At 72.9% G+C, this 113098-nt stretch carries 103 protein-coding genes and 1 pseudogene (2 of these 104 cut by a window edge); 65 read left to right on the forward strand and 39 right to left on the reverse strand.

Annotated features, from left to right (window positions below; translation table 11 throughout):
• The 3 genes from ABT296_RS00750 to ABT296_RS00760 form a co-directional block, all read left to right on the forward strand.
• Positions 1 to 522, forward strand: the 3' portion of a protein-coding gene (locus ABT296_RS00750; protein WP_351922178.1) for a threonine aldolase family protein. 549 nt of this gene lie to the left of the window's left edge; 522 of the gene's 1071 nt are visible here — the last part of the coding sequence; its start codon lies beyond the left edge, outside the window; it ends in the stop codon at positions 520 to 522.
• A gap of 75 nt (positions 523 to 597) precedes the next feature.
• Positions 598 to 1170: a transglutaminase-like domain-containing protein gene (locus ABT296_RS00755; RefSeq protein ID WP_351922179.1), complete on the forward strand. Its 573-nt coding sequence runs from the start codon at positions 598 to 600 to the stop codon at positions 1168 to 1170.
• A 13-nt stretch (positions 1171 to 1183) separates the two neighbouring features.
• A complete protein-coding gene (locus tag ABT296_RS00760; RefSeq protein ID WP_351922180.1) occupies positions 1184 to 1873 on the forward strand; it encodes a B3/B4 domain-containing protein in 690 nt (229 codons plus the stop codon).
• 38 nt (positions 1874 to 1911) lie between these two features.
• Here ABT296_RS00760 and ABT296_RS00765 read toward each other — a convergent pair whose 3' ends face one another.
• Together ABT296_RS00765 and ABT296_RS00770 are read right to left on the reverse strand one after the other, a co-directional pair.
• Positions 1912 to 2640, reverse strand: a complete 729-nt coding sequence (locus tag ABT296_RS00765; RefSeq protein WP_351922181.1) for a lysophospholipid acyltransferase family protein — start codon at positions 2638 to 2640, stop codon at positions 1912 to 1914.
• Positions 2641 to 2824: 184 nt separating this feature from the next.
• Positions 2825 to 3241: a DUF4395 domain-containing protein gene (locus ABT296_RS00770; RefSeq protein WP_351922182.1), complete on the reverse strand. Its 417-nt coding sequence runs from the start codon at positions 3239 to 3241 to the stop codon at positions 2825 to 2827.
• Positions 3242 to 3317: 76 nt separating this feature from the next.
• Between ABT296_RS00770 and ABT296_RS00775 the strand changes: the two genes are divergently transcribed.
• From ABT296_RS00775 to ABT296_RS00790, 4 genes are all read left to right on the forward strand, one after another.
• A complete protein-coding gene (locus tag ABT296_RS00775) occupies positions 3318 to 3731 on the forward strand; it encodes a TlpA family protein disulfide reductase (protein WP_351922405.1) in 414 nt (137 codons plus the stop codon).
• A 115-nt stretch (positions 3732 to 3846) separates the two neighbouring features.
• Positions 3847 to 4353 carry a flavin reductase family protein gene (locus tag ABT296_RS00780; protein ID WP_351922183.1) on the forward strand — a complete coding sequence of 169 codons (507 nt, stop codon included), beginning with the start codon at positions 3847 to 3849 and terminating at the stop codon, positions 4351 to 4353.
• 219 nt (positions 4354 to 4572) lie between these two features.
• Positions 4573 to 5361, forward strand: a complete 789-nt coding sequence (locus ABT296_RS00785) for an electron transfer flavoprotein subunit beta/FixA family protein (protein WP_351922184.1) — start codon at positions 4573 to 4575, stop codon at positions 5359 to 5361.
• Between the two features lie 54 nt (positions 5362 to 5415).
• A complete protein-coding gene (locus tag ABT296_RS00790) occupies positions 5416 to 6378 on the forward strand; it encodes an electron transfer flavoprotein subunit alpha/FixB family protein (protein WP_351922185.1) in 963 nt (320 codons plus the stop codon).
• Between the two features lie 59 nt (positions 6379 to 6437).
• Here the strand turns inward: ABT296_RS00790 and ABT296_RS00795 are convergent, their stop codons facing one another.
• Positions 6438 to 7346, reverse strand: coding sequence for an endonuclease/exonuclease/phosphatase family protein (locus ABT296_RS00795; RefSeq protein ID WP_351922186.1), 909 nt, complete (start codon positions 7344 to 7346; stop codon positions 6438 to 6440).
• 202 nt (positions 7347 to 7548) lie between these two features.
• On the opposite strand from ABT296_RS00795, the gene ABT296_RS00800 reads away from it, so the two are divergent.
• Positions 7549 to 8850: a DUF6986 family protein gene (locus ABT296_RS00800; RefSeq protein WP_351922187.1), complete on the forward strand. Its 1302-nt coding sequence runs from the start codon at positions 7549 to 7551 to the stop codon at positions 8848 to 8850.
• Positions 8851 to 8935: 85 nt separating this feature from the next.
• A complete protein-coding gene (locus ABT296_RS00805; protein ID WP_351922188.1) occupies positions 8936 to 10543 on the forward strand; it encodes a serine/threonine-protein kinase in 1608 nt (535 codons plus the stop codon).
• On the opposite strand, the gene ABT296_RS00810 is transcribed toward ABT296_RS00805, so the two are convergent.
• Positions 10489 to 11280 (reverse strand): hypothetical protein, encoded by a 792-nt coding sequence (locus tag ABT296_RS00810; RefSeq protein ID WP_351922189.1) that lies wholly within the window; start codon positions 11278 to 11280, stop codon positions 10489 to 10491. The two genes, ABT296_RS00805 and ABT296_RS00810, sit on opposite strands and share 55 nt — an antisense overlap.
• A 7-nt stretch (positions 11281 to 11287) precedes the next feature.
• Positions 11288 to 12337, reverse strand: coding sequence for a LacI family DNA-binding transcriptional regulator (locus ABT296_RS00815; protein WP_351922190.1), 1050 nt, complete (start codon positions 12335 to 12337; stop codon positions 11288 to 11290).
• Positions 12338 to 12528: 191 nt separating this feature from the next.
• Between ABT296_RS00815 and ABT296_RS00820 the strand changes: the two genes are divergently transcribed.
• From ABT296_RS00820 to ABT296_RS00830, 3 genes are all read left to right on the forward strand, one after another.
• Positions 12529 to 13476: an ROK family protein gene (locus ABT296_RS00820; RefSeq protein ID WP_351922191.1), complete on the forward strand. Its 948-nt coding sequence runs from the start codon at positions 12529 to 12531 to the stop codon at positions 13474 to 13476.
• A 318-nt stretch (positions 13477 to 13794) separates the two neighbouring features.
• Positions 13795 to 13986, forward strand: coding sequence for a hypothetical protein (locus ABT296_RS00825; RefSeq protein ID WP_351922192.1), 192 nt, complete (start codon positions 13795 to 13797; stop codon positions 13984 to 13986).
• Positions 13987 to 14129: 143 nt separating this feature from the next.
• Entirely contained in the window at positions 14130 to 15167 is a 1038-nt protein-coding gene (locus ABT296_RS00830; RefSeq protein ID WP_351922193.1) for an NUDIX hydrolase, read from the forward strand.
• 250 nt (positions 15168 to 15417) lie between these two features.
• Here the strand turns inward: ABT296_RS00830 and ABT296_RS00835 are convergent, their stop codons facing one another.
• Positions 15418 to 16773, reverse strand: coding sequence for a dipeptidase (locus tag ABT296_RS00835; protein WP_351922194.1), 1356 nt, complete (start codon positions 16771 to 16773; stop codon positions 15418 to 15420).
• A gap of 193 nt (positions 16774 to 16966) precedes the next feature.
• Here ABT296_RS00835 and ABT296_RS00840 point away from each other — a divergent pair, with 193 nt between their 5' ends.
• A complete protein-coding gene (locus tag ABT296_RS00840) occupies positions 16967 to 18280 on the forward strand; it encodes a geranylgeranyl reductase family protein (RefSeq protein ID WP_351922195.1) in 1314 nt (437 codons plus the stop codon).
• Positions 18281 to 18310: 30 nt separating this feature from the next.
• On the opposite strand, the gene ABT296_RS00845 is transcribed toward ABT296_RS00840, so the two are convergent.
• Positions 18311 to 18760 (reverse strand): nitroreductase family deazaflavin-dependent oxidoreductase, encoded by a 450-nt coding sequence (locus ABT296_RS00845; RefSeq protein WP_351922196.1) that lies wholly within the window; start codon positions 18758 to 18760, stop codon positions 18311 to 18313.
• A 372-nt stretch (positions 18761 to 19132) separates the two neighbouring features.
• Between ABT296_RS00845 and ABT296_RS00850 the strand changes: the two genes are divergently transcribed.
• The 3 genes from ABT296_RS00850 (at position 19133) to ABT296_RS00860 (ending at position 22044) form a co-directional block, all read left to right on the forward strand.
• Positions 19133 to 19867, forward strand: a complete 735-nt coding sequence (locus ABT296_RS00850) for a TetR/AcrR family transcriptional regulator (RefSeq protein ID WP_351922197.1) — start codon at positions 19133 to 19135, stop codon at positions 19865 to 19867.
• A gap of 297 nt (positions 19868 to 20164) precedes the next feature.
• A complete protein-coding gene (locus ABT296_RS00855) occupies positions 20165 to 21382 on the forward strand; it encodes a sensor histidine kinase (protein ID WP_351922198.1) in 1218 nt (405 codons plus the stop codon).
• Complete coding sequence (locus tag ABT296_RS00860) at positions 21379 to 22044, forward strand: response regulator transcription factor (RefSeq protein WP_351922199.1); 666 nt, start codon at positions 21379 to 21381, stop codon at positions 22042 to 22044. Before ABT296_RS00855 ends, ABT296_RS00860 begins: the two co-directional genes overlap by 4 nt.
• 124 nt (positions 22045 to 22168) lie before the next feature.
• On the opposite strand, the gene ABT296_RS00865 is transcribed toward ABT296_RS00860, so the two are convergent.
• Positions 22169 to 23653 carry an MFS transporter gene (locus tag ABT296_RS00865; protein ID WP_351922200.1) on the reverse strand — a complete coding sequence of 495 codons (1485 nt, stop codon included), beginning with the start codon at positions 23651 to 23653 and terminating at the stop codon, positions 22169 to 22171.
• 85 nt (positions 23654 to 23738) lie between these two features.
• Here ABT296_RS00865 and ABT296_RS00870 point away from each other — a divergent pair, with 85 nt between their 5' ends.
• Positions 23739 to 24116, forward strand: coding sequence for a MarR family winged helix-turn-helix transcriptional regulator (locus ABT296_RS00870; RefSeq protein ID WP_351922201.1), 378 nt, complete (start codon positions 23739 to 23741; stop codon positions 24114 to 24116).
• Between the two features lie 72 nt (positions 24117 to 24188).
• Here ABT296_RS00870 and ABT296_RS00875 read toward each other — a convergent pair whose 3' ends face one another.
• On the reverse strand, positions 24189 to 24923 hold the full coding sequence (locus tag ABT296_RS00875) for a maleylpyruvate isomerase family mycothiol-dependent enzyme (protein ID WP_351922202.1): 735 nt from the start codon (positions 24921 to 24923) through the stop codon (positions 24189 to 24191).
• Positions 24924 to 25047: 124 nt separating this feature from the next.
• On the opposite strand from ABT296_RS00875, the gene ABT296_RS00880 reads away from it, so the two are divergent.
• Entirely contained in the window at positions 25048 to 25602 is a 555-nt protein-coding gene (locus tag ABT296_RS00880; protein WP_351922203.1) for a DM13 domain-containing protein, read from the forward strand.
• Positions 25603 to 25767: 165 nt separating this feature from the next.
• Here the strand turns inward: ABT296_RS00880 and ABT296_RS00885 are convergent, their stop codons facing one another.
• The gene (locus tag ABT296_RS00885; RefSeq protein ID WP_351922406.1) at positions 25768 to 26937 is read right to left on the reverse strand and encodes an MFS transporter; all 1170 of its coding nucleotides are present in this window, start codon (positions 26935 to 26937) and stop codon (positions 25768 to 25770) included.
• A 328-nt stretch (positions 26938 to 27265) separates the two neighbouring features.
• Here ABT296_RS00885 and ABT296_RS00890 point away from each other — a divergent pair, with 328 nt between their 5' ends.
• A complete protein-coding gene (locus ABT296_RS00890; RefSeq protein WP_351922204.1) occupies positions 27266 to 28327 on the forward strand; it encodes a peptidoglycan recognition protein family protein in 1062 nt (353 codons plus the stop codon).
• A gap of 88 nt (positions 28328 to 28415) precedes the next feature.
• Here ABT296_RS00890 and ABT296_RS00895 read toward each other — a convergent pair whose 3' ends face one another.
• Entirely contained in the window at positions 28416 to 29255 is an 840-nt protein-coding gene (locus tag ABT296_RS00895; protein ID WP_351922205.1) for a class I SAM-dependent methyltransferase, read from the reverse strand.
• A gap of 80 nt (positions 29256 to 29335) precedes the next feature.
• On the opposite strand from ABT296_RS00895, the gene ABT296_RS00900 reads away from it, so the two are divergent.
• From ABT296_RS00900 to ABT296_RS00910, 3 genes are all read left to right on the forward strand, one after another.
• A complete protein-coding gene (locus ABT296_RS00900) occupies positions 29336 to 29869 on the forward strand; it encodes a helix-turn-helix domain-containing protein (protein ID WP_502977145.1) in 534 nt (177 codons plus the stop codon).
• Positions 29870 to 30019: 150 nt separating this feature from the next.
• Complete coding sequence (locus tag ABT296_RS00905) at positions 30020 to 32077, forward strand: galactose-binding domain-containing protein (protein ID WP_351922206.1); 2058 nt, start codon at positions 30020 to 30022, stop codon at positions 32075 to 32077.
• A 31-nt stretch (positions 32078 to 32108) separates the two neighbouring features.
• Positions 32109 to 32711: a TetR/AcrR family transcriptional regulator gene (locus tag ABT296_RS00910; protein ID WP_351922207.1), complete on the forward strand. Its 603-nt coding sequence runs from the start codon at positions 32109 to 32111 to the stop codon at positions 32709 to 32711.
• On the opposite strand, the gene ABT296_RS00915 is transcribed toward ABT296_RS00910, so the two are convergent.
• Together ABT296_RS00915 and ABT296_RS00920 are read right to left on the reverse strand one after the other, a co-directional pair.
• Positions 32706 to 33218, reverse strand: a complete 513-nt coding sequence (locus ABT296_RS00915) for a hypothetical protein (protein ID WP_351922208.1) — start codon at positions 33216 to 33218, stop codon at positions 32706 to 32708. The two genes, ABT296_RS00910 and ABT296_RS00915, sit on opposite strands and share 6 nt — an antisense overlap.
• A gap of 161 nt (positions 33219 to 33379) precedes the next feature.
• Positions 33380 to 34030 carry an FMN-dependent NADH-azoreductase gene (locus ABT296_RS00920; RefSeq protein WP_351922209.1) on the reverse strand — a complete coding sequence of 217 codons (651 nt, stop codon included), beginning with the start codon at positions 34028 to 34030 and terminating at the stop codon, positions 33380 to 33382.
• Positions 34031 to 34135: 105 nt separating this feature from the next.
• Here ABT296_RS00920 and ABT296_RS00925 point away from each other — a divergent pair, with 105 nt between their 5' ends.
• The 5 genes from ABT296_RS00925 (at position 34136) to ABT296_RS00945 (ending at position 39431) form a co-directional block, all read left to right on the forward strand.
• Positions 34136 to 34501, forward strand: coding sequence for a winged helix-turn-helix transcriptional regulator (locus ABT296_RS00925; RefSeq protein WP_351922210.1), 366 nt, complete (start codon positions 34136 to 34138; stop codon positions 34499 to 34501).
• A gap of 227 nt (positions 34502 to 34728) precedes the next feature.
• Positions 34729 to 35868: a GNAT family N-acetyltransferase gene (locus ABT296_RS00930; RefSeq protein WP_351922211.1), complete on the forward strand. Its 1140-nt coding sequence runs from the start codon at positions 34729 to 34731 to the stop codon at positions 35866 to 35868.
• A 106-nt stretch (positions 35869 to 35974) separates the two neighbouring features.
• On the forward strand, positions 35975 to 37204 hold the full coding sequence (locus ABT296_RS00935) for a DegT/DnrJ/EryC1/StrS family aminotransferase (RefSeq protein ID WP_351922212.1): 1230 nt from the start codon (positions 35975 to 35977) through the stop codon (positions 37202 to 37204).
• Positions 37205 to 37389: 185 nt separating this feature from the next.
• Positions 37390 to 38514 carry a Gfo/Idh/MocA family protein gene (locus ABT296_RS00940; RefSeq protein ID WP_351922213.1) on the forward strand — a complete coding sequence of 375 codons (1125 nt, stop codon included), beginning with the start codon at positions 37390 to 37392 and terminating at the stop codon, positions 38512 to 38514.
• On the forward strand, positions 38511 to 39431 hold the full coding sequence (locus ABT296_RS00945) for a DUF6807 domain-containing protein (protein WP_351922214.1): 921 nt from the start codon (positions 38511 to 38513) through the stop codon (positions 39429 to 39431). Before ABT296_RS00940 ends, ABT296_RS00945 begins: the two co-directional genes overlap by 4 nt.
• A gap of 89 nt (positions 39432 to 39520) precedes the next feature.
• Here ABT296_RS00945 and ABT296_RS00950 read toward each other — a convergent pair whose 3' ends face one another.
• From ABT296_RS00950 to ABT296_RS00960, 3 genes are all read right to left on the reverse strand, one after another.
• On the reverse strand, positions 39521 to 40570 hold the full coding sequence (locus ABT296_RS00950; RefSeq protein WP_351922215.1) for a glycerophosphodiester phosphodiesterase family protein: 1050 nt from the start codon (positions 40568 to 40570) through the stop codon (positions 39521 to 39523).
• A 197-nt stretch (positions 40571 to 40767) separates the two neighbouring features.
• Positions 40768 to 42996 carry a heavy metal translocating P-type ATPase gene (locus tag ABT296_RS00955; protein WP_351922216.1) on the reverse strand — a complete coding sequence of 743 codons (2229 nt, stop codon included), beginning with the start codon at positions 42994 to 42996 and terminating at the stop codon, positions 40768 to 40770.
• A gap of 72 nt (positions 42997 to 43068) precedes the next feature.
• Positions 43069 to 43290 carry a heavy-metal-associated domain-containing protein gene (locus ABT296_RS00960; protein ID WP_351922217.1) on the reverse strand — a complete coding sequence of 74 codons (222 nt, stop codon included), beginning with the start codon at positions 43288 to 43290 and terminating at the stop codon, positions 43069 to 43071.
• A gap of 166 nt (positions 43291 to 43456) precedes the next feature.
• Between ABT296_RS00960 and ABT296_RS00965 the strand changes: the two genes are divergently transcribed.
• Positions 43457 to 44401, forward strand: coding sequence for a DUF8832 domain-containing protein (locus ABT296_RS00965; protein ID WP_351922218.1), 945 nt, complete (start codon positions 43457 to 43459; stop codon positions 44399 to 44401).
• A gap of 2 nt (positions 44402 to 44403) precedes the next feature.
• Here ABT296_RS00965 and ABT296_RS00970 read toward each other — a convergent pair whose 3' ends face one another.
• Together ABT296_RS00970 and ABT296_RS00975 are read right to left on the reverse strand one after the other, a co-directional pair.
• Complete coding sequence (locus ABT296_RS00970; RefSeq protein ID WP_351922219.1) at positions 44404 to 46242, reverse strand: glycoside hydrolase family 15 protein; 1839 nt, start codon at positions 46240 to 46242, stop codon at positions 44404 to 44406.
• A 79-nt stretch (positions 46243 to 46321) separates the two neighbouring features.
• A complete protein-coding gene (locus ABT296_RS00975) occupies positions 46322 to 47101 on the reverse strand; it encodes a DeoR/GlpR family DNA-binding transcription regulator (protein ID WP_351922220.1) in 780 nt (259 codons plus the stop codon).
• Positions 47102 to 47223: 122 nt separating this feature from the next.
• Here ABT296_RS00975 and ABT296_RS00980 point away from each other — a divergent pair, with 122 nt between their 5' ends.
• Positions 47224 to 48105, forward strand: a complete 882-nt coding sequence (locus ABT296_RS00980) for an SIS domain-containing protein (protein WP_351922221.1) — start codon at positions 47224 to 47226, stop codon at positions 48103 to 48105.
• A 182-nt stretch (positions 48106 to 48287) separates the two neighbouring features.
• Positions 48288 to 49145, forward strand: coding sequence for a class II fructose-bisphosphate aldolase (locus ABT296_RS00985; protein WP_351922222.1), 858 nt, complete (start codon positions 48288 to 48290; stop codon positions 49143 to 49145).
• Here the strand turns inward: ABT296_RS00985 and ABT296_RS00990 are convergent.
• Complete coding sequence (locus ABT296_RS00990) at positions 49129 to 50283, reverse strand: methyltransferase (RefSeq protein ID WP_351922223.1); 1155 nt, start codon at positions 50281 to 50283, stop codon at positions 49129 to 49131. The genes ABT296_RS00985 and ABT296_RS00990 overlap by 17 nt on opposite strands.
• A gap of 73 nt (positions 50284 to 50356) precedes the next feature.
• Here ABT296_RS00990 and ABT296_RS00995 point away from each other — a divergent pair, with 73 nt between their 5' ends.
• Together ABT296_RS00995 and ABT296_RS01000 are read left to right on the forward strand one after the other, a co-directional pair.
• Positions 50357 to 50998: an alpha-ketoglutarate-dependent dioxygenase AlkB family protein gene (locus ABT296_RS00995; RefSeq protein ID WP_351922224.1), complete on the forward strand. Its 642-nt coding sequence runs from the start codon at positions 50357 to 50359 to the stop codon at positions 50996 to 50998.
• Positions 50999 to 51034: 36 nt separating this feature from the next.
• Positions 51035 to 52279: an ROK family protein gene (locus ABT296_RS01000; RefSeq protein ID WP_351922225.1), complete on the forward strand. Its 1245-nt coding sequence runs from the start codon at positions 51035 to 51037 to the stop codon at positions 52277 to 52279.
• Positions 52280 to 52290: 11 nt separating this feature from the next.
• Here ABT296_RS01000 and ABT296_RS01005 read toward each other — a convergent pair whose 3' ends face one another.
• Positions 52291 to 52941: a TetR/AcrR family transcriptional regulator gene (locus tag ABT296_RS01005; protein ID WP_351922226.1), complete on the reverse strand. Its 651-nt coding sequence runs from the start codon at positions 52939 to 52941 to the stop codon at positions 52291 to 52293.
• Between the two features lie 72 nt (positions 52942 to 53013).
• Between ABT296_RS01005 and ABT296_RS01010 the strand changes: the two genes are divergently transcribed.
• Both ABT296_RS01010 and ABT296_RS01015 read left to right on the forward strand, forming a co-directional pair.
• Positions 53014 to 53868 (forward strand): methyltransferase domain-containing protein, encoded by an 855-nt coding sequence (locus tag ABT296_RS01010; RefSeq protein WP_351922227.1) that lies wholly within the window; start codon positions 53014 to 53016, stop codon positions 53866 to 53868.
• A 209-nt stretch (positions 53869 to 54077) separates the two neighbouring features.
• Positions 54078 to 54360, forward strand: a pseudogene (locus tag ABT296_RS01015) (SHOCT domain-containing protein).
• Positions 54361 to 54459: 99 nt separating this feature from the next.
• On the opposite strand, the gene ABT296_RS01020 reads toward ABT296_RS01015, so the two are convergent.
• Together ABT296_RS01020 and ABT296_RS01025 are read right to left on the reverse strand one after the other, a co-directional pair.
• Positions 54460 to 54996, reverse strand: coding sequence for an ATP-binding protein (locus ABT296_RS01020; RefSeq protein WP_351922228.1), 537 nt, complete (start codon positions 54994 to 54996; stop codon positions 54460 to 54462).
• 187 nt (positions 54997 to 55183) lie between these two features.
• A complete protein-coding gene (locus tag ABT296_RS01025) occupies positions 55184 to 55507 on the reverse strand; it encodes a hypothetical protein (RefSeq protein WP_351922229.1) in 324 nt (107 codons plus the stop codon).
• 324 nt (positions 55508 to 55831) lie between these two features.
• Between ABT296_RS01025 and cds1 the strand changes: the two genes are divergently transcribed.
• Positions 55832 to 56956, forward strand: coding sequence for an L-cysteine desulfhydrase Cds1 (gene cds1, locus ABT296_RS01030; protein WP_351922230.1), 1125 nt, complete (start codon positions 55832 to 55834; stop codon positions 56954 to 56956).
• Between the two features lies 1 nt (position 56957).
• On the opposite strand, the gene ABT296_RS01035 is transcribed toward cds1, so the two are convergent.
• Both ABT296_RS01035 and ABT296_RS01040 read right to left on the reverse strand, forming a co-directional pair.
• Positions 56958 to 57425, reverse strand: a complete 468-nt coding sequence (locus ABT296_RS01035) for an SRPBCC family protein (RefSeq protein ID WP_351922231.1) — start codon at positions 57423 to 57425, stop codon at positions 56958 to 56960.
• A 51-nt stretch (positions 57426 to 57476) separates the two neighbouring features.
• Positions 57477 to 58307 (reverse strand): DeoR/GlpR family DNA-binding transcription regulator, encoded by an 831-nt coding sequence (locus ABT296_RS01040; protein ID WP_351922232.1) that lies wholly within the window; start codon positions 58305 to 58307, stop codon positions 57477 to 57479.
• Positions 58308 to 58597: 290 nt separating this feature from the next.
• Here ABT296_RS01040 and ABT296_RS01045 point away from each other — a divergent pair, with 290 nt between their 5' ends.
• Positions 58598 to 60922 carry a hypothetical protein gene (locus ABT296_RS01045; RefSeq protein ID WP_351922233.1) on the forward strand — a complete coding sequence of 775 codons (2325 nt, stop codon included), beginning with the start codon at positions 58598 to 58600 and terminating at the stop codon, positions 60920 to 60922.
• Here ABT296_RS01045 and ABT296_RS01050 read toward each other — a convergent pair.
• The 4 genes from ABT296_RS01050 to ABT296_RS01065 form a co-directional block, all read right to left on the reverse strand.
• Positions 60892 to 63333 (reverse strand): right-handed parallel beta-helix repeat-containing protein, encoded by a 2442-nt coding sequence (locus ABT296_RS01050; RefSeq protein WP_351922234.1) that lies wholly within the window; start codon positions 63331 to 63333, stop codon positions 60892 to 60894. The two genes, ABT296_RS01045 and ABT296_RS01050, sit on opposite strands and share 31 nt — an antisense overlap.
• Positions 63334 to 63493: 160 nt before the next feature.
• The gene (locus ABT296_RS01055; RefSeq protein WP_351922235.1) at positions 63494 to 64102 is read right to left on the reverse strand and encodes an Rv1733c family protein; all 609 of its coding nucleotides are present in this window, start codon (positions 64100 to 64102) and stop codon (positions 63494 to 63496) included.
• Positions 64103 to 64272: 170 nt separating this feature from the next.
• Positions 64273 to 65100, reverse strand: a complete 828-nt coding sequence (locus ABT296_RS01060; protein WP_351922236.1) for an MOSC domain-containing protein — start codon at positions 65098 to 65100, stop codon at positions 64273 to 64275.
• Between the two features lie 42 nt (positions 65101 to 65142).
• The gene (locus ABT296_RS01065; RefSeq protein WP_351922237.1) at positions 65143 to 65568 is read right to left on the reverse strand and encodes a DUF6643 family protein; all 426 of its coding nucleotides are present in this window, start codon (positions 65566 to 65568) and stop codon (positions 65143 to 65145) included.
• Positions 65569 to 65868: 300 nt separating this feature from the next.
• Between ABT296_RS01065 and ABT296_RS01070 the strand changes: the two genes are divergently transcribed.
• A complete protein-coding gene (locus ABT296_RS01070) occupies positions 65869 to 67140 on the forward strand; it encodes a TerD family protein (RefSeq protein WP_351922408.1) in 1272 nt (423 codons plus the stop codon).
• On the opposite strand, the gene ABT296_RS01075 is transcribed toward ABT296_RS01070, so the two are convergent.
• Positions 67141 to 68316 carry a glycosyltransferase gene (locus ABT296_RS01075; RefSeq protein ID WP_351922238.1) on the reverse strand — a complete coding sequence of 392 codons (1176 nt, stop codon included), beginning with the start codon at positions 68314 to 68316 and terminating at the stop codon, positions 67141 to 67143. It abuts the gene before it with no gap.
• Between the two features lie 57 nt (positions 68317 to 68373).
• Here ABT296_RS01075 and ABT296_RS01080 point away from each other — a divergent pair, with 57 nt between their 5' ends.
• A complete protein-coding gene (locus ABT296_RS01080) occupies positions 68374 to 69162 on the forward strand; it encodes a glutamate racemase (RefSeq protein ID WP_351922239.1) in 789 nt (262 codons plus the stop codon).
• A gap of 88 nt (positions 69163 to 69250) precedes the next feature.
• Positions 69251 to 69793, forward strand: coding sequence for a hypothetical protein (locus ABT296_RS01085; protein ID WP_351922240.1), 543 nt, complete (start codon positions 69251 to 69253; stop codon positions 69791 to 69793).
• A gap of 9 nt (positions 69794 to 69802) precedes the next feature.
• On the opposite strand, the gene ABT296_RS01090 is transcribed toward ABT296_RS01085, so the two are convergent.
• Entirely contained in the window at positions 69803 to 70858 is a 1056-nt protein-coding gene (locus ABT296_RS01090; RefSeq protein ID WP_502977146.1) for an O-antigen ligase family protein, read from the reverse strand.
• A gap of 228 nt (positions 70859 to 71086) precedes the next feature.
• Here ABT296_RS01090 and lnt point away from each other — a divergent pair, with 228 nt between their 5' ends.
• The 4 genes from lnt to ABT296_RS01110 all read left to right on the forward strand — a co-directional run bounded on the left by lnt (position 71087) and on the right by ABT296_RS01110 (position 76087).
• The gene (gene lnt / locus ABT296_RS01095) at positions 71087 to 72694 is read left to right on the forward strand and encodes an apolipoprotein N-acyltransferase (RefSeq protein ID WP_351922242.1); all 1608 of its coding nucleotides are present in this window, start codon (positions 71087 to 71089) and stop codon (positions 72692 to 72694) included.
• A 68-nt stretch (positions 72695 to 72762) separates the two neighbouring features.
• Positions 72763 to 73242, forward strand: a complete 480-nt coding sequence (locus tag ABT296_RS01100; RefSeq protein ID WP_351922243.1) for an NUDIX hydrolase — start codon at positions 72763 to 72765, stop codon at positions 73240 to 73242.
• A 54-nt stretch (positions 73243 to 73296) separates the two neighbouring features.
• Positions 73297 to 74097, forward strand: coding sequence for a 3-hydroxybutyrate dehydrogenase (locus ABT296_RS01105; RefSeq protein ID WP_351922244.1), 801 nt, complete (start codon positions 73297 to 73299; stop codon positions 74095 to 74097).
• 67 nt (positions 74098 to 74164) lie between these two features.
• The gene (locus ABT296_RS01110) at positions 74165 to 76087 is read left to right on the forward strand and encodes a helix-turn-helix domain-containing protein (RefSeq protein WP_351922245.1); all 1923 of its coding nucleotides are present in this window, start codon (positions 74165 to 74167) and stop codon (positions 76085 to 76087) included.
• 154 nt (positions 76088 to 76241) lie between these two features.
• On the opposite strand, the gene ABT296_RS01115 is transcribed toward ABT296_RS01110, so the two are convergent.
• Positions 76242 to 77612, reverse strand: a complete 1371-nt coding sequence (locus ABT296_RS01115) for an MFS transporter (RefSeq protein ID WP_351922246.1) — start codon at positions 77610 to 77612, stop codon at positions 76242 to 76244.
• Positions 77613 to 77820: 208 nt separating this feature from the next.
• Positions 77821 to 78642: a class I SAM-dependent methyltransferase gene (locus tag ABT296_RS01120; RefSeq protein WP_351922247.1), complete on the reverse strand. Its 822-nt coding sequence runs from the start codon at positions 78640 to 78642 to the stop codon at positions 77821 to 77823.
• 275 nt (positions 78643 to 78917) lie between these two features.
• Between ABT296_RS01120 and ABT296_RS01125 the strand changes: the two genes are divergently transcribed.
• From ABT296_RS01125 to ABT296_RS01215, 19 genes are all read left to right on the forward strand, one after another.
• Positions 78918 to 80144: a serine hydrolase domain-containing protein gene (locus ABT296_RS01125; RefSeq protein WP_351922248.1), complete on the forward strand. Its 1227-nt coding sequence runs from the start codon at positions 78918 to 78920 to the stop codon at positions 80142 to 80144.
• Positions 80145 to 80237: 93 nt separating this feature from the next.
• Positions 80238 to 81440 carry an alpha/beta hydrolase family protein gene (locus ABT296_RS01130; protein WP_351922249.1) on the forward strand — a complete coding sequence of 401 codons (1203 nt, stop codon included), beginning with the start codon at positions 80238 to 80240 and terminating at the stop codon, positions 81438 to 81440.
• Between the two features lie 166 nt (positions 81441 to 81606).
• Complete coding sequence (locus ABT296_RS01135) at positions 81607 to 82914, forward strand: serine hydrolase domain-containing protein (protein WP_351922250.1); 1308 nt, start codon at positions 81607 to 81609, stop codon at positions 82912 to 82914.
• A gap of 470 nt (positions 82915 to 83384) precedes the next feature.
• Positions 83385 to 84455 (forward strand): type III polyketide synthase, encoded by a 1071-nt coding sequence (locus tag ABT296_RS01140; RefSeq protein ID WP_351922251.1) that lies wholly within the window; start codon positions 83385 to 83387, stop codon positions 84453 to 84455.
• 30 nt (positions 84456 to 84485) lie between these two features.
• Complete coding sequence (locus ABT296_RS01145) at positions 84486 to 85037, forward strand: cupin domain-containing protein (protein WP_351922252.1); 552 nt, start codon at positions 84486 to 84488, stop codon at positions 85035 to 85037.
• Positions 85038 to 85042: 5 nt separating this feature from the next.
• On the forward strand, positions 85043 to 86200 hold the full coding sequence (locus tag ABT296_RS01150; protein ID WP_351922253.1) for a DegT/DnrJ/EryC1/StrS family aminotransferase: 1158 nt from the start codon (positions 85043 to 85045) through the stop codon (positions 86198 to 86200).
• Positions 86197 to 87192, forward strand: a complete 996-nt coding sequence (locus tag ABT296_RS01155) for a class I SAM-dependent methyltransferase (RefSeq protein WP_351922254.1) — start codon at positions 86197 to 86199, stop codon at positions 87190 to 87192. The genes ABT296_RS01150 and ABT296_RS01155 overlap by 4 nt, the downstream gene beginning before the upstream one ends.
• Positions 87193 to 87241: 49 nt before the next feature.
• Positions 87242 to 88819: a class I adenylate-forming enzyme family protein gene (locus ABT296_RS01160; protein WP_351922255.1), complete on the forward strand. Its 1578-nt coding sequence runs from the start codon at positions 87242 to 87244 to the stop codon at positions 88817 to 88819.
• A gap of 12 nt (positions 88820 to 88831) precedes the next feature.
• The gene (locus ABT296_RS01165; protein WP_351922256.1) at positions 88832 to 89752 is read left to right on the forward strand and encodes an aromatic prenyltransferase; all 921 of its coding nucleotides are present in this window, start codon (positions 88832 to 88834) and stop codon (positions 89750 to 89752) included.
• 146 nt (positions 89753 to 89898) lie between these two features.
• Positions 89899 to 91134 carry a cytochrome P450 gene (locus ABT296_RS01170; protein WP_351922257.1) on the forward strand — a complete coding sequence of 412 codons (1236 nt, stop codon included), beginning with the start codon at positions 89899 to 89901 and terminating at the stop codon, positions 91132 to 91134.
• 14 nt (positions 91135 to 91148) lie between these two features.
• Complete coding sequence (gene mvk, locus ABT296_RS01175; protein WP_351922258.1) at positions 91149 to 92150, forward strand: mevalonate kinase; 1002 nt, start codon at positions 91149 to 91151, stop codon at positions 92148 to 92150.
• The gene (gene mvaD, locus ABT296_RS01180; RefSeq protein WP_351922259.1) at positions 92140 to 93186 is read left to right on the forward strand and encodes a diphosphomevalonate decarboxylase; all 1047 of its coding nucleotides are present in this window, start codon (positions 92140 to 92142) and stop codon (positions 93184 to 93186) included. The genes mvk and mvaD overlap by 11 nt, the downstream gene beginning before the upstream one ends.
• Positions 93183 to 94304 (forward strand): phosphomevalonate kinase, encoded by a 1122-nt coding sequence (locus tag ABT296_RS01185; RefSeq protein ID WP_351922260.1) that lies wholly within the window; start codon positions 93183 to 93185, stop codon positions 94302 to 94304. The genes mvaD and ABT296_RS01185 overlap by 4 nt, the downstream gene beginning before the upstream one ends.
• Positions 94301 to 95392: a type 2 isopentenyl-diphosphate Delta-isomerase gene (gene fni, locus ABT296_RS01190; protein ID WP_351922261.1), complete on the forward strand. Its 1092-nt coding sequence runs from the start codon at positions 94301 to 94303 to the stop codon at positions 95390 to 95392. The genes ABT296_RS01185 and fni overlap by 4 nt, the downstream gene beginning before the upstream one ends.
• Positions 95389 to 96447 carry a hydroxymethylglutaryl-coenzyme A reductase family protein gene (locus tag ABT296_RS01195; RefSeq protein ID WP_351922262.1) on the forward strand — a complete coding sequence of 353 codons (1059 nt, stop codon included), beginning with the start codon at positions 95389 to 95391 and terminating at the stop codon, positions 96445 to 96447. The genes fni and ABT296_RS01195 overlap by 4 nt, the downstream gene beginning before the upstream one ends.
• A complete protein-coding gene (locus ABT296_RS01200) occupies positions 96440 to 97627 on the forward strand; it encodes a hydroxymethylglutaryl-CoA synthase (protein WP_351922263.1) in 1188 nt (395 codons plus the stop codon). The genes ABT296_RS01195 and ABT296_RS01200 overlap by 8 nt, the downstream gene beginning before the upstream one ends.
• A gap of 76 nt (positions 97628 to 97703) precedes the next feature.
• Positions 97704 to 98678 (forward strand): 3-oxoacyl-ACP synthase III family protein, encoded by a 975-nt coding sequence (locus ABT296_RS01205; protein WP_351922264.1) that lies wholly within the window; start codon positions 97704 to 97706, stop codon positions 98676 to 98678.
• A gap of 23 nt (positions 98679 to 98701) precedes the next feature.
• Positions 98702 to 100741 carry an FAD/NAD(P)-binding protein gene (locus tag ABT296_RS01210; RefSeq protein WP_351922265.1) on the forward strand — a complete coding sequence of 680 codons (2040 nt, stop codon included), beginning with the start codon at positions 98702 to 98704 and terminating at the stop codon, positions 100739 to 100741.
• On the forward strand, positions 100731 to 102185 hold the full coding sequence (locus ABT296_RS01215; protein WP_351922266.1) for a nitrosuccinate lyase: 1455 nt from the start codon (positions 100731 to 100733) through the stop codon (positions 102183 to 102185). Before ABT296_RS01210 ends, ABT296_RS01215 begins: the two co-directional genes overlap by 11 nt.
• Positions 102186 to 102611: 426 nt before the next feature.
• Here ABT296_RS01215 and ABT296_RS01220 read toward each other — a convergent pair whose 3' ends face one another.
• Entirely contained in the window at positions 102612 to 102794 is a 183-nt protein-coding gene (locus tag ABT296_RS01220) for a MerR family transcriptional regulator (protein ID WP_351922267.1), read from the reverse strand.
• Complete coding sequence (locus ABT296_RS01225) at positions 102791 to 103405, reverse strand: hypothetical protein (RefSeq protein ID WP_351922268.1); 615 nt, start codon at positions 103403 to 103405, stop codon at positions 102791 to 102793. The genes ABT296_RS01220 and ABT296_RS01225 overlap by 4 nt, the downstream gene beginning before the upstream one ends.
• A 275-nt stretch (positions 103406 to 103680) precedes the next feature.
• On the opposite strand from ABT296_RS01225, the gene ABT296_RS01230 reads away from it, so the two are divergent.
• From ABT296_RS01230 to ABT296_RS01240, 3 genes are all read left to right on the forward strand, one after another.
• Positions 103681 to 104748, forward strand: a complete 1068-nt coding sequence (locus ABT296_RS01230) for a polyprenyl synthetase family protein (RefSeq protein WP_351922269.1) — start codon at positions 103681 to 103683, stop codon at positions 104746 to 104748.
• 212 nt (positions 104749 to 104960) lie between these two features.
• On the forward strand, positions 104961 to 105731 hold the full coding sequence (locus tag ABT296_RS01235; RefSeq protein ID WP_351922409.1) for an isoprenyl transferase: 771 nt from the start codon (positions 104961 to 104963) through the stop codon (positions 105729 to 105731).
• 125 nt (positions 105732 to 105856) lie between these two features.
• Entirely contained in the window at positions 105857 to 106930 is a 1074-nt protein-coding gene (locus ABT296_RS01240; RefSeq protein WP_351922270.1) for a methyltransferase, read from the forward strand.
• A 73-nt stretch (positions 106931 to 107003) separates the two neighbouring features.
• Here ABT296_RS01240 and ABT296_RS01245 read toward each other — a convergent pair whose 3' ends face one another.
• The 5 genes from ABT296_RS01245 to ABT296_RS01265 form a co-directional block, all read right to left on the reverse strand.
• Positions 107004 to 107825, reverse strand: coding sequence for an AfsR/SARP family transcriptional regulator (locus ABT296_RS01245; protein WP_351922271.1), 822 nt, complete (start codon positions 107823 to 107825; stop codon positions 107004 to 107006).
• A gap of 651 nt (positions 107826 to 108476) precedes the next feature.
• Positions 108477 to 110435, reverse strand: a complete 1959-nt coding sequence (locus tag ABT296_RS01250) for an ATP-binding protein (RefSeq protein ID WP_351922272.1) — start codon at positions 110433 to 110435, stop codon at positions 108477 to 108479.
• A 234-nt stretch (positions 110436 to 110669) separates the two neighbouring features.
• Positions 110670 to 111509: a LuxR family transcriptional regulator gene (locus tag ABT296_RS01255; RefSeq protein WP_351922273.1), complete on the reverse strand. Its 840-nt coding sequence runs from the start codon at positions 111507 to 111509 to the stop codon at positions 110670 to 110672.
• A gap of 260 nt (positions 111510 to 111769) precedes the next feature.
• Entirely contained in the window at positions 111770 to 111994 is a 225-nt protein-coding gene (locus tag ABT296_RS01260; protein ID WP_351922274.1) for a tautomerase family protein, read from the reverse strand.
• On the reverse strand, positions 111994 to 113098 hold the 3' end of the coding sequence (locus tag ABT296_RS01265; protein ID WP_351922275.1) for a non-ribosomal peptide synthetase family protein. The gene runs 2873 nt beyond the window's last position; the window shows 1105 of its 3978 coding nt (coding positions 2874-3978); its start codon lies beyond the right edge, outside the window; the stop codon is at positions 111994 to 111996. Before ABT296_RS01265 ends, ABT296_RS01260 begins: the two co-directional genes overlap by 1 nt.

A 113098-nucleotide genomic window follows, 5' to 3' on the forward strand; every position in this document is an offset into this window, starting at 1 on the left:
GACGGCTCCCGGATAGCCAACGCGGCGGCCTCGCTGAACGTCCCCATGCGGACCTTCACCAACGCCGTCGGCGTCGACATCCTCTCCCTGGGCGGCACCAAGAACGGCGCCCTGTTCGGCGAGGCGGTCGTGGTGATCAACCCGGACGCGGTCAGCCACATGAAGCACCTGCGCAAGCTGTCCATGCAGCTCGCCTCCAAGATGCGCTTCGTGTCGGTGCAGTTGGAGGCGCTGCTCGCCAAGGACCTGTGGCTGCGCAACGCCCGGCACGCCAACGAGATGGCGCAGCGGCTCGCCGAAGGCGTCCGCGCGGTGCACGGCGTCGAGATCCTTCACCCGGTGCAGGCCAACGGTGTCTTCGCCAAGCTCCCCAACGAGGTGAGCGAGCGCCTGCAGAAGCGCTTCCGCTTCTACTTCTGGGACGAGAACGAGGGTGTCGTGCGCTGGATGTGCTCCTTCGACACCACCGAGGACGACGTGGACGCCTTCCTGGCGGCACTGAAGGAGGAGATGGCGCACTAGCCCTCTCTGCATAGGTATGCGGTCACCCGAAAAAGCATTGACTCTCGGGTGATCGCTTTCCTATGCTCGGCAGCCATGGAGCTCAAGCAGGAAACCCCCGACCTCTCCGCCTACTTGGCCGCTGACGAGGCTGTCGACCATGAACATCCGGTGGTCCGGCGGACCGCCGCCCGGCTCGCCGAACAGGCCGAGGACTCGTATGCCTATGCGCGGCTGGCCTTCGAGTACGTGCGCGACGAGATCCCGCACTCCCACGACTCGGGGGATCCGCGGGTGACCTGGCGCGCCTCCGACGTACTGGAGCAGCGCACCGGCATCTGCTACGCCAAGTCCCACGCGCTGGCGGCCCTGTTGCGGGCCGAGGACATCCCCACGGCGCTGTGCTACCAGAAGTTCGACGTGGTGCACGGCCTGGTCGCCGTCCGGTTCCGGGGGGCGTGGCACCGGCAGGACCCCCGGGGCAACAAGCCCGGAGTGGATGCCCAGTTCTCCCTGGACGGCGAGCGGCTGGCCTTCCCCGTCGACCCGCGGTCCAATGAGCTGGACTACCCGGTCCTGTACGCTAAACCGCACCCGGCAGCCCTCGGCGCCCTCCGGAGCGCGACCGACCTGCCGCACCTGTGGCAGATCCTTCCGACCGCACTCTGAGGCAAGGCGCACCATGACCCTCACGCCGACCGTGTCCGACGAGGTGCGGGCCCTGGCCCCCGGCTTCGCCCACATCGCCGTCGAAGCCCACGGACTCGTCAACGGGCCCAGCACCGAGGGCAGTTCCGCGCTCCTCGACGACGCGGCCCGCCGCCTCGCCGAGCGCCTGGAAGGGCGGGCCCCGCACGAGGATCCGCACATGGCCGCCTGGCGGGAGGTGTACACGGCGTTCGGGTCCAAGCCCTCGCGTACCCGCAACTCCGCGGAGGCGCTGGCCAAGCGGGCCCTGTCGGGCGCCGGTCTGCCCCGGATCAACCTGCTCGTCGACCTCTACAACGCCGTCAGCGTGGCCCACTTGATCCCGGTCGGCGGTGAGGACCTCGACCGGATCGAGGGCGGCATGCGGCTGATCAGGGCCACCGGCGAGGAGCCCTTCGTGACCGTCGCCGACGGCGCCGAGGTGGTCGAACACCCCGACGCCGGCGAGGTGGTGTGGTGCGACGGGGCGGGCGTGACCTGCCGCCGCTGGAACTGGCGCCAGGGCCCCCGCACCCGCCTCACCGAGGAGACGGTCTCGGCGATCTTCCTGCTGGAGAGCCTGGCGCCGATGCCGCTCGCCGAGGTGGAGCGAGCGGCGGACGAACTCGTCGCCCTGCTGGAGAAGTTCAGCCCCGGGGCGCGGGTCGGGGTGCGCCCGTCGTAGCCGCTCGGCCCGGCGTCGCCCTCAGCCCGTGGTGGCCCTCAGCGGGCCTCGGCCTCGCGGACCTGCTCCGGCGTGGGCGCCGTACCCCCGAGGTGCGCGGGCATCCACCAGGTGTCGTTCGCGTCCTTAGGGCGTACCGGGTAGGCGCGCTGGGCGGCCTCCAGCAGCTCCTGGACGCGCCCGCGCAGCTGGCGGGTGATGGCGCCCGCGTACTTGTCCTTGGACGCCTCGACGGCCTCGCCGACCCGGATGGTCACCGGGATGTGGCTGCGCTTGAAGTTGCGCGGATGCCCCTTGGTCCACAGGCGCTGGGTACCCCAGACCGCCATCGGGATCAGCGGGACGCCGGCCTCCTGGGCGAGCCGGGCGGCACCCGACTTGAAGCTCTTCAGGGTGAACGACTGCGAGATCGTGGCCTCCGGGAAGACGCCCACGATCTCGCCGGACCGCAGCGACTCCAGCGCGTGCTGGTAGGCCGCCTCACCCTGCTTGCGGTCGACCGGGATGTGCTTCATCCCGCGCATCAGCGGACCGGAGATCCGGTGCCGGAAAACGGACTCCTTCGCCATGAAGCGCACCAGGCGCTTCTGCGGGAGCGCGGCCAGGCCGTTGAAGACGAAGTCCAGGTAGCTGATGTGATTGCTCACCAGCACGGCACCGCCCGAGCGCGGGATGTTCTCCGACCCCTTGCAGTCGATCTTGAGGTCCCATGCCTTGAACAGGGTGACGGCGAGACCGACGACGGGACGGTAGACAAGCTCTGCCATGGACGGGGTGGACCCTTCCTTCTCTGCCTGGGAAGGTTTCCCGGCGGGAAAGCTACGCAGCCGTAGGTTTACGGCATCTCGCAGATCGTGCCCCAAGAACGAGCGGGGAGCCAGCCCTGGTGCCGGTGCGGGGCGAGATCCTCGTCACGTCATCCCGTGATCCACCTCGGGTTTTATCGTCCTCTTACTCCGCGCGAACCGTAACGCGCCGTATCAGGAGGTACATCTCGCACCCCAGGCAGTAGCCGAACACGGCGTTGAGGAAGGCGGCCGCGAGCGCCGCCCCGGTGGCGCCGAGTCCGAGCCACTCGGGCCCGACGGTGTAACCCACCAGTCCCAGGCCCGCGAAGAGCAGACCCACGGCCTGCGCGAACCTCGGCGGTTCCGGCGACTCGAAGGCGACGGGCGGCCCCAGCCGCGGCCGAACCAGTGTGCGGAACAGCCATCCGTACGGGCTTCTGCCCACCCCGCCGGCCGTGCCCAGCGCGAACGCCAGCGTCTGCCAGGCCAGCAGCCAGGCGTTCCCGGTGACCAGAACGGCCGCCAGCACCGCGCTCGTCACGGCGGCCCCGAAACGGGGGCCTCTCACGTCGATGTCCATGAATCAAGCATTCCGCAGGCCCGGGAGATCCCGGAAGGCGGGAATCTTTGCGGTCTGATGAATGCTTGTGCAGGTGATGAGCGGACTGGTGGTGTGCGTGGCGGTGCTCGCGGCGGCGAGCCTGTACGGCGTGCTGCAACGGCGGCGGAACGGGAGGGTGCGGGTGCGCGGGCGGGACGAGGGGAAGCGGCTGGGGCCGGACGAACTGGGCGGACCGCTCGGTGAGCGGGCCACCCTCGTGCAGTTCTCCAGCGCCTTCTGCGCACCCTGCCGGGCGACCCGGCGGGTCCTGGGTGAGGTGGCCGCGATGGTGCCCGGTGTGGCACACGTCGAGATCGACGCCGAGGACCGGCTGGAACTGGTGCGGGAGTTGGAGATCCTCAAGACGCCCACGGTCCTGGTGCTCGATGCCGAGGGGCGCGTGGTGCGGCGGGCCACCGGACAGCCCCGCAGGGCGGACGTGATCGCGGCCCTCGGCGAGGCCGTGTGAGAGGCGCCGACCCGACAGTGAGTCATCTCCCACATCGCCGCACGTACTTGACTGTACGGACCACCTATCGTCAGTCTGACGGGATGTCCCCCGCGCGATCCCTCCCCAGGTGACCATGACCGCCACACCCGACGTCGACGCCCGGCTCGCCTCCCCCGAACTGCTGCGCTCCGTCTTCCGGCGGCACGCCGCCGGTGTGGCGGTGATCACCGCCCACGGGGACGACGGCCCCGTCGGCTTCACCGCGACCTCCCTCGCCTCGGTCTCCGCGGAACCCCCGATGGTCTCCTTCGGCATCGGCACCGGTTCCTCCTGTTGGCCCACCGTGTCGCGGGCCGCCCACGTCGGCGTCCACCTGCTCGGCGAGCACCAGCGAGGGCTCGCGGCCACCTTCGCCCGCAGCGGCGCCGACCGCTTCGGACCGCCCACCGCCTGGCGCGAGGGCCCCGAGCGCGTTCCGCTCCTCGACGAGGTCCCGGCCTGGCTGGTCTGCCGGGTCGCGGCCCGGGTGCCGGCCGGTGACCATCGGATCGTGCTGGCGGAGGTCCTGCTCGGCCGCTCCGCCGGTCCCGGGCGCCCGTTGGTCTACCACGAGGGCGGGTTCACCGGCCTGCGCGACTGACCGGGTATCGGACGGTTCTGCGAAATGGTCCAGTTCCGATTACGCTGCGTTGCGAAGGTCACAGTTCAAAGCGCTTGCTTAGCGGGAACGAACTGGGTGTACTGACGAGTAATATTTCGGTCGGAGCGCAGGTCGCCCCGATCGGGAACGGCCGCTTCAGGCGCCTATGCTGCCTGCAAGTAGGCAGCAGAGAAATGTCGACGCAGTAGGAGAGCCGGCGTGAGCTTGAGGATCGTTGTCACTGTGAAGTACGTGCCCGACGCCACTGGCGACCGGCACTTCGCCGATGACCTGACCGTCGACCGGGACGACGTGGACGGTCTGCTCTCCGAGCTCGACGAGTACGCGGTCGAGCAGGCGCTGCAGATCTCCGAGAACTCGGACGACGACGTCGAGGTCACCGTGCTGACCGTGGGCCCGGAGGACGCCAAGGACGCGCTCCGCAAGGCCCTGTCCATGGGCGCCGACAAGGCGATCCACGTCGAGGACGACGACCTGCACGGCACCGACGCCATCGGCACCTCGCTGGTGCTGGCCAAGGCGATCGAGAAGGCCGGCTACGACCTGGTCATCTCCGGCATGGCCTCCACCGACGGCACCATGGGCGTTGTCCCCGCGCTGCTCGCGGAGCGCCTGGGCGTCCCGCAGGTCACGCTGCTCTCCGAGGTCTCCGTCGAGGACGGCACGGTCAAGGGCCGCCGGGACGGCGACGCCGCCTCCGAGCAGCTGGAGGCCTCCCTGCCGGCCGTCGTGTCGGTCACCGACCAGTCGGGCGAGGCGCGTTACCCGTCCTTCAAGGGCATCATGGCGGCCAAGAAGAAGCCGGTTCAGGCCTGGGACCTGGAGGAGCTGGAGATCGAGGCCGACGAGATCGGCCTGGCGGGCTCCTGGACCGCGGTCGACTCCGCGGCCGAGCGTCCGGCCCGTACCGCCGGCACGATCGTCAAGGACGAGGGCGAGGGCGGCAAGCAGCTCGCTGAGTTCCTCGCGGGCCAGAAGTTCATCTAAGGCCCAACCCCCTTACCGCCCCTCAGACTTCGCATTCCGCAGGAGAGCAATCCCATGGCTGAAGTTCTCGTCTACGTCGACCACGTGGACGGCGCCGTCCGCAAGCCCACCCTGGAGCTGCTGACGCTGGCCCGCCGCATCGGCGAGCCCGTCGCCGTGGCGCTGGGTGCCGGCGCCGCCGACACCGCCGCCGCCCTCGCCGAGCACGGCGCGGTGAAGGTCCTCACCCACGACGCCTCCGAGTACGCCGACTACCTCGTCGTACCGAAGGTCGACGCCCTCCAGGCCGCCTACGAGGCCGTCTCCCCGGCCGCCGTGCTGGTGCCGTCCTCCGCCGAGGGCAAGGAGATCGCCGCCCGTCTGGCGCTGCGCATCGGCTCCGGCATCATCACCGACGCCATCGACCTGGAGGCCGGCGACGAGGGTCCGGTCGCCACCCAGTCGGTGTTCGCCGCCGCCTTCACCACCAAGTCCCGTGTCTCCAAGGGCACCCCGGTCATCACGGTCAAGCCGAACTCGGCCGCCGTGGAGGCCGCCCCGGCCGCCGGTGCGGTCGAGGCCCTCGCGGTCACCTTCTCCGCACAGGCCACCGGCACCAAGGTCACCGCGCGCACGCCGCGTGAGTCGACCGGCCGACCCGAGCTGACCGAGGCCGCGATCGTGGTCTCCGGCGGCCGCGGTGTGAACGGCTCGGAGAACTTCGGACTCATCGAGGCGCTCGCCGACTCCCTCGGCGCGGCCGTCGGTGCCTCGCGTGCCGCCGTCGACGCCGGCTGGTACCCGCACACCAACCAGGTCGGCCAGACCGGCAAGTCGGTCTCGCCGCAGCTCTACATCGCCAACGGCATCTCGGGCGCGATCCAGCACCGCGCCGGTATGCAGACCTCGAAGACGATCGTGGCCGTCAACAAGGACGCCGAGGCCCCGATCTTCGACCTGGTCGACTACGGCGTGGTCGGCGACCTGTTCGACGTCGTCCCGCAGCTCACCGAGGAGATCAAGACCCGCAAGGGCTGATCACCGGCCGACCGAGGCCCCCGGCAACCGCACTGGCGGTGCCGGGGGCCTCGGCGTGTTCAGCCCAGGCTCAGGGACGCCTGCACGGGCAGGTGGTCGCTCGGGAACTGGCCGTCCACGGCGAAGGTGTTGACGGCCGCCCGGTGCGCCGTCACACCCCGCGTGGCCATGATCCAGTCGATGCGGTCGCCGTCCGGCTCCAGCGGACGGTAGCCGTGGAAGGTGCCGTACGAGGGTCCGTGCTCCTTCGCGGTGTCCCAGGTGTCGAGCAGGCCGGCGCCGAGCAGCAGGTCGTGGACGGCGTTGCCGTGGGCGGGGACGTTGAAGTCGCCGGTCACCACGACCGGCAGGCCCGGGGCGAAGCCGCCGATCCGCTCGGCGATCAGTGCGGCGCCGCGCTCGCGCGCGTACTGGCTGCGGTGGTCGAAGTGGGTGTTGAGGACGTAGAACTCCCGGCCGCCGGTGAGCCGGTCGCGGAAACGGACCCAGGTCGCCATCCGGGGGTATTCGGCGCCCCAGGTGTTCGAGCCGATCACATCGGGGGTGCCGGAGAGCCAGAAGTGGTCGTACTCGAGCGGAGTGAGACGGCGGGTGTCGTAGAAGACCGCCATCGACTCGTCCCCGCTGCCGCGCAGCCGGCCGGTGCCGATCCAGTCGTAGTGCCGCCCGAGGTCGGCGTCGATGTCCAGCAGCTGCGGGAAGAGGCCCTCCTGGGTGCCGATGACGTGCGGGGCCTCCTGGCGCAGCAGCGCGCGGGTCACCGGTCTGCGCACGGCCCAGCTGTGGGGCTCCACGGTGCTCGCGTAGCGCAGGTTGAACGACATGACCTCCAGGGCGGTGCGGGGGCGTCGTCCCACCGCGGTGGACTGCGAGGTCAGTGCTGTACTGGAGAGGGGCACGGTCACCGCGGCGGCCACCAGCGCGGTCTTCAGGCCCAGGCGGCGCGTGACGCGGCTGTGGATCGGCACTCGGGCTCCTTCGCTGGAAACTGCCGGACGAGTCCTGCGGACGTGCCCCACGAGTGTCCCAGCGTGCCATGAGGTCGGCGTGAACACGGCGGGATGGGGCGGTGGCTCCGCGTGGACATGGTGTTGACCATCGGGAACCTCCCCGGATAACTTCATTCAACGGATTGTTGATTCCGTACAGCGGAAAACTGGAGGGTGTGGGATGGGTCAGGGCCAGCAGCAGGTGCCGACGAGCCTCGCGGGCGCCGTCAGCGAGGAGATCAGCGCCTCCCTCGCCCCGGTCGACGCCGAACTGGAGCGCCGCTACCCCGGTGACCCCGGCACCCGCCAGCCCGTCCACACCGTCTACGTCCCCGGCGACGTGTTCGACGCCTCCACCCTCCGCTCCTGGGGCGACCGCGCCCTCGCCGCCCTCGACGAGCACGCCCCCGACGCCGCCTCCTTCGCCGCCGTCCTCGGCCTCGGCGACGAACTCGCCGAGCCCGTGTACGGCCGCGTGCGGGCCAAGCTGGAGCGCGAACCGGTGGAGGACCTGCGGGTCGACTTCGAGGACGGCTACGGCCCCCGCCCCGACGCCGAGGAGGACGAGGCCGCCGCCCGCGCGGCCCGGGTGATCGCCGAGGCGTACCGCGACGGCACCGCGGCGCCGTACATGGGCATCCGGATGAAGTGCATGGAGGCCGCCGTCCGGGACCGCGGCATCCGCACCCTGGACGTCTTCCTCACCGGCCTGCTGGAGGCCGGCCCGCTGCCCGACGGTCTGGTGCTCACCCTGCCCAAGGTGACCTACCCCGAGCAGGTGTCCGCCATGGTCCGACTCCTGGAGGCCTTCGAGAAGGCCCGCGGTCTGGAGCCCGGCCGGCTCGGCTTCGAGATCCAGATCGAGACCAGCCAGTCCATCCTCGCCACCGACGGCACCGCCACCGTCGCCCGGCTGATCCAGGCCGCCGAGGGCCGCGCCACCGGCCTGCACTACGGCACCTTCGACTACAGCGCCTGCCTCGGCGTCTCCGCCGCCCACCAGGCCAGCGACCACCCCGCCGCCGACCACGCCAAGGCGATCATGCAGGTCGCCGCCGCCGGCACCGGCGTACGCGTGTCCGACGGTTCCACCAACGTCCTCCCGGTCGGCACGACCGAGAAGGTGCACGACGCCTGGCGGCTGCACTACGGCCTGACCCGCCGCGCCCTCGCCCGCGCCTACTACCAGGGCTGGGACATGCACCCCGGCCACATCCCGACCCGCTACGCGGCCGTGTTCGCCTTCTACCGCGAGGGGTTCGAACAGGCGGCCGCCCGCCTCGCCCGCTACGCCAACCACGCCGGCGGCGACGTCATGGACGAACCCGCCACCGCCAAGGCCCTCAGCGGCTACCTGCTGCGCGGCCTGGACTGCGGTGCCCTGGACACCGCCGAGGTCGCCCGCCGCACCGGACTGACGAGGGCCGACCTGGAGGGCTTCGCCTCCCCGCGCCGCGGCGACCTGACGGTCTCCGGCAGCTAGCCGTACTGGACCCCGCGAAACGCTGTCACCGCTGCCTCTAGGCTGTACGCCACGCAGGGCGGGACCACACAGGATCGGGGCAGCGGTGTCTTCGGGGGAGTACGGACAGACGGACGGCAACGGGCGCCTGCTGGCCGGGCGTTACCGGGTCCTGGCCCAGCTCGGCCGAGGCGGCATGGGCGTGGTCTGGCGGGCCCGCGACGAGGTGCTCGGCCGCGAGGTCGCGGTCAAGGAACTGCGCACCTACATCGACGCCGACGGCCCCGAACTCGACGCCCTGCGGCTGCGGATGCAGCGCGAGGCCCGCGCGGCGGCCCGGGTGCGCCACCCCGCGGTGGTCGCCGTGCACGACGTCACCGAGGTCGACGGACGTCCGCTGATCGTCATGGAGCTGGTCGACGGGCCCTCCCTGGACGACGTGGTCCGTGAACGGGGCACCGTCGACCCGTACGAGGCGGCGGCGATCGGCGCCGAGGTGATGGACGCGCTGGCCGCCGCCCACCGCGCCGGAGTCCTGCACCGCGACGTCAAGCCCGGCAACATCCTCCTCGACCGGTCCGGCCGGGTGGTGCTCACCGACTTCGGCATAGCCACCATGGAGGACCCGGGCGACGGCTCGGCCACCCACCTCACCCGCAGTGGCGAACTCGTCGGCTCCCTGGACTACTTGGCGCCCGAGCGGGCCCGCGGCGCCGACCCCGGACCGGCGTCCGACGTGTGGGCGCTCGGCGCCACGCTGTACGCCGCCGTCGAGGGCGGCGCGCCCTTCCGCCGGACCTCCGCCTTCGCCACGCTCACCGCGATCGTCTCCGACCCGCTGCCCGACCAGCAGCGCACCGGACCCCTCGGCCCCGTCCTCGGGCGGCTGATGGAGAAGAGTCCCGAGGCCCGCCCCGGCGCCGAGGAGGCACGCGAACTCCTGCGCACGGTCGCCGAGTCGGGCGGCGGGGACAGACGTACGACGACCCTGCGCCGCGCCGCTGCCACGGTGCCGCCGGACCACGCGCCGACCGAGCGCGGCGTCGTCGCCCCGGCTCCGGAGTCCGGGACACCGGCCCCCCGTCCGCCGCTGCACACCCCCGGCTCCCAGGACACCCCGCAGGCACCCGCCACCGCCGTCGGCCCCCCGGACGGTCCGCGCCGCCGGGGCCGCGTCCTGCTGGCCGCCGCCGCCCTGGCCGCCCTCCTGACCTCGGCCGGCGTCACCGCCGCCCTGCTGGCCGACGCCGACGGGACGGGGACGTCCGCGGGACCGCCCGCCTCCTCCGCGCCGAGCACCACGAAGAACTCGGACGCCGCCGACGACGAGCCCACCCGCAAGGACGACGACAAGAGCCCGACGCCCTCACCGAGCCCCACCCCGACGCCCACACCCACCCCCACACCGAGTTCGACACCCGATACGGACGTGTCCGCCTGCCACCCCATCGGCGGCGGCAAGTACAGCTGCCGGCTCTCGCGCACCGCGAAGTCCTACACGGCCGACGGCACCGAGGTCGGCGTCCTGCGGGCCGGCACCAACTACTTCTACTGCCAGGCGAACCTCGGCCGCCGCGAGACCTACCGCGAGTGGACGAACGTCTGGTGGGCCAGGACCGACGACGACAGCGGCAACTCCGACGTCTACGTCAGCGACGTCTACATCCCCGGCGGCGACAACGACGAGCCGGTCCCCGGACTCCCGATCTGCTGAGGGACGTACCGCTCCAGGCCGTGCGAGGTCACCAGGCCCGCCCGCGCGAACAGCCGGGTGCCCCGCTCGCACAGCAGCCGGTCGGCGCGCGCCCGCGCGCAGAACTCCTCCGGGCTCGCCCCGAACAGCTCCCTCAACCGGGGCATCCCCGCGAGGAGTTCGGTCAGCAGCTCCCGCTGGCCCGGATGGCTGCGCGGTACTCCCGCACCGTCGTGCAGCACGCCCCGGCGGTTGACGTAGGAGTGCACGCCCGGCAGCGTCGTGCCGTCCGCCAGGTCGATCCGCGCCGCCCCGGACGGCAGCCAGGCGCGCCGGAAGTTGCCGTGGGGGAGCGGCACTCCCTCGCTGGCGTCGACGACCGCGAGCTGCTCGGCGTTCAGCCACAGCACGAACAACTCCCGTTCCCTGCCCGGCGCGTGGACGGGCGACGCCGAAACATAGCCCAGCCGGCTGACATGGGCGGAGACCCCGATCTCCACGCCCGTGACCCGGGCTCTGACCATCGGCACCGGCGAGTCGATGCCGAACTCGTCGAACTTGTGGCGCAGTTGGCCCGGGCAGGCGTTGGAGCCGATGGCGAGCACGGGCGTGCGGTCCGGGTGGACCAGCCGGTCCAGGGGGAGCAGGCGGTCGCCGTCCAGCAGGGCGGAGTCCGAGGGCCAGTGGCCGGGATAGAGCAGCGGATGGTCCCGGGGCGCCTCGTGGAGCCCCAGTGCCGTGAGGGTGCGCTCCTCCATCGAACGCTCAGTCCGCCGGGGGCAGTTCGCCGGAGCCGCGGGTGATCAGGCGGGTGGGCAGCTCGATCCGCTCGGGGCCGGTGAGGGTGCCGTCGAGCTGGCGGAAGAGACGCTCGGCGGCCGTGCGGCCGAGGGCCGCCGCGTCCTGTGCGATGACGGTGACGCCGGGCTGGAGCAGGTCGGCGAGTTCCAGATCGTCGAAACCGATCAGCGCCACCTGGCGGGCCTGCTCGGCCAGGACCCGGATCACGGTGACCGTCACGCGGTTGTTGCCCGTGAAGATCGCGGTGACCGGCCGCTGCGCGGAGAGCATCTCCTCGGCCGCCCTGCGCACCCGCTCGGGGCCGGTGACGCCCAGGGACATCCAGGAGTCCTCCACCCGTATCCCCGCGTCCTCCATCGCCGCCCGGTAGCCGCGCAGGCGCTCGGCCGCGGTGTGGATGCGGGGCATGTCGCCGATGAAGCCGATCCTGCGGTGGCCGTGGGCGATCAGATGCGCCACCCCGTCGCGGGCGCCGCCGTAGTTGTCCGACAGGACGACGTCGGCGTCGATCTGCCCGGCCGGACGGTCCACGAACACCGTGGCCACGCCCGCCCGGATCTCGGGCTCCAGATACCGGTGGTCGTCCCCGGCGGGGATCACCACCAGGCCGTCCACCCGCCGTGCGCACAGCGCCAGGGCCAGTTCCTGCTCGCGCTCGGGGTCCTCGGCGCTGGAACCGTTGATCAGCAGGGCGCCGTGCGCCCGCGCGACCTCCTCGACCGCGCGGCTGAGCGGGCCGTAGAACGGGTCGGCGAGATCCTCCAGGACCAGCCCGATGCTGGCCGTACGGCCCTTGCGCAGCACCCGGGCGCTGTCGTTGCGGCGGAAACCGAGCGCCTCGATGGCCTCCTGCACCCGGCGCTCCGTCTCGGGCGTCACCCCCGGCTCGCCGTTGACGACCCGCGAGACCGTCTTCAGGCCGACCCCCGCACGAGCGGCCACGTCCTTCATCGTCGGACGATTGCCGTAACGGTTTCCGGGCGTGCGGTCGGCACGGCGGATGGTCTCGGGCACGATGCGGATCCTGTCCTGTCGTCCACGGGGATGCGGGGACCCGTGGTTTGTATGAGGATGTGGCGTCGAGCATAGAGCCTGGACAACGTTGTCAGAGTCGGGAGACACTGACCACCGCACGCACCGGCCTGCGTCCCCACCTCAGACCGGCCTGACCCCTTCGCCATGGTTGACCGGGAGAACTGACTCTGATGCACCCCGACCTCGTCGCCGCGCTCGACATCGGTGGAACCAAGATCGCCGGAGCTCTCGTGGACGGCCGCGGCATGATCCTGGCGCGCGCCCAGCGGCCCACCCCGGCCCGGGAGAGCGGCGACACGGTGATGGGTGCCGTCGAGGCGGTGCTCGGCGAGCTGACCGCGTCCCCGCTGTGGGCGGGGGTGAGCGCCCTCGGCATCGGCAGCGCGGGTCCGGTGGACGCCTCCGCGGGCACCGTGAGCCCGGTCAACGTGCCGGGCTGGCGAGGCTTCCCGCTGGTCCGCCGGGTCCGGGAAGCGGTGGGCGGCCTGCCCGTCGAGCTGATCGGCGACGGCGTGGCCATCACGGCCGCCGAGCACTGGCAGGGTGCCGCCCGGGGACACGACAACGCACTGTGCATGGTGGTCTCCACCGGCGTCGGCGGCGGACTGGTCCTCAACGGACGCCTGCACTCCGGTCCCACCGGCAACGCCGGCCACATCGGCCACATCAGCGTCGACCTCGACGGCGACCTGTGCCCGTGCGGCGCGCGGGGCTGTGTGGAGCGCATCGCGAGCGGGCCCAACATCGCCCGGCGCGCCCTGGACAACGGCTGGCTGCCCGGCCCCGACGGCGACACCTCCGCCGCCGCGGTGGCCGAGGCCGCCCGCGCCGGGGACCCGGTCGCCGTCGCCTCCTTCGAGCGGGCCGCGCGGGCCCTGGCCGCCGGGATCGCGGCCACCGCGACGCTGGTCGAGATCGACATCGCCGTCATCGGCGGCGGCGTCGGCAAGGCGGGCGACATCCTCCTCGCGCCGCTGCGCCAGGCGCTCGGCGACTACGCCACCCTCTCCTTCGTCCAGCGCCTGACGGTGACTCCGGCGCAGATGGGCACGGACGCGGGCCTGGTCGGCGCGGCGGCCGCGGCCCTGACGCGGAGCGCGGAGGCCGCACGGGTGTGACCCGGGCCGGCGGACCGGCAGGAACGTTCATGCTTGGGGTGTCGGCGGGTTGGGGGCTGGGGGTGCCGTCGGGGCGTTCGGGTGCGGGCGGCCTGGTGGGTCGGGTGGGGTGTGCGGTGCCTCGGCTGTGGGACGGCCTCGTGGGTTGACCGGGGTTCGCGGTGCCGTGGTCGTGGGTCGGGCGGGGCCGGCGGCGGCGTAGGCGCGTGTGACCCGCCGGGCACCGGAACGGGCCCCGGGGGCGCCGTACGAGCCCCCGGTGCCCCCTGGCTCCTACCTCTCGCGTGACCTTCGTCCGGCTGCGCAGTTGAGACGGTCATGAAGAAGCGCAGCATGCTCGCCATCGCCTCCCTGGCCACCGGTTTCGTCGTCGCGGCCATCACGCCCTCCCACTCCCTGGGCAGCGACCTCACCGACATCGACGTGGACAAGACCCTCAGCACCCTCGACACCACGATCGCCAGCGACAGCCTGGCCGTCGACGAGAACGCCCTCGGGCAGGGCGACTGAGCCCCGCCCCCACCGGGCCCGGCGCCGGCGTCCCCGCACCAGGGGGCACCGGCGCCCCCTTGTGTGCGCCCTCAACTGGAACTGGTTTCCGTGGCAGGGTGGAGCGGGCAAGCCACAGGGGGCCAACAGAAGAGGGGGAGTCTGTGATCGTCTGGATCAACGGGCCTTTCGGTGCGGGGAAGACCACCACCGCGCGGGAACTGATCGAACTGATCCCGAACAGCACGCTCTTCGACCCCGAGGTCATCGGCGGAGCCCTCCCGTACCTGCTCCCGCCCAAACACCTCGCCGAGGTCGGCGACTTCCAGGACCTGCCGATCTGGCGGCGCCTCGTGATCGACACGGCGGCCGCGATGCTCGCCGAACTCGGCGGCACCCTGGTGGTCCCGATGACCCTGCTCCGCCAGGAGTACCGCGACGAGATCTTCGGCGGCCTCGCAGCCCGCCGCATCGCGGTGCGGCACATTCTCCTGGCCCCGGCGGAAACGATCCTGCGCGACCGTATAGCCCACCGGGAGGTCCCCGACGTCCCGGACGGCGAACTCCGCACCCGGACATGGGCGTACGACCACATCGAGACCTACCGCTCCGCGCTCGCCGGCTGGCTCACCGCCGACGCCCACCCCGTCGACAACGGCCGGCTCACCCCGCGGCAGACGGCCGCCCGGATCGCCGAGACCCTCGCCTCCGGCGCCCTGCCGGTCTGCGACATCGTGCAGACGCCCGAGCCGACGGCCGAGACGCTGGCCGCCGGTGTCCTCCTCTTCGACGAGCAGGACCGCGTCCTGCTCGTCGACCCCACGTACAAGCCCGGCTGGGAGTTCCCCGGCGGGGTCGTGGAACCCGGCGAGGCGCCCGCGCGCGCGGGCATCCGCGAGGTCGCCGAGGAGACCGGGATCCACCTCACCGAGGTGCCCCGGCTCCTCGTCGTCGACTGGGAACCGCCCGCACCGCCCGGCTACGGCGGTCTGCGCCTGCTCTTCGACGGCGGCCGACTCGACGCCGCGCGGGCCGGGCAGCTGCTGCTGCCCGGCCCCGAACTGCGTGCCTGGCGCTTCGTCACCGAACAGGAGGCCGCCGACCTCCTGCCGCCGGTCCGCTACGAACGCCTGCGCTGGGCCCTGCGTGCCCGCGAGCGCGGGGCCGCGCTCTACCTGGAGGCCGGGGTTCCGGTGCCGTGACGGGCCTGGATCCAGGCGGGGCCGGAAGCTGGGCAGGGCTTCCGGCACCGTGAGGGGCCAGGATCCCCGAGGCCGGAGGTCGGGCGCCGTGGGCGGCGGGCGCTCAGGCGCCCGCGTGGTTCCGCGGGTGCGGCGCTTCCGGTGGCCGGTGCTCAGGCGCTTGCGTGGTTCTGCGGGACCTGCGCTTCCGGTGGCGGGCGCTCGGTCTCCCGCGTGGTTTTGCGGGACCTGCGCTCCCGGTGGCCGGTGCTCAGCCGCCCGCGTAGTTGCGCAGGAACAGCGCCTCCGCCACCGACAGCCGCTCCAGTTCCTCGGGCGACACGCTCTCGTTCACGGCGTGGATCTGGGCCTCCGGCTCGCTGAGGCCGATCAGCAGGATCTCGGCCTGCGGATAGAGGGCCGCGAGAGTGTTGCACAGCGGGATCGAGCCGCCCTGCCCCGCGTACTGCATCTCCTGGCCCGGGTAGGCCTCGGCCATCGCCCGGGCCATCGCCCCGTACGCCGGGCTCGTCGTGTCGGCGCTGAACGCCTGCCCCTGGCCCACCTGCTCGCTGCGCACCCGCGCGCCCCACGGCGTGTGCGCCTCGACATGGGCCTGGAGCAGCTTCGTCGCCTCGGCCGCGTCCACGCCCGGCGGCACCCGCAGGCTGATCAGCGCGCGGGCGCTGGACTGCACGGACGGGGTCGCGCCGACCACCGGCGGGCAGTCGATACCGAGCACCGTCACCGCCGGGCGTGCCCAGATCCGGTCCGCGACCGAGCCCGAACCGATCAGCTCCACCCCGTCCAACACCTTGGCGTCCGCACGGAACTGCTGCTCCTCGTAGGGAAGTCCGTCCCAGGCGGAATCCGGCGTCAGCCCGTCCACCGTCGTCGAGCCGTCCTCGGCGCGCAGCGAGTCCAGTACGCGGACCAGGGCGCCCAGCGCGTCCGGGGCGGCGCCGCCGAACTGACCGGAGTGCAGATTGCCCTCCAGCGTGTCGACCTGCACCCGGAGCATGGTCATCCCGCGCAGCGTCGTGGTGACCGTCGGCAGCCCGACCCGGAAGTTGCCCGCGTCGCCGATGACGATCGTGTCGGCCTCCAGCAGCTCCGGGTGCGCCTCGGCGTACCGCTCCAGGCCGCCGGTGCCCATCTCCTCGGAACCCTCGGCGATCACCTTCACCCGCACCGGCACACCGCCGGTCGCCTTCAGCGCGCGCAGCGCCAGCAGGTGCATGATCAGGCCGCCCTTGCAGTCGGCGGCACCGCGGCCGTACCAGCGGCCGTCCCGCTCGGTCAGCTCGAACGGAGGGGTCAGCCAGCCGGATTCGTCGAGCGGCGGCTGCACGTCGTAGTGGGCGTACAGCAGCACCGTCTTCGCGCCCTCGGGACCCGGCAGGCAGCCGTACACCGACTGGGTGCCGTCCGGCGTGTCCAGCAGGGCCACGTCCTCGAACCCCTCGGCGCGCAGCGCGTCCGCGACCCAGCGCGCGGCGCCCTCGCTCTCGCTCCTGGGGAACTGGTCGAAGTCCGCCACCGATTTGAACGCCACCAGCTCGGTGAGTTCCTCCTTCGCCCTCGGCATCAGTGAGGCGACGGTTTCGGCGACCGAATTCGACGACATGGGCACGCTCCTTGTAGGTGCGACGTTGTACGTGTGCGTACTTCTGTGTACGGCTGATCGTGTGAGCGTAGGCCCCGCCGGGTGCGGTGGGCGCCTACGCGGCCGATCCTCCCACAACGACCTGCGGTGACCGCCGCCGTAGGATGCGGGAGACAGCAGCGGCAGGCGGCTTGATCAGGAGCAGTAGACCATCGTGAGCAGCGAGAACTCTTCGGCGGACGACGTGCAGCGGGTGTGGGACGTCGTCGTGGTCGGTGCGGGACCGGCGGGAGCCTCGGCCGCGTACGCGGCGGCGGTCGCGGGACGGCGTGTGCTGTTGCTGGAGAAAGCCGAACTGCCCCGCTACAAGACGTGCGGCGGCGGCATCATCGGCCCCTCGCGCGACTGTCTTCCGCCCGGCTTCGAACTGCCGCTGCGGGACCGCGTGCAGGCGGTGACGTTCTCCCACAACGGCCGCTTCGCCCGCACCCGCCGCTCCAGGCAGATGCTGTTCGGCCTGATCAACCGGCCCGAGTTCGACCAGCAGCTCGTCGAGCACGCGGAGAAGGCCGGCGCCGAACTGCGCACCGGCGTCACCGTCCAGCGCGTCGAACAGCACGGCTCGGCGGTGCCCGACCGGCGCACGGTCGCCGTGGTCCTCCAGGGCGGCGAGACCGTGCTCGCGCGGGCGGTCGTCGGCGCGGACGGCAGCGCCAGCCGGATAGGAGCCCATGTCGGGGTCAAGCTCGACCAGGTCGACCTGGGGCTGGAGGCGGAGATCCCGGTGCCGGACACCGTCGCCGAGGACTGGCAGGGGCGGGTGCTCATCGACTGGGGCCCCATGCCCGGCAGTTACGGCTGGGTCTTCCCCAAGGGCGACACCCTCACGGTCGGTGTGATCTCGGCCCGCGGCGAGGGCGCCGCCACCAAGCGGTACCTGGAGGACTTCATCGGGCGGCTCGGGCTCGCCGGCTTCGAACCGAGCATCTCCTCCGGTCATCTGACGCGCTGCCGTGCCGACGACTCGCCGCTGTCCCGCGGCCGGGTCCTGGTGTGCGGGGACGCGGCGGGCCTGCTGGAGCCCTGGACCCGCGAGGGCATCTCGTTCGCCCTGCGGTCGGGGCGGCTCGCGGGGGAGTGGGCGGTCCGGATCGCCGAGGCGCACGACGCGGTGGACGCCCGGCGCCAGGCCCTGAACTACGCCTTCGCCGTGAAGGCCGGGCTCGGTGTGGAGATGAGCGTCGGCAAGCGGCTGCTGAGCGCCTTCGAGCGCCGCCCCGGGCTGTTCCACGCCGCGCTCACCGGATTCCGGCCCGCCTGGCGGGCGTTCATGGACATCACCCGCGGCGCCACGACGCTGGGGGAGCTGATGCGCAGCCATCCGGTGGCCCAGCGCGCCCTGTTCTCCCTGGACCGGCGGCAGGGGGGCGCGGGAGCGGGAGCGGGTGCCGAGGACGCGGCGGGGGCTGCTGGTTCGGGCGACCGCGACGGGGACGAAGCCGGTGCCGGAACCGTTTCCGGCATCTGAGGCCTCGGGGCTTTCCGGGGCGGCCGGGGTCTAGTTCCCGAAGGTGACCTCGAAGACCGGGTGGTCCGGAGCGATGCGGCGCAGGTCGGCCTCGGGGGAGTCGGGGCCGACGCCGTTGAAGAAGACGCCGACCTCGGCCTTCCAGCGCTTGAGGTAGGCGCGCAGCAGGGGGGCCTTGTCGTCGTCGGCGATCTCCGTGGCGGTGAAGGCGTCCACCTTCTTGCCCAGGTGCAGCTCGCCGCCGCCGGCGGCGCGCATGTTGTGGGTCCACTGGACGTGTCCGCGTGGCGCGACGAGGTAGTGCCGGCCGTCGATCGTCAGCAGGTTCACTGGGGTGGTCCGCCACTGGCCGCTCTTGCGGCCGCGGACGGCGAGGACGCGGGAGCCCCACACGCTGAAGCCGCGGCGGGTCAGCCAGGCGACGGTGCGGTTGAGGACGTTGACCGTGAACCAGCCGGGCTTCTTGACGTGTGCGGACATCGGGTACCCCCTGAGTTGGTGGAGCGCTGCTCTCTTTGGTGAGCGGCGCTCTTTTGTGTGAGCGGTGCTCGTGCTGCGTGCTGGGCGGCAAGCGATGGGCGTTCTGCGTGAGCGGTGCTCTCTTTCGTGAGCGCTGCTCTCGCTTGCTGTGCCTACAGTGTGGCCGACATTGGCATGCGAAAGCAAGAGCACTGCTCTCTTTTTAGATAAGTGCTCTCGTTTCGGGGCGGCGATCCCGTTTCGATCGCCGATCTCGTGTGAGTGCACCGATCTTGTTTGCGTGAACCGCTCTTGCTCGTGTGCACTGCTCTCTTCTGTGCGCACTGCTCTCGCTTGTGTGCACTGCTCTCGCATTCGTGGGACACTCCGCGCATGACGACCGCACACGGCAGCGCCCCGCAGGGCGCCAGGGCCAGAGCCAGGATCGAGGTCACCGCGGCGATCAAGGACGAGGCGCGCAGACAGCTCGCGGCCGACGGTGCCGCCAAGCTGTCGCTGCGCGCAGTGGCCCGTGAGCTCGGCATGGTGTCCTCCGCGCTCTACCGCTACTTCCCCAGCCGCGACGACCTGCTGACCGCGTTGATCATCGACGCCTACAACTCCGTCGGTGAGAGCGCCGAGGCCGCCTGCGAGGACTTCGCGGACGTCGGCCCCGCGCAGCGCTGGATCGCCGTGTGCGAGAGCGTGCGGCGTTGGGCGCTCGCGCATCCGCACGAGTACGCGCTGATCTACGGGTCCCCGGTCCCCGGGTACAGCGCCCCGGAGACCACGGTCCCGGCCGCCGCGCGGGTGGGCGAGGTTCTCATCGGCATCCTGCGCGACGCCCATCAGGGCCTCGGCCTGGCCAAGCCGCCCCTGCCCGCCGACCTGCGCCCCGAGGCCGAGCGCATGGCGGCCGACTTCGCCCCCGACCTCCCCCCGGGGACGGCGGTGGCCCTCGTCGCGGCCTGGGCCCAGTTGTTCGGGCTGGTGGGGTTCGAGGTGTTCGGCCAGTTCCACCGGGTGGTCGAGGAGCGGGAGCGGTTCTTCCGGCACGCGGCGTCGCAGCTCGCGCTGGGTGTGGGCCTGGTGTACCCGCAGACGGGACCGGCCGGCGCGGGGCGCTGACCGCTGCTCGGCGCGGGGGGTTCCCGCGGGTGCGGGCTCTGGGGGTACCGGCACCTGCGGGTGCCGGATTCGCCCACCGGTTCGCCGTTCGGCGTGTGCGGCGACCCTCCGGTCGGCCCCGGCCGCTCGCAGGGTTGCCCGGTCCCGCCCCCGGCCTCGACGTCGGCCCCGGCTGCCCGGGTCATCCCGGCCGCCCGGGTCACCCCGCCCCCGCCCCGCCGTACTTCCCCGGGAGTACACGTGATCACCACGCGTGGGTGACGCGGCCGGGCCGGGAGCGCGTCTAGCGTGGCGGGCATGGAGGAGCAGCGCGTGCCCGAGGCCGGTCCCCCGTACTGGTGGCGGAGTGGGCCCCCGTGGTGGCGGCAGGAGAACGCGGGGCGGTGGCCCTGGCGCTCGACCCTGCTGGTCACGGTCCTCGTCTTCGCCGGTTCGCACTTCGCCGCCGAGGAGCAGGCGGGTGAGCGGGCAGGTCTGGACGTCCTCGCGCGTGTGCTGCTGCTGGTGGCGGGGCTGCTGCTCCTGTGGCGGCGGCGGTACCCGGTCGCCGTGGCCTTCGGTACGGCGGTCGCGGCGCTGCTGTACCTCGGCGCCGGATATCCGTACGGTCCGGTCTTCCTCACGGTCGCGATCGCCTGCTTCGCCGCGATCGTCGCGGGGCACCGCCGGGCCGCCTGGGCGGCCATGGGCGCCTTGTGGGCGGGGCATGTGCTGGTCGCGCACTGGCTGTACCAGTGGCTGCCGCCGGACGGGGACTCGGCCGCGCCCTGGGGGCAGGAGGGCGTGATCGCGGCGTGGGTGGTCGCCGTCGGGGCGCTGTCTGAACTCGCGCGCGCCCGGCGGGAGCAGTGGCGGCGGGAGCGGGCCGAGCGGGCGCAGGCCGCCCGGCGGCGGGCCGACGAGGAACGGCTGCGGATCGCCCGGGAACTCCATGACGTGCTGGCGCACAGCATCTCCGTCATCAACGTCCAGGCGGGCGTCGGGCTCGCGCTCCTCGACTCCGATCCCGAGCAGGCGCGCACGGCGCTGACCACCATCAAGGCCCAGAGCAAGGAGGCCCTCGGCGAGGTGCGGCAGGTGCTCGGCACGCTCCGGGCGCCGGGTGACGCGCCGCGCGCGCCCGCGCCCGGACTGGACCGGCTGTCCGAGCTGGTGGACCAGGCGGCCCGCGCCGGACTGACGGTCGAGGTGCGGGGCGCCCCGCCCGCGCTGCCGCCCGGCACCGACCTCGCCGCGTTCCGGATCGTCCAGGAGGCGCTCACCAACGTCGTACGGCACTCGGGATCACGGCACGCGCGCGTGCGCCTCGACAAGGGTGACGGGAACCTCCGTATCGGGGTCGACGACGACGGCCCCGCCACCGGCGCCGACGCGGGCGGCAGCGGCAACGGGCTGGCCGGGATGCGCGAGCGGGCCGCCGCCCTGGGTGGCACGATCGAGGCGGGCCCACGGGCCGACGGCGGGTTCCGGGTGCTCGCCGTGCTGCCGCTCACCGCGAAGGAGGACGACCGGTGATCCGCGTACTGCTCGCCGACGACCAGTCACTGGTGCGGGCCGGGTTCCGGGCACTGCTCGACGCGCAGCCCGACATCGAGGTGGTCGGCGAGGCGGCCGACGGGGCGGAGGCGCTCGGCGCGGCGCGTGAACTCGCCCCCGACGTCGTCCTGATGGACATCCGGATGCCCGTGCTGGACGGTCTCGCCGCGGCCCGGCGGATCGCCGAGGACGAACGGCTGGCGCGCGTCCGGGTGGTGATGCTCACGACCTTCGAACTGGACGAGTACGTCTTCGAGGCCATTCGCTCCGGGGCCTCCGGGTTCCTGGTCAAGGACACCGAGCCGGACGAACTCCTGCGCGCCGTGCGGGCCGTGGTCGACGGGGACGCTCTGCTCTCCCCCGGGGTCACCCGCCGCCTGATCGCCGAGTTCGCCGCCCGTTCCAAGGAACCCGCGGCGGCCGACGCGCTCGTCGAACTCACCGAGCGGGAGCGGGAGGTGATGGCCCTGGTGGGCATGGGGCTGTCGAACGACGAGATCGCCCGGCGGCTCGTGGTCAGTCCGCTCACCGCCAAGACCCACGTCAGCCGGACGATGGTGAAGCTGGGCGCCCGTGACCGGGCCCAACTCGTGGTGCTCGCCTACGAGTCGGGGTTGGTGCGGCCGGGCTGGCTGGGCTGAACCCGCCCACGAACGCGCCCTGTTGCGCCTTGCCGCGCCGTCCCCCGTCCTCCGGCAGGTGAAACAGCCGGGTGCCCGGCCGGGTGAGCGACCCCGGCCGGGCACCCTGTCGGAGGCGGCCCCGTCAGTCGCGGACCGGAACCCGGTCCGACTCCGCCTCCCTCACGGTGGACTTGGCGACCACGACGGACCGGTGTTCGGTGCGCTTGCGGCGCAGGCCGGTCAGTGTGATCAGCAGGCCCGCGACGGCGACGCCCGCCACCACCACGAAGCCGGGGCGGTAGCTGTCCAGGACCGCCTGCGGGGTGGGGTCGTCCGGCGCGCCCGCGGTCACCACCGCGGTCACCACGGCGAGGAAGATCGCGCCGCCGACCTGCACCGAGGTGTTGAGCAGACCCGAGACCATGCCCTGCTCGTGGTCGTCCACACCGTTGGTGGCCTGGATGTTGAGCGAGGGGAAGACCAGGGCGCAGGCCGCGCCGATCAGCAGCATGGACGGCAGGACGGTGGCCGCGTACACCGGGTCGAGGTCGATGCGCAGGAAGAGCGCGTAGCCGACGACCATGAGCGCGAAGCCCACCGCGATCAGGCGCTGGGTGCCGAAGCGGTCGACGATCGAGCCGACCTTCGTCGAGGAGAGCGCCACCAGCGCGCCCGCCGGCAGGAAGGCGAGTGCCGTGTGCAGGGCGGACCAGCCGAGCAGGGACTGCATGTAGAGGGTGGTCAGGAACTGGAATCCGACGTACGACCCGAAGAAGGCGAGGGCGCCGAGCTGGGCGCGGATCTGGTTGCCGGAGCGGAGCACGCCGAGCCGGACCAGGGGGCCGGGGGAGCGCCGTTCGACCAGGACGAAGGCGGTCAGCAGGACGGCGACGGCGAGGAAGGACAGCAGGGTGCGGGCGGAGGCCCAGCCGGCCTCGGGGGCCTGGACGACGGTGAACACCAGCAGGAGCATCGAGGCGGTGCCGAGGACGGCGCCGGGGATGTCGTACCCCTTGTGGTCCTTCTCGCGGGCGCTGCGCGGCAGCAGCTTCAGGCCCGCCACCAGTGCGATCAGGGCGATCGGCGCGGGCAGCAGCATGGTCAGCCGCCAACTGGCCTCGGTGAGCAGTCCGGAGAGGACCAGGCCCATGGAGAAGCCGGTGGCCGCGCAGGTGGTGTAGATGGCCAGGGCCCGGTTGCGCAGCGGGCCCTCGGCGAAGGTCGTGGTGATGATGGACAGGCCCGCGGGGGCGGTGAAGGCGGCGCTCAGGCCCTTGATGAAGCGGCTCGCGATGAGCAGCGGTCCGGAGTCCACCAGCCCGCCGAGCAGGGAGGCGAGCGCGAAGACACCGAGGGCCACGAGGAAGACCTGGCGTCGGCCCAGGAGGTCGGCGGCGCGTCCGCCGAGGAGCAGCAGTCCGCCGTAGCCGAGGATGTAGCCGCTGACGATCCATTGCAGCGTCGAGGTGGACAGGCCCAGGTCCTCGCCGATGGACGGCAGGGCGACGCCGACCATCGAGACGTCCAGGGCGTCGAGGAACATCGCGGCGCAGAGCACCAGGAGGGTGCCCCACAGTCGGGGCGTCCAACGTCCTTCTGACGTCGGAGCGGTGAGCGGAGAGGTCATGGCGCAGACACTACATGCGCATGCATGGAATGCAAATGCATTTAATTCCGATGCAACAAACTCGGTTCTCTGCTACGGTGCGGCCATGGCGGCGAAGAAGGCCGAGCAGGCGCTCGTGGACCAGTGGCGGGACATCCTCACCCTGCATGCGCGCACCCAGTGCGAACTGGATCGAGCCCTCGGCCAACACGGCTTGTGCGGAAGCGACTTCGAGGTCCTCGACGTGCTCGCGGGCGGCACCTGCGCGCAGCGTGTGCAGGAGATCGCCGAGCATGTCCATCTGAGTCAGAGCGCGCTCTCGCGGCTGATCGCCCGGCTGGAGAAGGACGGTCTCGTCGACCGTCACATGTGCCCCGAGGACCGGCGCGGAGTGAAGGTCGCGCTCACGGCGAAGGGGCGTGAACTGCACGGGGCGGCGCTGCCGGTGCAGCGGGCGGTGCTGACGAGGATGCTGACGGGCTGAGCCCCAACACCTCCGTCGCGCGGGTGGCCGTTCCCGTTCGACGTCGACGGCCACTCGTGCGCTCGCGCGGCCTCAGATGATGCCGGAGTTCTCCCGCCACAGCTCCGCCACCGCGGCATCGCCGGTCACCTCCGGGAGCGCCAGCCGGTTCCACAGCGCCGGGTACAGCAGCGCGAGCGGCCCGGACACCTCGCAGTCCGCCCTGCCGGCCTCCCCGCGCACCGCGGCCGGCGGTTCCTCCGACAGCCGTACCGTCCACACCGAGTCGTCCGAGTCGGTCGCCCGCACCCGCAGGATCCTGGGTTCGGCCGTGCGGACGCGGCTCTTGGCGCGGGCGTGGAAGGAGAGGAGCAGTTCGTCGATGCCGTCGGCGGCGAAGGCGGGGTCGATCGCGGCGGGCGCGCCGCCCCGCGCGGACTCCGCGTCGAGGCGGTGGACCGTCGTCTCGTGTGCCTGGCGGCGGGCCCAGAAGGCGAGCGGCGACGGCGCGGGCAGGAAGTGCCAGCACTCCACGTCGGGCCGGGCACCGGTGAGGGTGTCCACCAGATCGCGGTGCCCCGCGCGGAACCAGTCGATCAACTCTGCGCCGTCCAGGGCGGGGTGATCCCCGAGGGGCCGCGCAGTGGTGTGCGGTGTGGCGACGAACGCCGTCGCCCAGCGGTGCACCACCCCGGTGTGCCCCAGCAGGTCGCGCACCTGCCAGCCCGGGCAGGTCGGCACCTCGGCGTCGGTGCCGGCCCGTTCGGCGGCCGTGGCCAGCAACTCGCCCTCCCGGCCCAGGATGTTGATGAAATCGGCAGTCTTCATGCTGGCGAGTCTGCCTCAGGAGGCGCCGACGTAAGGGTTTCGTCATCGGATCCGGGATGCCCCGCGGGTGCGTGATCCGTTGGAATGGGTGGGGGAACGGAACTCTTGGAGATGGGGATCGATCATGGGGCGCGTGCGGAAGTCTTGGATCGCCGGGGTGCTGGTGGTGGCCGTCGCCGGTGTCGGGTTCGGGCTCTACTGGTTCCAGCCGTGGAAGCTGTGGCAGGACGAGACGGTGGACGAGACCCTGCCCGTCGCGGTCGGCAGCGCGGCCCCCGCGACCGGCACGCCCGAGGCCGGTGCGCCCACGACCGCCACGCCGGGGCCGCGGACCCTCGCGCGGGGCGAGCTGATCAGCCACGAACACGACACCACGGGCAGCGTGCGGCTGGTCCGGCTGGCGGACGGCTCCCACGTCGTCCGGTTGGAGGACCTCGACACCAGCAACGGCCCCGACCTGCGGGTCCTGCTGACCGACGCTCCCGTCAAGGAGGGCACGGCCGGCTGGCGGGTGTTCGACGACGGGCGCCACGTCAGCCTCGGCAAGCTCAAGGGCAACAAGGGCAGCCAGAACTACACGGTCCCGGCCGACCTCGATCTGACGAGGTACAGCAGCGTCAGCATCTGGTGCGACCGGTTCGACGTGTCCTTCGGGGCGGCGGAGCTGGCGCGGGCCTGAGAGCGCGCGGGAGGCCGTGCGCGCCGGCCCCGGAAGGCGCGGGGCGGGCCTTCGGTCGGGCGGCCTCCGGTCGGGTGGGTACTGGTCCGGCGGCATTCCGTCGGGTCTGAGGCTCGGCCTCCGGTCGGGTGGTACTGGTTCAGCGGCCTCCGGCCTGGCGTCCGCTCAGGCCGTCGGTACCCGCCGCGTCGCCACGCCGATGACCGCGGCGACGCCGGCGAGCACCGCGACGCTGGTCAGCGCCGTGGGCAGGGAGAACCACTCGGCCATGAAGCCGATCGCGGGCGGGCCGAGGAGCATGCCGCCGTAGCCCAGCGTGGAGGCGGTCGCGACCCCGCTCGGACCGGCGAGCGCACCGGCGCGCTCGATGGCGACCGGGAAGAGGTTGGCGAGGCCGAGCCCCGTGACGGCGAACCCGACCAGGGTGGTCCACACGTACGGCGTGAGCGCCCCGAGCAGCATGCCGAACGCCGCGGTGCCGCCCCCGAGGACGACGGTACGGGTCCGGCCGAGCCGTTGCAGCAGGACCGACCCCGTCAGCCGCCCGAGCGTCATGGCGAGCGCGAAACAGGCGTAGCCCACCGCCGCCGTCCCCGGTGAGGCGTGCAGGTCCTGTTCGAGATGGAGCGCGCCCCAGTCGGCCATGGCGCCCTCGCCGTACGCCGTGCACAGGGCGATCAGGCCGAAGACGATCACCAGACCCCGGGTGCGCCGGTCCGGGCGCCCGGAGCCCTTGCCGGTACGGCTCCGCGGCACGGCGGGCCGCGCCGGCTCGGTGCGCAGCAGGACGCGCCCGGCGAAGAGGGTCACCAGCAGGCCGATCACCGCGAGCCCGAGCAGATGCCGGGCGGGGGAGAGGCTGCCCGCGACCAGCCCGCCCAGCCCCGCGCCCACCATGCCGCCCAGGCTGAACGCGGCGTGGAAGCTGGGCATGATCGGCCGCCCGAGGGCGCTGACGAGGTCGACGGCGGCGCTGTTGAAGGCGACGTTGATCCCGCCGTACGCGGCGCCGAAGAGGAGCAGCACCGCGGTGAGGGCGGGCACGGAGTGGGTGAGCGGGGGCAGCGCGACGCTCAGGGAGAGCAGGACCGCACAGACCACGGTGACCGGGTGGGTGCCGTAGCGGCGGCACAGGCGTCCGGTGAGCGTCATGGTCACGACCGCGCCTGCGGAAACGCCGAGCAGGGCGAGCCCGAGGGAGCCGGCGGAGGCGCCCACCTGTTCCTTGATGGCGGGGATGCGCACGACCCAGCCGGCGAAGACGAAGCCGTCGAGCGCGAAGAAGACGGTGAGAGCGATCCGGAGGCGGCGGAGGTCGGTGGCGGTGCCCGGCACAGCGCTGTGCGAGCGGGGTTTGTTTATTTGCGGCACAAAGTCAGGGTAAGGAGGGGCCGAGGAGAGGGCAAGGGTGGTCCGGGGAGGTGGGGCTCACGGTCGACATGGCGCTCTCGGCCGAGGTGGGGCTCACGGTCGGCAGGGCACTCGTGGCCGTGAGCCCCACGGCCGACGAGGGGCCGACGGTCGATGGGGGGTGCGCGGTCGAGGTGGGGCGGGAGTCACGAAATGGGGAGCGCTCGTACGTGAGTGTCATTGCGTACCCCTGCGTACCTCCGGGCATGAACACCGCGGTGCTCAGGCACCGAGCAGGGAAAGGGGGCCGAACATGGCCACGCCACTCAAAGCCGGCCCGCTGGTCGCCGCACTGCGCGCGGAGGGCTGCACCGTCCGCGAGATCAGCGGTTGGCGCACCAACAACCGCAACCACGTCGGCCCTTGGGGGCCCGTGCACGGTGTGATGGTCCACCACACCGTCACCGGCCCCGGGGCCGACGTCGTCAGCCTCATCTACCACGGGCACAGTGCCCTACCCGGCCCGCTGGCCACCGGCTGCATCACCAAGGACGGCACCGTCCACCTCACCGGCAACGGCCGAGCCAACCACGCCGGGGGCGGTGACCCCGATGTGCTCGCCGCCGTGATCAACGAGTCCTACGGCGCCCACCCGCCGGCCACGAACGAGCACGAGGGCAGCGCGGGCGCCGTCGACGGCAACTCCCGGTTCTACGGCTGGGAGTGCGAGAACGAGGGCGACGGCCGTGACCCGTGGCCTCGCGTGCAGTACGTCGCCATGGTCAAGGGGACCGCGGCGATCTGCCGGGCGCACGGCTGGAGCGCGAAGAGCGCCATCGGCCACCTGGAGTGGTCGGACCAGAAGCCGGACCCCCGGGGCTTCGACATGAAGGACTTCCGCAGCGACCTCGCCGCATGCCTGCGCCTCCCGGCCGGGGTGTGGGAAGGAGACGACCCCATGCCCGAGTACGTGAACCTCGGAATCTCGGACCCCTACGAACTGGCGCCCGGCGTCTGGGACTCGATCGAGCTCACCGCCGAGTGGACCGACGAGACCGGCGACCACGCCGCGGACGGCAGCGTCTTCGCCCGCGGACCGGCCCGTTTCACCGGCTCGCTCAGCCTGCGCATCGACGGGCTGCCTGCGGACGGCGTGGTCCAGGCCCGCATGTCCGAGTTCGAGGGCTCCGAGCACCGCGCGGACCACCCGATCCACGAGATCTCCGCGACGAACGGCGGCGCCTTCGCCGTAGTCCCCCTCACCAAGCGGCTCCTCTCGGGCCGCAGTATGCGCGTACGACTGCTGAACCAGTCGCCCGAGCCGGTCACGGTGACGAGCGTGGTGCTCACCGTGCTGGTGTGGAAGGACAGTTGACCGGACCCGAATCGGCGGTTCGTCCCCACTCGGGTCCGGTGTGGGTGAGTCGGCGTCCGCGACCTCGGCGAGGGCGCGGACGCGCCGACTACCGGGCCCGCGCGTCGATCGTCCAACCGGCCGCCGTGAAGCGGACCTCGGGGCCGTGCACGTACGGCTCGAAGGCGGCCCGGACCGTCTCGACGAGCCGCGGCCGGATCTCCTCGGGCACCTCGGGCATGAACTGGCCGAGCGGACCGAGCCGGGTGAAGTAGCGGACGAGATCCGCCGTGGGCAGGGCGCAGGGTGCGTCGAAGGGCGTGATGCCGACGTCCGCCCACCCGCCGCGCGCGAGCACATCCCGGACCCTGTCCGGGTCCGCGAAGGCGAACTGGCCCGGTCCGTCGGGGTCGCGGGCGGGCAGGCCGGGGAGGAACGGCGCCGCGGCGCGCTCGGCGGTCGTCATGAAGGGGTTCTCCTCCGCGCCCCGCCACACCACGCACCGCAGCCGGGCGCCGTCCTCGGCCGCGCGCCGCAGATTGGCGAAGGCGCCGACGGGGTCGTTGAAGAACATCACCCCGAACCGCGAGACGACCGTGTCGAAGACTGCGGGCTCGAAGGCGTACTCCGCGGCGTCGGCCCGTACGAACGAGGCCGGCGCGCCCTCCCGCTCGGCCCGCGCCCGCGCCGCGTCGACCATCGGTTGCGAGACGTCCACGCCGACACAGCGGCCCTCCGCGCCGAGGCGCCGGGCCACCGCCACCGTGGTGCCCCCGGTACCGCAGCCGACATCGAGGACCCGGCCCCGATGACCGGCGGGCACCGCCTCCACGACCAGCTCCTCCATGGGTGCGAGCAGCCCGTCCAGCAGGGCCTGCTCCTCGACCCAGACGTTCCCGGCCCGACCGTTCCAGCGGGCCGCCTGCTCGTCCTCGGTTCCGTACGTCATGCTCACCATCGTCTCCCGTGCTTGCCGTTGTCGTGCGGGGATGACAGCGTGCTACTTCAAGCCGACTTGAGGTCAACACCATGACGGACGAGCAACACGCGGACCCGCGCCACACGGACCGGCAGCACGCCGACCCGCGCGAGGCGGCCCCGGGCCAGACAGCCCCGCGCGACGCCGGCCCCCACCACGCAGCCCCGCACCCCACCGCCCTGGACATCGCCGAGGTGGCCCGCCGGGCCGGGCTGCCCGCCTCCACGCTGCGGTACTACGAGGAGCGGGGCCTGATCGCCCCGACCGGCAGGCGTGGCCTGCGGCGGCAGTACGACCCCGCAGTCCTGGAGCGGCTGGCGCTGATCGCGCTGGGGCGCACCGCCGGGTTCTCCCTGGACGAGGTCGCCCGCATGTTCGCCCCCGACGGGCGGCCGGACCTCGACCGGGGCATGCTCACCGCCAAGGCGGACGAACTGGAGGCGAAGATCCGGGAGTTGGGCGTCCTGCACGACTCCCTGCGGCACGCCGCGGCCTGCCCGGCGCCCAGCCACATGGAGTGCCCCACCTTCCGCCGTATCCTCCGAGCGGCCGGAACCGGTCAACCCCGCACGCAGAAGGGCTAGTTCCGCGAATGGAGTGGCGCCCGGCGCCTTCGTTCCTCCATCAGGTCACTTGTCCCGGACCCTTGACTCGGAATCGGCCAGTCGTCATCCTCGACCCACAGATTGGGCTGGTCATGACAATTTCGTCATGCCGTTCCAGGAGGGTGCCCCATGGCTCGACTCCCGTACCGCAGGCGCAAGGACGTCACCGTCGCGTCGCTGCTCCTCCTGGTGCTGGCCCTGCTGCTCGGCCCCGCGCCGAGCTCCGCGGCCGGGACCGACTGGTGGCTGCCGACCGCGCGCCCCGCGCCCGACTCGCAGATCGGCGTCACCGGCGAGCCGTTCACCGGCACCAACGCCCAGGGCGAGGTCCGCGGCTTCGCCGACCTGCACAACCACCTCTTCTCCAACGAGGCGTTCGGCGGCCGGCTCATCTGCGGCAAGACCTTCTCCGAGGCCGGCGTCGCCGACGCCCTGAAGGACTGCCCCGAGCACTACCCCGACGGTTCCCTCGCGGTCTTCGACTTCATCACCAACGGCGGTGACGGCAAGCACGATCCGGCCGGCTGGCCCACCTTCAAGGACTGGCCCGCCCACGACTCGCTGACCCACCAGCAGAACTACTACGCCTGGGTGGAGCGCGCCTGGCGCGGCGGTCAGCGCGTCATGGTCAACGACCTCGTCACCAACGGCGTGATCTGCTCGGTCTACTTCTTCAAGGACCGCTCCTGCGACGAGATGACCTCCATCCGCCTCCAGGCGAAGCTGAGTTACGACCTCCAGGCGTACATCGACAAGATGTACGGCGGCACCGGAAAGGGCTGGTTCCGCATCGTCACCGACAGCGCGCAGGCCCGCCAGGTGATCGAGCAGGGCAAACTGGCGGTCATCCTCGGCGTGGAGACCTCCGAACCCTTCGGCTGCAAGCAGGTCCTCGACATCGCGCAGTGCGACAAGGAGGACATCGACAAGGGTCTGGACGAACTCCACGCGCTGGGCGTGCGCAGCATGTTCCTGTGCCACAAGTTCGACAACGCGCTCTGCGGGGTCCGTTTCGACTCCGGTGGCCTCGGCACCGCCATCAACGTCGGCCAGTTCCTGTCCACCGGCACCTTCTGGAAGACCGAGCAGTGCGCCGGGCCGCAGGCCGACAACCCGATCGGCAACGCCACGGCCGCCGAGGCCGAGTCGGAACTCCCGGCGGGCGTCGAGGTGCCCACGTACAGCGGTGGCGCGCAGTGCAACGTGCGCGGCCTGACCGAACTCGGTGAGTACGCGGTGCGCGGCATGATGCAGCGCAAGATGATGCTGGAGATCGACCACATGAGCGTCAAGGCCACCGGCCGGGTGCTCGACATCTTCGAGGCCGAGTCCTACCCCGGCGTGCTCTCCTCGCACAGCTGGATGGACATGGACTGGACCGAGCGGGTCTACGGTCTCGGCGGCTTCATCGCCCAGTACATGCACGGCTCCGAGGGCTTCGTCGCCGAGGCCGGCCGCACCGAGGCGCTGCGTGACAAGTACGGCCGGGGTTACGCCTACGGCACCGACATGAACGGCGTCGGCGGCTGGCCGGGCCCGCGCGGAGCGGACGCGCCGAACAAGGTGACGTACCCCTTCACCAGCGTCGACGGCGGTTCCGTCATCGACCGGCAGACCACCGGACAGCGCACCTGGGACCTCAACACCGACGGCGCCGCGCACTACGGTCTGGTGCCGGACTGGATCGAGGACATCCGCAGGGTCGGCGGCCGGGCCGTGGTGGACGACCTCTTCCGCGGCGCCGAGTCCTACCTCGACACCTGGGGCGCCTCCGAGCGCCACCGGTCGACGGTGAACCTCGCCAGGAACACCCCGGCGACGGCGAGTTCGGCGGAGTGGTCCCTGTTCACCAGCTACGCGCCCGGCCGGGCCGTGGACGGCGACCGGGGCACCCGGTGGGCCAGCGACTGGAGCGACGACCAGTGGCTGCGCATCGACCTCGGTGCCACCCACCGCGTCGGCCGGGTCACCCTCGACTGGGAGCGCGCCTACGCCAGGTCGTACCGGATCGAACTCTCCACCGACGGGGTGAGCTGGCGCACCGCCTGGTCCACCGTCTCCGGCGACGGCGGTCTCGACACGGCCCGGTTCACCGGCACGCCCGCACGGTATGTTCGCGTCCTCGGGCTGGAACGCGGTACCGAGTGGGGGTACTCACTGCACGAGGTGGGCGTCCACAGCGACTGAGGCCCGGGACACGAGCACGAGGGACACGCACATGGCACGCAGGCCGTCGGCGGAACGGCGTCAGCAGCTGACGGAAGCGGCGATCAGGGCGATGGCCCGGGACGGCGTCGCCAGGACGACGACCCGGTCCATCGCCGCCGAGGCCGGCGTGTCCCTCAGCGTCTTCCACTACTGCTTCGACTCCAAGCAGGCGCTGGTCGAGTCGGTCATCACCACCATCACCGACCACTACGTCACCCTGGTGCGGGACGCCCTGCGCCCCCGGGACACGCTCCAGGAGACCGTACGGGCCGGACTCCAGGCGTACTGGGACCATGTGCGCGCCCACCCGGACGAGCACATGCTCACCTACGAACTCACCCAGTACGCCCTGCGCCAGCCCGGGTTCGAGCATCTGGCCCGGCGCCAGCACGAGCTGTACCGCGACACCTACGCCGAGCTCATCGAGGAGCTGCGCCCCACCATGGACCTCCGACTCCGGGTGCCGGTACCGGTGTTGGCGCGCTATCTGGCCGCGATGACGGACGGGCTGACCCTCAACTACCTGGTGCTGGGCGACGAGGACGCCTGGGAGGGCGTCCTGGACACGGTCACCGCGCACATGGCGAGCCTGGTCGCCCCGCAGGAGTCATGACGGACCGGGGTCCGCGCTCCACCCGAGCATCAGCGCCTCGCGCTCCTCACGCCCCGGGTTCGCGTCACCGTCCCGGTCGCGACGCCACAGGAGCAGCTCGTCGAGGTCGGCGCGGCCGTCGACGAGCCGGTTCAGCAGGGTGCGGGACAGCTCGTACTCCACCGGACCGTAGATCCCTCCGGCGACGGCGGTGTGCGCGGTCACCTCGACCGTGGCGGACGCGGTGGAGATCCGTACCGTGAAGGCGGGCGGCTGGTCGCCCATGCCGGTCAGCGCGGTGGCCACCGCGTCGAAGGTCTGCGAGGCCCAGCGACGGGCCGGGGGCCGTACGGCGACGTCGGCGACCTCGATCCGCCGCACCTCCTCCCAGCCCCAGCGGGTCCCGTGCTCGATCCCCAGGGCCTCGACCCCGTCCTTGGACAGTCGTACCCCGGACGCCGTCCCCGCCGGCTCGGCACCCACGTACACCGAGTCCTCGGTGATCCAGAACAGGCCGACCATGGCCATGCGTTCCTCCTCGCGTTCGTCTCACTCACCGAGACGGCGATCGGGGGCCGCCGGTTGCCCGGCCGGGTCCGCAGGTCCGGACGGCCGCGGTCGGTCCGAGGCCGTTCCGCGCACCCGGGCGGATCCGAAGGCCCGGGGTGCGCCGCGACGCACGCCCCCCGCTACGCCGCGAGGCGCGCGGCCAGGCTCTGCCCCTTGGTGCCGGCCGCTCGCAGGGCCCGCTCCCGCGAGGACTCGAAGAGCGGGACCAGGGAGGCCATGGCCGGGTTGTGCGGCGCCATCGTCAGCTCCGGGACGATGAAGTCGAGGTCGAGCGCCAGCATGTCGGCCAGGGTCGCCCTCAGATACGTCTGCACGTACTCGTATTCCTCCTTCGGCGTGCCCGGCGCGTAGGAGCCGCCGCGGCTGGCCACGACGGTGACCGGGGTGCCCTTGGCGGACGGGGTCTCGCCGGCGGTCCGCCCGAAGAGGATCACGTTGTCCAGCCACGCCTTGAGGGTGGACGGGATCGTCAGGTTGTACATCGGCGCGCCGATCAGGACGGCGTCGGCGTTCTCCAGCTCCTCGATCAGCCGGAGCCGCTCGGCGAAGGCGGCCGCCTGGCCGGCGGTGTGCCCGTCCGGATCGGCGAACCCGGCGGTGTGGGCGTCCGCGGTGAGGTGCGGCACGGGCGCGGCGGACAGATCGCGGTAGATCACCGTGCCCTGCGGGTGCCGCTCCTGCCAGGCGGCCCGGAACGCCTCGGTCACGGCCCGCGAGGAGGAGGCGGCGTCCGGGAAGAGCGAGGAGTCGATGTGCAGAAGGGTGGCCATGACGGATCTCCAAAGAGTGAGCTGCTTGAACTTCGTACTCGACTATAGATAACACATGGACTTACTTTTTTTCATCCCCTGGGGGTGGCGCAGTACTCTTGGGGCATGGCGGTCGAGGAGATGCACGAAGCGTCGGCATGCAAGCAGGTGGACGCCGGGATCACCCGCGTCTTCCAGCTGCTCGGAAAGCGGTGGACCGGTCAGATCGTGGCCGTGCTGGTGGGGCACCCCGCCCACTTCACCGAGCTGCGCCGGGCGATCCCGGGCATCAGCGAGCGCATGCTCTCCGACCGGCTGACCGAGCTCGGGGCCGCCGGACTCGTGGTGCGCGAGGTCGACGAGGGGCCGCCGCTGAGGGTCTCGTACCGCCTCACCGAGGCCGGCGCCGCCCTGGAACCCGCGCTGGACGCGCTCGCCGCCTGGGCCAAGCAGCACCTCCCGGAACCCTGCGCGGAGCGGTTCCCGGGCTGACGCGTCACACTGGAGAACCGAAGGTCCTCGATCCGGACCCCCGGTCCGCGCGGACCGGTCGCCCCGAACATGCCGTTCCTTTACGACCGCCGGTCTTGACAGTCTGCGTGCGGTTTCGCCACGTTTGATCCTTGTCGGACTGCTCCGATCTCGGTCGTGCAGCACGGCGCAACAGGTGGCTGACGCGGACCGCGCGTCGCCGGGGGAACTGGGGGGAGCGGTCACTCATGCGATCCACGGCCGGCACCGACACGGGCATCACCGTCCACAGACCCGGCGAGCTGAGCGCATCGCTGCGCGCGGCCTGGCACCGGGCCATGGACGAGTCGCCCGAGTACGCCAACCCGTTCCTCGCGCCGGAGTTCGCCGTCGGCGTCGGACACCACCGCGGCGGGGTGGAGATCGGCGTCCTGCACGAGCGCGGCGAACCCGTCGGCTTCCTGCCCTACGAACGCAACCTGCTCGGCGTCGGCCGGGCCATCGGCCTCGGCCTCTCCGACCGCCAGGCCCTGGTCCACCGGCCCGGCGTCCTGTGGGACACCGAGGAACTCCTGCGCGGCTGCCGGCTGGCCAGCTTCGAGTTCGACCACCTCGTGGAGGAACAGAAGCCCTTCGGCCGCTACGTCACCGGTATGTTCGCCTCGCCGGTCATCGACCTGCGACCGGGCGACGGCGACTACCCGGCCTGGCTGCGCGCCACCTACCCGGGCCAGGCCAAGACCACGCTGAAGAAGGAACGCCGGCTGGCGCGCGACCTCGGCGAGGTGCGGTTCGTCTTCGACGAGCGGGACCCCCGGCTGCTGCACCGGCTGATGCGCTGGAAGTCCGCCCAGTACCGCAGGACCGGGCGCATGGACCGGTTCGCCCGCCCCTGGATCGTCGCCCTGGTGGACCATCTCTTCCAACTGCGCGAGGAGCACTTCACCGGAGTGCTCTCCGTCCTCTACGCCGGTGACCGTCCCGTGGCCGCCCACTTCGGGCCCCGTTCGAGCACTGTCCTCGCGGCCTGGTTCACCGCCTACGACCCCGAACTCCACTACTACTCGCCCGGCCTGATGATGCATCTGCGCACCGCGGAGGCGGCCGCCCGGCACGGGGTGCGGCTGATCGACCTCGGGCGCGGCGACAAGGAGTACAAGGACTGGCTCAAGACCCGCGAACTGCGGGTGGGGGAGGGGTTCGCGACCCGGCCGCACCCGGTGGCGGCCGCGCACCGCATGTGGCGCCGGCCCGTGCGGGGCCTGCGCAACACCGTCCTCGCCCACCCCGGTCTGCGGGAACCGGCCGACCGGCTGCTGCGCACCGTCGGATCACTGCGCTCCGGGCACCGGACGGCACCCGGTTCCACCACACCGCGCGCACACTGACCCACCCCCGCGCGCTCCGGGCACCAAACCGCGCACGCACTGACCCACCCCCGCGCGTCCGTCCCACCCTGCGACCCCTTCGGCCCTCTCGACGGAAGAAGTGACGATGGCGTACGGATCGCGGCTCGCCGCGACGATGACGCGGCGACTGGGACGCGAATGCGTCTACACGCCCTCGGCGCGGCTGGCCCTCTACCTCGCCCTGCGCCGCTGGTGCCGCCCCGGCGCCCGGGTGCTGATGTCGCCGGTCAACGACGACGTCATCCTCTTCGTGGTGCTCGCGGCCGGCTGCCGCCCCGTCCAGGCCCCCGTCTCCGTGTGGGACGGCAACATCGACCCCGCCGCCGTACCCGAGTCGACCTGGCGCGACGTCGACGCCGTGCTGACCACCAACCTCTACGGGGTGCCCGACCGGGTGCTCGAACTGCGCCGCCGCTGCGAGCAGTTGGGCATCCCGCTGATCGAGGACGCGGCCCACGCGATCGGCACCCATGTGGACGGGCGGCCGATCGGCACCTTCGGCACCGCCGCCGCGTTCAGCCTCTCCAAGCACGTGGCCGGCATGGCCGGCGGCTTCCTCGCCGTCGAGGACGCCCGCACCCGGCGCGAGCTGGAACTGCTCCGCGACGACCTGCTCACCCCGCGCAGCCTGCGCGACGACCTGAACGTGACCCTGCGCCCGCTGGCCCGCTCCGGCGTCCGCACCCTCCACCTGGTCCGCCCGGTGTGGCGCACGATGGAACGCCTCGGCCTGCTCGAACGCGACGCCTTCCGGATGGACCTGCACGCCCGGCGGCTGACCGCGTCCGCCCGCTCGGCCCCCAGCCTGAGCGCCTACGAACCATGGGTCCGCGTCGACCTGCACGGCTTCCGGGTCCGCCACGGCGCCCTGGTCCGCGGGCAGTTGACCGCGCGCATGGCCGGCCTGGACGGCGACCTGACCCGGCGCCGGGCCGGAGTCACCCTGCTCTCCGGCACCGCATGGGCCTCGGACGCCCTGCGCGACCGCGTCGCCCACGACGGGCCGCTCCCGCTCTTCCGCGTCCCGCTCCTGGTGAACGGCCGCGACGCCCTGCTGGAACGCATGGTCGACCACGGCATGGTGTGCGGATACGTCTACGATCCGCCCCTCGACGACTACGCGGGCGCCGAGTTCGTGGAACCGTCCCCCGACCCCTGGGCGGCCCGCTGGTTCGCCTCCCACGTCCTGCCCGCCGACCCGCTGTCCGCCCGCAGGGCGATCGGCGCGCTGACCCGGGAGCGGGCCGGTGCGGCCCGCCCGGTGCGCCCCGCCCCCGTCAAGGACGCCAGCCCGCCGGCCCCTCTGGGGCAGTAGCAGGGGTGCACGACACGCGGGGCGCCCTCCTTCCCGAACCCTCGCACCGGGCTTGACCAGAGGAAAGACCCGACGATGTGCAGGCGGGGGCTTGTTCGGGCAAGGCCTCGGCGCCTAGGGTCTCGGGTGGGGAGCAAGCGCTTTCTTTCTCCCCTGTGTGTCCACCGGTCGTTCGAGGAGCCCGCATGACCCTGTCCCCAGCGACCCCCGTCCGGCGCCGCGTCGCCGTCGTAGGCACCGGAGCCATCGTCAGCGGCAGTCACCTCGACGCCCTCGCCGCGCACGCCGACCGGACCGAACTGGTCGCCGCCGTCGACGTGGACCCCGACCGGCTGCGGGCCTTCCGGGAACTCGCCGGCGGCAAGGTCAACGGCTACCCGTCGGTGGAGGACATGCTCGACGCCGAGCGCCCCGACCTGGTGCTGATCGGCACCCCGCCCGCCCTGCACCGCGAGCAGACGATCGCCGCGCTTCGGGCGGGCGCCTGGGTCCTGTGCGAGAAGCCGCTCACCCTCTCCCTCGCCGAGTACGACGACATCGCCGCCGCCGAGGAGGAGTCCGGCCGCTACGCCTCCGTGATCTTCCAGCATCGCTACGGCTCCGGCGCCCAACACGCCCGCCGGCTGATCGGCAGCGGTGAGCTGGGCGCCCCGCGCGTCGCCCACTGCCAGACCACCTGGTACCGGGACGCCGCCTACTACGCGGTGCCCTGGCGCGGCCGCTGGGCCAGCGAGGGCGGCGGCCCCACCATGGGCCACGGCATCCACCAGTACGACCTGCTGCTGCATCTGCTCGGCGAGTGGGAGGAGATCCGGGCCATGACGGCGCGGCTCGTCCACGACACCGAGAGCGAGGACGTCTCCACCGCCCTGGTCAGGTTCACCGGCGGCGCCCTGGCCACCGTCGTCAACAGTGTGCTCTCCCCGCAGGAAACGAGCCGTATCCGCATCGACTGCGCGGACGCCACGGTCGAACTGACCCACCTGTACGGTCACCGCAACGAGGACTGGGTCTACACCCCGGCACCCCACGTCGCCGCCGACCGCGCCGACGCCTGGCGCACACCCGCCGCCGACGTCCCCAGCTCCCACACCGCCCAGCTCGGCGGCCTCCTCGACGCCTACGACGCGGGCGTACGGCCCCCCGGCAGCGGACCCGAGGCCCGGGCCACGCTGGAGTTCGCCGCGGCCCTGTACAAGTCGGCCTTCACCGGCCTGCCGGTCCGCTCCGGCGAGATCACCCCGGGGGACCCGTTCTACGCGGCCATGCACGGCGGCCACCCCGACTGGGCCCCCAAGGAGCAGGCATGAGCATCCGCGTCAGCCATGTGCACGGCGAGCACATCGCCGTGACCGCGGCGAACGGCACCGAGATCCTGCGCTACGTCTACCGCCCCGACCCCGACGCCTTCGAGTCCCGCAAGCCGTACGCGCATCCGCTGCGCACGCTCGCCGGGCACACCGTGACCGGCTACCGGCCCAACGACCACCGCTGGCACAAGGGTCTGCAGATGACCGCCAGCCATCTGTCCGGGCAGAACTTCTGGGGCGGCAACTCCTATGTCCACGGCGAGGGTTATCTGCCGCTGCCGCAGCGGGTCGGTTCGATGCGGCACGACGGCTTCACCGGGTTCACCGTCACCGAGGACCGGCTCGCCGTCACCGAGGACCTGACCTGGGTGGAGCACGGCGGCACCGCATGGGCCCGCGAATCACGCGGACTGACCGTCCACTCCGTCGACGAGGCGGCCGGCACCTGGGCCCTGGACTGGTCGATCCGGCTCACCAACCTCCGCGCCGAACCCCTCGCCTTCGGCTCCCCGACGACCGCCGGGCGGGAGATGGCGGGCTACACCGGACTCCAGTGGCGCGGGCCGCGCGACTTCACCGGCGGCACGGTCCTCGTTCCCGGCACGGACGCGGAGAAGGCCATGGGCAGTCAGGGCCCGTGGCTCGCGTTCACCACCGAGCACGACGACGTCGACGCCCACTCCACCGTCGTCTTCGCGCACGCGCCGGAGAACCTCGACGCGGACACGGCCGTCCACGAGTCCCACTGGTTCGTACGCTCCGAGCCCTTCCCCACGGTGGCGTTCTCCTGGGCGTTCTTCGAGGAGTTCGAGCTGGCGCCGGGGGACTCCTTCGGCTACCGCTACCGGGTGGTGATCGCCGACGGCGCCTGGGACGGCGACCGCGTGGCCGCCCACCTGGACGCCCTGCCGTGGTGAACCCGGATCCGCCGGTGCCGCTGCCCGGCTGACCGCCCACGACCGGCGGCCCGCGTCCGCATGCGGTGCGGTGGTGGGCGGCCGTTGGGTCAGCGCGGCTCGTACGGCCTCGGCAGGCGCATGCCTCGGTCGGCCATGAGCCGGCGTACGCGGTCCGGGTAGTCGGTGATGACGCCGTCCACCCCGGCGTCCATCAGCGCCTCCACCGTGGCCGGGTCGTCGCAGGTCCACGGGACGACCTTCAGCCCGCGTGCGTGCGCCGCCCCGACCATCGCCGCGTCGGCGTAGAACCGGAAGCCGGGGTCGCCGACCTTGCCGTTCTGCGGGAAGCCGTAGTTGGGGGAGAGGGTGGTGACTCCGGGCAGGGAGTCGGCGGCCCTCACGAAGTCGCCGTCGTAGTCGTCGGCGTCGATGCCGCCCAGCCACGGTGAGGCACCGGGCTTCCCGACCTGGAGGAAGTCGTAGTTGGTGAGGGCCACCAGGGGCCACTTGGGGGCGAGCCGGTGCATGACCTTCAGCGCGCCCCAGTCGAAGGACTGGACGGTGACCTGCCGTTCGATGCCGGAGCGGCGGATCTCCTCGTACACCCGGCGCACGAACAGCTCACGGGGTGCGGTCTGTTCGGGGGCGCCCGCCTCCACCTTGGTCTCCACGTTGAGGGTGACCCGGCGGGCCTTGTACCGCTTGACCAGGTCGAGGACGTCCTTCAGCTCGATCATCCGCAGGCCGTCGATCCGCTCCTGCTCCGGATGGCCGGGCAACTGCTGATACCCGCAGTTCATGGTCCTCAGCTGGGCCAGCGTCAGGTCCTTGACGTACTTCCCGACGTACGGATACATCGGGTCGCCCGGCACCAGGGGCCCGGTGTCCCGGCACTTGACGGCGCTGACCTGCCGGTCGTGGGTGACGACGACCTTCTCGTCCTTGGTGATCTGGGTGTCCAGTTCCAGGGTGGACACGCCCAGCCGCAGCGCCTTGGCGAAGCCCTCCAGGGAGGACTCGGTGGTCATGCCCAGGCCGCCGCGATGCGCCTGGAGGTCGAAGGACGGCCGGTGCCGCGGGCCGGGCTCGTGCGCCGCCGCCGGGACGGTGAACACCGGCACCAGGGCCAGGCCGGCGAGGACATGTCGTACGGACATAGCAACCTCGATCGTGTGGGTTCGAGCGACCAGGCGACGCTAGTGGGGAGCGGGACGCGGTCGACCTCTCGTGCATGAGTGCGCCGTGAACGCTCGGCGAACGCCTCCCCGCGCGCGGGACCCGGACAGCCCTCCGCCCGGCCGCGGGGAGCGCGGCCGGGCGGAGAGCCCGGTGGGCCGTGGACGGCGGCGCCGGTTCAGCGCGCGGGGCGGAACGAGCGCAGCCGCAGCGAGTTGCCGACGACGAAGACCGAGGAGAAGGCCATGGCCGCCCCGGCGAGCATCGGGTTGAGCAGCCCGGCCGCGGCGAGCGGCAGTGCGGCCACGTTGTAGGCGAAGGCCCAGAACAGGTTGGAGCGGATGGTGCCGAAAGTGCGGCGGGCCAGCCGGATCGCGTCGGCGGCGGACCGCAGGTCACCGCGGACCAGCGTCAGGTCGCCAGCCTCGATCGCCGCGTCCGTGCCGGTCCCCATCGCCAGCCCCAGGTCGGCCCGGGCCAGGGCGGCCGCGTCGTTGACGCCGTCGCCGACCATCGCCACCGAACGCCCCTCGCCCTGAAGCCGCTCGACGACGTCCACCTTGTCCTGCGGCAGCACCTCGGCGATGACGTGCTCGGGCGCGATCCCGACCTGGCGGGCGACGGACTCGGCCACCGCCCGGTTGTCGCCGGTGAGCAGGATCGGCGTCAGACCGAGCGCCCGCAGCCGGGCGATCGCCTCCGGGCTGCTCTCCTTCACGGCGTCCGCGACCTCCAGCACCGCTCGCGCCTCGCCGTCCCAGGCGACCACGACGGCGGTACGGCCCTGTGCCTCCGCCTCGGCCCTGGCGCGGGCCAGCGGCGCCGGCAGTTCCATCGCCCACTCCTTGAGCAGCCGCTCCCGGCCGACCAGTACCGCGTGGCCTTCGACGACACCCTGCACCCCGAGCCCCGGCACGTTCGCGAAGTCCTCCGGCGCGGGCAGCGCGCCCAGCTTCTCCCGGGCGCCGTCGGCGACGGCCCGGGCGACCGGGTGCTCGGAGGAGTGCTCCAACGCGCCTGCCAGTCGCAGGACTTCGGCCTCGTCGGAGTTGTCGGCGGTGTGCACCGCCAGCAGCGTCATCCGGCCGGTGGTCACGGTGCCCGTCTTGTCGAGGACGACGGTGTCGACCCTGCGGGTGGACTCCAGCACCTCCGGGCCCTTGATCAGGATGCCGAGCTGGGCGCCGCGTCCGGTGCCGACCATCAGCGCGGTGGGAGTGGCGAGGCCGAGGGCGCAGGGGCAGGCGATGATCAGGACGGCGACGGCGGCGGTGAAGGCGGCGGCCGGACCCGCGCCGCTGCCGAGCCAGAAGCCGAGGGTGCCGAGCGCCAGCGCGATCACGATCGGCACGAAGACCGCGGAGATCCGGTCGGCGAGCCGCTGGGCCGCCGCCTTCCCGTTCTGCGCGTCCTCCACGAGCCGTGCCATGCGGGCCAGTCGGGTGTCGGCGCCGACCCGGCCGGCCTCCACGACGAGCCGTCCGCCCGCGTTGACGGTGGCACCGGTGACGGGGTCGCCCACACCGACCTCGGTCGGCACGGACTCGCCGGTGAGCATCGAGGCGTCCACCGCGGAGGAGCCCTCGACCACGGTTCCGTCGGTGGCGATCTTCTCGCCGGGACGGACCAGGAACCGGTCGCCGACCTTCAACTCGGCCACCGGCACCGTGCGTTCGGTGCCGTCGGCGCGGATCAGGGTGACGTCCTTCGCCCCCAGCTCCAGCAGCGCCTTGAGGGCGGCGCCCGCCTTGCGCTTGGAGCGGGCCTCGAAGTACCGCCCGGCCAGGACGAAGGCGGTGACCCCGGCGGCCGCCTCCAGATAGATGTTGGCCGAGCCGTCCCCGCGGGAGATGGTCAGCTCGAACGGGTGGGTCATGCCGGGCTCCCCGGCGGTGCCGAGGAACAGCGCCCACACCGACCACAGGAACGCGGCCGAGGTGCCCACCGAGATCAGCGTGTCCATGGTGGCCGCGCCGTGCCGGGCGTTGGTGAACGCGGCCCGGTGGAAGGGCCAGGCGGCATAGGTGACGACCGGCGCCGCCAGGGTCAGGGAGAGCCACTGCCAGTACTCGAACTGGAGCGCGGGGACCATCGCCATCGCGATGACGGGCACGGCCAGGACGGCCGCGGTGACCAGTCGCTCCCGCAGCGGCCGCAGTTCGTCGTGGTCGGGGGCGCTCTCCGGCTCAGGCGTCGGCCGGTGGGCGGTGTAGCCGGTCGCCTCGACGGTCGCGATGAGATCGTCGACGGAGACGCCGGCGCCGTAACTGACCTTCGCCTTCTCGGTGGCGTAGTTGACGGTGGCGGTCACCCCCTCCATGCGGTTGAGCTTCTTCTCGATGCGCGCCGCGCACGAGGCGCAGGTCATGCCGCCGATGGCTAGTTCCGTGTCGGTCAGGGTGGTCATCGCTGCTCCTTGGGCGTGCGGGCGTGCGGGCGTGCGGGCAGGCGTGCGCCGGGGCGGGCCTGGCGCGAGGGGTCAGGCCCGGCCGGTCAGCTCGTAGCCGGCCTCGTCGACGGCCTCGGCGACCAGGGCGTCGTCCGGTTCGGCGCTGCTGCTGACGGTGACCTGTCCCGACGCGAGGTCGACCGCGACGCCGGTCACGCCGTCCAGCTCGCCGATGACCTTGGTGAGCGTGGCCTTGCAGTGGCCGCAGGTCATACCGGAGACGGCGTAGGTGGTGAGGGTCGTGGTGGACATGGGTGCCTCCCGATAGTGTTCTCGTATACCCGGTGGGGGTATGCCCCGCCGTTGACTCCATGTATACCCATGGGGGGTATTCAAAGCAAGGGGGGATCCGAGTTGACTTCATACCCCCCAGGGGTATGGTTGGCGGTATAGAGGACGTGAGACGGAGGAGATCGACATGCATGCCGGACTGAAGATCACCGCGTTCGCCACCGGCCTGGCCGCCACCTTCGGCACCGCCTACGGCGTGGGCAAGGGCGTGGGCCCGCTCGGGGACGACCCCGCGCCCGTACGGCACGAGAGCCACGGCGAGGCGTCACCGCAACCGGAGAGCGGCGGCGGAGGAGGGCCGGTGGCGGGGGGACTGCAGATCGCCGAGGGCGGCTACACCCTCGACCTGCGCACCCCCACCGTCACCGCCCGCGACCGCGCCGACCTGCGCTTCGTCATCCGGGACAGCGGCGGACGGGCCGTGACCGCCTTCCAGCGCGAGCACGACAAGGAACTCCATCTGATCGTCGCCTCACGCGACCTGGGCACCTACCGCCATCTGCACCCCACCCGCGCCGCCGACGGTACCTGGAGCACCCCCGTCGACCTGCCGCGCGCGGGCGGATACCGGGTCTTCGCCGACTTCACCCCGGCGAAGAAGGGCGCCGAGAACCTGACCCTCGGCGCCGACCTCGCCGCGGCCGGCCCCTACGAGCCCCGCGCCCTCCCGGCCCCGAGCGCCACCGCCGAGGTCGACGGCTACGAGGTCCGCCTCGACGGCGCACTGCGCCCCGGCGCCTCGAACGAGCTGAAGCTGAGCGTCTCGCGCGACGGCAAGCCCGTCACCGACCTCCAGCCCTACCTCGGCGCCTACGGCCACCTGGTCGCCCTGCGCTCCGGCGACCTCGCCTACCTGCACGTCCACCCCAACGGCGAACCCGGCGACGGCAGCACCGAGCCCGGCCCCGACGTCTCCTTCACCGCGAGCGTGCCCAGCGGCGGCACCTACCGGCTCTTCCTCGACTTCAAGCACGACGGCGAGGTCCGCACGGCCGCGTTCACCGTCCGCGCCGGCCAGGCGGCGCCCGCACCCGAGACCCCGCACGAGGAGGAGCCGGCCCACGGCCACTGAGGTCAGCCGAGCGCCAGGTCGAGGTTGAAGGCCGCGCTGATCAGGGCGAGGTGGGTGAACGCCTGCGGGAAGTTGCCCTGTTGCTCACCGGTGTGGCTGATCTCCTCGGCGTACAGGCCCAGATGGTTGGCGTAGGTGAGCATCTTCTCGAAGGCCAGCCGGGCCTCGTCGACCCGGCCGGCGTGCACCAGGGCCTCGACGTACCAGAAGGAGCAGATCGAGAAGGTGCCCTCGTCACCGCGGAGGCCGTCGGGGCTCGCCACCGGGTCGTAGCGGTAGACCAGGGAGTCGGAGACCAGGTCCTGGGCGAGGGCGTCCAGCGTGGACAGCCACTTCGGGTCGGTCGGGGCGATGAACTTGGTGAGCGGCATCATCAGTACGGCCGCGTCCAGCACGTCGTCGTCCTCGTGCTGCACGAACGCCTGACGGGACTCCGACCAGCCGTGCGTCATGATCCGGCGGTAGATGGTGTCCCGGCAGGTGCGCCAGCGGACGATGTCGGCGGGCAGGCCCCGCCGGTTGGCCATCCGGATCGCCCGCTCGATCGCCACCCAGCACATCAGCCGCGAGTACAGGAACTTCTTCCGCCCGCCCCGGGTCTCCCAGATCCCCTCGTCCGGCTGGTCCCAGTGCTCGCACACCCAGTCCACCAGCGCGCACACGTCGTCCCACTGATCGCTGGAGATCGGCTTGGCCCATTTGTCGTAGAGGTAGATCGAGTCGATCAGGGCGCCGTAGATGTCGAGTTGGAGCTGTTCGGCGGCCGCGTTTCCGATCCGCACCGGCGCGGAGCCGCGGTGGCCCTCCAGATGGTCGAGTTCACGCTCGGTGAGGTCCGTGCGGCCGTCGATGCCGTACATGATCTGCAACGGTCCCGAGGGCTTGCCGTCGCCCGGACTGATGTGCCGGGTAACGAAGTTCATGAACGCCTCGGCCTCGCCGGTGAAGCCCAGCCGCAGCAGCGCGTACACGCAGAAGGCCGCGTCGCGCACCCACACGTAGCGGTAGTCCCAGTTGCGCTCGCCGCCCAGCTGCTCGGGCAGGCTCGTGGTCGGCGCGGCGACGATCGCGCCGGTGGGCGCGTAGGTGAGGAGCTTCAGGGTGAGCGCCGAGCGGTGCACCATCTCCCGCCAGCGGCCGCGGTACTTGGACGCGGACAGCCAGTGCCGCCAGTAGGCGACCGTGGTGGCGAACTGCTCCTGAGCCTCCGTCATCGCGCACCGCCGGGGCGAGACCTCGCCGCCGACCTGGTCGAGGGCGAACACCGCCGTCTCGCCCTCGGCGAGCTTGAACTCGGCCCCCACGTCCGGCCCATCGGCCTGGAGCGGCACCGTGGCGGTCAGCCCGAGCGAGAGCTTGGCCGACTCGAACACCGCCACGTCGCCGACCATCCGCACCGAGTGCGGCCGGCTGCCGTAGTCGAACCGCGGGGCGACCCGGACCCGGAACGGGATGGAGCCGCGCACGCACAGCACCCGCCGGATCAGCCGGTGCCGCTCGGTCTCCACCGAGTCGCCGTCGACGGGCATGAAGTCCTGCACCTCACCGACACCGTCCTCGGTGAAGAAGCGGGTGATCAGGACGTTGGTGTCCGGGAAGTAGAACTGCTTGGTCCGGGCCGGTACGGCCGCCGCCAGCTCGAACGAGCCGCCGCGCTCGGCGTCCAGGATCGACGCGAAGACGCTCGGCGCGTCGAACGAGGGGCAGCAGTACCAGTCGATCGTGCCGTCGGTCCCCACCAGGGCCACACTGCGCAGGTCGCCGATCAGTCCGTGCTCGGCGATCGGCAGATAGCGCGGAGCCCCGGGGGCGTCCTGGTCGCTCGACTCGGTTCCGCTCATCGCAGCCTCCCTGGGCCCCCGACACCGCCTCGACACCCAGCCTAGGGCGATCCGGCACGCGCCGGGCGGACAACGGCCGTCAGACCGTGACGACCTCGATACCGGCCTCCGTGAAGCGCCGTACGGTCTCCGGTGCGGCCGCGGTGTCGGTGACCAGGGTGTCCACGGCCTCGGCCGCGCAGATCCGGGCGAAGGCCCTGCGGCCCAGCTTGCTGGAGTCCGCGGCCACGATCACCCGCCCCGCCCGCTCGCACAGCAGCCGGTTGATCGCGGCCTCCGCCTCGTCGTTGGCCGCCGCGCCCTGGGCGACGTCGAAGGCGACGACCCCGAGCACGGCGACATCGAGGGTGATCTGCCCGAGCACCCCGTCCGCGAGCGGCCCGATCAGCTCGTACGACTGGGGCCGCGCGACGCCACCGGTCACCACGATCTTGAACTGGGGGCGTACGGCGAGCTCGTTGGCGATGTTGAGGGCGTTGGTGACCACGGTGAGGGCGGGGGAGCCGGTGGCGAGGTCCCCCCGTACGGCGAGCGCGCGGGCCACCTCCGTGGTGGTCGTGCCGCCGGTCAGCCCGACCGCCTCGCCGGGTGCGACCAGGGCGGCCACCGCCTTGGCGATGCGCTCCTTCTCCGAGGCGTGCCGCGCGGTCTTGTAGCGCAGGGGGAGTTCGTAGGAGACGCCGTGCACGACCGCCCCGCCCCGGGTGCGCACCAGCATCTGCTGCTCGGCCAGCTGGTCGAAGTCGCGGCGGATCGTGGCGGCGGACACCGACAGCTCCGCCGCCGCCTCCTCGACGTCCAGCCGGCCCCGCTCCACGAGCAGCTCCAGCAGTGCCTTCCAGCGGGCGTCGCGCGACATCCGCGCCTCCGTTCCTCGATCTCCCGGCGACCCTAGCGCACCCCCGCTGAACTCAGATGCTTGATTCTGCTCGAAAACTCGCTATATCTTGCAAGAACAATCAAGCCAAGGGAGGGGTGGGAATGACCCACGTCGAGGAGGAGCTGACGAGCCAGCCCGAGTGCTGGGCGCGGGCCGCGGACCGGGCGCCGGAGCACCGCGACGCGCTGCCGGCGCCGGGGGAGCGGGTCGCGATCGTCGGCTGCGGCACCTCGTACTTCATGGCGCAGTCGGCCGCGGCACTGCGCGAGGGTGCGGGCCAGGGCGAGACGGACGCCTTCGCGGCCTCCGAGTTCCCGCGCAGACGCTCCTACGACCGGGTCGTCGCCCTCACCAGGTCCGGCACGACGACCGAAGTCCTGAGTTTGTTGGGGGAGTTGAGGGGTCGTACCCGCACCGCCGCCATCACCGCCGACCCGCGCACCCCCGTCATGGACGCGGCCGACGCCGTCGTCGTCCTGGACCACGCCGACGAACGCTCCGTCGTGCAGACCCGGTTCGCCACCACCGCGCTCACCCTGCTCCGCGCCCACCTCGGTCTGCACACCGACGCCGTCGTCACCGACGCCCGCGCCGCGCTGACCGCCCCGCTGCCCGAAGGGCTCACCGACAGCGCCCAGTTCACCTTCCTCGGACGCGACTGGACCGTGGGCCTCGCCCACGAGGCCGCCCTGAAGATGCGCGAGGCCGCCCAGGCGTGGACCGAGTCCTACCCGGCGATGGAGTACCGGCACGGCCCGATCAGCATCACCACCGAGGGCACCGCGACCTGGATGCTCGGCGAGGCCCCCGAGGGGCTCGCGGACCAGGTTCGCGCCACCGGCGGCACCTGGATGGCCGGCACCCTCGACCCACTCGCCGAACTGATCCTCGCCCAGCGTCTGGCGGTCGCCGTCGCCCGCTCCCGCGGCCTCGACCCCGACCTCCCGCGCCACCTGACCCGCTCGGTGATCCTCACACCCTGACGGCGCCCGCCGGCTCCGCCCGCCGGCTCCGCCTGGCGGCGGCCTGTCCGCCGGGGTGGCGCCCCCTCTGTCGGGCGGTGACCACTGCCCTCCACCAGCGCCCGCGCGGCGCCCCCGGCACCCACCCGCAGCCCCGACGACCACCGACGCTCCCGGCACCACCCTCCCCGGAAGGACCCGCCGTGCCCCTGGTCACCACCGGCGAACTCGTCACCCGCGCCGCAGCGCACCGCCGTGCCGTCGCCGCCTTCAACGTCATCACCCTCGAACACATCGAGGCCGTCGTCGCGGGCGCCGAGTCGGTGCACGCCCCCGTGGTCCTCCAAGTCAGCGAGAACGCCGTCAAGTTCCGCTACGGACGGCTGCTCCCGCTCGCCCGGGCCGCCACCGCCGCCGCCGAACGCGCCGAGGTGCCCGTCGCGCTCCACCTCGACCACGTCCAGAGCGACGACCTGCTGCGCCAGGCGCCCGGCGCCGGATTCAGCTCGGTGATGTACGACGCGGCCCGGCTGCCGTACGCGGACAACCTCGCCGCAACCAGGGCCGCCGCCGACTGGGCGCACGCCCAAGGGCTCTGGATCGAGGCCGAGTTGGGCCAGATCGGCGGCAAGGCGGGACAGCCCGCCCTCGACGCCCACGCCCCCGGCGCCCGCACCGACCCCGCCGAGGCCCGCGCCTTCGTGGCCGACTCCGGGGTCGACGCGCTGGCCGTGGCGGTCGGCAGCGTCCACGCCATGACCACCCGCACCGCCGCCCTCGACCACGAGCGCCTCAAACGGCTCGCCGCGACCCTGGACGTCCCGCTCGTCCTGCACGGCTCCTCCGGCGTCCCCGACGCCGAACTCACCGGGGCCGTCTCCGGGGGCATCGCCAAGGTCAACATCGGCACCGCCCTCAACCTCGCGATGACCGGCGCCATCCGTACCCACCTCGCCGCGCACCCGGAGGCGGTGGACTCCCGCACCTACCTGAGCGTCGGCCGGGAAGCGATGGCGCAGGCCGTGGCCAGGCTGGTGACGCTGCTCAACCCTCCCGCCTGACCGCCTTCAGGATCACGAACTTCCGGTCCCCGGCCACCAGTTGGCAGTTGCCGAACAGACGGCGCAACTTGACGTGGTAGCCGAGGTGGCGGTTGCCGACCACCCACAGCTCGCCGCCCGGCCGCAGCACCCGCCGCGCCCCGGTGAACATCCGCCACGCGGTGGCGTCGGTCGTCGCCTGGTGCGAGTGGAACGGCGGGTTGTTCAGCACCAGGTCGACACTGCCGGACGCCACCCCGGCCAGCCCGTCGCCCACCCGGAACTCGGCGTGCCCCGGCACCCCGTTCGCCTTGTACGTCGCCTCCGCGGAGGCGACCGCCTGGAAGGACTCGTCCACGAACAGCACCTCGGCCCCGGGGTCGGCGAGCGCCACCGCCGTACCGACGACACCGTTGCCGCAGCCCAGGTCCACCACCCGCCGCGCGTCCCGGCCGGCGGCGGGCAGATGGCCGAGGAAGAAGCGCGTGCCGATGTCGAGCCGGTCCGCGCAGAACACGCCTGCGTGGTTGACGACCGTACGGCCGGAGACCGGGCCGACGCCGTCCGGCAGCGCGTAGCTGTACGGCCAGGGGTTGGCGCCCGGCCGCAGCTCGGGATCCGGGGTGGAGAAGATCAGCCGGGCCTTCTTCTCGGCGAGCGAGGTCCGGGTCGGGCCGACGATCCGTTCGAACAGCTCCAGCGTCGAGGTGTGGATCTCCTTCACCATGCCGGTACCGGCCACCACCGAGTCCGCGTGCAGGGCCGGGGCCAGCCGCCGCAACTGGTCCTCCAGCAGCGCCAGGCTCTTGGGGACCCGCACCAGCAGCACGTCGATCCGGTCCGGCGGCGGGTCCTGAGTGGTGAGCAGCCGCACGGCACCCGGCTCGACACCGGCCCGCGCCAGGTTCGCCCGGGTCGCCTCCTGGGCGAGATGGGAGTCGGTGATCTGCACCGGCCGGTGCCGCGCGAGCGCCGTGACCAGCGCGCCCCAGCGGTCGCCCACCACCACGACCGTGCCGGTCGGCGGGGTGTCCCGCTCCGCGAGGTGCTTCAGCAGGTACTCGTCGGAGGCGTCCCAGGCACGCAGCCGGTCGCGCGGATCCTCCGGGAAGCGGGACAGCGCGACCTCGCCCCACGGAGTCGTCATACGGTCGTTCATCGTGCGTCAAGGCTAGAGCCTGCCGTCAAATCCCCGCCCGCCCGAAGCCCCGCGCTGCGGGCAGGATGGAGGGATGGACGCCGAACTGTTCCCCAGGTCCCGCGCCACACCCGCGCCGGGAGCGGTGCACCTGCCGGACTGGCTCGGTCCGGACCGGCAGCGGGAACTGCTGGAAGCCTGCCGCACCTGGGCACGGCCGCCCGCGGGGCTGCGCACGGTCCGTACCCCCGGCGGCGGCACGATGACCGCCCGCCAGGTCTGCCTCGGCTGGCACTGGTACCCGTACGGCTACGCCCGCACGGTCGTCGACGGCGACGGCGCCCCCGTGAAACCGTTCCCCGACTGGCTCGGGGAACTGGGCCGGCAGGCGGTCCGGGACACCCTCGGCACCGAGCCGCCGCCGTACGACATCGCGTTGATCAACTTCTACGACGGTGACGCCCGCATGGGCATGCACCGCGACAGCGACGAGGACTCGGACGCGCCCGTGGTCTCCCTGAGCCTCGGCGACAGCTGCCTCTTCCGGTTCGGCAACACCGCGACGCGCGCCCGCCCCCACACGGACGTGGAGCTGCGCAGCGGCGACCTCTTCGTCTTCGGCGGGCCCTCCCGGCTCGCCTACCACGGCGTGCCCACGGTGTACCCGGGCACCGCCCCGCCGGAGTTGGGGCTGGCCGGGCGGTTGAACGTCACGCTGAGAGTGAGCGGCCGGTAGCCACCCGCACCTGCGGATCATGGGAGACTCGCCCTCATGAGCGGCAAGGCGGACCCCCGGCCGGCGGGGGAAGGGACCACCTCGAGGACGCGGCTGGACCGGGGACGCGGTGCGCTCGGGCCCGCGCTGGAGCTCGTGCACACCGGGCGCGCCCCCACCCGGGCCGTGCTCACCGCGGAGCTCGGCGTGACCCGGGCCACGGCGGGCGCCGTCGCCGCCGAGCTGGAGGCGCTCGGGCTGATCAGGGTCGACGCCAGGCCCGGCGCGGCGGCCGGATCGCAGGGCCGCCCCTCGCACCGGCTGGAGGTCGCCGAGGACGGACCGGTCGTCCTCGCCGCCCAGGTCCACGCCGACGGCTTCCGGGCCGCGCTGGTGGGCCTCGGCGGGCGGATCGTCGCCACCGCGCCTGGCTGCGAGGCCGTCGACGCCGACCCGGCGAAGGTCCTCGGCTCCGTCGTGGAGGCGGGCACCGAACTGCTGCGCGAGACCGGGCGGCGCTGCGTGGGCGCCGGGCTCGCGGTGCCGTCCGCGGTCGCCGAACCCGACGGCCTGGCCCTGAACCCGCTCCACCTGGCCTGGGCCGTGGGCGCGCCGGTGCGCCGGATCTTCGCCGAGTGCGTACGGCAGGCGGGCCTGACCGGACCGGCGTTCGCGGGCAACGACGTCAACCTCGCCGCCCTCGCCGAGCACCGGCACGGCGCCGGACGGGGCGCCCGGGACCTGCTGTGCGTGGCCACCGGCCACCGGGGCGTCGGCGGCGCGCTCGTGCTCGACGGGCGCCTGCACACCGGGAGTTCGGGACTGGCCCTGGAGGTCGGCCATCTCACCGTCAACCCCGAGGGCCGCCCCTGCCACTGCGGGGGCCGCGGCTGCCTGGACGTCGAGGCCGACCCGCTGGCCCTGCTCACCGCCGCGGGCCGCGACCCGGGCCCGGAGATGTCCCTGCTGCGGCAGGCCGACGAACTGATCCGGCAGCACTACGACGACCCGACCGTGCGCCGGGCCACCGAGCAGCTCATCGACCGGCTCGGTCTGGGCCTCGCGGGGCTGGTGAACATCCTCAACCCGGACCGGATCATCCTCGGCGGACTGCACCGCACCCTCCTGGACGCCGATCCGGGCCGGCTGCGCGCGGTGGTCGCCGACCGCAGCCTGTGGGGGCAGAGCGGCAGCGTGCCGATCCTCGCCTGCACCCTCGACCACAACAGCCTGGTGGGCGCCGCCGAACTGGCCTGGCAGCCCGTACTGGACGACCCCCTGGGCGTACTGACCCACGAGTAGGCGCACCGGCTCTAGGGCCGGTGAGATCGCGCTGCGTCCTCGGTCAGCAGTTGGGCGGCGAGGGTGTCGTACGCCCAGCGCTCCCATTGGGCCGGTGGCCAGCCGCGGTCGCGGGTGAGGACCAGGAAGAGCTCCGGGCTGAGGACGCCGTAGACGATGTCCGCCGCCTCCCCGGCCGGGACGGCGGCGCGCGCGCCCGGCTTGCCGGTGAGGGACCCGGCCGCCGTGGAGATCACCGTGTACCGGGGGTCGGCCTCCTGCGGCCACAACTCCCGCAGTTCCGGGTCGGACGAGGTCGCGGCGCGGACCATCTCGTTGATGGCCGCCACGCGTTCGAGTGTCCCGCGGGTGCCGACGACGAGGCCGGCCAGCGCGGCCTCGGCGGTGGGCGCGGTCAACACCTCCTGGAACCAGGGCCGTTCCATCGTCGGCACGGGTTCGTCGTCGCCGGCGATGGCGACATCGACGAGTTCCTTGAGCAGCGAGGGCTTGTTGCGGAAGACGAAGTAGATCGTCTGCACCGCCACGCCCGCCCGGTCGGCGATCTCCTGCAGCTTGGTCGCGCCGTACCCCCGCTCGACGAAGAGCGCGCCCGCCGCGTCGATGATCCGCCGCCGGGTCTCCCGGGCCTTGCTTCCCTGTTTTCCCTTGCCCTCACGCATGACTGGAGCTTATATCTAGAGGTGAACTCTAGAGCTCAACTCTAGTCATTGTCGGCGTCCTGGAGGCATACCGTGCACACGATCGCCAACCGTCAGCAGGCAGAAGCCTGGAACAGCTGGGAGGGCGTCCACTGGGCCGACCACCCCGAGCGCTACAACGGGATGATGGAGGCGTTCAACCCGCGCCTGTTCGCCGCCGCGGGCATCGCCGCCGGGGACAGGGTCCTCGACGTCGGCTGCGGCACCGGCCGGACGACGCGCCTCGCGGCGCGGCGGGCGTACGACGGAGAGGTGGTGGGGATCGACCTGTCCGCGCCCATGCTGGAACGGGCCCGGCGCGACGCGGCCGCGGACGGTCTGGACAACGTCACCTTCGAGCAGGGCGACGCACAGGTGCACCGGTTTGCCGGCCGCGGGTTCGACGTGCTCATCAGCCGCGGCGGTTTCATGTTCTTCACCGACCACGCCGCGGCCTTCACCCGGCTGAGGGAGGCGCTCGTGCCGACGGGCCGTCTCGCGTTCCTCGGCCCGCGCCCGGCGGGCCCGGACAGCGACTACGCCCGCGCGACCGCGGCACTCTCGCCGTTCCTGCGCGAGGCGTCCCCCGCCGCCCGGGGGATGGGCTCGCTCCTCGACCCCGCGCGCATCCGCGAGGTGCTCGCCGCTGGCGGGTTCACGGAGATCGAGGTGGTCCCGTTCGACGCGCCCATGACCTTCGGCGCCGACGCGGACGAAGCCGTCGACTTCCTCTTCTCGATGGGCCCCTCGCGCCACAATCTGCGGGACGTCGACCCGGCTACGGTCACCCGCGTCCGTGCCGAAGTGCACGAAGCGCTCAGGGAGTTCGAGACCGAGGACGGCGTCCGCATCCCGGGCTCGGTCTGGATCGTCACGGCGAGGCGCGAGGCCGTACCGCCGAACGGGTGAGGCGCGAGGCCCCGGCGGGGCCCCGGCCGGACCGGGGAGCAGTCGAGAGGGCTCCGCCTACTCCGGGGGAGGTATGCGCACGGCCGCTGCCCGTACGACGCCGCGGACCCCCTGTCGGGGCGAGTCTCGAAGGCGGGACCGCGGGTCGGGCCGGCCAGGCCGGGCGCAACCGGCGGGACCTTCCGAACCGACCCGGGAGACGACCGCAGATGCAGACCCTCGCGCACTTCGCCGACGGCGGGCCCGGCCCGTGGATCCTGTTCCTGCCGCTGATCTGGGGGGGCCGTCGTGGTCGGCGGCATCACGCTGCTGCGCCGCACCCTCCCACGCGGACGCGGCGGCCCCCGCAGCCGGGCCGTGGACGACCACTCGCCCATCGCGGTGCTCGGCCACCGCTTCGCCTCCGGCGAGATCGACGAGGACGAGTACTGGCGCCGGCTCTCCGTCCTCGACGAACAGTTCGGCCGCGCGGGCCGCGACGGCTCGGCATAATGCGGTCCGGTCCGGCCCGGCCCGCGCGCGCCTCACGCCCCCGGCGCGCCTGGCGGGCGTACCGAGGGCGTCCGCCTCGTACAAGGCGTCACCGCCCGGTCAGCCGACAACGGCCGACCGGGCGGGAGCGTGTTCGGGCTCGCGCAGTTCCACGCGGGCCCCGATATCCGGGAACCGGTGCTTGTCCAGCACGATCCGCCGAGGCGGACGCGCCGGCACCGTCCGGACAGGTGGAGTCGTGGGCAGGGTGAACCACACGACCTTGCCCGACTCGCCGTCCGGTCGCACGCCCCAGCTCTCGCTGAACGCGGCCACCATCGCAAGGCCCCGCCCGCAGGTGGCGAGCGGCGCGACGGCCTCGATGTCCGCCACGACCGGCAGTCGCGGGTCGCGGTCGTGCACGGAGACCGTCAGCCGGTCGAGCAGCAGCTCGATCTCCACGGTGCACGTCTTGTCGGGCCGGGCATGCTGGTGGACGTTGGTCAACAGCTCTGTCACACCGAGCGCCGCCCGGTCTATCAAGGGATCAAGATGCCAGTAGCGCAACTGCGCAGATACGATTCTGCGGACCTGGCCGATCCGCGACGGCAGGGCTTGCAGCTCCACCGTGCAGTGCCTGCTTGGGTTACTGATCACGGCTGCGACTCCCCGACGTGAGGTCCGGAAGAACACGGGATTCGGATCGATTGAGCAGGGTGCCCAGATGAACGCGACCGCCTGCTGTCATGGCCGGCGGGCTGGTTCGCAGCGTTATCGCCGGTAAACCCTGAGTGACGTGAGACCAGAGTGACCCAGGGGGTGCGTCACCGCAACTCGCCGTGCGTCAGCGGTTACGACCCGCCGCCTTTCGTACGGCCTCGATGAACCGGCGCGCCGCGGGCGGTCCGGGCTCGCCCGGCGCCGGGTCGTGGTCGCCCAGGGTCAGCAGGTACCGGTTGCCGTTGAGGTCGGCCAACGCCCGGTCGTCCGCGGCGAACCAGGGCTTCGACGCCCGGACCGCCTGCACCGGCGCGCTGTCGATCTCGGTGCCGTAGCTGGTGAGCAACTCCAGCCGGCCACCGCTGATACGGACCTGTCCGGCCCGGGTCAGCGAGCGCAGTCGCTTCCCGATCCGCACCCCCGTGGCCGTGAACTCCGGCTCCGCCATGTCGCCCCGCCCCCTCGCGCGTGTCGTGCCGGACCCCGGGCCTGCGTGGGCGGGGTCCGGCTCGTTCTCGTGATCCAGTGTGCTCCCTCGGTGCAGTCTGCCCGCACCCGGCGCCCGGCACCAGTACGTACGGCGAGGTGGACGCGCGGGGCCGGAGCACTCGTCCGAATGCGCCCCCACGAGGTCACGCCATTCGCCTCCCCAGGGTGGCCTTTGAGGCGCCCAAAGGTGTGTTTATGCAGGTGAGAAGCGTGCGGAAGGTGTCTATGATCGGGGCGTCCGGCCACGCGCGGCGTCGTCGGCGCGAAGCGTTAGGAGCCCGTCGTGAGCACCCCACAGCAGACCCGGACCGGCGCGACCCTCGATGTGGACCACACCGACCCGACCTATCGGACCTGGCTGAAAGAGGCCGTCCGCAAGGTCCAGGCCGACGCCAACCGCTCGGCCGACACCCATCTGCTCCGCTTCCCGCTGCCGGAGAAGTGGGGCATCGACCTGTACCTGAAGGACGAGTCGACCCACCCGACGGGAAGCCTCAAGCACCGCCTCGCCCGCTCCCTCTTCCTCTACGGCCTGTGCAATGGCTGGATCCGGCCGGACCGCCCGGTGATCGAGGCGTCCAGCGGCTCGACGGCGGTCTCCGAGGCGTACTTCGCGAAGCTGATCGGGGTGCCCTTCATCGCCGTGATGCCCCGCACGACGAGCGCCGAGAAGTGCCGGCTCATCGAGTTCCACGGCGGACGCTGCCACTTCGTGGACGACTCGCGCACGTTGTACGAGGAGTCCGCCCGCCTCGCGGTGGAGACCGGCGGCCACTACATGGACCAGTTCACCTACGCGGAACGGGCCACGGACTGGCGCGGGAACAACAACATCGCCGAATCCGTCTTCCGGCAGCTGGAGTTGGAGCGCTACCCCGAGCCCGCGTGGATCGTCGCCACGGCCGGCACCGGCGGCACCTCGGCCACCATCGCGCGGTACGTCCACTACATGCAGTACGACACCCGCATCTGTGTCGCCGATCCGGAGAACTCCTGCTTCTTCGAGGGCTGGACCACCGGCGATCCGGACGTCACCTGCGACTGCGGCTCGCGCATCGAGGGCATCGGCAGACCCCGGATGGAACCGAGCTTCGTGCCCGGGGCGATCGACCGCATGATGAAGGTGCCCGATGCGGCCAGCGTCGCCGCCGTGCGGGCGCTGGAGACGGCCATCGGCCGCAAGGCGGGCGGCTCGACCGGCACCGGGCTGTGGAGCGCGCTGAAGATCGTCGCCGAGATGGTGGCCGAGGGGCGCCGGGGCAGTGTGGTGACCCTGCTGTGCGACCCCGGCGACCGGTACCTCGACAAGTACTACTCCGACGCCTGGCTCGCCGAACAGGGCCTGGACGTCCGGCCCTACAGCGAGGCGATCGGGTCGCTCCTGGAGACGGGTGTCTGGCCCGCCTGACTCAGCGCGCCGAAAGCCGCCGGTCCAGCGAGGCGACCGCGCCGCGGAACGACCGGCCCAGACCGGGCCGCGCCGCCCCCAGCAGCAGCCGCACGGGCGCCGGGCCGTCCGCGGCGAACGTCCACCGCACCCGGGTGCCGGTCCCGGCCGGGTCCAGGCGCCACTCCTCCACCAGGGCGCGCAGACCCGGCGCGTTGGTGGCGTCGACCCGGTACGCGTAGACCTGGGAGGCTTCCGCGGTGAGGACCGTCTCCTGGAAGCGCACGCCCCCGCGCAGGGTGATCCGGCGCCCGCCCTCGACCGGTTCGGCGCGCGTCACGGCCGGGAACCACCCTGCCCAGCCCGGCACATCGAGGGCCAGGGAGCGGAAGACGGCTTCGGGCGGCGCGGAGATGTCACGGGTGAAGACCAGTCGCACCGGAGCGGTCCCGACGAAGTCGAGCCCCTCCGGCCGCAGTCGGCGGAGCATGGCGACCCCCCTTGCTGAACAGCCGGAGCAGCCACCCTAGTTGACGGCTCGTCAGTTGTCTGCGAGCTGCTCGGTCTCGCCCGCCACGACCAGCCGCCGCAGTTGCTCGGACACCTCGGCGCGCGCCTCGGGGTCGAGGCCGCGGTCCGTCACCAGCGTGTCCACCTGGTTGAGCGCGGCGAACGAACTCAGGCCCACCACACCCCACTTGGTGTGATCGGCGACCACCACGACCCGTCGCGCCGAGTGCACCAGCCGCCGGTTGGTCTCCGCCTCGGCGAGGTTCGGCGTCGACAGACCCGCCTCCACCGATATCCCGTGCACACCCAGGAACAGCACGTCGAAGTGGAGTGCGGCGATGGCCTGGTCGGCGACCGGGCCGACGAGCGAGTCCGAGGGGGTGCGCACCCCGCCGGTCAGCACGACCGTGGCCGCGCCCTGCCGGGGACCGGAGGTCCGCTGCGCGACATGGAAGACATCGGCCACCCGCACCGAGTTGGTGACCACCGTCAGATCGGGCACGTCCACCAGCTGATGCGCCAGCGCGTACGTCGTCGTACCGCCCGACAGCGCGATCGCCGCACCCGGGGCCACCAACTGGGCCGCGGCCCGGGCGATGTCCTCCTTGGCCGTCAGCTCCAGCCCCGACTTGGCCTCGAAGCCCGGCTCGTGGGTGCTCGCCTCGACCAGCGGCACGGCGCCGCCGTGCACCTTCTCCAGCACGCCCTGCCGGGCCAGCGCGTCGAGATCGCGTCGCACGGTCATGTCCGACACGCCGAGCTTGCGGGTGAGCTCGTTGACCCGCACCCCGCCCCGGCGGCGGACCTCGTCCAGGATCAGAGCGCGGCGCTGCTCCGCGAGGAGGTTCTGATTCTCACTCACGTACGCTCCGGTTCCCTTCGCCTCAAGCCTGCCCGCCCGCCGCGCACCCGCGCTCCGACGACGGCATCGTCCTGGATCCGGGTGCACGGATGCCCCATCCTCGCACGTCGGGGCCGAGCACGCGCCACCGACCGGCCCGTCGCGCGCATGTCACCCACACCTCGTCCGCCGCCCCTGTGTCACCCGGATCGGGGAGATTCCGTGACGAGGGGTGCGGACCGCCCCGGCGGTGGAGATCCTGGGCCCGCACGCACACAGGCCGACGGCTCGTCACGGGGGAAGGGCGAACAGTGGAGCACGCGTCAGACCGTGCCCCGGCCGCGCCGCGGCGGCCGGAGGAGGCGGACATCGCCCTGGAACTCCTGGTGCACGGCGTGGGCGGCACCACGCCCCAGGACATGCTCGGCGACCCCCGCACCGAGCGCGTCACCGGGGACGACGTGGCGGCCGTCTTCCGGCGCGCCGACGACGTCGACGCCGAGTCCCGGCCCGGGGACTACCGGGACCGCCCGGTCCCCGAGGCGTACGTGTGGTGCAACCTCACCTCCGGCAACGGCGCCCGCGCGCTGTGGCTGCTACTGCTGCCGTTCATGGTGGTCAACCTCGCCCACTGGATGCGCCCCGGCGCCCGCGGCCGCGTCCGCACGGTACGCCTCCACGGCCTCCTCGTCCGGCTCGCCGCGCTCTCCCTGACCGTGCTGCTCGTCGCCGCGGCCTGCGAGGTCGCCCTGGACCTGGCCGCCTGGCAGTGCGCCGGCACCCCGGCGTGCGCCGAACGCCACTCCTGGCTGGGCTTCCTGGCGTCCGGCTGGTGGAGCCTGCCCGGCCGCAGGCTCGCCCTCGCCGCCCTGGTCCCCCTCGCCCTCACCGGCCTGCTCTGGTACCTCTCCCACCGCACCTGGAGCGCCTACGAGTCCCAGGAGCCCCTGGGCCGTGAGCGGCCCCCCGAGGCCCTTGCGGAGCAGACCGACCGCACCGCGCTCGGCCGCCCCGGATTCTGGTACGGCCGCCGGCTGGTGGCCCGGCTGCGCGCCGCGCACACCGCAGCCGGCCTGCTGACCGTCGCCGCCGCGGCCGGCCTGCCCGCGGCCCGCTTCGACCACCGCCCGGGCGGCCCCGCCGCACTCGACGCCGCGGGCCGCCTGCTGGAGGCGTCCCTCCTCGTCGCGGCCGCCGCCGTGGTGTGGGTGGTCTGCCGCCGGGGCCGCAGCGAGCACCGCCTCGACCGGGAGCCCGACGACCGCCTGGTGCGCCTGCTGCCGCTCGCCTGCCTCCTGCTGCTCGCCGCCACCCTGGTCTACGCCGCCTGGCAGCGGCCCTGGGTGTCGCAGGGGCGCCTCCCCGGTGACGCCTCCTTCGGCGCCCTCGCCCTGGCCCAGGGCCTGCTGGTGATCGCCCTCGCCGTCATCGCCCACGTCCTGCACCGCTCCCACCCCGATCCACGGGCCGCGCTGCGCGGCCAGGGCGGGCCCGCGGTCGCCATGCTGGCCTGCGCGCTCGGCGGCGTGATGTCGGGCGGCCTCGCCCAGCGCGTCGCGGACTGGCTCGACGGCACCCGCGCCGCCATCCCCGGCCCGCCCGTCCTGCTCACCTGGCAGGCCTCCGTCATCCCACCGCTGCTCCTGCTGCTGCTCCTGCTCTGCGCGGTGCTCGCCCGGCAGACCTGGCGGCTGGCCCGCACCGAACGGGCCGCCGTGGAACGCGACTACCGGGGTGACCCCGCCGACAGCGCCCGCAGCCGCCGTATCGCCCGCACCCGCGCGATGGCCACCCTCACCGACCGCGGACCCCTCCTCGTCGGCGTCGCCTCCGCCGCCACCCTGCTCCTCGGCGCCGCCGCCCTGGCCGGCGCCCTCACCACGGACCGCACCCCGGCCGAGGCGGGCGAACCGGCGCCCGCCTTCGTGCAGGGCGCCGCCGAGACCGCCCAGGCCCTGGGATCCTGGCTGATCGGCCTCGGCTTCATACTGTTCGTCACCTGGGGCCGACGCGCCTACAAGGACCCCTCCGCCCGCCGCACCATCGGCATCCTGTGGGACGTCGGCACCTTCTGGCCGCGTGCCGCCCACCCCTTCGCCCCGCCCTGCTACGCCGAGCGCGCCGTACCCGACCTCACCTGGCGGATGGCCACCTGGACGAACGCCACCGGCGGCCGGCTCGTGCTGTCCGGCCACTCCCAGGGCAGCGTCCTCGCCGCGGCCGCCGCCTGGCAGCTGACCCCGTCCGTCCGCAAGCGGGTCGCCCTGCTCACCTACGGCTCACCCCTGGAACGCCTCTACGGCCGGTGGTTCCCCGCCCACTTCGGCCCTGCCGCGCTCAGCGCCCTCCACCACGACGTGGACCGCTGGCGCAACCTGCACCGGCCCACCGACCCGATCGGCGGCCCCGTCCGGCTGCCGGGGGAGTACGGCCCCGAGGTGGACCGGGAGGCGCTGAAGGACCCCCGGGCCCGCGGCCGCACCGCCCTGCAGCCGCTGCCCGCACCGATCCTCGGCCACTCCGACTACCAGGACGATCCGGCCTTCGCCGAGGAACGCGCCCGGCTGCTGGCCCGGCTGCGGCCGGATCTGCCCGCCCCGCGCGCTCAGGACGACTCGGGCAGGTCCTCCCCGTAGAGCAGGGTCAGATCGTCCGTGCTGGGCTCCGGGAGCTGGGCGACCCGGCCCGCGTGCCGCTCCACCATCGCCTCGAACGTCTGCCGCGCGGTACGGCCGTTGCCGAAGGCGGGACCCTTGGGGATGCCGTCGAAGTACGTCAGCAGCGCCTCGCCGGTGCCCTCCGCCAGCCGGTACTCGTGCTCCTCGGCCTGCTGCTCCACGATCCTCAGCAGCTCCCCGGCACCGTAGTCGCGGAAGGTGATGGTCCGTGAGAAACGGGAGGCCACACCGGGGTTGACGGACAGGAACCGCTCCATCTCCGCCGTGTAGCCCGCCACGATCACCACCACGGCGTCCCGGTGGTCCTCCATCAGCTTCACCAGCGTGTCGATGGCCTCCTTGCCGAAGTCCCGGCCGGAGTCCTCCGGGGAGAGCGCGTACGCCTCGTCGATGAAGAGCACCCCGCCGCGCGCCCGGTCGAACGCCTCCTGGGTGCGGATCGCCGTGGAGCCGATGTGCTCGCCGACCAGGTCGACCCGGGACACCTCGACGAGGTGGCCCTTCTCCAGCACGCCGAGCGAGGCGAGGATCTCGCCGTAGAGCCGGGCCACCGTCGTCTTGCCCGTGCCGGGGGAGCCGGTGAAGACCAGGTGCCGCTTGACGGAGGCGGCCTTCAGGCCGGCCTCCTGGCGGCGCCGCCCCACCTCGATCATGTCGGTCAGCGCCCGCACCTCGCGCTTGACGCTGTCCAGCCCCACCAGCGCGTCCAGTTCACCGAGCACGGCCTTGGAGGTGCGGGCCGGCTGGGCAGGGACCTCGGGCGCGGCCGGCGCCTCCGGTTCGGCGGCGCGGCGGGCGGGGATCGCGCCGAGCAGGCCGGGCGACCGGTCCGCCGTCTGCACGGCCGTCTCCACCGGGAGCGCGCCGCGGCTCAGGCCGCCGCTCTCGTCGCTGGTGCAGTCCTCCACCACGGGCCCGGACCCCGAGCCCGTGTCGGGACCGCCGTCGGCGAACTCGTAGCCACCGCGCGCGCAGCGCTCGGTACGGCACTTGCGCAGCGTCGTGCGGCAGCCGTCTATGACGTGGAAGCCGTAGCCCGCGCTGCCCGTGACCCGGCAGTCGAGGAAGCTGCCCCGGCCGCCCGCCGACACGTAGAACCCGGCCTCGGCCGGGGACTCGACCGTGCACCGCTCCAGGGTGGGGTCGGCGCCCTTGGTGACGATCACACCCGTCTGCACGCCGTCCAGCGCGCAGTTGGCGAGGGTGCCGCCGCTGCCGTGGTCGCGGAACCAGGCGCCGGTCGCCGCGTCCCTGATCCGGCAGTCGTCGAGTTGCGCGGTGGCACCGTCGCTGACCGAGACGGCGGTGTTGCGCACCTGCGTCAGATCGCTGTCGACGACGTCCGCCCGGGAGCCGCGGTCCAGCACGAACAGGGCGTCGGGCACGTCGTGCACCCGGCAGGAGTCCAGTACGGCGGTGGCGCCGTCGCTGACCCAGACGGCCGGGTAGTCGCCGGTGCTGTCGAAGATCTCGCACTGGTTGGCGTCCACCCGGGTGCCGGGGTCCCACACCGACAGGCCGTTGCGCCCGAACTGCCGCACGGTGGTGCGGGTCAGCGTCAGCACCGAGCGGGACCGCAGGTCGACCGCGTTCTCCGGGATGTCGTGGATGCGGCAGTCGGCGAGGGTCAGCACCGCGTCCGTGTCGAGCGTGACCCCGTCCCCCGTGGTGCGGTGCACATCGCAGTCGGTGAGGTGGGCGGTGGCCCGGCCGGTGATCTGCACACCGCTGCCCCGGACCTCGTAGATCTCGCAACCGACCGCTTCCAGCGCGGAGTTCTCACCCGTCGCCGCGAGCCCGGCACCGGAGGTGTGGTGCACCCGGCAGCGCTCCAGACGCGGGTGACCCCCGCCGCGCACGGACACACCGGACTGGCCCGCCGAGACGATCTCGCACTCCTCGAACACCCCGCCCCCGCCGTCCACCACGGCGATGCCGATCCCCGCCGGGTTGTCGACCGTGCAGCGCCGTACGGTGGGGCGCGCGCCACCGCGCACCTCTATGCCGGCGGCGGAACGCGTCACGACCCGGATGTCGGTCAGTTCGGGTGTGCCCTCCTCGACCAGGAGGGCCGGCGCGGCGGCGTCCTGGCCCTCCACGAGCAGGTCCTGCACGACGGCCGAGGCCCGCACCGTCAGCGGGACCCCGTCCGGCGGCGCGATCCGCACCGAGCCCGGGGCGCCCTCGGGGCCGCGCAGGGTCACGGGCCGCTGGACGACGAGGTTCTCCCGGTACGTACCCGGCGCGATGGTGAGGACGTCACCGTCGGCCGCGGCCTGGAGCGCCGCAGCGAGCGACGCGTACTCACCCGTGCGGCGGCGCCACCGCGATGTGCCGGAGTGCGTCACCTGGACCGTGCCCTGTGCCATGGTGTTGCTGTGCCCCCACCCTCAGTCGTGCTGCTGGCCCGTTCGCCTTCGGGGCGCGTCGGCCACTCCGGCGGCCGGCCGGCGCGGGTCGTCGCCGAGGACTCGGCCGGTCCACCGTAGCGTGCGCGCAGGTCCGGGGATGACCAGAGGCTCAAGGCGGTCAGCTGCCGGTCCCGGTCCGTCCCCAGTCCGGTCCGGCCCGCTCCCAGGCCTGGTCCCAACGGGCGTACCGGCGGCGGACCATGCGCCAGACGATCACCCTGCGGGCGCACTCGACGGCGCCGACGGCCAGCAGGGCGGCGCCGAACCCGGCCAGTACGGCATGGGTGGTCGCCGTCGCCGAGTCCAGCGGGCGGGCCGCCGCGCGGCCCTGACGGTCCGTCCAGATCCGGAAGCGGTCACCGGGCTCGGGGTCCTCGGTCCGGGTGGTCACCGGACCGTGGTGCCGGGAGCCGTCCGGCGCGGTCCAGTCGGCCAGGACGCGGGTGCGCACATCCCGGCCGGTCGCGGCGGCCTCCGGATCGGCGCTCAGCGGTGCCTTGCCCAGGACCTGGGCCACGGTGGCCGTGATCAGGTGGCGGTCGGCGCGCTGTTCACGCACCGACTCCTGGAGGCTGTCCTGCGCGAGGCCGCCGACCTCGGCGCCCACCCAGGGGGCCGCGACGAGGACGAGCAGCAGGGCCGAGAGCGCCACCCACGCCTCGGCCAGATCGGTCGCGCGGCGCAGCGGGTTGTGCCGCCAGCGCCAGAGTCCGCTCATCGCCCGCACCGTCCGGCACCCCCTTCCCCCTCCGTGCCCACCCCTCGGCGGAGCCGCTCACGCGCGGTCCCGGCCGCAGAGCGACACCACCCGCTCCCGAGGCTCTCACGAAGCGCTCGCGGAACACTCAACGGACGGGCCCGCTCCCGGGGTTCCCGGCCGGGGCCGGCCGGCGGGGATCAGGCGAGGATCCGCACCGGATCACCGACCCGGACGGTGCCGCCGGTCAGCGGCACCAGGTTCTGGCCGAAGACCAGCTTGCCGCCGATCCGCCGGTGCCGGCCGAGGCTGAACAGGGGCTCCTTGCCCCGCCCGGCGGTGTCCTGGTCGGTGGTGGTGACCACGCACCGCCCGCACATCTTGGCCACCCGGAAGGTGACGTCGCCGATGGCGACGCGCGTCCAGTCGTCCTCGGCCCAGGCGTCGGTGCCGGAGACCACGACGTTGGGCCGGAAGCGGTTCATCGGCAGCGGGCCCTCGTGCGCGTGCTCGCCCCCGGCTATCAGGGAGTTGAGCGCGTCCAAGGAGGCGGTCGTGGTGAGCAGCAGCGGATAGCCGTCCGCGAAGCTGACGGTCTCACCGGGCAGCGCGTACTCCGGGTCGACCGGACGACGGGTGGCCGGGTCGTCCATGTGTACGAGGCGGACTCGGATGCCCAGCCAGGCGGTGCACCACTCGTGCACGGCCGGGTCCTCGGCGGGGACGGCCTCGACCTTGTCCCGGAAGATCTCCACCGGCACGGTCCCGCCCCGCCGCGGCACCGGGACGGTCAGCGGCGGCGCCCCGGGCGCGGACAGCCGAAGGCCGCCGTCGGGCAGAAGCTCGGCGGCGGCCTTCGCGAGACGCGGTTGCTGGCGTTGGGTGACGACCTTTCCCCCGTCGTCGATCAGCATCCAGCGACGATCACCGGCCAGCCCCCAGGGCTCCACGACGGCCTCCCGGAGCGAGATGCCCCGGAACGCCTTGACCGGATGAACGTGGATCGACTGCAGCAGCGCATTCCCCATGGGGTCATCGTGCCAGGTGGCACGGCCCTTCCGGGAGACGGCTCAGTAGCCGCGGTACTGCTGGTTGTTGTACGGGTCCTGGTACGAGGGAGCGGCCGGGCGGGGCGCCGCGGGGCGCATCGCCTCGTACCCCATGGGAGCCGCGGGGCGCGGCTGCTGGGGCTGTGGACCGGGGTAACCGCGCGGCGCGGCGGCCTGCTGCGGGATGTACGCCGCGGGGGCCTGTTGCAGCGGGGCGGGCTGCTGCGCCTGCGGGTAGCCGTAGGAGGGCTGGGGAGCGGCCGGGAGGGCCGGCAGCGCCGACGGCAGCGCGGGCAGATGACTGCTCGGCATGTCGTAGGCGGAGGGGACCCGGATCGGGGCGATCTGCGGGGTACCGCGCTCGGCCACGAGCGAGTCGTAGATCGGGGTGTCCGGGAAGGAGGCGGAGTAGTAGCCGCCGCCATAGGTGGAGCGGGGGGAGGTCATGGCCATAAGTTAAGCCCACGATGTGCTGGTTGGGGAGACCGATAAGAGGGTTGTTTTCCGCGTCGACGGTGACCCGGGATCGCCAATGCGAGCGAACTTGGCAAAAAAGGGCATCGATCGGCGTTGGGATCGTGTAAATGCCGAGTTCCGCAGGGGTTACCGGCGGTTGGCCAGCGATCTTCGTGCCCTCTCCTGGGAGATCCGCGTACCTGGGGAATAGGTTGACCCTGTACTGCGGAACCGAATGGACTTGCCGGGCACGACCTGGCGCGCCGACACGTGATGGGGGCGGACATGTCAATGCCGAAAGGGTCGAATGTTCCAGTGCCGACGACGGCTCTTCGCGTCGAATTGGGCTGGCGTTCCGGACCGGGGGTGCCCGACGCGGACGCCTCGGCGCTGCTGCTCGTAGGCGGCAAGGTCCGCTCCGACGCGGACTTCGTCTTCTACAACCAGCCGGCGCACGGCTCCGGCGCGGTCCGGCACGAGGGCAAGCAGGTCGTCGGCGGCCAGGTGACCGACACGCTGCTGGTCGACCTCGCGCGCGTGGAGCCCGCCATCGAGACCGTCATCCTGGCCGCCTCCTCCGACGGCGGCGCCTTCGGACAGGTCCCCGGGCTCGGCATCGAGGTCAAGGACGCGCAGGGCACCTCCGTCGCCCGCTTCGACGCGACCGGGGCCACCGTGGAGACCGCGTTCGTGCTCGGCGAGTTCTACCGCCGCCAGGGCGCCTGGAAGTTCCGCGCCGTGGGCCAGGGCTACAGCAGCGGCCTGGAGGGCCTCGCCACCGACTACGGCATCAGCGTCGACGAGCCGCAGCAGGCGCCCCCGGCGCCGGCCCCGCAGGCCCCCGCTCCGACGCCCGCCGCCCCCACGGCCACGCTGCCGCCCCCGCCCGCGATGCCGCCCACCGCCCCGCCCCCGGCCGCCCCGGTCAGTCTCAGCAAGGTGACGCTCACCAAGGCCGCCCCCGCGGTCTCCCTGACCAAGCAGGGAGGCACCTCGGGCGCCCTGCGGGTCAACCTCAACTGGGAGGTCCGCAAGCAGTTCTCGGGCTGGGCCAGCAAACTGGGCCGCCCGGTCGCCATGCACAACGACCTCGACCTCGACCTGTGCGCCCTGTACGAGCTGGTCGACGGCAGCAAGGGCGTCATCCAGGCGCTCGGCAACGCCTTCGGCGCCCTGCACCAGCCGCCGTTCATCCACCTCGACGGCGACGACCGCACCGGGGCCGTCTCCAGCGGCGAGAACCTCACCGTGAACCTCGACTACCAGCGGGCCTTCCGGCGGATCCTCGTCTTCGTCACCATCTACGAGGGCGCGCGCTCCTTCGCCGACCTGCACGCCACGGTCACCCTCACCCCGCAGTTCGGCGCCCCGGTCGACTTCTCCCTCGACGAGTGCACCGTCCCCTCCACGGTGTGCGCGCTAGCCCTGATCACCAACACCGGCGACGACCTCGTAGTCCAGCGCGAGGCCCGCTACCTGGTGCCGGAGCGCGGGGTCAGCCCGCAGCGGACGGTCGACTACGCGTACGGCTGGGGCATGAACTGGACCCCCGGCCGCAAGTAGTCAGCCCTCGTCGGGCACCGCGTCCGGACGTGCGTAGGTGCGGCCCTTCCAGGCCGCGCCGCGCCCCCGGTAGTGCTGCACCGCGGAGTCGACCGTCATCAGCAGATAGAGGAACGCGGTGAACGGCAGCAGCGGAGCGAGCCACGGCGACAGCCGGTAGTAACGGAGCATCGGCACATACGTACCGGCCATCACCAGCCACGCGAGCCCGCCGAGGAGCGCGGCCCCCGGATCCCCGCCGAACGCGCCCGCCACCAGCGCGACGGGCGGCACCAGATAGACGAGCACGAGCCCGGCGACCGTGCCCGCGAGCAGCAGCGGGTTGTGGCGCAACTGGGCGTAGGCGCTGCGGGAGACCATCCGCCACAGGTCGCCCAGGCGCGGATACGGCCGCACGCTGTCCACCCGGTCGGCGAGACCGAGCCAGATGTGCCCGCCGCCGCCCTTCACCGCCCGCGCGAGCGCCACGTCGTCGATCACCGCGTGCCGGATCGCGTCCGGGATCCGGGCCCGCTCGGCCGCGTCCGCGCGCAGCAGGACACAACCGCCCGCCGCGGCCGCCGTACGCGTCCCCTTCCGGCCGATCCGGCGGAAGGGGTACAGCTGGGCGAAGAAGTAGACGAAGGCCGGCACCACCAGGCGCTCCCACAGGCTCTCCACCCGCAGCCGCGCCATCAGCGAGACCGCGTCGAAGCCGCCCGTCCCGGCCGCCGCGACGAGCCGGCGGAGACTGTCGGGCGCGTGCGCGATGTCGGCGTCCGTCAGCAGCAGGTACTCCGGCTCTCGTGCGCGTGCCAGCGCGATCCCGTGGCGCACCGCCCACAGCTTGCCGGTCCAGCCCGCCGGCGGTTCGCCCGGCGAGTCCACCGTCAGCGGCAGCCCGCCGTACCGCTCGGCGAGGTCCAGGGCCAGCCGCCCGGTGCCGTCGGAGCTGCCGTCGTCGACCAGGAAGACCTCCGCCCGCCCCGGATAGTCCTGCGCCAGCAGGGAGGGCAGGCTGTCGGGCAGCACCGCCGCCTCGTCGCGCGCCGGTACGACCACCCCGACCGAGGGCCACACCCGCGGTTCCCGGCGGTCGGGGAGCCGGACGTCGGTGCGCCAGAAGAAGCCCTGGCACAGGAGCAGCCACAGCCAGGCGGCGAGTGATCCGGCGGCGGTCCACACGAAGGCGCTCACCCGCGCAGTCTGCCCCACGGCGGCGGCCCGGAAGAGGCCATCGACTATCGTGGCCGGGTGAAGATCGCGCTGATGGACTCCGGAATCGGTCTGCTCGCGGCCACCGCCGCGGTACGGCGGCTGCGGCCCGACGCCGATCTCGTCCTCTCCCTGGACCCGGACGGCATGCCCTGGGGCCCGCGCACCCCCGAGGACCTCACCCGGCGGGCGCTCGCCGTCGCCGAGGCCGCCGCCGCCCACCGGCCCGACACCCTGATCGTCGGCTGCAACACCGCGACCGTGCACGCCCTGCCCGCCCTACGCGCCCGGCTGGAGCCGGGGATCCCGGTGATCGGCACCGTCCCCGCGATCAAGCCCGCCGCGGCCGGCGGCGGACCTGTCGCCATCTGGGCCACCCCCGCCACCACCTGCAGCGCCTACCAGCGCGACCTCATCGAGAACTTCGCCGGCGGCGTCCGGGTGACCGAGGTGCCCTGCCACGGGCTCGCCGAAGCCGTCGAGCACGCGGACCGGGACGCCGTCGCCACCGCGATCGCCGCGGCCGCCGCCCTGACCCCCGACGACGTGACGACCGTCGTCCTCGGCTGCACCCACTACGAACTCGTCGCCGAGGACATCCGGACCGCCGTGCAGCGCCCCGGCCGCCCGCCGCTCGTCCTGCACGGCTCCGCCGGGGCGGTCGCCGCGCAGGCCCTGCGCCGGATCGGGCAGCCACCCGCCCCCGACGCCGCCGCGACCGGCACCCTGACGGTCCTGCTCAGCGGACGCCAGGGCGCCGCCCTGCCCGACCCCGCCCTGTCCTACGCGGAAGGCCGGCTCCTCCGGGCGGTCACCCCCGCCCGCTGACCGGCGGTGGCCGGAACGACCCCCGGGCGGCCCAGTCACCCTCCGCCACGAGGTACCCGCGCAGCGAAACCTGAGTAACCTCATTGGCATGAGGGACCACCCCCAGGGCGGGCACCCGCCGCACCCCGAGGTCTGGACCGGACGTGCCACCAACCGGGTCCAGTGGCTGCTGGCGCTGGCCGGCGCCGCCTGTATGGCGCTCGGCGTGGAACTGGCCGTCGACTCGGCCTGGACCTCCGGCGTCGCCCCGCTCGCGATGGCCGTCGTCGGCTGCATCGCCGCCGGCCTGCTGGTGCTGTTCGGCACCCTGGCGTTCGTGCACGTCGCGCTGAGGGTGGACACGGAGTCCCTGGAAGTGCGCTGCGGCCACATGGGCGTGCCACGTCGCCGCATCCCGCTGTCGCAGGTGGTGGGCGCCGAGTTCGTGCCGATGGTGACCCCGCGCCACTGGGGCGGCTGGGGCTACCGCTGGCGGCCCGAGAAGGGCACCGCGGTCGTCGTCCGGCGCGGCGAGGGCGTGGTGCTCAGACTGTGGGACGGCCATACGTTCACCGTGACGGTCGACGACGCCGAGGCCGCCGTACGGGTCATCAGGGCCCGGCTCACGGGGGTACCCGACCCCCTGCTGTGACCTCTCACCTCACACCGGGCTGTGCGGGCGGGTCGCGGGGGCGGGTGACGGTTCGGGCAGCGGGCGGGCGGTGGCCAGTCCGGCCAGCAGTCCCGCGCCCACCGACACCGTGGTGAAGCTGAGCGCGTTGCCGATCGCGGCGATCGCCGCGAGACCGGTCAGGGCCGCGCCGGCGGTGAGCACCACCGGCGTCGGGCGCGGCGCGCGCCAGAGCGCGAACAGCACCCAGCAGAACGCCGCCGCCAGCAGGACCAGTCCGACCACGCCCTGTTCGGCGGCCTGCTGCAAGGGCGCCGAGTGCGGTTTGCCGTCGGACAGCAGGGTGCCGGTGGCCGTGGTGCTCAGCTCGCCGAAGCGTCCCGGGCCGACCCCCAGGGCCGGATCCCGCTCGGCCAGCGTCAGGGCGTCGTGCCACAGGTCCAGCCGGTGCCCGGTGAGTCGGCCCTCCAGCGAGCCGGACAGCCCGTCCGGCACCCTTCTGTCGGCGACCGCCCAGGTCAGTGCGGTGACGGCGGCCGTGGTCAGTGCGAGTCCGGCGATGCCTAGGCCCCGGTGGGGCATCCGGCCGGCGGCGAGCGAGCAGAGCAGCACCGCGGAACAGGCGAGCAGGCCGCTGGTGGACCCGAGCACCGCGGCGGTCACCGTGGCCCCGACGGCCAACAGGCCCAGGGCGAGCCGCGGGGCGCGCGCCTTCGCGGCCCAGGCCGCGCAGCAGGCGGCGCCGGTGGCGAGGGTGAGCAGGGCCGCCGTGGCGCCGGCGTGGCCGAGCGGGGGCACGATGGCGGGGTCCGGGCCGAGCCGGGGGAGCGTGATCGCCAGGGCCACTCCGGCGAGCGCCGCGGCACAGGGCGCGGCGACCGGCAGCAGCGCTCCGCCGATCCGGCCCGCCGCGTAACCGGCGGCGACCGCCAGGATCGCGAGCAGGACGCCCTCGGGCCGGCCCTCCCGCACGGCGGCCGTGATCAGGGACCAGGCGGCACAGGCGCCGAGCACCACGACACCCGCTGCGTCAGAAACGTTTCGTCTCTCTTTGACCTCTCCGGCGTTCCCGGCCGCAGACGTCATCCCCGTGGCACCCACCCGACCCCCGCAATCCGGTCGCCCCCGGCCCGTGACCAGCCCCGCGTCACGGCCCTGACCGGCTCGTTCGACACTTGCTCCGGCACACCGTAACGGCTGATGGGCGTTTTGTGGACGTCCTGTGCGCGAGCGATGCCGCACACCCGCGCCGGCCGGGCCGGGCCCGGCGGACCGCGCTGTCGGCGCCCGGGCTGGCCGCCGTACACTCCCCGAGTGACCGTCACCGCAACTTCCGTGGACGGGTCGGACCAGGTGAACCCCCTCGCGCCCGCCCCTCGCCGGGCGTGGCTCGCCCGCCTGCTGCCCGCCCTCGCCGCGGCACTCCTCGGAGTGCTGCTCTACGTCAGCTTCCCGCCGCGCACCCTGTGGTGGCTGGCGGTGCCCGCCTTCGCCGGCTTCGGCTGGCTGCTGCGCGGCCGCGGCTGGAAGGCGGGTCTCGGTCTCGGTTACCTCTTCGGCCTGGGCTTCCTGCTGCCGCTGCTGGTGTGGACCGGCGTGGAGGTGGGCCCGGGCCCCTGGCTCGCGCTCGTCGTCATCGAGGCGGTCTTCGTCGCCCTGGTCGGCGCGGGAGTGGCCGCGGTCTCGCGGCTGCCCGGCTGGCCCCTGTGGGCCGCGGCCCTGTGGGTGGCCGGCGAGGCGGCCCGCGCGCGCGTGCCGTTCAGCGGATTCCCCTGGGGCAAGATCGCCTTCGGCCAGGCCGACGGCGTCTTCCTGCCGCTCGCCGCGGTGGGCGGCACCCCGGTACTCGGCTTCGCGGTCGTCCTGTGCGGCTTCGGCCTGTACGAGGCCGTCCGGCTCGGCGTCGAACTGCGGCGCACCGGCGCCGTCCGCCGGTCCGCGGCCGCCGTGGCCCTGCTCAGCCTGGCCGCCCCCGTCGCCGGGGCGCTGGCCGCCCGTCCGCTGGTCAGCGACAAGGCCGAGGACGGCACCGTCACCGTGGCGGTCATCCAGGGCAACGTCCCGCGCGCGGGGCTCGACTTCAACTCCCAGCGCCGGGCCGTCCTCGACTACCACGCGCGGGAAACAGTGAGGCTGGCCGGCGAGATCCGGGCCGGCAAGGTCGACAGGCCGGACTTCGTCCTGTGGCCGGAGAACTCCTCCGACATCGACCCCTTCGCCAACGCCGACGCGCGCGAGGTCATCGACGAGGCCGCCAAGGCCGTCGGCGTGCCGATCTCCGTCGGCGGCGTGGTGAAGCGGGACGGGAAGCTGCTCAACGAGCAGATCCTGTGGGACCCGGTGAAGGGCCCGCTGCAGACCTACGACAAGCGGCAGATCCAGCCCTTCGGCGAGTACCTGCCACTGCGGTCGCTGATCGGGTCGATCAACTCCGAGTGGACGTCGATGGTCCGCCAGGACTTCAGCCGGGGCGAGCGGCCCGGCGTCTTCGACATCGGCGGCACCGAGGTGGGCCTCGCCACCTGCTATGAGGCCGCGTTCGACTGGGCCGTGCGCGACACCGTCACCCACGGCGCGCAGATGATCTCCGTGCCCAGCAACAACGCCACCTTCGACCGCAGCGAGATGACCTACCAGCAGCTCGCCATGTCCCGGGTCCGTGCGGTCGAGCACAGCCGCACCGTCACGGTGCCGGTCACCAGCGGCGTCAGCGCGATCATCATGCCGGACGGGACGATCACCCAGAAGACCGGCATGTTCGTCGCCGACTCGCTGGTGCAGAAGGTGCCCCTGCGCTCCTCCGAGACGCCCGCGACGAAGCTCGGCATCCTGCCCGAGATGGTCCTGGTGCTGATCGCCGCGGGCGGACTGGGCTGGGCGATCGGCGCCGGAGTGCGCGGGCGACGCGCCGGTGACGTGTAGCCGTCCGCCTCTCGTACGCCGCCGGGACGGGCGGCGGGCGGCCGGGGCCGCCCGTTAGGGTCGATGTCATGGGTACTCCTGACTTCATCCGCACCCTCCGGGCCGACGCCGGTCACCAGATGCTCTGGCTGCCCGGTGTCAGCGCCGTAGTCCTCGACGACGCGGGCCGGGTCCTGCTCGGACAGCGCGCCGACAACCGGCAGTGGGCGGTGATCTCCGGGATTCCGGACCCGGGCGAGCAGCCCGCGGACTGCGCCGTGCGGGAGGTGTACGAGGAGACGGGCGTGCACTGTGTGCCCGAGCGGATCGTGCTCGTGCGGTCCGGCAAGGAGGTCACCTTCGACAACGGTGACATCTGCCGGTTCATGGACGTCTGCTTCCGCTGCCGGGCGGTCGGCGGCGAGGCCCGGGTCAACGACGACGAGTCCCTGCAGGTCGGCTGGTTCGACGTGGACGCCCTGCCCCCGCTGAGCGAGTACCAGCTCTTCCGGATCAAACAAGCCCTGTCCGACGAACCCACATGGTTCGAAACCACGACTTCCGACTGAAGTATGGGTTCTGACCACATGGGGTGGTGGGGGAGCGCTGCCTAGGGTCTGGGCATGACCCCGCCCCACGCCCTCCCGGCACCCCCCGCCCCCTCCCTCGACCTCGGGGGCCGCACCGCGCTCGTCACCGGCGCCGCCGGCGGCATTGGCCGAGCCTGCGCGCTGCGGCTCGCGGCCGCCGGGGCCAAGGTCAGAGCGGTCGACCGGGACGCGGCGGGTCTGGAGGCCCTCGCCGAGCAGGGCCGGGGCCTGGCCGGAACCGTGGAGCCGCACCCCCTGGACCTCACCGACCTGGACGCTGCCGAACACGCGGCGGCGGGCACCGACGTCCTGGTCAACAACGCCGGACTGCAACTGGTCCGGCCGCTGGAGGAATTCCCGCCCGACGTCTTCCACACGGTGCTCACCGTGATGCTGGAGGCGCCGTTCCGGCTCATCCGCGGCGCCCTGCCCCACATGTACGGCCAGGGCTGGGGCCGGATCGTCAACGTGTCCTCCGTGCACGGCCTGCGCGCCTCCGCCTACAAGTCGGCCTACGTCGCCGCCAAACACGGTCTTGAGGGTTTGTCCAAGACGGCGGCCCTGGAGGGCGCACCCCACGGTGTCACCTCGAACTGTGTGTGCCCGGCCTATGTGCGCACCCCTCTGGTCGAGAAGCAGATCACCGACCAGGCCCGGGCGCACGGCATTCCCGAGGAGCGCGTCCTGAGCGAGGTCATGCTCCAGGACAGCGCGCTGAAGCGGCTCATCGAACCGGACGAGGTCGCCGAGGCCGTCGCGTATCTGTGCAGTCCACCGGCGTCCTTCGTGACCGGCACGTCGCTCGTCCTGGACGGCGGGTGGACCGCGCACTGAGCCGGTCGTCGCCGTGGGTTGTCCACAGGGCCGACCGGGCGACCCTCCGATGGGGAATCCTGTGAGCATGTCCCGCGATCACGTGCAGTCCGCAGAGCGCTCCACCGGCCCCGCGCCGGGCGGCGACGCCGAGACGCCGTTCCTGGAGCTGCTGGCCAGGGGCGCCCCGGCCGACGCCTACGAGCGGCCCCTGCTGCACGCCCGTGCCCAGGGACGGTCCGCCGAGCGGATCGCCGCGCTGGAGGCGGCGAAGCTGACGGCCCTGCGCGTCCGCTCGGAACTGGAGGGCCGGCGGCGGCGCGAGGCCGAACTCTCCGCGCTCTTCGAGACCGCCCACGACCTGGCCGGACTGCGGGACCTGGACGCCGTCCTCCAGGCGATCGTGCAGCGCGCACGCTCCCTGCTCGGCACCGACGTGGCCTACCTCAGCCTGAACGACACCGAGCGCGGCGACACCTACATGCGGGTGACCGAGGGCTCGGTCGCCGCCCGCTTCCAGCAACTGCGCCTCGGCATGGGGGAGGGGCTCGGCGGACTCGTCGCCCAGACGGCCCGCCCCTACGTCACCGACGACTACTTCCAGGACGAGCGGTTCCGGCACACCCTCAGCATCGACTCCGGGGTGCGCGACGAGGGCCTGGTGGCCATCTGCGGGGTGCCGCTGATGCTGGGGCACCATGTGATCGGCGTGCTGTTCGCGGCGGACCGGCGGGCCCGGGTCTTCGAACGGGAGCAGATCGCCCTGCTCGGCTCCTTCGCCGCGCTGGCCGCGGCCGCCATCGACACCGCCAACCTGCTCACCGAGACCCGCTCGGCCCTCGCCGACCTGGAGCGGGCCAACGAGATCATCGGGGACCGCAGCGCCGTCATCGAGCGGGCCTCCGACGTCCACGACCGGCTCGCCGAACTGGTCCTGCGCGGCGGCGGCGTGCACGACGTGGCCGCCGCCGTCTCCGAAGTGCTCGACGGCACCGTCGAGTTCACCGAGCACGCCCCCGCCCGCGCCCTGGAGACCTCCCGCAACGAGGGCCACGCCGTACGGCACCAGGACGACTGGATCGCGGCCGTCGCCGCCGGCGGCGAACTGCTCGGCGCGCTCGTGCTCCGCGGCCACCCCGGCCTCGACCCCGTCGACCAGCGCACCCTGGAGCGCGCCGCCATGGTCACCTCGCTGCTGCTGCTCGCCCGGCGCTCCGCCGCCGAGGCCGAACAACGGGTCCGCGGCGAACTGCTGGACGATCTGCTGGACGGCCGCGACCGCGACCCCCGGCTGCTGCGGGAGCGCGCGGCCCGGCTCGACGCCGACCTCGACGCCGTCCATGTGGTGCTCGCCGCCCGCCTGGAGGGCCGCGGGGCCGACGCCGACCAGGAGGCGGCCGCCCGCCGTCGGCTGTGGTCGGCGGCGTCCCACCTCGCCGCCACCCGGCACGGCCTGGCCGCGGCCCGCCAGGGCGGCACGGTCCTGCTGCTGCCCCTGGAGGGCGACGACACCGCGACCGCCCTGGCCCGCCGCACCGCCCGCCAGCTCGGCGCCGCCGTCCGCGAGACGGTCACCGTCGGCGCCTCCGCCCCCGTCGAGGACCTCGCCACCTACCCGGACGCGGTGGCCGCCGCCTACGAGGAGGGCGGCCGCTGTCTGGAGGCGCTGCGGCTGCTCGGCCGGGCCGGAGACGGCGCGGCCGCTGAGGACTTCGGATTCGTCGGCCTGCTGCTGGCCGGCGACCGGGACATCGCGGGCTTCGTCGACCGCACCATCGGCGCGGTCGTCACCTACGACGAACGGCGCGGCACCGACCTGGTCCGCACCCTCGACGCCTACTTCGCCTGCGGGATGAGCCCCGCCCGCACCAAGGACGAGCTGCACGTCCATGTGAACACCGTCGCCCAGCGCCTGGAACGCGTCGGCCGCCTCCTCGGCGACGACTGGCAGAACCCCGCCCGCGCCCTGGAGATCCAGATGGCGCTGCGCCTGCACCGGCTGGCGGGTTGAGGCCGCTCCGGCCGGCCTGGGGAGCAACGGCGGCGGGCCCCACCCGCCTCGGAGGGCGGGCGGAGCCCGGTGCGGAGCGGATCGGCGGCCTCAGCGGACCACGGTCTCAGCGGACCACGGTCTCAGCGGACCACGGCCTCACCGGACCACGGCCTCACCGGACCGCGGCCGGGTCCGGGGTCTCCTGCTCGGAGGAGGTCGCCCCGATCCGCGCCAGGTCACGGTGGCGGGTCTCACGCGCCGCCAGCAGCGCGACCAGGGTGATGGCCACCGCGGCCAGCAGATACAGCGAGACCAGGGTCGAGCCGCCCGACTCCGCCAGCAGCGCCGTGGCGATGAGCGGCGCCGGGGCGCCCGCCGCGACGGAGGCGAACTGCGCGCCCATCGAGGCGCCCGAGTAGCGCATCCGCGTCGCGAACATCTCGGTGAAGAAGGCCGCCTGCGGCGCGTACATCGCACCGTGGAAGACCAGACCCACCGTCACCGCCAGGATCAGCAGCCCGAAGCTCTCGGTGTCGACCAGAGCGAAGAACGGGAACGCCCAGGCGCCGATGCCGAGCGCACCCACCAGGTAGACCGGGCGCCGGCCGATCCGGTCGGACAGCGCGCCCCAGGCCGGGATCACCGCGAAGTGGATCGCGGAGGCGATCAGGACCGCGTTCAGCGCCGTCTGCTTGGACAGACCGGTGTGCTCGACGGCGTAGACCAGGATGAAGGCCGTGATCACGTAGTAGGAGATGTTCTCGGCCATCCGCGCGCCCATCGCGACGAGCACGTCCTTCCAGTGGTGCCGCAACACGGCCACCAGCGGCATCTTCTCGGCGACGTCCTCCGCCCGGCGCGCCTCGGCGTGCGCCAGCGCCGCCTTGAACACCGGCGACTCGTCGACCGAGAGCCGGATCCACATCCCGACGACCACCAGCAGCCCGGAGAGCAGGAACGGTATCCGCCAGCCCCAGGACTCGAACTGACCCTCGCTCAGCAGTGCCGTCAGAGCGGCCAGGACACCGGTGGCGAGGAGCTGCCCGGCCGGCGCGCCGGTCTGCGGCCACGACGCCCAGAAGCCGCGCCGTCGCGCGTCCCCGTGCTCGGAGACCAGCAGGACCGCGCCGCCCCACTCGCCGCCGAGGGCGAAGCCCTGGACGAGCCGCAGCACGGTCAGCAGGACCGGCGCGGCGCTGCCGATGGTCTCGTGGGTGGGCAGCAGACCGATGGCGAAGGTGGCACCGCCCATCAGCAACAGGCTCAGGACCAGCAGCTTCTTGCGCCCGAGGCGGTCGCCGTAGTGACCGAAGACCAGGGCGCCGATGGGGCGGGCGGCGAATCCGACGGCGTAGGTGAGGAAGGAGAGCAGGGTGCCGACGAGGGGGTCGGAGTCGGGGAAGAAGAGGGTGTTGAAGACCAGTGCGGCGGCGGCACCGTAGAGGAAGAAGTCGTACCACTCGATGGTCGTGCCGATGAGGCTGGCGGCGACGATGCGCTTGAGATTGTTCGGCGTCGGGGGAGCGGATGCTGCTGCGGCCATGTGCGCCACTTCCTCGTGTGCGGTGGGGACGGGTGGGTGTCGGCACACCGTAGAAACCCCCAGGTGGGGCGCACATGTGGTGGAGCAACATAGTTTCGGGCGTAGTTATGCGCGTGGGCACCATGAGGGTGGGGAGGTGTGGTCTCGGGTGCCATGACGAGGGGGCGGGCCTGTGGAGTCGGGCACCATGCCCAGGGCCCTTCAGGGCTCAGGCCCGGCGTCCCCATGCCAGCAGCATGCCCGGCGCCAGTTCGGCGAGGTGCGGGGAGTCCAGTTGGGCCAGGGCCTCGTCCACCGTGGCGGGGTCCAGCCGGCCGGGCGCCTCCAGTTCGGGGCGCATCCGCCGCCAGGTCCCCGACCAGAACCGGGCCAGTGGGCCGCCCGGGGTCAGGGGCGGGCAGTACGCCTCCGCGGCCACCTCCGCCAGGCCCTCCTCCCGCAGGAAGCGCGGGTAGGCCGGGACGTGCGTGATGTCGGTGCCGATCGTCTCGCGCAGCGCCTCCCACATGGCGTCCATGGTCCGCCGGTACGCGCGGGAGGCGTCGAGGCGGTCGGGCAGTTCCACGGCGTCGCCGAGCAGGATCCGGCCGCCCGGATTGAGCAGGCCCGCCAGCCGGGAGACGACACGGCGCCGCTCGGGCAGGTGCATCAGCACGAAACGGGCGTGGACCAGGTCGAAGGTGCCCAGGTCCAGGCTCCCGTCGGTGAGGTCGGCGGTGACCACCCGCAGCCCGGGCTCGTCCCCGCCGCGCTCCAGCGCCCCGGTGTCCCGGTCCAGCGCGACGACCTCGTCGACGCCCGCCTCCCGCAGCAGCCAGCGGGCCACCGTGCCCGTACCCGCACCCACCTCCAGACAGCGCAGGCCGGGCCCGGCCCCCAGCGCCCGGAGGCGGTGGGTCGTGACGGGGTCGTAGACCACCGCGGCGTCGTCGATCCGCTCCGCCTCCCGCGGGTGCGCGGCCTCGAACAGGCTCTCCCCGTAGCGCCCGAGGGCCGTGTCCTGACCGTCGGGACCGGAGGGGGGCGTCATCGTCGTTCTCCCGGCATGGTCCGACGCTACGGCCGGGACCGGGGCGCGGCCATCCGGGACGGCCGCGCCGGTCGCGGCGCGGGCGGGTCGGGACCGACGCGCGGCCGACTCGGCGACCCGCCCGAGGGACTCGCCCAGGGAGCCGGCCGGGGAGCCGCCCGGGGACCGATCGAGTGGACTCGCCCCAACAGGGCCCACGGCGCGGACCGCCACCGCGCGCCCGGATGGTGATGTTGCCCTCTGCGACCCCCCTGACCCGGAAGAGGCGCCCCGTCATGCGACGCACCCCCTCACGCCGTCCGTTCGCCGCGGCCCTGCTCGTGGCATCCGTGCTCGTCCCGGTGTCGGTGGTTCCCGCCACCGCCGTGCCGGCCGCGGCGGCACCCGCACGGCACGGCACCGACGACTGCCCCGAACACGGAAAAGGGCACGGACACGGTCACGGGCTCGGACCCGAGCTGACCGCGCGGCTGGACAAGGCCATCGAGGACGTCCGCCGGGAGGCCGGCATCCCCGGCGCCGTCGTCGGCCTGTGGATGCCGGGCAAGGGCAGCTACGTCCGCGCGACCGGAGTGGCCGACACCGCCACCGGCCGACCGATGACCCGCGACATGTACGTGCGGATCGGCAGCGAGACCAAGACCTTCACGGTCACCGCGCTCCTCGAACTCGTCGACGCGGGCCGCGTCGGCCTCGACGACCCGATCGCCGACTACGTCGACGGCGTGCCGGGCGGCTCCGGCATCACCCTGCGGAACCTGGCCGAGATGCGCAGCGGCCTCTACCCGTACACCTTCGACCCCGACTTCCAGCACGACCTGCTGAGCGACCCGAGCCGCTCGTTCACCCCCGAGGAACTCCTCGCCTACGGCTACCAGCACGCCAACACCGCCGACCCGGGCGAGGAGTTCCAGTACTCCAACACCAACCTCGTCCTCCTCGGCCTGGTGATCGAGAAGGTCAGCGGCCGCCCGCTCGCCGAGTTCATCCACCGGCGGGTGCTGCGCCCGGCCGGGCTGCGCCACACCCTGTTCCCGGGCGACGCCACCTTCCCGGAGCCGCACCCGCGCGGCTACACCGACCAGACGCTGACCGGCGAGACCACCGACGCCACGGACTGGAACCCCAGCTGGGCCTGGGCGGCCGGGGCCATGATCTCCGACCTGCACGACCTGCGGAGCTGGGCGAAGACCGTCGCCACCGGCACCCTGCTGAGCCCGCGGACCCAGGCGGAACGCCTCAAGACGCTGCCCACCGGCATCCCCGGCACCCGCTACGGCCTCGGCATCTTCGAGACCGGCGGCTGGATCGGGCACAACGGCTCCATCCCCGGCTACGAGACGGTCACCGTCTACCTCCCCGAGGAGAAGGCCACCCTGGTGGTCATGATCAACACGGATATCACCGTCGACGGCCAGGAGCCGTCCTCCCTGCTCGCCCGCGCGGTCACCGAGATCGCCACCCCGGACCACGTCTACGACCGTCCGTTCCCGCAGAACTAGCGGGTCCCTTCCCGAAGTGGCGTGCCGGCCCCGGCGGTTCAGGGCGGGCACGCCCCTCCCCCCACGCGGGGGACCGATGTCCTGGGGGCACCCATGCGGCTCTTCGACGACGCCCTGTTCCAGATGTTCGCCGAGCGGGCGCTGACCACCATCACCGGTGGCGGCGCGGAATGGGGCGAGTGCGCCCTGACCGCCCAGCGGATCTTCGAGAGGGACGCCGACAGCTGGTACGAGGAATGGGCCGCGACCGCGGCGATGGTGGAGGGCTGGGCCGAGGAGAGTGCCGCGGCCGGGCACCCGGTCAGCGCCCGGGAGGCGTTCCTGCGGGCCTCCACCTACCACCGGATCTCCTACTACCCGCTCTTCGGCGCCCCCGTGGACCCCCGGCTCGCCGAGGCGGCCGCGCGGGAACGCGCGTGCTTCGCGCGGTTCGCCGAGGCAGGCGATCCACCGCTCGTCCCGGTCCGGGTGCCCTACGAGGGCACCTTCCTGGACGGCTACCTGTGCCCCGCGACCGGACCCGCCGCCGACCGCGGCCCCCGCCCCACCGTCGTCGCCGTCAACGGCTACGACTCCAACGTCCACGAGATGTACTGGGCGCACGCCCTGCCCGCCGTCCGGCGGGGCTACCACTGTCTGCTGGTCGACGGCCCCGGACAGGGCCTGGCCCTGGTCGGACAGGGCCTGACGATGCGCCCGGACTGGGAGAACGTGCTGCGCCCGGTCATCGACCACGCCGTGACGCTGCCCGGAGTGGACCCCGGCCGCATCGCGGTGATCGGCTGGAGCCTCGGCGGCTTCCTGGCCCCGCGCGGGGTGAGCGGCGACCCGCGCGTGGCCGCCCTGGTCGCCGACCCCGGCCAGTGGGACCAGCTGGAGAACATCCGCGAGATCCTCCCCCTGCCCCGCGAGCTGAAGGACCGGCTCCCCGACGTGGACCCGGCCGAGCTGGACCCCCACCTCAGACCCCTGGTCCGGTCCGCGGCCATGCGGTGGCGGCTCATCCAGCGCGGGCTGTGGGTGCACGGACTGAAGAGCCTCGGAGAGTACGTCGTCGAACTCGACCGCTACCGCCTCTCCGACGTCGTCGCCGGCATCACCTGCCCCACGCTGATCACCGCGAGCGGCGGCGATCCGACCGCGGCCGGGGCCGAGAAGCTGTACGAGGTCCTGGACTGCCCCAAGACCCTGGTGCGGTTCACCGCCGCCGAGGGCGCGCAGGGGCACTGCGAGAGCTGGAACCGCTCGCGCTACAACCAGCGGGTGTTCGACTGGCTGGACCAGGTCCTGAACTGATATGCCGTCAGGTCAGGAACTTGAATTGACATGCCGTCAGATCCGAGTGTCCGAGGGTGCCTTGTCCCGTGCGGAGGCGGTCCGGCGCGGCCCCGACGGGTGATCTTCGGGCGCGTCGGCGGACCGCTCGGCCGTCGGGCGGGCGCCCCCGGCGAATACTCCGGCCATGAGAAAGCCCCGTAGCGGCCCCCGCCGCACACCCCGGTCGCGCCCGGCCGCGGCCCTCGCCGCCCGCCGCACACCCCGGTCGCGCCCTGTCGCCGCCACCGCCCTCGCCGCGGCCACCGCCTTCGCCGCCGTCCTCGCGCTGGGCGCGCCCGCCCCGGCCGTCGGCGGCGCGCACGGCGACGGCGCCGGCCGCGGACGTCCCTGCGTCGGCTCACGGCTCCCCGACCGGGGCCCGGCGCGCGAGATCGTGCGGATCGCCGAGCGGGCCAAGGCGGAACTCGACCTCAAGTCCGTGATCCTGCGCGTCACGGCCGACGGCCGCGAGGTCGTCACCACCGCGCTCGGCGAGTCGATGACCGGAGTCCCCGCCGAACCCGCCATGCACTTCCGCAACGGCAACATCGCCATCAGCTACCTGGGCACGGCCCTGCTGCGCCTCGTCGACGAGGGCCGGGTGGACCTGGACGACCCCGTCGGACGCTGGCTGCCCGACCTCCCGGACGGCGACCGCATCACCCTGCGCATGCTGGCCGCCTCCACCACCGGCCTGCGGGACTACGTCCGCGATCCCGCCTTCCAGGAGGCCGTGAGCGCGAACCCGTTCCGGCACTGGACGCCCGAGGAACTCGTCGCCATCTCCACCGGCCAGGAGCGCTGGTACGAGCCGGGCACCAACTGGAACTACTCGCACGCCAACTTCGTCCTCCTCGGCGCCGCCCTGGAGAAGATCACCCACACCCGGCTGGACGCCCTCCTCCAGCGCGAGATCATGGGCCCCCTGCGCCTGCGCGAGACCCGCAACGGTTTCACGCCCGACATCCCCGCGCCCGTCCTGCACGCCTTCAGCTCCGACCGCGGGACGTACGAGGAGTCCACCTTCTGGAACCCCTCGTGGACCACCGCGCCCGGCGCCGTGCAGACCACCGACATCTGCGATCTGGCCCGCTCCGCCACCGCCATCGGCTCCGGCGAACTCCTCTCGCCCGCCTCGTACCAGGAACTGCTCAACCCGGGCACGGTCGGGCTCGGCGAGGCCACCGAGAAGTGCCCGGCCTCGGTCTGCATCGCGCAGACCGAGGAGACGCACTACGGCATGGGTGTCCTCGTCCTCGGTGACTGGGTCGCCCAGCATCCGCTGTTCTTCGGCTACTCGGCCTCCATGGCCCACCTCCCGGCCGAGCGGCTGTCCATCGCGGTCTCCACCACCCAGGGCACCACCGCCTCGGGCGGCCACTACGCGCACGACATCCTCCAGCGCATCGCCGCCGAACTCGCCCCCGACCACCCGGTCCCCGACTTCGGCTGACCCGCCGGTCCTGCCCCGTGCGGCGGCACCGCCGCACGGGCCGAGGGCTCGTCCGAACTCGCCATGGTGCGGCCGTTGTCGAGTCCGGGCCGCCGCTCCGATGTGACCTGAGTCACCTCCTGGTCTTCTTGGCGCGGGCGCCCCCCTCGTGTCACGATTTCCGCACGCCTTCCCTGCCCGAAAACAGCCGCAGCCGGCTGTACGGTCCGAGCAGCTGAAGTCCCCTTCCGCTGAAGGCAAGGGCCCGGCTCGCCGTCGGCGACAGCGCCCCTCCCGCGGCCGCGTCCGTGAGTGACGGTGCGTCAATCCACCGCCGGGACAGCGGCGTCGAGGATCCGCCAGGAAACGCCACCTCCCGAACCGACCCGCCCGGCAGCCGTTCCGCGGCCGTCGGACGGGTCTTCGACCTGCCTTCAGCGCGACGCTCCACTGCCCTTGCCGTCGAGACTCTGAGGAAGTGGATCACAGATATGCCGAGGCTATGCAAGCCGGCCATGAACGCGCCCGAACACGTCATCACCCTGGAAGAGACCCTGGACTTCGCGGCGCGGGCACACGCCGGCAAACCGCAACTCGCCCTGGCGCTCCGGCTGATCCGGAACACCGGTGTCCAGAAGCGGCACATCGTCCAGCCCATCGAGAAGACGCTCCACCACCCGGGCTTCGAGGCGCGCAACCGCATCTACGAGGTCGAGTCCAAGAAGCGCACCCCCCGGGTCATCCAAGAGGCGCTGGCCAACGCCGACTTGAGGACCCGTGACATCGACGCCATCATCTACGTGTCGTGCACCGGGTTCCTGATGCCGTCGCTGACCGCCTGGCTCATCAACCACCTGGGCTTCCGCTCCGACACCCGGCAGATACCCATCGCCCAACTGGGCTGCGCCGCCGGCGGAGCGGCCATCAACCGCGCCCACGACTTCTGCGCCGCCCACCCCGGCAGCAACGTCCTGATCGTCTCCTGCGAACTGTGCTCGCTGTGCTACCAGCCCGACGCCGACGACATCGGCTCGCTGCTCTCCGACGGCCTCTTCGGCGACGCGGTCGCCGCCGCGGTCGTGCGGGGCGAGGGCGGCGTCGGCATCGACCTGGAGCGCAACGCCTCCTACCTCATCCCGGACACCGAGGACTGGATCTCGTACGCGGTCAAGGACACCGGCTTCCACTTCCAGCTCGACCGCCGGGTGCCCGGCACCATGGAGCCCCTCGCCCCCGTCCTGCGCGAACTGGCCAAGGACCACAGCTGGGACGCGGGCAAGCTCGACTTCTACATCATCCACGCGGGCGGACCGCGCATCCTCGACGACCTCGCGAAGTTCCTGGAGGTCGACCGCGAGGTGTTCCGGCACAGCTGGTCGACGCTCAACGAGTACGGGAACATCGCCAGCGCCGTCGTACTCGAAGCCGCCCGCCGGCTGTTCGAGGAGGAGACCCCGGCGCCCGGCGCGACCGGTCTGATCGCGGGGTTCGGTCCCGGCATCACCGCGGAGATGGCACTCGGCACCTGGGCGGCCGACGGCGTCCCGCAGACCTTCGCCTGACCGCATGCGCGCACACAGGAAGCGGAGTACATGACCGACCTCATCATCCCGGCCGGAGCCGGGCGCAAGCTGGTCACCCCGGCGCAGTCGGTGACCTTCAAGGCCACCCAGGAGATGGGATCCTCCGTCTCGATATTCGAGGTGGTCGTACCGCCCGGGTTCGACGTCGGGGCGCATGTCCACGAGCGGGCGCAGGAGTTCTTCTACGTCCTGGAGGGCGAGCTGGACCTGCTGTGCTTCGAACCGGCCGAGCGCACCGCCGACACCTGGCACCACTGGGAGTCCGTCAAGGGCGACCGGGTCGTCCGCGCCGCCGAGGGCAGCTGCATGTTCGTACCGCCCGGCACCCCGCACGCGTTCCGCAACGCCACCGACAAGCCGGTGAAGATGCTCTTCCAGAGCTACCCCTCGCCCGAACACGAGGAGTACTTCGAGGAGATCGCCGAGATCTGGGCGCGCGGCACCGCCGTCGACCCCGCCGCCGTCGAGGCCATGCGGCAGCGCTACGACGTCCGGCAGATCACCCCGCTGCGGTACCGGCCGGAGGCCGAGGACGCGCACGCGGCACCGAGCGGAAGGTGACGGACATGGACTCGATACCCCTCGTCCACGCGAGCCTCGGCGAGCGCGAACTCACCGCCGTCGCCGAGGTGTTCGCCTCCGGCTGGCCGGCCGGACAGGGCCCGCGCGGCAAGGCGCTGGAGGCACGGCTCGCCGAGCTGTACGGCGTCGGTGACGCCGTCGCCGTCAGCAACTGCGGCGCCGCGCTCCACCTCGCCCTGCTCGCCTTCGGCGTGGAACCCGGCGACGAGGTCATCGTCGCCGACTACACCTTTCCCGCCCCCGCGCAGGCCGTGCGCTACGTCGACGCCGTGCCCGTCTTCGCCGACGTACGCGCCGACACCGGCACCGTCGACCCGCGCGCGGTCGCCGACCTGATCACTCCGCGCACCGTCGGCATGATCGTGGTCGACACCCTCGGCGTCCCCGCCGACTACACCGAACTCCAGGAGATCGCCGACCGCCACGGCCTGTTCGTCGTCGAGGACGCCGCCTGCGCCGTGGGCGCCACCTACCGGGGCCGCCCGGCGGGCGCGCTCGCCGAGGTGGCCTGTCTCTCCTTCCACGGACGCAAGGGAGCCACCAGCGGAGAGGGCGGCGCCCTGCTCGCCCGCGACCCCGCGATCGGCGCGGAGGCCCGGCTGCGCTCCTCCTTCGGCATCGGCAGCATCTTCGACATGGGCAAGGTCGTCGGCCTGCCCATCCCCGAGTTCACCGAGATCGGCTTCAACTACAAGCTCTCCGACATCGCCGCCGCGATCCTCCAGGTCCAACTGGGCCGGGTGCAGGAGCTGCTGGACCGCCGCAACGCCGTCGCCGCCCGGTACGGCGAACTCCTCGGCGAGGAGGAACTGCTGGCGGTGCCCCGGGTCCCCGAGGACCGCACCCACGCCTGGCAGTCCTACGTCGTGACCCTCGACGCGCGGGTCGACCGCTCGGCCGTCGCCGCCGCACTGCGCGGTCAGGGCATCGGCTGCGGACAGGGCGCCTGGGCGACCCATCTGCAGCCGGTGTTCCGTTCGGAGCGCACCTGCCCGGTCTCCGCCGACCTCTTCGCCCGCAACCTCGCCCTGCCGATGCACGCCGAACTCACCGAGGAGCAGGTCGAACGGGTCGCGCACGCCGTGCGCGGCGCGGTCCGCGCCCACGCGGCGTCCGCCCCGGCCCTGGGAGGGGCAGCATGACGAACCGCACGCCGTCACCCGACACCGTGATGCGGCTGATCAACGGCTACTGGGCCACCGGCATCCTCGCCGCGTCGGCCACCCACTCGCTCTTCACCCACCTGGAGAGCGGCGCCGGCACCGCCGCCGAACTCGCCGACCGGGCCCGGATCTCCGAGCGCGGCGCCCAGACCCTCCTCGACGGACTGCTCGCCGTCGGCCTGGTCGAACTCTCCGAGGGCCGCTACCGCAACAGCGCCGAGGCGTCCGCCTACCTGGTCGACGACAAGCCCGCCTCGCTGGCCGGGTTCGCCAGGCTGAAACTGACCCACATGGGCAGCCTGGCCGACCTGGCCGAGGTGGTCCGCGTCGGGGGACCGGTCGCCAACCCGGTGGTGGAGGTCGCCAACAACCCGCACTGGGAGGGGATCGTCACCGCCATCGCCGCCCAGTCGCTGCCCGCCGCGACCATCGCCGCCGAAGTCCTCGGCCTGGCCGGCGCGGGGGAGATCTCCGTCCTCGACGTCGGCGGCGGCTCGGGCGTCTACTCGGGCATCTGGCTGGAGGCCAACCCGGCCGCCCGCGCCACCCAGCTCGACTGGGCGCCGATCAACGAGATCGCCCGCCGGCTGCTCACCGAACGCGGCGTCGCCGACCGCTTCACCACCGTCGACGGCGACTTCCACCACACCGACTTCGGGACGGACGCGTTCGACGTCGCCGTGTACTCGCACATCGCCCACCAGGAGGGGCCGGAGAGCAACATCGAGGTGTTCACCCGGCTGCGCCAGGCCCTCAGACCCGGCGGCACGCTCGTCGTCAACGACTACATCGTCGACGACGACCGCGGCGGCCCCGCCTTCCCGCTGATCTTCGCCTCCGAGATGCTCCTCAAGAGCAAGCGGGGCAGTACCTGGCGGCGCCGCGACTACCAGGAGTGGCTGGTCAAGGCGGGATTCACCGACATCTCGTTCCACTCGGCACCGCCCGCCACCCTGGTCATCGCCCGGTGAGCGCCACGGACCCGCGTGCCCCCCGACCCCCGGTAAAGGAGACAGCCCGATGAACGGCACCGTTGCCCATCGGTCGATCCAGAAGCGCGGCCTGCACATCGGTCTGCTGCCGGCCATGGCCGCCGCCGTCAACCCGGCGACGCCGATCACACTCGACCACGACCTGGACGTACTGCCCTCATTGGGACGCCAGTTGACGGTCAATCAGCTCGCCGAGGCGGTCGACGACCTGGCGGCGCGGCTGTGGGCCGCCGGAGTCCGGCAGGACGAGCACGTCGTGCTCCACAAGAAGGCCAACGCCGACGTGTGGATGCTGGCCTGCGCCGCGTCCCGGATCGGCGCGGTGCCCGTCCTGCTCTCGCCCAGCCTGGACGCGGTCACCGTCGGCGCCCTCCTCCAGCGGGTCGGCCGGCCGAACCTGCTGACCGACGGGCACAAGCTCGACGCGCTGGCCGAACTGCCGCTGGAGCGGCTGACCCGGCAGGTGATCATCGTGGCCGGGGAGCGGCCGGGCGCCGTGTCCCTCGGCGGGCTCGCCGGGTCGCCCCGCGTCGAGCCGGTGGTGCGGCCCATCGACGAGCCGGCCGTCATCACCCACACCTCGGGCACCACCGGCGTGCCCAAACTGGTCGTGCACACCCCCCGCACCCAGGGCATCCGGCTCAAGCCCCAGTGGCGGCTCCTCTCGCTGATGCGGCGGCGGGAGAGCGTCGCCATCCACATCCCCTTCGTGCACTCCCGCAACGTCGCGGCGATGGCGCTGGCCCTCCTGCGGGAGATGCCGGTGCTGCTGCTCAACGAGTCGGACCCCGAGACCGTCGCCGAACAACTCCTGGAACACCGGCCCGGGTTGATCGAGGCGCTGCCCAACTCGCTGATGGCGTGGGAGCATCTGGCCGACGACCCGCGCCGGCCGTTCGCCTCGGTGAAGTACTTCAGCAGCACCTTCGACGCGATCCACCCGCGGACGATGAGCCGGCTGCTGAAGTCCTCGCGGCGGCGCGGCGCCCTGTTCTTCCAGATCTACGGGCAGAGCGAGGTCGGCCCCGCCGTCGGCCGCGCCTACTTCCGGCACTCCGCGCACAAGGCCAACGGCCGGTGCGTCGGCTGGCAGATGCCGCTCGGCTCCGCGCGGGTCCGCGTCGTCAGCCGCGACGGGAACCGGCCCACCGAGGCCAACCCCGGCCGTATCCAGGTCGCCTGGCCCGGCCTGGCCAAGACGTACTTCGGTGAGCAGGACCGCTACGACAGCAACCGCGAGGGCGAGTGGTGGGGGACCGGTGACGTCGGCTACTTCACCCGGTTCGGCTGTCTGCACATGCTCGACCGCGAGGTGGACATGATCCCCGGCGTCCGCAGCTCCCTGGAGGTCGAGGACCTGGTCCTCGCCCGCCTCGACGAACTGAGCGAACTCGTCGTGGTCCACGGCCCCGACGGCTCGCCCGTCCCGGTGCTGTGCACCCACGGCGACCGGCCGCTGGACCCGGACCGCTGGCGCTCGGCCGTCGCCGACTTCCCGCAGCTCGCCGACCCGGTGCTGATCCCGGAGGCCGAACTCCCGCGCACCGGAACCCTCAAGGTCCAGCGCCTCGCACTCGCGGACCGGCTCAAGGAACAACTCAACTGAATCTTTGGAGTGATGATGTCGGGAACCGTCGACGTCTCGGTGGCGGGCTTCTACTCCGCCATCGAGAAATCAGCCGGCCTGCTGGACGTGACCGCCTCCGAACAGGCCGTCATGCCCATCCTGACCGCGTTCGAGGACGCCCTGCCCCGGGCCGTGATCGCCTTCCGGGTCGCCACCAACGCACAGCACGAGGGCGACTTCGACGCGCGGTTCACCCTCCCCGCGGACATCGACCCGTACGAGACCGCCGTGACCCGGGGCCTGCTGCCGAAGACCGACCACCCCATCGGCCACCTGCTGGCCGACATCCGCGGCCTGTGCCCCGTCGACAGCTACGGCATCGACTTCGGCGTCACCAAGGGCTTCAAGAAGGTCTGGATCTACTTCCCGGCAGGTGAGCACGAGACCCTGGACCGGCTGAACGGGCTGGCCTCCACGCCGCCCGGACTGGCCGCGAACATGGACTTCTTCACCCGGTACGGTCTCGCCGACACGGTGGACGTGATCGGCATCGACTACCGCAGCCGCACCATGAACGTCTACCTCCGGGCCCCCGCCGAGTGCTACGAGCGGGAGACCGTCCTGGCGATGCACCGGGACCTCGGACTGCCCAGCCCCAGCGAGCAGATGTTCGCGTTCTGCGAGAAGTCCTTCGGGATCTACACCACCCACAACTGGGACTCCCCGGCCATCGAGCGGATCTCCTACGGGGTGCGCACCGACAACCCGATGGCCTACTTCGCCCGGCTCGGCACCAAGATCGAGCACTTCGTGAAGAGCGTCCCCTACGGCGTCGACGACCCCAAGATGGTCTACGCGGCGGTGACCTCCAGCGGCGAGGAGTACTACAAACTCCAGTCCTACTACCGCTGGCGCTCGGTCAGCCGTCTGAACGCCGCCTATCTCGCCGCGCGCGACACCGAATCCGCATAGCCGGGCCGGCGCGCCCCCAGGGGAATCCCGCACCGCGCGGGATTCCCCTTCTTTCGTTCCCGGTCGCCGAACGCACGCAGGTTTGTGTACGAGAGGTGTACGCAGTGTCCAGTCGGACCCAAGCCCCAGCATTCCAGTTCAGCCGGATGGAGAGCCTTCTACGAGGGCACCGGCTGCGCCCCCTGACCGTGGACGGCATCGACGCCGTGTTCGTCAGGGACCCGTTGCTCGTGCGCAGGATTCTGGTGGGAGAGAGCAGGAACTACGGAAAGGGCGAGCTGTTCCGCAAGGCCCGCAACCTCAGCAGGGTGGGCATGCTCTCGGAGGACGAGGCCATGCACCGGCACTACCGGCGCCTGGCCAACCCCTTCCTGCGGGCGTCGAAGGTCGACGAGTACGTGCCCGTCATGCGGGACGTCGTCCGTGACGTCGTCTCCGCCTGGCGGACCGGCGACGTGGTCGACGTACAGGCCGAGATGTGCCGTATCACCTGCGCCATCTCGGTGAGCACCCTCATCCCCGGCCTGCCGCCCGCGACCACCCGTGAGCTGGGCGAGCGGCTCTCCCGGCTGGCCTGGGAGATGATCCGCAAGCCGCTCTACGGCAGAGCGGCGGCCAGGGCGGCCCGGCCCGGCGCCTCGGGGCAGCTCAAGCGGGCCCGTACGGACTTCCGCGACCTGCTCGCCGAGTGCGTCGCCGCACTCCCGGACGCCCCCGACGGAACCGGCGGCTGGCTCTCGGCGCTCCTCGCCGACTCCGACCGGCAGGGCAACCGCCTGCTGACCGAGGAACAGGTCTGCGAGGAGGCGGTCATGATGATGACCGCGGCGACGGTCACCACCGCCTCCGTCATGTCCTGGGCCCTGCATGTGCTCTGCGAACAGCCCCTGGTCGAGGAGCGCCTGCTCAAGGACCTGGCGGCCCGGCGCAGCGGGGACAGCGGGCACGAGCGCGGCGACATCGGGTACACCATGCGGTTCCTGATGGAGGTCCTGCGGCTCTACCCGCCGGTGTGGATCTCCTGCCGTAAGACCCTGACGGACGTCACCCTCGGCGACCTCCCGCTGCCGGCCGGGACGAACGTCGTCTTCAGCTCCTACCTGCTGCACCGCGACCCCGAGTGCTATCCGGACCCGCACCGCTTCGACCCCGACCGGTGGCTCGCCCCGCAGCCCGGGAAGGTCGACGCCTCCTACATCCCCTTCGGCATCGGGTCGAAGGGCTGCGTCGGCGAGATGTTCGCCTGGCAGGAACTCCAGGTCATCCTCGACGTGGTGACCGAGGAGTGGAAGCTGGGCAGCGACTCCGGGCGGTCGGTGCGCACCGCGCCCGAGACGACGCTGCACCCCCGGCGCCTCCTCATGGTCCCGCAACCCCGGTGAGGGAGCTGACTGCTGTGACTCTGTCCACCTCGGCGGAGGGGGTGCCGGGAGCCGGCCGGGCCCGCTCCACCGGCGTCGGCCACGCCCACGCCAAGGCCGTCCTGCTCGGCGAGCACGCCGTCGTCTACGGCGCCCCCGCGCTCGCCGTCCCGGTACCGGTGCTGACCGTCACCGCCACCGCCCGCCGGTCACCCGAGGGGGCCGCGGGCGGGGTCACCGTCACCCTGACCGGCTCGACCTCGCGGCCGATGGCAGCCCAGGCGTCCGACGGACTGCGCAGGCTCATCGGCGAGTTCACCCGGTCCCTGGGCGTCGACGACGACCGGCACCTCGACGTCGCCCTCGACGCCGGCATCCCGCACGGCAGGGGCCTCGGCTCCAGCGCCGCCTGCGCGCGAGCCGTCGTCCACGCCCTCGCCGACCTGCACGGCCGGGACGTCACCGAGCGCCGGACCTTCGACCTGGTGCAGACGGCGGAGAACGTGGCGCACGGCCGCTCCAGCGGTGTCGACGCGCGGGCCGTCGGCGCACGCGGGCCCCTGCTGTTCCGGCGGGGCGAGGCCCAGGAGCTGCACGTCGGCCACCACGGGCTGCTGGTCATCGCGGACAGCGGTGTCGTCGGCCGCACCAAGGACGCGGTGGAGCTGCTGCGTGAAGGGTTCGAGCAGCACACCGGAGCACGCGAACGGTTCGTGGACCGCGCCACCCGGCTGACCGAAGGGGCCCGGCAGGCGCTCGTCGAAGGCCGTTCCGAGGAGTTCGGCGCACGGCTGACGGACTATCACGACCTGCTGCGCGCCGCGGGACTGAGCATCAGGGCCGTCGACGACCTCGTCGAGGCCGCGCTCACCGCCGGCGCCCTGGGCGCCAAGATCACCGGCGGTGGCCTGGGCGGCTGCGCCATCGCCCTGACCAGGACGGACCGGGCCGACGAGGTCACCCGCGAACTGCGTGCGGCCGGTGCCGTACGGACCTGGACCGTCGCGCTGGGAGGACCCGCCGAGCATGCGCCCTGAACCCCTCGTCCACCCGCCCGCGGCACCCACCACCCCCGCCGCCACCGCCGTCGCCCACCCCAACATCGCGCTGGTCAAGTACTGGGGCAAGCGGGACGAACGCCTTGTCCTGCCCCGGGTCGACAGCCTCTCCCTGACCCTCGGCGTCTTCCCGACGACCACCACCGTGGCGCTCGCCCCCGGCACGGCGCACGACCGGGTGACCCTCGACGGCGCACCCGCCGAGGGCGAGGCGCTGCGCCGGGTCGTCGCCTTCCTCGACCTGGTGCGGGACCGGGCCGGCATCGCCCACCGGGCCGTCGTGGAGAGCGAGAACACCGTCCCCACGGGCGCCGGACTCGCCTCGTCCGCGAGCGGTTTCGCCGCCCTCGCCGCCGCCGCGGCCGCCGCGTACGGCCTGCGGCTCGACGCGGCGGGCCTGTCCCGGCTGGCCCGCCGCGGCTCCGGGTCCGCCTGCCGGTCGGTCTTCGGCGGCTTCGCCGTGTGGCACGCCGGCCGCGATCGAGCCGATCCCGCGGAGGCCGACCTCGCCTCGTACGCCGAGCCCGTCGCCGTCGGCGACCTCGACCCCGCCCTCGTCGTCGCCGTCGTCGACGCGGGCCCCAAGCCCGTGTCCAGCCGCGCGGCCATGCGGCACACCGTCGACACCTCACCCCTGTACGAGCCGTGGGCGGTCTCCAGCCGGGCCGATCTGACCGAGATGCGCGCGGCACTGCTCGCCGGCGACATCGAGGCCGTCGGCCGGGTCGCGGAGCGCAACGCCCTCGGCATGCACGCGACCATGCTGGCCGCCCGGCCCGCCGTCCGCTACCTGTCGCCGGCCACCCTCACAGTCCTCGACGCGGTGCTCCGGCTGCGTGGCGACGGCGTCCCCGCCTACGCCACCATGGACGCCGGACCCAACGTCAAGGTGCTCTGCCGCCGACCGGACGCCGACCGGGTCGCCGAAGCGGTACGGGCCGCCGCCCCCGGCTCCCGGGTGCTCGTCGCCGGACCGGGACCCGGCGTCCGGCTGCTGGACGGGGACGGCCGGTGAGCCCACCGGGAACCGTCGTCCGCCGCGCGCCGGGCAAGCTGTTCGTCGCGGGGGAGTACGCGGTCGTCGAGCCCGGCAACCCGGCGATCCTGTTCGCCGTCGACCGCCACGTCACCGTCACCGTGTCCGGCGCCGCCGGGGAGGGCGTCGAGATCACCTCCGACCTCGGCCCGCGCGGCGAACGCCTGCGCTGGCACGCCGGCCGCCTCGTCCCCTGCGCCCGGACCCGACGGCCGGAGCCGCGCGCCGGACTCACCCATGTGCTGTCCGCGATCGAGACCGTGGCCCGGCTCCTCGCCGAACACGGCGCCCCGGCACCGGAGTTCGCGCTGTCCGTGGAGAGCGGCCTGCACGACCACGGCACCAAGTACGGCCTCGGCTCCAGCGGTGCCGTCACGGTGGCGACGGTGTCGGCCGTCGCCGCGTACGGCGGTCTCGCGCTCACCGACGAGGAACGCTTCCGGCTGGCCCTGCTCGCCACCGCCTCGATCGACCCCAAGGGGTCCGGCGGCGACCTCGCGGCCAGTACCTGGGGCGGCTGGATCGCCTACCGGGCGCCCGACCGGGCCGCCGTACGCGCACTCGCCGACGACCTGGGCGTCGAGGCCGCGCTCCACGCGCCCTGGCCGGGGTTCGGCCTACGACGGCTGCCCGGCCCCGAGGGGCTCGCGCTGGAGGTCGGCTGGACCGGCACCCCCGCCTCCACCGCCTCCCTCGTCTCCCGACTGCACCGCCGGCCCTGGCGCGGCACCCCCGCCCACCGCGGGTTCGTCCGCACCACCACCGACTGCGTGCACGCGGCCGCCGCGGCCCTCGAACGCGGCGACGGCCAGGAACTCATGCACCGGATCCGGCAGGCCCGCCGGGAACTCGAGCGCCTCGACGAGAGTGCCGCGCTCGGCGTCTTCACCCCCCGGCTCACCGCCCTGTGCGACGCCGCCGAAACCCTCGGGGGCACGGCGAAACCCTCCGGGGCGGGCGGCGGCGACTGCGGCATCGCCCTGCTCGACGCCGGAGCCACCCAGGACATCGCTCGACTGCGTGAACGCTGGGCCGCCGCCGGGGTCACCCCCCTGCCCGTGCGGCCCGCCGCGGAAGCGGAAGGGACCCACACATGATCGCTCAACGCAAGGACGACCACGTCCGCCTCGCCGCCGAACAGCAGCAACAGCATGGCGGACACAACGAGTTCGACCTGGTGTCGTTCGTCCACCACGCCCTGGCCGGCCTCGACCGGACCGAGGTGTCCTCGGCCGTCGCCTTCGCCGACCTCACCTGGCCGGTGCCGCTCTACATCAACGCGATGACCGGCGGCAGCGAGCGCACCGGCCGCATCAACCGGGACCTGGGCATCGCCGCCCGCGAGACCGGGGTGCCCATCGCCTCCGGCTCCATGAGCGCCTACTTCAAGGACCCGGACTGCGCCGGCACCTTCAGCGTGCTCCGGGAGGAGAACCCGGACGGGTTCGTCCTCGCCAACGTCAACGCGAACGCCTCCGTCGAGCAGGCCCGGCGCGCCGTCGACCTGCTGCGTGCCGACGCCCTCCAGATCCACGTCAACACCGTGCAGGAGACGGTGATGCCCGAGGGCGACCGGTCCTTCGCCGCCTGGGTGCCCCGCATCGAGAAGATCGCGGCCGGCGCCGGCGTCCCCGTGATCGTCAAGGAGGTCGGCTTCGGCCTCAGCCGAGAGAGCGTCCGCCTGCTCGCCGAACTCGGCGTGCGCGCCGCCGACCTCGGCGGTCGGGGCGGCACCGACTTCGCCCGGATCGAGAACGGCCGGCGCGAACTCGGCGACTACGCCTACCTCACCGGCTGGGGCCAGTCCACCGCCGCCTGCCTGCTCGACGCCCAGGACGCCCCGATCCCCGTGCTCGCCTCCGGAGGCGTGCGCAACCCGCTCGACGTGGCCCGCGCCCTCGCGCTCGGCGCGTCCGGCGTCGGCGCCTCCGGCACCTTCCTGCGCACCCTCCTCGACGAGGGGGTCACCGCGCTGGTCGCCCGCCTGACGACCTGGCTCGACCAGCTCGCCGCGATCCAGACCGTGCTCGGCGCCCGCACCCCCGCCGACCTGACCCGCTGCGACCTGCTGATCCGCGGCGGGCTCCGCGACTTCTGCGCCGACCGCGGTATCGACACCCGGCCCTTCGCGCGCCGCTCGAACCTGCGCGGCGTCCGCCCCGAGATGACGGGAAACTCACGATGACCGACAACGCGACCGCCGGGGTCCCGATGCGCTGGGTGGGACCCCTGCGCATCTCGGGCAACGTGGCCACCACCGAGACCTCCGTCCCGCTCGCCACCTACGAGTCACCGCTGTGGCCCTCCGTGGGCCGCGGCGCGAAGGTCTCCATGCTGGCCGAACAGGGCATCGTCGCCACCCTCGTCGACGAGCGGATGACCCGGTCGGTGCTGGTGGAGGCCACCGACGCGCAGACCGCGCTGGCCGCCGCGCGCAGCGTCGACGCCCGCCTCGGCGAACTCCGCGAGGTGGTCCGCACCTGCAGCCGCTACGCCGAACTGATCGGCGTGCGCCACGAGATCAACGCCAACCTGCTCTTCCTGCGCTTCGAGTTCTCCACCGGCGACGCCTCCGGCCACAACATGGCCACCCTCGCCTCCGACGTGCTCCTGCGCCACCTGCTGGAGACGGTCCCGGGCATCGCCTACGGGTCGATCTCCGGCAACTACTGCACCGACAAGAAGGCCACCGCCGTCAACGGCATCCTCGGCCGCGGCAAGAACGTCGTCACCGAACTCCTCGTGCCCCGCGACGTCGTGGAGGGCGTCCTGCGGACCACGGCCGCCGGGATCGTCCGGCTGAACCTCCGCAAGAACCTGCTCGGCACCCTCCTCGCCGGCGGCATCCGCTCGGCCAACGCCCACTTCGCCAACATGCTGCTCGGCTTCTACCTGGCCACCGGCCAGGACGCCGCCAACATCGTCGAGGGCTCCCAGGGCGTCGTCATGGCCGAGGACCGCGACGGCGACCTCTACTTCGCCTGCACCCTGCCCAACCTCATCGTCGGCACCGTCGGCAACGGCAAGGGACTCGACTTCGTCGAGGACAACCTCGCCCGGCTCGGCTGCCGGGCCGACCGCGCCCCCGGGGAGAACGCCCGCCGGCTCGCCGTCATCGCCGCCGCCACCGTGCTCTGCGGCGAACTCTCCCTCCTCGCCGCCCAGACCAACCCGGGCGAACTGATGCGCGCGCACGTCCAGTTGGAACGCCACAACGAGACAGCAAAGGCCGGTGTCTGAGGAAATGGCCCACGAGACCGCCGTAGGAATCCACGATCTGTCCTTCGCCACCACCGAGTTCGTCCTGCCGCACACCGTGCTCGCCGCGCACAACGGCACCGACCCCGCCAAGTACCACCACGGCATCGGGCAGCGGTCCATGAGCGTGCCCGCCGCCGACGAGGACATCGTGACCATGGCCGCCGCCGCTGCGGCACCCGTCGTCCGACGGCACGGCACCGACGGCATCCGCACCGTCGTCCTCGCCACCGAATCCTCCATCGACCAGGCCAAGTCGGCCGGCGTCTACGTCCACTCCCTGCTCGGCCTCGGCTCGGCGACCCGCGTCGTCGAACTCAAACAGGCCTGCTACGCGGCCACGGCGGGCCTGCAGTTCGCCCTCGGCCTGGTGCGCAGCGACCCCGCGCAGCGGGTCCTCGTGATCGCCTCCGACGTCTCCAAGTACGAACTCGACAGCCCCGGCGAGGCCACCCAGGGCGCCGCCGCCGTGGCCATGCTGATCGCCGCCGACCCCGCCCTGCTCACCATCGAGGAGCCGTCGGGCCTGTTCACCGCCGACGTCATGGACTTCTGGCGGCCCAACTACCGCGAGGCCGCCCTGGTCGACGGACAGGAGTCGATCGGCGCCTACCTCCTCGCCGTGCAGGGCAGTTGGAAGGACTACACCGAGCAGGGCGGCCGTGACCTCGACGAGTTCGCCGCGTTCTGCTACCACCAGCCCTTCACGAAGATGGCGTACAAGGCCCACCGCCAACTGCTCAACTACTGCGGCCACGGCGTCGACGAGGACCGCGTCACCCGCGACCTCGGCCTGACCACCGCCTACAACAACGTCATCGGCAACAGCTACACCGCCTCGGTGTACCTGGCCCTCGCCGCCCTCCTCGACCAGGCCGACGACCTCGGCGGGCGGCCCGTCGGCTTCCTCAGCTACGGCTCCGGCAGCGTCGCCGAGTTCTTCGCCGGCACCGTCGTCCCCGGCTACCGCGACCACCTGCGCACCGCCGCCCACCGCGCGGCCGTCGACCGGCGCACGCCCGTCGACCACGCCCGCTACCGCGCCCTGCACCAGTACTCCTTCCCGGCCGACGGAGGGGACCACATCACCCCCGCCGAGACCACCGGCCCCTTCCGGCTGGCGGCGCTGCGCGGCCACAAGCGCATCTACGAGACCAGCTGAGCGTCCGGCCGGCCGGGGCCGCGACGGCCCTGCAAGGGACTCCATTTCCACGATCACCTCTGGGGAGGGCGGGCGCATGACCGAAGTCGGGGTGCTCGGAACCGGTGCCTACGTACCGCCACGAGTCGTCTCCAACGACGAGGCGGGAGCGGCGGCGGGCGTCGACGACGCCTGGGTCGTCCGCAAGACCGCCATCCGGGAGCGCCGCTGGGCCGCCCCCGACCAGGCCACCTCGGACCTGGCCGCCGCCGCGGGCCGGGCCGCCCTGGACTCGGCCGGCGTCACCGCCGAGCAGCTGTCCGTGATCGTCGTCGCCACCTCCACCCCCGACCGGCCCCAGCCGCCCACCGCCGCCTATGTGCAGCACCTGCTGGGCGCCGTCGACGCGGCCGCCTTCGACGTCAACGCCGTCTGCTCCGGCGAGGTGTTCGCGCTCGCCGCGGCCGAGGGCATCCTCACCCGGCGCGGCGGCTGCGCCCTGGTCATCGGCGCCGACGTGTACTCGCGCATCCTCGACCCGGCCGACCGCAGAACCGTCGTCCTCTTCGGCGACGGCGCCGGCGCGATGGTCCTGGGCCCCGGAGGGGGCGCCCGCGTCCGCAACATCGCCACGCACACCTTCGGTGAGCTGTCGGGGCTGATCGAGGTGCCGGCCGGCGGCAGCAGACTCCCCGTCGACCGGGCCGCACTCGACGCGGGCCTGCACTACTTCACGATGGACGGCCGGGCCGTGCGCGGCTTCGTCGAGGACCGACTGCCGCTGCTCACCAAGGAGTTCCTGCACGAGAGCGGCGTCGGACCCGACGACATCGCCCACTTCGTGCCGCACCAGGCCAACGGCGTTCTGCTGGACACCGTGTTCGAGACCCTCGCGCTGTCCCGGGCCACCCTGCACCGCACGCTCACGCACTACGGCAACACCGGAGCCGCCTCCATCCCGATCACCCTGGCCGAAGCCGCCCACGCCGGTGCCTTCCAGCACGGAGACCTGATCCTTCTGGCGGGCTTCGGCGGCGGCATGGCGGCGGGATTCGCACTGGTCGAGTGGTGATGACGTCGGCAGAAGCAGGAACCATGACAACCAGTCACTGCACCGTCGCCCTGATCGGCAGCGGCCCGCGCGGGCTCTCGGTGATCGAACGGCTCTGCGCCAACGCCCGCTCGCTACCCGAGGGCGCCACCGTCCACGTCCATGTGATCGACCCCCATCCGCCGGGCCCCGGCAAGGTGTGGCGCACCGACCAGTCCCGCCATCTGCTGATGAACACGGTGGCCGGACAGATCTCCGTCTTCACCGACGCCTCCGTGGACCTGCGGGGGCCCCTGGAACCGGGCCCGAGCCTCCACGAGTGGGCCTCGGCACTGGCCGCGGGCCGCCACGGCGCCGACTGGCCGCCCCACGTCCTCGACGAGGCCGCCGGGCTGGGCCCCGACACCTATCCGACCCGCGCCTTCTACGGCCGGTACCTGCGCTGGGCGTACCGACGGGTCGTCGAGGGCGCCCCCGAGGGGCTGACGGTCACCGCGCACGCCGCTCTCGCCGTGGCCCTCGACGACGATCCGGACACCGACTCCACCTTGCAGCGGGTCGTGCTGGCCGACGGGACCGTCCTCGGCGCACTGCACGCCGTCATCCTGTGCCAGGGCCACCTGCCGGCCCGGCCCGACCGGGCCGAGCGGGAGTTCGCCGACCGCGCGCGGGCGGCCGGGCTGGTGCGGATCGCCCCCGCCAACCCGGCCGACGTCGACCTCGACGTCCTGGCCCCCGGCAGCACGGTCCTGCTGCGCGGACTGGGCCTGAACTTCTTCGACCACCTCGCCGAGCTGACCGGCGGGCGCGGCGGCACCTTCGCGCGGGAGGGCGGACGGCTCGTCTACCACCCCGGCGGCCGGGAGCCGCGCCTGTACGCCGGGTCGCGGCGCGGGGTGCCGTACCAGGCGCGCGGCGACAACGAGAAGGGCCCGCACGGCAGGCACGAGCCGCTGCTGCTCACCGCCGAACGCGTCGCACGGCTCCGGGCGGCCCGCGCCGGGGCGGGCGCCGCCGGCCTCGACTTCCGCACCGACCTGTGGCCCCTGATCTCCCGCGAGGTCGAGGCCGTCTACTACCGCACCCTGTTCACCTCACGCGGCCACCTCGCCCTCGCCGAGCGCCTCCGGGACGACTTCCTCGCGGCCGGCCCCGAGGAACGAGAGAAGGACGCGGTGCTGTCCGCGTACGGCATCAGCGAGAAGTTCCGCTGGGACTGGGAGCTGCTCGCACGCCCCTACCGGGACCGCGAGTTCACCGGACCGCGGGACTTCACCGACTGGCTCCTCGACCATCTCCGCAAGGACGTCGCGGAAGCCCGCTGCGGCAATGTCAGCGGCCCGCTCAAGGCCGCCCTCGACGTCCTGCGGGATCTGCGCAACGAGGTGCGGCTCGCCGTCGACCACGGCGGCCTGCACGGCGACTCGTACCGCGCCGACCTGGACGAGTGGTACACCCCGCTCAACGCGTTCCTCTCGATCGGGCCGCCCGCGCGGCGCGTCGAGGAGATGACCGCCCTGATCGAGGCCGGTGTGCTCACCGTCCTCGGCCCCGGCCTGCGGGTCACCGTCGACGGCACCGGGTACACCGCGGCCTCCCCGCTGGTGCCCGGCTCCGCGGTGCGCGTGGACGCCCTGGTCGAGGCCCGGCTCCCCGACATCACCCTGAGCCGTACGGAGGATCCGCTGCTGCGCCGGCTGCTGGCGACCGGCCAGTGCGCCGCCTACCGCATCCGCACCCTCTCCGGCGGCAGCCACGTCAGCGACGGACTGGCCGTCACCGAGCGGCCGTTCCACCTCCTCGACGCGGCGGGGCGCGCCCATCCGCGCCGGTTCGCGTTCGGGGTGCCCACGGAGGCGGTGCACTGGGTGACGGCCGCGGGCATCCGCCCCGGCGTCAACTCGGTGACACTCACCGACTCCGACGCGATCGCCCGCGCGGCGCTGTCCTGCGCAGACCACCACTCCGCGGCCACGGCGCCCGACGGCCCCGCGGGCCCGGTGGAGGCGGCCCACGGTTCCACAGCCCCTGCCGACGCCGGCCCCGGAAGCCCGACCGGACAAGGACTCACCCATGCGCACTGACCCCACCCCGGTCGCCGAGGGCCTCGGCCCGGTGAACCTCGCGGCGGACCCCGGTCTGCTGGCGCCGGTCTGGGCGGGCACGCCGGTTCTGGACGCGGTGTCCGACGGAGCCTGGCTCCAGGCCATGCTGGACGCCGAGGCCGCGCTGTGCCGGGCCCAGGCCGCGCTCGGCACGGTGCCCGCGGACGCCGCCCGGGTCATCACCGAGTGCGCGCGCGCCGAACTCCTCGACGTGCGTCAACTGGCGCGGCGGGCACGCGAGTCCGCCAACCCCGTGGTGGCGACGGTCCAGGAGTTCACCCGGGTGGTGGCGGCCCGGGACCCGGAGGCGGCCCGGTCGGTGCACCTCGGCTCGACCAGCCAGGACATCCTCGACACGGCGACCGTCCTGGTCGTCGGGCGGGCCGCCCGACCGATCCGCGCCGACCTCGTGCGCGTGGAGCGGTCCCTGACCGTACTCGCCCGCGAGCACCGGGACACCCTCGTCGCGGGCCGGACCCTGGCCCTGCACGCCGTACCCACCACCTTCGGCCTGAAGGCGGCCGGCTGGCGCCATCTCGTACTGGACGCGGCCCACCGGCTCGACGTGCTGTGCGCCGAGGGACTCCCCGTCCAACTCGGCGGCGCGGCAGGCACGTTGGCCGGCTACCTCCAGCATGCGCCGACGGCCGACCCGGCCGCGTACGTCCACGACCTGACGCGGGCCTTCGCGGCCGAACTGGACCTGTCCGCCCCGCTCGTCCCGTGGCACGTGCTGCGCACCCCCGTGGTGGACGCCGCCGTCGCCGCCGCCTTCCTCTGCGGCGCCCTCGGGAAGATCGCCGTGGACGTGCTCTCCCTGACCCGCACCGAGGTGGGCGAGGTGCACGAGCCGGCGCCCGGCGGCCGGGGCGCCTCCTCGGCCATGCCGCACAAACGCAACCCCGTGCTGGCCACCGCCATCAGGTCCGCCGCCCTCCAGGCGCCCCAGCTCGCCGCGACGGTGCTGGGCTGTCTGCCCAGCGAGGACGAACGGTCGGCGGGCGCCTGGCACGCCGAGTGGGAACCGCTGCGCGCCCTGCTCCGGCTGGCCGGGGGAGCCGCGCACCAGGCGGTCGAGCTGGTCGCCCGGCTGTCGGTGGACGCGGAGCGGATGCGCGCCAACACCGCGCTCACCGGCGGACAGATCGTGTCCGAGCGGATCGCCGCCGCCCTCGCCCCGGCACTCGGCAAGGCCCGCGCCCGCGAGCTGCTCAACGAGGCGTCGGCCCGCTCGGCCCGCACAGGCGAGCCGTTGGCCCGGATCCTCCGGGAGGACGGCGCGACCGCCTCCGCCCTGGCCGCCGCCCCGACGACCGACCTGTTCGACCCCGGCGCCTACACGGGCGCCGCGGGCCCCCTGACGGACCGCGCACTGTCCCGCACCCTGCCGGAGGCGCCGGGAGGGCGGCGGCCCGATCAGTGAGGCACGCCCCACCCGGCCCCACCGCGGAACCCCCGCCCGCCCGAGGCCCGGCCGACCCGCCGGTCGCGTTGCCGGAGGGGTGGCGCCGGGCGGCCCTGGCGCGTTGGGCGTGCGTGCCGGCCGGGTGGGCGGTGGGTGGTGGTGCGGGGTCGTTCCTGGCGTTGGGCATGCGCGCCGGCCGCGTGGCCTGTGGGCCCGCGTGGCATCGGGCCGTTCCCGGTGTTGGGTACGCGCGCCTGCCGTGTCGCCGGGGGGCGCTGGTGGTTCCGGGGCGCCCTCGGCATCGGGTACGCACAGCGGCCGCGTGGCCGGAGGGCCCTGGCGGCGCCGAGCCGCGCCCCCGGCGTCCGCCGTGTGCGCCTGCCGTGTCGCCGGACGGCTCGCGTGCCTCCGGGCCGGCCCTCGTCGCTCGGGGTCGGCCGTTCGTCACTTGCGTCGGTGCAGGGCGATGCGGGTCAGTTCGTCGATGTCGAACTCGGAGCGCCCGGGGGTGCCGTAGCGGGTGATCTTGCCGCGGCTCACCCACTTGCGGATCGTCGCCTCGGAGACGCCCGCGGCGAGGGCGGCCACCTTCGTCGGCACCAGCCGGTCGCGCGGCGGCCGGCTCACGCGCCGACGGCCTTCTGCCGCTCCAGGAGCGGACGCAGGGTGATCCACTCGTGCATGTCCCAGGAGTGGCCCGAGGAGCAGTGGATCCCGCGCCCGGCGGGCCGTACCGGCGTGGTGATCGTGCCGGGGCAGTCGGCCACCACGCACTCCCGGGTGAGCCCGCCGGGCTCGCCGGGCTCCGGGTCGATGGTGCGCAGCAGTTCACGGCGGAGTCCGTCGATCTCGTCCGCGAAGTCGGCCGCCGGCGGCTGGTCGGCAAGCCAGGGCAGATGGCGGAGCAGGAAGTGCGTCACGCGGGGCACCGAGCGGGTGGGGGCGACACCGCCGCGCTCGTCGGCGACGAACTTCGCCCACGACTCCAGGATCTCCAGCAGGTTGTGCCGCGCGTCGAGCGCGGTCGTGTTCAGACGGTCCCTGTTCCGGCTCCCGGAGACGCGGGTGTGGTGCAGCTGCCGGGACGTGGGTAAGACGTGATGCAGGCTTTCCCGGTAGAGACCTGGCAGGGCGCGCAGATTCCTCTCCAACTGCCGCACCCGTGAAGCGCAGAGGCCGGATTCGGGCGCCTCCTGGGATTCCCGCGCGGACATTTTGGGGCAGGCGTGAGACTCCATGGAATTCCTTTCCTGGGCGGATTGCCCGACGCCCGTCACGGATGAAGTGAACGGCCCGGAATCGGACGGCACATGCTCACGTGGGTCGACGGACTCGTGGAGAAGAGCGAGGAGATCGCGGCGGGGAAGTCGGAATTCCGGGCCGCGGGCGCACTGGGAGATTTCCACGGGCCGGTTCGGAGTGTCAACGTTCTGTATTCGCGGTCGATCGCCGCTAAAGCGGAACTCCAGACTCACTCCGTGCGGTCCTCGTTCTCGATTCTGAGGAGACACCTGTGACTTCGGACGTCACCACCGGCACCGGGCAGGAGGCCGCCGGCCTCGCCCGCCGTACCCGCACCGAGTTGCTGCGCCGGGTGGAGGACCGGCTGCGCTCGCATCTCGCCGACGAACGCGACCACTGGGCCGAGGTGCACGAGGGCGCGGTCGTCCCGGTCGACGCGCTGGCCGCGCTGATCGCGTCGGGCGGCAAGCGCATCCGGCCCGCGTTCTGCCTCACCGGCCATCTCGCCGCGGGCGGCGACCCGGACGACCCCGGCATCGTCGCGGCCGCGGCCGCCCTGGAGATGCTGCACCTGTCCGCCCTCGTCCACGACGACGTCCTCGACGACTCCGGCCTGCGCCGCGGAGTGCCGACCGTGCACACCAGGTTCACGGCACTGCACGAGAGCCACGGCTGGCAGGGCGAGGCACGCCGGTACGGCGAGGGCGTGGCCCTCCTCGTCGGCGACCTCGCGCTCGTCTACGCCGAGGAACTCATGACCCACGCGCCCGGGACGGCGGTCCCGGAGTGGAACCGGCTGCGCTCCGAGGTGATGATCGGCCAGTACATGGACGTCCACGCGGCGGCCGAGTTCTCGGCCGACCCCCGCACCTCCCGACTGATCGCCAGGATCAAGTCCGGCCGCTACACCATCCACCGCCCGCTCGTGGTGGGCGCGAGCGCGGCGGGCCGCGCCGACCTGGCCCCCGCCTTCGAGGAGTACGGCGAGGCCGTGGGCGAGGCGTTCCAGCTCCGGGACGACCTCCTCGACGCCTTCGGGGACCAGGCCGCCACCGGCAAACCCACCGGCCTGGACCTCAGCCGGCACAAGATGACGCCGCTGCTGGGCTGGGCCATGCAGCGCGACGAGCACATCCACACCCTGATGACCGAGCCGGGGCACACCCCCGACGAGGTGCGCCGCCGGCTGGTGGAGACCGGTGTCCCCGCCGACGTGGAGCGGCACATCGAGGGGCTCGTCGAGCGGGGCCGCAAGGCCATCGCGGACGCGCCGATCGCCCCGGTCTGGCGCACGGAACTGGCGGAGATGGCCCACCGGGTCGCCCACCGCACGACCTGAGCCCGGACGCCCTGAAGCCACATCGAGCGCCCCGAAGCCACCCCGAGCGCCGCCGCCACCCTCGGCGGCGGCGCTTTCACACATGGTGCGCCGCCCCCGCGCACCGGTCCCCGAGGACCGCAGTACCTGCGCCGATGGCTCAAGCTCCGTGCCGGGCGATACGGTGGCCCCCACTAGCGGTAGGTGGGGACGAAGGGACATGGCACGTGGCCTTGAGGGCGCTTCGCGCGGGTTTGGAAGCCCTGTACGTCAGGCGGCTGGCGCGCAAGCTGGACGGCAAGCCACGGCCCCGCCACGTCGCCATCATGCTGGACGGCAACCGCCGTTGGGCCCGCGGCGCCGGACACGACGACGTCCGTGAGGGGTACCGCGTCGGCGGCGCCAAGGTCGGCGACTTCCTGCGCTGGTGCGACGCGGCGGACATCGAGCACGTCACGCTGTGGATGCTCTCCGACGACAACCTCCACCGGCCGCCCGCCGAACTCGGGCCGCTGCTGGAGATCATCGAGGAGACCGTGGCCAGCATCTGCGCGGCCGACGAGGACTGGCGGATCGAGGTCATCGGCGCCCTGGACCTGCTCCCGGGGGAGACCGCGCGCACGCTGAAGGACGCCGTCGCCCGCACCACCGGCCGCACCGGCCTCAAGGTCGACGTGGCGGTCGGCTACGGCGGTCGCCGCGAGATCATCGACGCGGTGCGGTCCGCCTTCGACAAGCACATCTCCACGGGCGGCGACCCGGTCGAGCTCGCCGAGAACTTCGACCTCCAGCACATCTCGGACAATCTGTACTCCCCGGCCGGCCCCGACACCGACTTCATCATCCGCACCTCGGGCGAACAGCGACTGTCCGGCTTCCTGTTGTGGCAGTCGGCCTACGCCGAGGTCCACTTCGTCGAGGTCCTGTGGCCCGCGTTCCGTGAGATAGACCTGCTGCGCGCCCTGCGCTCCTACGCCGTCCGCGACCGGCGTTACGGCAGGTGACAGCCGCTTTCCCGGCCCAGGGCCACACCACAGCACCGCTCTACCGGCACTCCAGAAACGCTCCCGATACTCGGTAGCAGTACTGGAGCGGGGCCCCGCCCACACGCCGATCCGAAGGGATTGCTGTGTCCAACCCTGATGCCGTACTCGTCCGTATGCGCGAGTACATGGTGGGACCCACCCGGTTCATGATCCTCCACGCCTGCTTCGAGCTGGGCCTGGTCGACGCGCTGCGCAAGGAGGGCGGCCTGACCGCGGCGGAGCTCGGCGCGGCTGTCGGGGCCCGCCCCGACGCGGTCGAGCAGATGCTGACCCTGCTGGTCAAGGAGGGTTTCGTCGCCCTGGACGAGTCCACCGGCGGCTACACCCTCGACGCCCTCGCGGACGTCGCCGAGCCGGACCTGCAACGCGTCCTGACCTTCATGGGCATGATCAAGACGGGCATGCTGCGGCAGCTGTACCACCTCACCGACAGCGTGCGCACCGGCACCGCGGTCGGACTGAAGGAGCTCTACGGGTTCGAGGGCACGCTCTTCGAGGCCGCGGCGGTGGTCCCCGAGGTGCGCGCCGCGTGGGGGCCGCTCGCGCAGAACGAGACCGCGAGCGTCTACCCGTGGTTCTTCCGCAGCTTCGACGTCCCCGATGGCGCCCGGGTGCTCGACGTACGGGGCGGCAACGGCCTCGGAGCGATCATGACCTGTCAGCTCAAGGGCTCGCCCGGGCTGCGGGTGACCGCCCTGGACCGCCCCGAGCTGGAGGCCGAGTGCCTGCGCAACTTCGAGGCGCAGGGGGTCGCCGACCAGTGCTCGTTCGTGAGCGGTGACGCCCTGGACCCGCTGCCGGGCGGCTTCGACGTGGTGCTGCTGAAGCACTTCGTCGACATGCACGACAAGGACGAGGTGCTCACCCTGTTCCGCAACGCCCACGAGGCGCTGGAACCGGGCGGCCGGATCGTCGTCCTGGCGCCCGTGTACCCCGAGGACGTCAAGGACCCCGACGACCTCCAGGCCGACTTCTTCCCCGCCTACATCCTCGGCTGCGTGGTGGGCCGCGGCGGGCTCCAGAAGCTCTCCACGTACCGCGACTGGCTCCAGGAGTGCGGGTTCGAGGTCACGGACGTGGCCGCGAAGGATCCCGCGGACATCCCGGCGGACGCCATCATCAACCGTGTGGTGATCTGCGCGACGAAACGCGGCTGAACGCGGCCGGTCCGAGGACGCGCTGCGAGGACGCCGGTGCGGCGGGGCCCGGCCCCGCCGCACCGGCGTCCGTTCAGGCGGTGTAGAGGTCGAACGTCGAACTGCGCCTGGGTCCGGCGAGCACGTCGAGCTGGGGGTCGACGACGAGCATCGCCTGGTGCAGCCGCTGCACCCGCGGCGACGGCTCGACGCCGAGCCCTTCGATCAGCCGGATGCGCAGCCTGCGGTACACCTCCAGCGCCGACGCCTGCCGGCCCGACCGGTACAGCGCCACCATGGCCTGCGAGTGCAGCCCCTCGTGCTGCGGGTGCCGTGCCGTCAGCTCGGTCAGCTCCGGGATCAGCTCGGTGTGCCGACCGAGCCGCAGATCGGCGTCGATCCGCCGCTCGACGGTGCCCAGCCGGCTCTCCTCCAACCGCAGGATCTCGATCCGCAGGACCGGTCCCACCCGTACGTCGACCAGGGCCGGCCCCCGCCACTGGGTGAGCGCCTGCCGGAAGCGGTCGGCCGCGACGACGTCGTCACCGGCCTCGTAGGCGGACCGCCCCTCGGAGGTCATGCGTTCGTAGGTGTGCACGTCGACGCTGGCCGGCGGGACGGTCAGGACGTAGCCGCCGTGCCGGGTGGCGAGGATGTCCTTGGCGGTGCCCGGGGCGTCCGGCCCCATCGCGCCGCCGAGCCGTCGGCGCAGTTGGAGTATGTACGTCTGTAAGGTCGCCAGCGCGCTCTGGGGTGGTTCGGAACCCCATAGTTCTTCCATGAGCGTGGAGACGGGCACCACCCGTCCCGGGTAGAGGGCGAGCAGGGACAGCATCTGCCGCGGTTTGCCGGCCGAGGGGACGATCGACTCCCCGTTGACCTCCGCACACAACGTGCCCAGAATCTGGATCTTCATGATCTCCCCCGTACGTCGTCGAATCCCACTCGGCGGGTTCGCCGCGAGTCGGTGACCCAGAAGACGCCCGACGCGCTGGACGGCCGTTCCCGGCCCGGCGGGTTGCCGACGCACCTGCGCGCGCCGTGGGGGAGGGCAACCCTGGGCAGGGAGTGGTCACTCAGCTCGCGGGAACCTGTCTGGCTTGGCCGGATCATTCCGGTGCGCACGCCGACCAGTGTTGTCCATACGACTTGGGTCGCACTGTTCGACGACTTGGCGCCGGCTTGGCGACCGCCGCGCGCGGGAGTGCGCACCGGCACGGTCCAGGACCGCCCGGGCGGTGCCCGAGCGCGAGGTGAGGCGAGGCTCCCGGCCCGCCGCGCGCCGGGGCGCGCGCGGGCGTACCCCGGGCCCGCCTGGGCCGCCGCTCTCGCCAAGCCGACGTCAAGCCGTGGGCGGCACCGCGCCGGCGCCCGGGGCGCGGCCCGCGCCCGACGGCAGGCCGAAATCGTGCCGCCCCGCGCCCGCGCGGCGACGGCCCCGCCCCCGCGCCCGTACGGGGATTCGGTGGCCGTTCGGTCACCCGGTCGCGGCGGTGCGCCCGCCCGGGCTTACGGGGCCCCAGGGCGTACGGGCTTCAGGGGATACGGGCCTCGGGGCGTACGGGCTTCAGTCGGCGGTTCTGAAGATGCTGCCCTTCCAGGGGCGCGCCGCAGCGGCGCGGATCCGGCGCAGCAGGTGGACCCGGCGCAGCCGGCCCATCGTCTGGTACAGCACCTCGGCGGTCAGCGCATGGGTGAAGGAGTACCAGCCCAGGCGCTGCTGGTCCTCCCCGATCAGCCCGGCCGCGACGATGGCGTCCACCACCCGCAGCGCCTCCCCGATCTCCACCGAGGCGGCCTCGGCGACCACGTCGATGGCGAAGGTACCGCCCGCGATCGCCGCGACGGACAGCAACTCCAGCGCGGTCGGCCCGAGTTTCTCCACCCGGCCCAGGACGACCTCGCGCACGGGCGCGGGCACCGAGGCCGTCCGGGCCCGGCCGGAGCGCTCCACGCTGTCGAACACCTTGATGAGCTGACGGAGATAGAACGGGTTGCCGCCGGTGCGGTACCACAGCTCCTCGGCGCTGGCCCGGCTCACCTCCCGGTGCAGCATCGCGCTCGCCAGCGCCCGGGTCTCCGCGACCCCGAGGCCGGTCAGCGCCACCCGCGTCATCTCCGCGCGGGCCAGTGCCGCCGAGGTCCCGGTGAGGGCCCCCGCCTCGTCGGACCGGTAGGACGCGGCCACCAGCAGACGGCTCGCGGAGACGGACTCGGCGAGGTGCGCCAGCAGCCGCAGCGAGTGGGGGTCCGCCTGATGCAGATGGTCCAGCACGATCACCAGGGGCGTGACCTGCGAGGCGCTCGTCAGGTAGTGCACGATCGCCTCGAACCGGCGCAAGGTGGCCGTGTCGGCGTCGGCACCTTCCGCGGGCAGGCCCGTCTCCCCGTCGAGCACCTCGGCCACCGGGCCCGGCAGCCGGCGTCCGGTGTCATGGCCGGCCGCGGTCGCCAGCACCTGCCGCCAGGGCCACAGCGGCGGTGTGGCCACATGCCCGGGACAGGCACCCCACAACACCGTGCACTCCGGGGCCAGTTCGGCGAACCGCCGGAGCAGCCGGGTCTTGCCGATGCCCGGTTCGCCGGACACCGTCACCACCCGCCCCTGGCCGACGGCCGCCTCGGCCGCCACCGTGGCGAGGTGCCGCAGGGCCCCCTCGCGACCGACGAAGACATCCGTGTTCCTGGCCGGTGCGGGACTGCGCGCGGTCGGCACCCGCAGCGGTACGGCCGCCACCGTGGGACCGGCCCGTGCCACCGGGGACGGGCCGTTCGGGGCGGGCCGCCAGTCCAGTCCGGGGGCGTGGCTGAGGATCTCGCGTTCGAGGTGCTGCAGGGCGGGCCGCGGATCGATGCCCAACTCCTCGCCGAGGCGCCGCTGGTTGGTGCGCAGCACGGCGAGCGCGTCGGCCTGCCGGCCGGCCCGGTACAGGGCCAGGCTGAGCAGTTCGCAGCCGTACTCGCGCAGTGGGTGCGCCTTCATGAACGCCTCGAGTTCCGCGACCGCGACCTCGTGGGCGCCCACGGCCAGCAGCGCGGCGCACTGCCCCTCGACGGCCGACAGCCGCAGCTCCCCGAGCCGTGCCACCTCCGCCGCGACATGCACCGAGTGCGACACCTCCGGGTAGGCCTCGCCGCGCCAGAGGGCCAGCGCGGCCTCGAACCCGGTCAGCGCCTCGTGCGGATCGCCCCTGTTCCACGCCTGCCAGCCCGCCTTGGCGCGGCGCTCGAAGCTGCTGACGTCGACCTCGACGGTGTGGCCGTCCAGCAGATAGCCGCGGTCGTTGGTGTGCAGCACCTTCGTCGGTGCCCGGGGTGCCCGGTCGGGTTCCAGGACGCGGCGGAGGTTGGCGACGTAGGACTGCAACGATGTCATCGCCGATGGAGGCGGTGATTCCGCCCAGAGCGCCTCCAGCATCACGTCCACCGGCACGGTCTGGCCGAGCCGGCTCACCAATAACGCGACCAGTTTGCGTTGTTTGGGCGCCCCGAGATCCACCGGACGCCCGGTGACGACCGCTTCCAAAGGCCCCAGTGCCCTGAATTCGGCCCGGGGGAGAGAGAGGGTCTTCGTATTCGCGGTACTCGCGGTATTCGTGGGCTGTGCAAGCAATTCCACGTCGGCTAAATGAGCGAGGCCGTCACAGTTCACGCATGTCCCCTCGGCTGGGCGAAGGCATCGCGAACCCTCTTCGGCCCCCGCGCTGGGTTGAGTATGTTTAGCGGGCAGATCTCTGTCAAGGCGGGATAACGCCGCAGGTCAGGGGAGTTCTCCGGGATGTGCGACGGCGTACTCGCCGCGCGCCATCCGGTAACCGAGCTGGAATCGGTGCTCGGCTCCGTACTGCTCGCGCAGTGAGGCGATGTGCCCCTGCACGGACCGCAGGCTCATACCGAGGCGCCTGGCGATGGCCTTGTCGGAACGGCCCTCGATCAGCAGCGCCTTGATGGCCTGGCGTACGTCGGGCACCACCTCGCGCGCGGCGTCCGCCGCCCGCACCGGACGGAACGGGAAGCCCTCGGCCCGGACCCACGCCTTCTCGAACACGCCCTGGAGGAAGGCGATGACGGCGGTGTCCCGGATCAGCGCGGTGCTGGGGGAGGGGCCGCCGCCCGGGATGAAGGCGACCTCTCCGTCGACGACGACCAGCCGGTCGAAGAACTCCGGGAGCGTGCGCACCGCCACGTCGCCGCGCTCCATGATCTGCTGCACGTACTTCTTCCTGGGCTCGGAGAACCGGGCGCTGTGCTGGAACAGCGTGCGCAGGGCGGCGCCCCGGGCCAGCGGACCCAGGACCGCCGCGCGCATCGCGTCGAGGGCGGCCGCCGGGCCCGGCTCGTCCGGCTGGGCGGTGAGGATCTCGCGCCGGGCGCCGCGCAGCGCGTCGATCACCGCCTCCTGGACGGTGTCGGGGTCGTCGAGGTACCGGATGAGGCCCGGGGCCCCGGTGTCGGCGGGAGCGGCGACGAGCAGCCGGCCCGCGGTCCGGGTGGCGTACCGTTCGAGGCTGCCCAGTGTGTCGGCGATCCGCAGCAGCGACTCCAGCGGTGAGTCGGCGGGGCACAGGGTGTCCCGGGTCTGTCCGCTGCCTGCGCTCATGGCGTCATCCTTTCCGAGGGCTCGGTCCGGCGACGGGCGCGCGGGGTCCTCGCGCGGTCGCGGCTCCGGTCGGGACGGGAAGGTGTACTCGTGCCCTCGGCACGAGGAGCGGCACCTCCGGCGCGGCAGCCGTTCACCTCCGCGTTCACACCGGTTGCCGCCTGACCAGATCCTTGGTGAACGCCCCGGAAGTCGCAACCGAAATCGCGGGCACCCCAGTGATCCTGGGGCGAAACTCTAGAACCCCTCGCGGCAGGCCCTCAGTAGCCGGGCTCCTTCGCCAACTCCCCCCGGCGGGCGGCGATCCCGGGCCGGTACACCCGCGTGTCCCAGTCCTCGGGCTCGACGGGCTCCAGGGCGATGGAGATCACCCGCTCCTCCACCCCGAACGCCTCCCGCACGGCGGCGACGACCTGCTCCACCAGGCGGGAACTCTCCTCGGGAGTCAGGGACTTGGGGAAGTGCTGGATCGTCACATGCGGCATCAGGGTGTCCTTGTCGACGGGTCGGCCGGGTGCGGTGTCGGTCGGGGTGCGGCGCGCCGGAGCGCCCGGGCCAGCTCGCCGACGCCGGGGTCGCGCAGCACCCCGTAGTGGTCGGCCTCCAGCTGGACGACGGTGGGCGGCGCGGCCGTCGCGCCCACGGCGCGTTCGATGAAGGAGGGTTCGTCGTCCCGTGCGCGGAAGACGGTCACGGGCGCCGAGACCGGCCGCGCGACGGCGTCCGCCGGGCCCCGGGTGAATCCGTAGGTGCGGCGCACCACGGTCACCACCCGCCGGATCAGCCCCGGGTCCAGTTGCGGGAACCGCCGCTCCACGAACCGGGCGAAACTCTCCGCGTCACGGCACTCACGTAGACACGCCTCGACGCCCGGACCGCGCACGGTGCCGGCGAAGACGGAGTGCAGGACGGTGACGAAGACGGGATCGGCGAAGTCGCCGACGCTCCCCGGGTCGGGGTCGAGGTCGCCCGCGCCGGTGTCGGTGGGGTCGAGGTCACCCGCGCCGCTGCCGGCCGAGTCTCCGCCGCCCGCAGGGCCCGGCCGGGCCGCGTCGTCCACCCGTGGCGATCCCGGCGCCAGCAGGAACACCCGCTCCACCCGGTGGCCCGCCGCCTCCAGCTGCCGTGCCGCCTCGAAGGCGACCCGCGCCCCGAACGAGTAGCCCCAGAGCGTGTAAGGGCCCTCCGGCTGGATCTCCCGCAGCTCGGCGACATCGGCGGCGGCCATCTCCGCCACGGACGGCAGCGGGGTCTCGCCCTCGTTGACGCCGATCGCCTGGACGCCGTGGACGGCACCCTCGCCGGGCGCCCGGGCCGCGAGCAGCCGCAGGTTCATCGTGACCCCGCCCAGCCCCGGCCAGCAGAACACCGGCGGCCCGCCGGCACCGGGCCGCAGCGGCGTGATCCGGGACCCGGTCGCCGCCGCCCCCGCGGTCACCGCCGCGGCCAGGCCCGCCACCGTGGGCGCCTCGAAGAGCAGTTGGAGCGGCACGGCACAGCCGAACACCTCGTTGATCCGCCGGATGAGGGCGACCGCGATCAGCGAGTTCCCGCCCAGCTGGAAGAAGTCGTCGTGCACGGAGACGAAG

The organism is Streptomyces sp. NPDC000983 (genome assembly GCF_040299205.1).
In the GTDB taxonomy this organism is placed as follows: domain Bacteria; phylum Actinomycetota; class Actinomycetes; order Streptomycetales; family Streptomycetaceae; genus Streptomyces.

What these genes read in the sequence shown, in the direction of transcription:
- ABT296_RS01135 (WP_351922250.1), top strand. Translation starts at nt 81,607, where the DNA reads ATGAGAAAGCCCCGTAGCGGCCCCCGCCGCACACCCCGGTCGCGCCCG.
- ABT296_RS01100 (WP_351922243.1), top strand. Translation starts at nt 72,763, where the DNA reads ATGGGTACTCCTGACTTCATCCGCACCCTCCGGGCCGACGCCGGTCAC.
- ABT296_RS00760 (WP_351922180.1), top strand. Translation starts at nt 1,184, where the DNA reads ATGACCCTCACGCCGACCGTGTCCGACGAGGTGCGGGCCCTGGCCCCC.
- ABT296_RS00855 (WP_351922198.1), top strand. Translation starts at nt 20,165, where the DNA reads ATGGAGGAGCAGCGCGTGCCCGAGGCCGGTCCCCCGTACTGGTGGCGG.
- ABT296_RS00790 (WP_351922185.1), top strand. Translation starts at nt 5,416, where the DNA reads ATGGCTGAAGTTCTCGTCTACGTCGACCACGTGGACGGCGCCGTCCGC.
- ABT296_RS00905 (WP_351922206.1), top strand. Translation starts at nt 30,020, where the DNA reads ATGGCTCGACTCCCGTACCGCAGGCGCAAGGACGTCACCGTCGCGTCG.
- ABT296_RS01105 (WP_351922244.1), top strand. Translation starts at nt 73,297, where the DNA reads ATGACCCCGCCCCACGCCCTCCCGGCACCCCCCGCCCCCTCCCTCGAC.
- ABT296_RS00845 (WP_351922196.1), bottom strand. Translation starts at nt 18,760, where the DNA reads ATGTCCGCACACGTCAAGAAGCCCGGCTGGTTCACGGTCAACGTCCTC.
- ABT296_RS01065 (WP_351922237.1), bottom strand. Translation starts at nt 65,568, where the DNA reads ATGACCTCCCCCCGCTCCACCTATGGCGGCGGCTACTACTCCGCCTCC.
- ABT296_RS00825 (WP_351922192.1), top strand. Translation starts at nt 13,795, where the DNA reads ATGAAGAAGCGCAGCATGCTCGCCATCGCCTCCCTGGCCACCGGTTTC.
- ABT296_RS00900 (WP_502977145.1), top strand. Translation starts at nt 29,336, where the DNA reads ATGACGGACGAGCAACACGCGGACCCGCGCCACACGGACCGGCAGCAC.
- ABT296_RS00945 (WP_351922214.1), top strand. Translation starts at nt 38,511, where the DNA reads ATGAGCATCCGCGTCAGCCATGTGCACGGCGAGCACATCGCCGTGACC.
- ABT296_RS01000 (WP_351922225.1), top strand. Translation starts at nt 51,035, where the DNA reads ATGAGCGGCAAGGCGGACCCCCGGCCGGCGGGGGAAGGGACCACCTCG.
- ABT296_RS01225 (WP_351922268.1), bottom strand. Translation starts at nt 103,405, where the DNA reads ATGGAGTCTCACGCCTGCCCCAAAATGTCCGCGCGGGAATCCCAGGAG.
- ABT296_RS00880 (WP_351922203.1), top strand. Translation starts at nt 25,048, where the DNA reads ATGGGGCGCGTGCGGAAGTCTTGGATCGCCGGGGTGCTGGTGGTGGCC.
- ABT296_RS01160 (WP_351922255.1), top strand. Translation starts at nt 87,242, where the DNA reads ATGAACGGCACCGTTGCCCATCGGTCGATCCAGAAGCGCGGCCTGCAC.
- ABT296_RS01090 (WP_502977146.1), bottom strand. Translation starts at nt 70,858, where the DNA reads ATGACGTCTGCGGCCGGGAACGCCGGAGAGGTCAAAGAGAGACGAAAC.
- ABT296_RS00770 (WP_351922182.1), bottom strand. Translation starts at nt 3,241, where the DNA reads ATGGACATCGACGTGAGAGGCCCCCGTTTCGGGGCCGCCGTGACGAGC.
- ABT296_RS00930 (WP_351922211.1), top strand. Translation starts at nt 34,729, where the DNA reads ATGCGATCCACGGCCGGCACCGACACGGGCATCACCGTCCACAGACCC.
- ABT296_RS00850 (WP_351922197.1), top strand. Translation starts at nt 19,133, where the DNA reads ATGACGACCGCACACGGCAGCGCCCCGCAGGGCGCCAGGGCCAGAGCC.
- ABT296_RS00950 (WP_351922215.1), bottom strand. Translation starts at nt 40,570, where the DNA reads ATGTCCGTACGACATGTCCTCGCCGGCCTGGCCCTGGTGCCGGTGTTC.
- ABT296_RS00970 (WP_351922219.1), bottom strand. Translation starts at nt 46,242, where the DNA reads ATGAGCGGAACCGAGTCGAGCGACCAGGACGCCCCCGGGGCTCCGCGC.
- ABT296_RS00915 (WP_351922208.1), bottom strand. Translation starts at nt 33,218, where the DNA reads ATGGCCATGGTCGGCCTGTTCTGGATCACCGAGGACTCGGTGTACGTG.
- ABT296_RS01110 (WP_351922245.1), top strand. Translation starts at nt 74,165, where the DNA reads ATGTCCCGCGATCACGTGCAGTCCGCAGAGCGCTCCACCGGCCCCGCG.
- ABT296_RS00995 (WP_351922224.1), top strand. Translation starts at nt 50,357, where the DNA reads ATGGACGCCGAACTGTTCCCCAGGTCCCGCGCCACACCCGCGCCGGGA.
- ABT296_RS01245 (WP_351922271.1), bottom strand. Translation starts at nt 107,825, where the DNA reads ATGAAGATCCAGATTCTGGGCACGTTGTGTGCGGAGGTCAACGGGGAG.
- ABT296_RS00810 (WP_351922189.1), bottom strand. Translation starts at nt 11,280, where the DNA reads ATGGAGGAGCGCACCCTCACGGCACTGGGGCTCCACGAGGCGCCCCGG.
- ABT296_RS00975 (WP_351922220.1), bottom strand. Translation starts at nt 47,101, where the DNA reads ATGTCGCGCGACGCCCGCTGGAAGGCACTGCTGGAGCTGCTCGTGGAG.
- ABT296_RS00800 (WP_351922187.1), top strand. Translation starts at nt 7,549, where the DNA reads ATGGGTCAGGGCCAGCAGCAGGTGCCGACGAGCCTCGCGGGCGCCGTC.
- ABT296_RS01025 (WP_351922229.1), bottom strand. Translation starts at nt 55,507, where the DNA reads ATGGCGGAGCCGGAGTTCACGGCCACGGGGGTGCGGATCGGGAAGCGA.
- ABT296_RS01130 (WP_351922249.1), top strand. Translation starts at nt 80,238, where the DNA reads ATGCGGCTCTTCGACGACGCCCTGTTCCAGATGTTCGCCGAGCGGGCG.
- ABT296_RS01140 (WP_351922251.1), top strand. Translation starts at nt 83,385, where the DNA reads ATGCCGAGGCTATGCAAGCCGGCCATGAACGCGCCCGAACACGTCATC.
- ABT296_RS01205 (WP_351922264.1), top strand. Translation starts at nt 97,704, where the DNA reads ATGACCGAAGTCGGGGTGCTCGGAACCGGTGCCTACGTACCGCCACGA.
- ABT296_RS01060 (WP_351922236.1), bottom strand. Translation starts at nt 65,100, where the DNA reads ATGGGGAATGCGCTGCTGCAGTCGATCCACGTTCATCCGGTCAAGGCG.
- ABT296_RS00835 (WP_351922194.1), bottom strand. Translation starts at nt 16,773, where the DNA reads ATGTCGTCGAATTCGGTCGCCGAAACCGTCGCCTCACTGATGCCGAGG.
- ABT296_RS00920 (WP_351922209.1), bottom strand. Translation starts at nt 34,030, where the DNA reads ATGGCCACCCTTCTGCACATCGACTCCTCGCTCTTCCCGGACGCCGCC.
- ABT296_RS00960 (WP_351922217.1), bottom strand. Translation starts at nt 43,290, where the DNA reads ATGTCCACCACGACCCTCACCACCTACGCCGTCTCCGGTATGACCTGC.
- ABT296_RS00910 (WP_351922207.1), top strand. Translation starts at nt 32,109, where the DNA reads ATGGCACGCAGGCCGTCGGCGGAACGGCGTCAGCAGCTGACGGAAGCG.
- ABT296_RS01050 (WP_351922234.1), bottom strand. Translation starts at nt 63,333, where the DNA reads ATGGCACAGGGCACGGTCCAGGTGACGCACTCCGGCACATCGCGGTGG.
- ABT296_RS00755 (WP_351922179.1), top strand. Translation starts at nt 598, where the DNA reads ATGGAGCTCAAGCAGGAAACCCCCGACCTCTCCGCCTACTTGGCCGCT.
- ABT296_RS00955 (WP_351922216.1), bottom strand. Translation starts at nt 42,996, where the DNA reads ATGACCACCCTGACCGACACGGAACTAGCCATCGGCGGCATGACCTGC.
- ABT296_RS00990 (WP_351922223.1), bottom strand. Translation starts at nt 50,283, where the DNA reads ATGAACGACCGTATGACGACTCCGTGGGGCGAGGTCGCGCTGTCCCGC.
- ABT296_RS00775 (WP_351922405.1), top strand. Translation starts at nt 3,318, where the DNA reads ATGAGCGGACTGGTGGTGTGCGTGGCGGTGCTCGCGGCGGCGAGCCTG.
- ABT296_RS01120 (WP_351922247.1), bottom strand. Translation starts at nt 78,642, where the DNA reads ATGACGCCCCCCTCCGGTCCCGACGGTCAGGACACGGCCCTCGGGCGC.
- ABT296_RS00865 (WP_351922200.1), bottom strand. Translation starts at nt 23,653, where the DNA reads ATGACCTCTCCGCTCACCGCTCCGACGTCAGAAGGACGTTGGACGCCC.
- ABT296_RS01150 (WP_351922253.1), top strand. Translation starts at nt 85,043, where the DNA reads ATGGACTCGATACCCCTCGTCCACGCGAGCCTCGGCGAGCGCGAACTC.
- ABT296_RS01145 (WP_351922252.1), top strand. Translation starts at nt 84,486, where the DNA reads ATGACCGACCTCATCATCCCGGCCGGAGCCGGGCGCAAGCTGGTCACC.
- ABT296_RS01210 (WP_351922265.1), top strand. Translation starts at nt 98,702, where the DNA reads ATGACAACCAGTCACTGCACCGTCGCCCTGATCGGCAGCGGCCCGCGC.
- ABT296_RS00980 (WP_351922221.1), top strand. Translation starts at nt 47,224, where the DNA reads ATGACCCACGTCGAGGAGGAGCTGACGAGCCAGCCCGAGTGCTGGGCG.
- fni (WP_351922261.1), top strand. Translation starts at nt 94,301, where the DNA reads ATGATCGCTCAACGCAAGGACGACCACGTCCGCCTCGCCGCCGAACAG.
- ABT296_RS00765 (WP_351922181.1), bottom strand. Translation starts at nt 2,640, where the DNA reads ATGGCAGAGCTTGTCTACCGTCCCGTCGTCGGTCTCGCCGTCACCCTG.
- ABT296_RS01070 (WP_351922408.1), top strand. Translation starts at nt 65,869, where the DNA reads ATGCCGAAAGGGTCGAATGTTCCAGTGCCGACGACGGCTCTTCGCGTC.
- ABT296_RS01035 (WP_351922231.1), bottom strand. Translation starts at nt 57,425, where the DNA reads ATGCTCCGCCGACTGCGGCCGGAGGGGCTCGACTTCGTCGGGACCGCT.
- ABT296_RS01155 (WP_351922254.1), top strand. Translation starts at nt 86,197, where the DNA reads ATGACGAACCGCACGCCGTCACCCGACACCGTGATGCGGCTGATCAAC.
- ABT296_RS00965 (WP_351922218.1), top strand. Translation starts at nt 43,457, where the DNA reads ATGCATGCCGGACTGAAGATCACCGCGTTCGCCACCGGCCTGGCCGCC.
- ABT296_RS01195 (WP_351922262.1), top strand. Translation starts at nt 95,389, where the DNA reads ATGACCGACAACGCGACCGCCGGGGTCCCGATGCGCTGGGTGGGACCC.
- ABT296_RS00890 (WP_351922204.1), top strand. Translation starts at nt 27,266, where the DNA reads ATGGCCACGCCACTCAAAGCCGGCCCGCTGGTCGCCGCACTGCGCGCG.
- ABT296_RS01215 (WP_351922266.1), top strand. Translation starts at nt 100,731, where the DNA reads ATGCGCACTGACCCCACCCCGGTCGCCGAGGGCCTCGGCCCGGTGAAC.
- mvaD (WP_351922259.1), top strand. Translation starts at nt 92,140, where the DNA reads ATGCGCCCTGAACCCCTCGTCCACCCGCCCGCGGCACCCACCACCCCC.
- ABT296_RS00940 (WP_351922213.1), top strand. Translation starts at nt 37,390, where the DNA reads ATGACCCTGTCCCCAGCGACCCCCGTCCGGCGCCGCGTCGCCGTCGTA.
- ABT296_RS00820 (WP_351922191.1), top strand. Translation starts at nt 12,529, where the DNA reads ATGCACCCCGACCTCGTCGCCGCGCTCGACATCGGTGGAACCAAGATC.
- ABT296_RS01170 (WP_351922257.1), top strand. Translation starts at nt 89,899, where the DNA reads ATGGAGAGCCTTCTACGAGGGCACCGGCTGCGCCCCCTGACCGTGGAC.
- ABT296_RS01255 (WP_351922273.1), bottom strand. Translation starts at nt 111,509, where the DNA reads ATGAGCGCAGGCAGCGGACAGACCCGGGACACCCTGTGCCCCGCCGAC.
- ABT296_RS01085 (WP_351922240.1), top strand. Translation starts at nt 69,251, where the DNA reads ATGAGGGACCACCCCCAGGGCGGGCACCCGCCGCACCCCGAGGTCTGG.
- ABT296_RS01165 (WP_351922256.1), top strand. Translation starts at nt 88,832, where the DNA reads ATGATGTCGGGAACCGTCGACGTCTCGGTGGCGGGCTTCTACTCCGCC.
- ABT296_RS00895 (WP_351922205.1), bottom strand. Translation starts at nt 29,255, where the DNA reads ATGACGTACGGAACCGAGGACGAGCAGGCGGCCCGCTGGAACGGTCGG.
- ABT296_RS01005 (WP_351922226.1), bottom strand. Translation starts at nt 52,941, where the DNA reads ATGCGTGAGGGCAAGGGAAAACAGGGAAGCAAGGCCCGGGAGACCCGG.
- ABT296_RS01115 (WP_351922246.1), bottom strand. Translation starts at nt 77,612, where the DNA reads ATGGCCGCAGCAGCATCCGCTCCCCCGACGCCGAACAATCTCAAGCGC.
- ABT296_RS00935 (WP_351922212.1), top strand. Translation starts at nt 35,975, where the DNA reads ATGGCGTACGGATCGCGGCTCGCCGCGACGATGACGCGGCGACTGGGA.
- ABT296_RS00875 (WP_351922202.1), bottom strand. Translation starts at nt 24,923, where the DNA reads ATGAAGACTGCCGATTTCATCAACATCCTGGGCCGGGAGGGCGAGTTG.
- ABT296_RS01260 (WP_351922274.1), bottom strand. Translation starts at nt 111,994, where the DNA reads ATGCCGCATGTGACGATCCAGCACTTCCCCAAGTCCCTGACTCCCGAG.
- ABT296_RS01125 (WP_351922248.1), top strand. Translation starts at nt 78,918, where the DNA reads ATGCGACGCACCCCCTCACGCCGTCCGTTCGCCGCGGCCCTGCTCGTG.
- ABT296_RS00870 (WP_351922201.1), top strand. Translation starts at nt 23,739, where the DNA reads ATGGCGGCGAAGAAGGCCGAGCAGGCGCTCGTGGACCAGTGGCGGGAC.
- ABT296_RS00925 (WP_351922210.1), top strand. Translation starts at nt 34,136, where the DNA reads ATGGCGGTCGAGGAGATGCACGAAGCGTCGGCATGCAAGCAGGTGGAC.
- ABT296_RS00780 (WP_351922183.1), top strand. Translation starts at nt 3,847, where the DNA reads ATGACCGCCACACCCGACGTCGACGCCCGGCTCGCCTCCCCCGAACTG.